Here is a 114727-nt window from a genome sequence, read left to right as displayed (position 1 = left end):
TGCTGGCCGGTGCCGGGTGGGAGGTCGGGGCGTGACCGTCGTGCTGCATGTCGCCGCCGGTGAGGGGGGTCCGGCGTTGCTGATGCGGCCTTGGGCCGAGCGGGACATCCCTGAGTTGATCGAGGTCTACCGTGATCCGGTGATGCGCCGGTGGACCCGGTTTCACGTCACCGATGAGCAGGACGCGCGGCGGTGGCTGGAGATCCAGCGGGTGGGCTGGAGTGGGGGCGGGCGGCTGAGTTTCGCGGTCCTTGAGGAGGCCGAGCCAGGGTCGGGGGTCCTTCGCCTGGTCGCCAACGTCGCGTTGAAGGGGCTCACCCCTGGTGGGGCGGGTGCGGAGGTCGGCTACTGGACCGCTGCGGCCGCGCGGGGGCGGGGTGTGGCGGGCCGGGCCCTTGAGCGGATGACGACATGGGCCTTCGAGGCGTTCGGCGGTGGTGGGCTCAGGTGTCTGCGGTTGCTCCATCAGGTCGACAACCTGGCCTCGTGCCGGGTGGCGGGCAAGTGCGGGTACGTCCTCGCGGGTGTGCTTCCCGCTCGTCCTCCGTTCCCGCTGGAGGGGCACGTGCACGCGCGGTACGCCCCGGACGGTTCCACCGCCGTATGAGGTTGTTGCTTTCGTGAGCGCGCTTACCTGCTGTTGAGGTGGGCCTCTCCCCTCCCCCGGTGGCGTCGTGGTGGGGATGGGGGCCGGTAGGGTGGGGCGAGGTGCGCCGGGAAGTCTGGTCGGCAGTGGATCCGCCTATTGACCGGGAGCGCCCATGACCGACGCCTCGCACCGCACGCCGGGATTGCTCACGCGGGGGTCGTGGGCCGAGGCGCGGCGGGTGGCCGCCATCTTGCGCGAGGAGACCGTTGGCGGGGCGTTGCTGCTGGCCGGTGCGGTGGCGGCGATGGTGTGGGCGAACTCTCCGTGGTCGGGCGGTTATGAGGCGTTGCGCTCGTTCAGGTTCGGGCCGGCGGCGGTGCATCTGGATCTGGAGGTGGCCGCCTGGGCGGCCGACGGGCTGCTGGCGATCTTCTTCTTCGTCGCGGGTCTGGAGCTGAAGCGCGAGTTCGTTGCGGGTGATCTGCGTCAGGTGCGCAGGGCGGTGGTGCCGGTGGCGGCGGCGGCCGGTGGTGTGGTCGTCCCTGCGGTGCTGTATCTGCTGTTCACCGTGGGTGCCGGTGCGGGGGCGGCGCGGGGGTGGGCGATCCCCACGGCGACCGATATCGCGTTCGCGCTGGCGGTGCTGGCGGTGGTCGGCCGGTTCCTGCCTTCGGCGTTGCGGACGTTCCTGCTCACTTTGGCCGTGGTGGACGACCTGATGGCCATCGTCATCATCGCCGGGTTCTACTCCTCGCAGTTGTCGGTGGTGGCGCTGGCGGGTGCCGTGGTGCCGTTGGCGCTGTTCGCGGTGCTGGTGCGGCGGGGGGTGCATCGGTGGTGGGTGCTGGTGCCGCTCGCGGGCCTGACGTGGGCGCTGGTGCATGCCTCGGGGGTGCATGCGACGGTCGCGGGTGTGCTGCTGGCGTTCACGGTCCCGGTCGCAGGGCCGGGCAGAGGGTCGGTCACGGTGGCGCCCGCCGGGCCGGGTGGGGATGGTGGGCGGGTGGATGAGGTGGGGCCGGCGGAGCGCTTCGAGCACCGGTTGCGGCCGATCTCGGCGGGTGTGGCGGTGCCGGTGTTCGCGTTCCTGTCGGCGGGGGTGGTCGTGGGCGGGCCGGGTGGTCTGGTGGAGGCCCTGACCGACCCGGTGGCGGTGGGTGTGGCCGTCGGGCTGGTCGCCGGGAAGCCGCTGGGCATCATGGCCGCGACCTGGCTGGTGGCCCGGTTCACCCGCGCCGATCTGGACGAGGGGCTGACCTGGGTCGATGTGCTGGGGCTGTCGGTGCTCGGCGGCATGGGGTTCACGGTGTCCCTGCTCATCGGGGAGTTGGCGTTCGGGGCGGGCGGGGGGCGCGGCGACCATGTCAAGATCGCGGTTCTGGCGGGGTCGTTGACGGCGGCGTTGCTGGCCGCTGTGGTCCTTCGGTTGCGGAACCGGGCTTACCGGCTCATCCACGAGGCCGATGCGGCTGTGCTGGGAGGGCGGGATGGTGCGGTGGAGTGAGACAAGCGGGGTGGGGCGACGGCTGGACCGAAGGGGGTGAGGGGGTGTGGTGAAGGTCCGGCTGGCGCGGGAGGTGGCGGCGCGGTGGGTCGCCGAGCACGCCGCCGGGGTGCCGGGGTTCGCGGGGGCGTTCCTGAGCGGGTCGGCGACGTGGCTGCCCGGTGAGGCCGAGCTGCCGCCGACCTCCGACGTGGACGTCATGGTGGTGACCTCCGGGTCGCGGGCTCCGGCCAAGCTGGGGAAGTTCTCCCGTGAGGGGGTCATGGTGGAGGTCACGTACCTGCCGTGGGATCAGATCGGGTCGGCCGAGGCGGTGCTGGGGTCCTGCCACCTGGCGGGGGGTCTGCGGGGTGGCAACGTCGTCGCCGATCCCACGGGGCGGTTGACCGTGTTGCAGGCGCGGGTCGCCGAGGGGTACGCGCGGCGCCGGTGGGTGCGGGCGCGGTGTGAGGACGCCGAGCGCAGGATCGTCGCGGGCCTTTGTTCGGTGGAGGTCTCGGCGCCGCCGCATGACCAGGTGATGGGGTGGCTGTTCCCGGCGGGGGTGAGCACGCATGTGCTGCTGAGCGCGGGGTTGCGTAATCCCACTGTCCGGTTGCGGTACGTGGCGGTGCGTGGGCTGCTCGCCGATTACGGCCGGCTGGAGTTTCATGAGCGGTTGCTGGAGTTGCTGGGGTGCGCGGGGATGACGGCCGCGCGGGCCGGGCATCATCTGGCGGCGATGGCGCGGGTGTTCGACGCCACCGTGCCGGTGGCCAGGACGCCGTTCTTGTTCTCCTCCGACATCGCCGCGGTGGCGAGGCCGATCGCGGTCGACGGGGGTCGTGAGCTGATCGAGCGGGGTCTGCATCGTGAGGCGGTCTTCTGGATCGTTGCCACCTATGCCCGGTGCCTGAAGATCCTTGCGGGTGATGCCCCGGCGATGGGTGAGCGGTTCTCCCCCGGTTTGTGGGAGTTGCTCGGCGATCTCGGCATCTCATCGCTGGAGGATCTGCGGTTGCGCGGGCGGGAGGTGGTGGATTTTCTGCCGCGTCTGCGGGAGGTCGCCGAGTTGGTGATGGCGGCCAACCCGGGGATCCGCGACTGATCTTGCGGCCGGTCTTGCGCGGCCGGTTGTCGGCGAGGTTCCGCCGTCCTTCGGCCCGGCGGGGGTACTCCGGTATGGAGATCTGATGGCCTTCCGCGTGTCCCGGTACAGGTCATGGGGGTGCGGGTACGGCTGGGAGCATGGACCGTTCCGAGGACCACGGCCGCGAGCCCGGGGCCCCGCCAGATCACCGCCGTCGTCCCGGCCGGGAGGGTCGGCCGCCGTCGCCTGGCCCCGGCCGGACCGGCATGCGGCACCGGGTGTCGCGTCCGCCGGGTGTCCGGCTGATCGCCGCCTGCGCCGGTGTGGTCGTCTTCGTGGTGCTGGCCGTCTATGGGGCGGTGCACCAGGCCTGGCTGTTGTTCTTTGCCGGCTGCGTGCTGACCGCCCTCACTGTGGCGTACGCGATCGTGGAGGGCGAGCGGTGGCGGCGGGGCGATGACGGCCCCGAGCCGGGTGACCACCAGCTCTGATCTCAGGTCGTCAGGGGTCTGAGGGGCTTTGGGCGGCGAGGATGGCGCGGTTGGTCTCCTCGAGGATGTCGCGCATGGCCCGCTCGGCGGCTGCGGGGTCGCCTGCCTGCACGGCCTGGGCGACCTCGGCGTGCCGGCGGATCGCCGCGGGCTCGGGGTGGGCGGGCATCAGGTGGTGGTGGGTGCGGCCGGCCAGTACTTCGGCGACCAGGTCGGTGAGCGCGCCCAGCATCTCGTTGCCGGAGGCCTCCAGCAGGGTGCGGTGGAAGGCGATGTCGGCGGCCAGGTAGGCCGGAAGGTCGCCGGATCTGCCGTGCACGGCCATCTGCATGACGGCGCCGGTGAGCACGCCGCACTGCTCGGGGGTGGCGTGCCTGGCGGCCAGGCCCGCGGCTACCGGCTCGACGCCGCGCCGCAGTTGCCCGAGGGAGGACAGCAGTTCGTCGCGGTCGTCGCCGTCGAGGCGCCAGCGGATGACGCGGGGGTCGAACAGGTTCCATGCCGTCCGGGGGGCGATGGTGACGCCGACGCGGCGGCGGCTGGTGACCAGGCCCATGGATTCAAGGACGCGGATGGCCTCGCGGATCACCGACCGGGACACCCCGAAGCGGTCTTCGAGTTGCTCGATCCTGAGCACGTGACCGGGGGGGAACGCGCCGGAGGTGATGAGGGCTCCGAACGCGTCGAGGACGCCGGCGTGCAGGCCCGCACTGATCTGGTCTTTGGTTCCCACGGTGGCCCATCTTCCCATGGTGAGCGGGTTCTGCATCCCACGAGGCCAAAAGGTATGATTAATTGGGCATTATCTCTTGATTACGGCTGATTATTCGTGACACCCTGTCGGGCAGTTCCACCCGAGAGGCTCCCCATGAACCCCACCGATCCCCCGCCCCCGACTCCCCCGGCCGTGCCGTTCCAAACCTTCGCGGCGCCGCTGCTGGTCGTCATGGGGGTGACCGGCTCCGGCAAGACCACCGTCGGCGCGGCCCTGGCCCAGCGGCTGCGGGTGCCGTTCGCCGACGCCGACGACTTCCACAGCGCGGCCAACGTGGCCAAGATGTCGGCCGGTGTCCCGCTGGAGGACGCCGACCGGCTGCCGTGGCTGCGTTCGATCGGCGCCTGGCTGGCCGGGCACGTCCCCGCCGGCGGGGTGGTGAGCTGCTCGGCGCTCAAGCGCTCCTACCGCGATGTGCTGCGTGAGGCGGCGCCGGGCGTGGGTTTCGTCCACCTGCACGGCGAGCAGGAGGTGGTGCGGCGGCGGGTGGCGGGCCGTCCGGGGCATTTCATGCCCGCTTCCCTGGTCGCCTCGCAGTTTCAGACGCTGGAGCCGCTGGAGCCCGACGAGCGCGGCGTGGTGCTGGACCTCGGCAGGTCCGTCGACGAGCTGGTGGAGGACTACCTGGCCGCCGCGCCCCTTCCCGAGTCCCCGCCGATGATCCCGCCGCCTCCCGCGGCCCCGCCTCCCCTCGCGGGCGAAGGAGACTGAGATGGCCCCCGCGCTGTTCGCCCTGGCCGCGCCGGAGACGGCCGTTTCGACCGGGCGGCTGCTGCCCGCGGCGCTGATCGGCATCGCGCTGATCGTCGTGCTGATCACCCGGTTCCGGTTGCACCCTTTCCTGAGCCTGACGCTCGGGTCGCTGGCGGTGGGCGCGGTCGCGGGCCTGCCGATGGCGGATGTGATCACGAGTTTCACCGGCGGGTTCGGCAGTACGGCCGCGGGTGTGGGCACGCTGATCGCGCTGGGGGCGATGTTCGGCAAGCTGCTGGCCGACTCGGGCGGGGCCGGTGAGATCGTGGACACCATCGTCGGACGCTCGGGCCCGCGTTCCCTGCCGTGGGCGATGGCGGCGGTGGGCGCGCTGATCGGCCTGCCGATGTTCTTCGAGATCGGGCTCGTGCTGCTGATGCCGGTGGTCTTCTTGGTGGCGCGCCGTTCGGGGTTGTCGCTGGTGCGGGTGGGTGTCCCGGCGCTCGCCGGTCTTTCGGTGATGCACGGGCTGGTGCCGCCGCACCCGGGGCCGCTGGTGGCCGTCGACGCGCTCAAGGCCGACCTCGGTATCACGCTGGGTCTTGGGGTGCTGATCGCGGTGCCGACGGTGGCGATCGCCGGTCCGCTGTTCGCCCGGTTCGCCGCGCGGTGGGTTGATGTCCCGGCGCCGGAGCTGTTCGAGGGGCGGCGCGATGAGGTCGGGGCGCAGGTGCGGCGGCCCTCGTTCGGCGTCACGGTGGCCACCGTTTCGCTGCCGGTGGTGCTGATGATGGGCAAGGCGGTGGCCGATCTGCTGGCCGCCGAGGGGAGCGTGGTGCGTTCGGCGCTGGACTTTTTCGGGACTCCTTTGGTGGCGCTGCTCATCGCGGTCCTGGTGGCGATCTTCACGTTGGGGCGTGGGGCGGGCATGGACCGCAAGGCGCTGGCCGCTTCTTTGGAGGGGGCGCTGCCGCCGATCGCGGGCATCTTGCTGATCGTGGCGGCGGGCGGCGGGTTCAAGCAGACGCTGGTCGACAGCGGCATCGGCAAGCTGGTAGCCGACTGGGTGCAGAGCAGCGGCCTGTCGGTGCTGTTGCTGGCGTGGCTGGTCGCGGTGCTGATCCGCCTGGCCACCGGGTCGGCTACGGTGGCCACCGTCACCGCCTCGGGGATTTTGGCGCCGCTGGTCACCACGCTGGACACCGGGCAGACCTCGCTGCTGGTGCTGGCCGTCGGCGCGGGGTCGCTGTTTTTCTCCCATGTCAACGACGCGGGGTTCTGGCTGGTCAAGGAGTATTTCGGTCTGAGCGTGGGCCAGAACCTGAAGACCTGGTCGGCGATGGAGACGGTGATCTCGGTGGTCGGGCTGGTGTTGGTGCTCGCGGTGAGCCTGGTGGTGTGAGGGCCGCCTGGCGCTCATGTGGTCGCCGCCGGGCCTGAAGATCGCGATGGGCTTCCGGTGTGCTCGCCTCGTGCTAACCTCACAGGCGTTCGTCCTGGTATGTGGATTTATATCCCGTTGCCGGGGTGGGCGCGGGCAACGGTTGTCGTACAGCTGAATGGGGCGAGGCTCGGTGGAGATCGAACAGACCGCACTGCCGGGCATAGGGCTCAAACACGAGTTCACCACCCAGTCCGGCCGCAGGGTCGCCGTGGTCTCCCACCGCGGGGGCCGGCGCGACCTGGTCATCTACGACCGCCACGACCCCGACCGGGCGTGTGAGGCGATCCAGCTGAACGACGAGGAGGCCGACGCGCTGGTCGAGCTGCTCGGCGCCCCCCGCATCGTCCAGCGGCTCAACGCCCTGCACCGCGAGGTCGAGGGGCTGGTCAGCGTGCAGCTGCCGATCCTGCCCGACTCCCCCTACGCCGAGCGGCCGATGGGCGACGCCCGCGTGCGCACCCGTACCGGCGCCTCCATCGTGGCCGTCGTCCGGGGCGGGCAGGTGCACGCCAGCCCCAACCCCGACTTCCCGCTCGCCAGCGGGGACGTGGTCGTGGTGGTGGGCAGTCCCGAAAGCACCTCCGCCGTCGCCGACATCCTTACCCACGGATAAGCCGGCGTGCACACGGCGACACTTTTCATCGAGCTCGGCGGTATCGTCCTCGCGCTCGGCGTGCTCGGAGCACTGGCGCTGCGTGCCGGAATCTCCCCCATCCCGCTGTACCTGCTGGCCGGGCTCGCGTTCGGCCAGGGCGGCATCCTGCCCCTGGCGACCAGCGAGGACTTCATCGCCGTCGGCGCCGAGCTCGGGGTCGTGCTGCTGCTGCTGACCCTTGGCCTTGAGTACAACGCCGACGAGCTGGTCACCAGCCTGCGCGGCAACGCCCGGGGCGGCCTGGTCGACCTGGTGCTCAACGCCGCGCCGGGCGCGGTGGCCGCCGTGGTGCTCGGCTGGGGTCCGGTCGCGGCGGTGGCGATGGCCGGGGTGACGTACGCGACCTCCTCCGGCATCACCGCCAAGGTGCTGTCCGACCTCGGGTGGATCGGCAACCGCGAGACCCCGGTGGTGCTGTCGCTGCTGGTCTTCGAGGACCTGACGATGGCGTTGTACCTGCCGATCCTCACCGCGATCCTGGCCGGGGTGAGCCTGATGGGCGGCGCGATCACCGTCGCGATCGCCCTGGCCACCGTCAGCGTGGTCCTTTTGGTCGCGCTGCGCTACGGCCGGTGGATCGAGGCGTTCGTGGCCAGCCCCAACTCCGAGGTGCTGCTGCTGAAGGTGATGGGCCTGGCCCTGCTGGTGGCGGGCGTGGCCCAGCAGCTGCAGGTGTCGGCGGCGGTCGGGGCGTTCCTGGTCGGCATCGCGCTGTCGGGCGAGCTGGCCCACGAGGCGCGGGCGTTGCTGATCCCGTTGCGCGACCTGTTCGCCGCGGTGTTCTTCGTGTTCTTCGGGTTGCAGACCGACCCGGCGGCGATCTGGCCGATGGCCGGTACGGCCGCGCTGCTGGCCCTGATCAGCATGGTGACCAAGCTGGCCACCGGCGTGTACGCCGCGCGCCGGGCGGGCATCGCCAGGGCCGGTCAGGCCCGGGCGGGTATCGCGCTGATCCCGCGCGGCGAGTTCAACATCGTCATCGCCGGGCTGGCGGTGGCGGCCGGGGCGCATCCGGATCTCGGGCCGCTGGCCGCGGGGTACGTGCTGATCCTTGCGGCGTTCGGGCCGCTGGCGGCCCGGCTGCTCCAGCCGCTCATCGCGGTGGTCGCCCGCCGGGCCTGACCCCTGCTGCCCCCGGTGATCGGCGGTTCCGCTCAGGCCGCGGCGCGCTCGGGCGCCGGGCGGCGCCGGAGGGCGGGGTCGGTCAGCGCCGGCGGGCTCCATGCCCCGTCCGGGTGGCGGGCGTCGGTGCCGGGTGGCACGATCTCGTCGATCCGGTCGAGGGTGGCGTCGTCCAGGGTGAGCGAGGCGCCCTTGAGCAGTTCCTCCAGTTGCCGCATCGTGCGCGGCCCGGTGATCACCGAGGTGACGGCCGGGTGCGCCGCGGCGAAGGCCACGGCCAGTTCGGGCAGTGAGCGGCCGATGCCGTCGGCCACCTCGATCAGCCGTTCGACGAGGTCGAGCTTGGCGGCGTTCACCGGTAGGGCGGGGTCGAAGCGCGCGGGGGTGAGCGCGGCGCGGCCGGTGGACAGGTCGGCGGGACGGTCCTTGCGGTACCTGCCGGTGAGAAAGCCCGAGGCCAGGGGGCTCCAGGTCAGTACCCCCATGCCGTAGCGCCGGCAGACCGGGAGCACCGAGGATTCGATTCCCCGGGCGAGCAGCGAGTAGGGGGGCTGCTCGGTCCTGAAGCGTTGCAGGCCGCGGCGTTCGGCGACGTGGTGGGCCTCGACGATCTGCTCGGCCGGGAAGGTGGAGCAGCCAAAGGCGCGGATCTTCCCCTGGTTTACCAGGTCGCCGAGCGCCGAGAGGGTCTCCTTGATGTCGGGGGTGTGGTCGGGGCGGTGGATCTGGTAAAGGTCGATCCAGTCGGTCCGCAGGCGCCGCAGGCTCTCCTCGACCTCCTTGACGATCCAGCGCCGGGAGTTGCCGCCGCGGTTGGGCCCCTCGCCCATCCGGAAGTGCACCTTGGTGGCGAGCACGACCTCATCACGGCGGCCTTGGAGCGCCTTTCCCACGATCTGCTCGGACTCGCCCGCCGAGACATGTCGGCGGTGTCGACGAAGTTGATCCCCTGGTCGAGGGCGGCGTGGACGATGCGGGCGCACTCCTGGTGGTCGGGGTTGCCGGCGGAGCCGAACATCATGGTCCCGAGGCAGTGGGCGCTCACCTCGATGCCGGTGCCGCCGAGGACGCGGCAGCGCATGGTCGTGCTCCCTTGCTGGTCGTCGCGGGTACGCGCGCGGGCCGGGCCGTTCGGCCCGTCGGTGGCCGGCGGCGGCTCGTACCCTAGGTTCTGGAGCGGACTCGGGGTCTGATACTGGTGGGCTCGCCTATTCAACTGTCGCGAGTTGTCGTTCCCGTAGGGCCTGAAGGTGACGTTCCGTGTTCCCCGGCGGCGTAGCGGTCCCATGATCCGCCGCTCTCCCTGAGGAGACGGGCAGTGGTCTTGTCGTGGTAACCGAGGGCGTCGGCGACCACGGGTGCAGGGATCTCAAGAAGTTGCTGCCGGATGGCGGCGCCGCGGGCGGCGGCAGCGGGGACGCCGATCTCGTTGAGAAGCGCGGATAGGTGGTCGGGGCGGCAGGGTTGGCCTGCTCGACGGCCGGGAAACAGCCAGCGGGAGGCTCGCTTGGTGGCGGTGTTCATGTGGTGTCCCCTTAGCGGAAATCAGGATTTCGGGATTTTTGATCTTGGTCAACCCCACCTACGCGGGGGAGCACGGCAGAGGGAGCACGATGACGGCAGGACCACCGGCACGGGTCGCGATCACCATAACGGCCGGGAGCTAGTCGTCGTGTCCGCTGACCTGGAGCTCGTGCGCCGGGGGCACCCGGCTACCACCACGGTGGTGACCACACGGCCGGGCCGCAGGCTGTCGGCCTCGGTCGCCCGCCGCGTGGCCAAATCGATCCCCGTCTCCTCCCGCACCGCCCGCGCCTGGCGCTGGCAGACCTACGCCGACTGGTGCACACAGGCGGGCTTCGTCACCGACGAACCCGGCGCGGTGCCGTCGTTCTTGGCGCATCTGGCCGACCGCGGTCACCCGGTGGGCACGCTGCGTGCCTTTGCCGGTACTCTGCGCGCGATGCTGGCGTTGGATCAGGCCCCGTTGGACGCCGAGGACCTGAAGTACTGCGAGCGGGTCATCGTGGGCCGGGCCCAGGAGATCGCCGACGACCCCACCGCCAAGCCCGGCCCGCTGCAGGCCGACCCCGTCACCCCCGAGGACCTGCGGGCGATGGTCCGCGCGCTGCCGGCCACCGCGCGCGGCATCCGCGACCGGGCGCTGCTGCTCCTGGACTGGTGGATGGCCGGTCGCTGCTCGGAGCCGGCCGCGCTGAACCTGCAGGACGTCGTCATCACCACCGCCGGCCAAGAAGACTGGCTGTGCCAGGTCTGCGGGCTGGGCGCACCGAGCGAGGCCGTCGTGCTCACCCGGCCCGGCGGGCGCCTGGTGACCAGTGCGGTGCTGCATCCCAGATGCGCCGAGCTCGCCCTGGCGGTCTGCCCGGCCCTGGCCGAAAAGGTGGTCCGCGCCACCGTGCCCGCGGCAGAACTCCTCGCCGACGGCCTGCCGCTCTCCTCGGCTCCGAAAGGCGTCGACAGGCGGCACTGGCAGCTGACCACGAAGGCTCTGACCTCGGCGACACCGCTTCCACCACGGCAACCCGGGCATCAGCTCCCCGGCCACAGTCCGCGCGACGCTCGGCCTGTCGATCGCCCCCGCCCCGCACGACTCCCAACCACCGCGTGGCGATCGTGAGGGAGATGTGACGCACGGCCCACTTCAACTGCCGGCGGTCTTATAGCGCGTGACCGTTGCAACCGGTGCATGGCCGTCGATCACACCCGCGTACGGGGCGATCACCTGCGGCTGGGTGCCCTTACGCGATGAGGCCTTGGGTGGGCCGACCGGTCCGGGCTGGGAGAGGTACTTCTTGACGGTGCGCCAGTCCACCCCGCAGACCTCGGCGATCTCTTTGTAGGTGGCGCCTGCTTCGTGCAGGGCGCGGAAGCGTCGTAGGTTCATCCAGGACTCCTGATCCAGGATCATGAAGGTTGTCATCTTTCGGGTTGTCTGCTTGGCCGCTGACAACCCGAAGGATGATCAACTTCGTGGCGAGTGCGTGTTCAACTCGCCGGAGCCCTACCTACACGTGAGGTCGTACGCGGACACCCTGGGTCGATCAGATCCTCGGCCATAGTACGGCCACCCGCAGGGATCATCCCCGCCATGCGAGGGTCGACGTCAGCAGTCGATCACCCCGTGCAGCGCCTTGGATCATTCCCGGAGGTGCAGGGTCGACGGAGGCCACCTCCGTCCTGCCAGCCGCGCGTACGGATCATCCCGGCAGGCGCGGGGCCGACACGGTGGGCAGCGGATGGGCGAGGTCGCTGGTGGGTCGGAGCCGTCCACCTACTCGGGAGCATCCCCGCGTGCGCGGGGCGAAGGTGGCACTCGCGCTGTGCCTGGACCTGTGGGCGGGAGCATCCCGCGTGCGCGGGGCGAGGCCCGACATCTACGCCCCGCGTCCACCATCCACGAGCGGCTGGTCACCGAGCACGGTTTCGACCATTCCTATCAACGGGTGAAACTGTATGTCGCCCAGGCCCGGCCCAGGATCGCCGCCGAGCAGGGCAGCAGCCCGCAGGCCGAGCGGATGCGGGGCCTGCACCGGCGGTTCGAGGTCACCCCAGGGGCACAGGCCCAGGTCGACTGGGGCGAGGAAGGCAGCCTGCTCGCCCATGCCGGGATCGGCAAGGTGTACTCCTTCCACATGACGCTGTCGTACTCGCGCGACCCGTTTTGCGTCTACACCACCTCTACCGGCCTGGTCACCTTCTTCGACTGCCACCGGCGGGCGTTCGCCCACTTCGGTGGGGTCCCCGGATCGATCGTCTACGACCGCACCAAGACGGTGGTCAAACGGCACGTCGCGCCGGGACAGCCGGTGCCGTTGCACCCCGAAGCCGCGGCGTTCGCCGCGCACTACGGGTTCGAGGTCGACCCGCTGGCCGCCTACCGGCCCACCGGCAAGGGCCGGGTGGAGCGGCAGGTCGACATCGTGCGCGCGCACGTGCTCGCCGGACGCCTCTTCAACAGCCTGGAGGAACTGAACGCGGCGTTCGCCGGGTGGCTGCCCCTGCGCCGCGCCCAGCGGCACCGCACGCACGGACAGATCATCGCCGAGCGCGCCCAGGCCGATCGGGCCGCGCTCGGCCCGCTGCCCGATCTGCCCTATGTGGTGGCCGACCATCACCTGCGCCGGGTCGGCAAGGACTGCCTGGTCAGCTTCGAAGCCTCGATGTATTCGGTGCCCGCCCAGGCGGTGCGGGCGGGGCAGCGGGTACAAGTCCGCGCCTGCGCTGACACCATCGCCATCCACGCGTTGCAAGCCGACGGGGGCGGCGTGCTAGCGGTGCACCCCCGCGCTGCGCGCCGCGGGTCATGGATGGTCGACCCATCCCACTGGGACGGGCTACCCGACGGGCACACCCGCGCCACCGTCATCGAAAGGGCCGATGCCGGCCGGGCCGCCCCGCCCACTCACGCCACGGGCATGGCCGCAGGCCAGGGCGGCGATCCCAACCCGCTGGCGGCGCTTTTGGCCGCCCATCCCGCCGCGGCCACCCCGGTCACCCGCCGGGCGCTGACCGACTACGACCGGGCCGCGTTCCTGATCGCCTGGGACCGGGAGACGAGCCGATGACCTCACTGCCCGGCACGCCCACGCTCGCCACGCCCACGCCCACGCCTGGCGGAACGTTCCGTCGCCGCGGTGACCAAGCCCTGTTCGGCATCGCCGGACTGGACCAGTGCGTGCCGCTTCACCGCGGCGAACTGGAGGAGATCGCCTACCTGATCACGCTGCTGGAGGACTGGCTGCTGCATGCCGGCGACGAGGTCTGGGCCGAGTTGGCCGACTTCGCTCGTGCCGGCGAGTGGCCGACCTCCTCCAGGATCTGGGCACCCAATCGGTCAAGCTGCACACCCTGATCCGCGCGATCGGCTTACCCGGTCAGCCGATATCGCCGATCGATCCGTTCGGCCCGGGCGGCCCTACCGGCACGCCGGCCCACCCGATCAGGCTTGGCCGCCGACGCCACCGGCACGCCACCGGCCACCCAGGCCGACACCACACCTACCGTCCACCCCTCACCGCCCACCGCCCACCGCCCACCGCCCGCGAGCAAGGAGACCCTGGTCATGAGTGAACTCATCGCCACCTGCATCCGCGACACCGCGACCAAACTCGGCCTGCTCCACCTCGCCGACACCTTTCCCGGCCTGGTCAAACGCGCCGAAGACGCGACCATGGGCTACCTGGACTTCCTCGATCTGGCCCTCGGCGAAGAAGCCGGAGTCAAAGACGGCCGCCGCTTCCGCAACGCCCTCAAGCTGTCCGGACTACCGCACCATAAGACCCTCGACGACTTCGACTTCACCTTCCAGCCCGACCTGGACGTCCGCAAGATCCGCGACCTGGCCACTCTCGGCTTCGTTGAATCCCGCGCCAACATCGCCCTGCTCGGACCGCCCGGCGTCGGCAAGAGCCACCTGGCCGTCGCGCTCGCCGTCGCCGCCTGCCAGACCGGCTACAGCGTCTACTTCACCAGCCTGGACGACCTGGTCGGCAAACTCCGCCTCGCCGACGCCCAGGGCAAACTCGGCTGGCAGATCCGCTCCTACCTGCGCCCCGCCCTTCTGGTCATCGATGAAGTCGGCTACCTGCCCCTGGACCGCACCGACGCCAACCTCGTCTTCCAGCTGGTCTCCCGCCGCTACGAGAAAGGGTCGATCATCATCACCAGCAACAAAGCCTTCAGCGAATGGGGCCATGTCTTCACCGACGAGGTCCTGGCCACCGCCATCCTCGGCCGGTTCCTGCCCCACTGCGATGTGATCTCCATCAACGGACCCAGCTGGCGACTCAAGGACCGGCTGGCCAGCCCTGATCCATCACCAATGGCACCCATTGTGACAGACTGATCACGCTGGAGTCGAACGACATCCGAGGTCGTACGCGGACACAGGGACATCACCCAAGGCGTCCACCAAGTACGACACAGCAACCCCGCCTCGAACTTGACACGGTCCCGCCTGCCTCCCCATCCGGCCATCGTCAGCGCCGAGGACTTTAACCATGCCTAGCACGCTCCCACGATCCTCGGCGCCCCGGAGCTATCTACTCAGCGGCCTGCCGCGCTGTGGTCATTGCCGGCGCGCCCGAGCATCTAGGTGCGCTGCTCATCCGTACTGTCGCAGCGGCGCAAGACCGAGGCGAGCTTGAGATCATCGAGAGCACTCGGGTGCTGCCCGACCAAGTGCAGCTCTGCCCTTCGACGGGACTGGCGTTGACCTATATGCCCGAACGGTCGGCACTGGTCACGGTCATCACAGGCGAAAGGACTGTCAACCGCAGTACTGGGGAAAGCCCTGCCAGGGCTACCCCAACAGCCGATGTCGCCCAGGGCCCCCACCTATGGACTCCACCAGGAGCAACGGCGTCGACGTCGCTTCGCTGGTCTTCGGCATCATCGGCTGCGTGCTCGTGCTGACATTGAGGCCTGGCATCATGGGGATCGGGTGGATCCTCGGTAGTGTCGCCAACATCTGCGCTTGGAAGGCCCGGACCCGGGTCAAGCACGGCATGGCTAACAATCGGGGGTTGATCACCGCCGGGCAGATCCTCGGCAGCGTCGCTGTGTTACTCCCCTTCGCCATCTACTTCCTGGCCCCGCCTGACGCATCTCAGTCTGGAATATCAGCCGCAGGTCGGGCCTCGGCATAGTCGAGCTGCGCCTTCGCGAGAGGGGTAAACGCGAAGCGCCGGAGGGGCACCGAGTACCAGCCGTTGTTGGCCAGATTCGTGGTCATCTCCAGCGACAGGATCCGGTAGTGAGCCCAGCGCTCGGGTTCGCGCGATGGCAGGCAATGTGCAGAGCCGTGTGCTCCCACGCGGAAGGAAAGTCCAGCACTGGAGCCGTACAGATTTGCGGGACTGTCCTGAAGTTCCGAGCCTGCCTCAACATCAAATTCTCCTACAGTAAGTCAAAGAAGGCCGTTTCATCGGGGTATGCAAGCCTCGGCCGTCAGCGGGGGAGCAAAGATCGGATCAACCAAGAAAACCGCCGGTTACTTCTACTCCTACACCCGCGGATCTTCCAAGAGTGGCTACTACCACGAGGTCCGCACATCAATCACCTACACCATAGATGTGTCCATCTCGAAATCCTATGAGGGTAGCGGCGCTTTCGGCCTCGACGCACTCAAAAAAGCAGGATTCAATGTTGACGCATCCGGTGCCTATACCAGCGCCACGACCAGAAAGGCCACAATCTACCTTTACTTCACCGTCGGAATCTATGTACATTACGACAGCGGATTCGGCTACTGGTGGAATTACGGCTAGCAGCTAGCCTGTCGGTGCCCCCATCAGAAAGGCCGGTGGAGGCACCGACGACTTCACTGGCCCATGATTCATGAAGATCCACACGAAGGGAAAGAGGACGTACGACTGTGGTTAAATATACGAATCCCCAGCCTACACGTACGGCTCACAAGGGGCTGCTCCTAGTTACTCTAGGAAGTTTATTTACTGCACTCGTCGCGGCTTGCAGTATCGGCACCGAGAAAGCACAGAGAAATGATTCGCAGCTCCTAAGCCACGGCAACAGGTCGGATACGTCCACCTCGGCTGCCGAATCCGGATCACGCTCAGGAAACGGTGCAGGTTCCATTGCCTCCGGAGGCCGAGTCCACATATGTACTACTCGCAACCCTATCGAGGTATGCCGGACCTATAACGTTCATTACAACAAGCAGCGACACGTTGTTGAGCCGACCACCGCTACGGGCATTGCCCCACGTACTACGGCCGGCAAGTTAATGGAAGAAGACTCTGCTGCTCCGAAGGGGAGCCATTATGCCGCTTTTCCTGGATTCCCAAGGAGCGGCTACAGGCACACCTCGCAAGCCACATTCAGTGGTGGATTTGATGGATCGACATGCTATCTGCAAGTCACATTTGACATAGACTCAAAAGGCGGCTACAGGTATGACTGGAATCTTCGATGCCCGAGTGCCTCGCGGGTTAGCCAGGTGAACTGAAAGTCGCATCGCCGTGCCATGCCATACATTTTTAGATCTTGGTTCAAGAGGCTGAACGGCCCTGTTCAGTTGGTGGAAGGTCCGTGCATGACCTTGACCATCTCCTACGATCTTGTCGTGTCCTGGGACGCTGTGCCGCGCTCGACGACCGGATCGCCGGCCCGTTGTTCACTCTGCCGGAGCCGCGGCGCACTTTTGCCGATCTGGTTCGCAGGCACCACCGTACGCATCACACCCCGGAAGAACGAGGAGAACGGGCATGAGCGACACCACCGGTCCGGGCAATCCGCTGCGGAGCCAGATCGGCGACTTCGCCCCGAAAATCGTCGACCTCACCGAGACGTGCTCTTCGGCGATGTCTGGGAACGTGCCGGCCTAATCAAACGGGACCGCAGCCTGATCACGATCACCGCGCTCGTCGCCGGCTGAGCCACCCGCGCACCCGTCACGACACTGAACTCAAGGGAATGTCACCATGAAATACACCCGTCTCGGCAACACAGGGCTGTGAGTGAGCCGTCTCGCGCTCGGCTGTATGAGCTACGGCGACCCCACCACGCCGAACGCACACCCCTGGGCGCTCACCGAAGACCAGGCCGAACCGTTCTTCCGGCAGGCCGTGGAACTGGGCATCACGTTCTGGGACACCGCGAACGTCTAGGGCGATGATCGCCGCGCGCTATCCGTAGGTCCATGCCTTTCATGCCTTGGCGGCCGGTCGCCGCTACCGCAGCTTTCCTGTTCGCACTTCTCCTCATCCCCGCTGTGGGTTCGCTGGCGTCCGCCGCGCCTGCCGAGCTCCCTGAGCCATCGCCCGCGCCGTGCTGGCAGAGTTGGCTGTCGCCGAGCCACACGCCATGACCGGATACTCGCGGGCCCGGTTCCCGCACTGGTCCGATCAGGGTTCGCACTGCAGTACCCGCGAGGTAGTCCTCGAACGCGACGGGAAGGATGTGCTGCGGGACTCTGAATGCCGGGCGACGTCCGGCAGCTGGTACAGCCAGTACGAACGGCAGAGGATGTCCCGGCGGGCGGTGAGCTTAGCCTCGGCAACCAGTGGGGACTCGGCGTGGTAGGCCTCCCGCATCCGCTTCTCAGCCACCACACGCAGCTTCTCAGGGAGCTTGTCCCGAACATTCCTGATCTTGTGAAACCGTAAGGAAATAACACGGTTACCGGCTGGGTGAACGTCGGCGTCGACCATGACACCCCAGTGTTCGCGGTCGAGTCGATCCGCCGCTGGTGGAAGGCCCGCGGCAGCCTCGACTACCCCCACGCCACCCGGCTGCTGATCACCGCGGACTCGGGTGGCTCCAACGGCCACCGCTACCGAGTCTGGAAGAGTGAACTAGCCGCCCTGGCCGCCGAGACCGGCCTGTCCATCACGGTCGGCCACTTCCCGCCCGGCACTTCGAAGTGGAACAAGATCGAGCATCGATTGTTCTCCCACATCACCTTCAACTGGCGGGGCCGGCCCTTAACCAGCCACGAGGTGGTCGTCCAGACGATCGCGGCGACCCGCTCAAGCGGCGGGCTGCGGGTCGAGGCCGCCCTGGACTCCGGCGACTACCCGACCGGCATCGCGATCAGCAAAGAACGCTTCGCCGCTCTGCCGCTCGAACGGCATCCCGTGCACGGCACCTGGAACTACACCCTCCACGCCCGGTCCGCCGCCGGAATCCCGCAGACCACTGCCGTCGGTGAAGCGGCCGGTCCCGCACAACGCCGCCAGAGCATGCTCCAGCGCCTGGTCGACCCGCGGCTGACTGGCTTGAGCACCGCACAACTCCAGCAACCGGCTGCTCGGCTTGCCCCCGCCCAGGCCGCCCGCACCCAGGAGCGACACAGCGCGCAGCGCGGTGGCCGAGCCCGCCGCGCCACCGGCAAACTCCGCGTCGCACCACTGTTCGACGACGCCGCCCGCCTCCTGCTAACACTCATCTACCAGCGGCAGGTCTGCTCCATGAAAGTGCTGGCCGACCTGCTGGAAGTCACCGATGTGTGCATCAGCGACCTCGTGCGCGAGACCCGCCGAGTCCTGGAAGACGACAGCTATCACCCCGGCGCCGCGCCGAGCCGCTTCGCCACCGCCGCTGCGCTGCTCGCCTTCCTGGACGGCGATCTGCGACCCGCACGAACCGAGATCATCGAACGGCTGCGCGACCCGGCCCTGGCCGGGCTGACCCGCAGCGAACTCAACCACCTCACCGAGCGGCTCGCCACCCGGCAAGCAGCCCAGAACGAACCTCTCGGCTACCAACGACGCGGCGTCCCCCGCCAACCAGGAACCCGGGGCGGCGTCTTCCCCCAGAAGATCAGCAACAGCGAACGCGTCCTGCTCACCATCCTCTACGAGCGGAAACTATGCACCATCGACGTTCTCGCCGATGCTCTCGGCGACGTCAGCAGGTCCGCCATCGGCAACGTCATCCGCGAAACCCGTCCCCTTCTCCAACAAGAAGGCCACACCCCAGACCGAGCCCTCACCCGCTACCGCACTGCCGCCGACCTCCTCGCCACAGCCCCGTCAAGCCGCGACACGACAAGTTGATTCCTTTCGGCTCCTGTGGAGTTGGCAGCGCTGGATCACCGGGTGATCGAACACGTCCAGCACCGCGCGGCGTAGTGCCTTGGAGCCGTCCAGCACGACCAGGATCGGCGCCGTGACGTCCAGGCCGCGCTCACGCAGGCCGACGATGAGCTCGCGGGCCAGGGTGGCGTTCTCGGTGGAGCCCTCGACGAGTGCGAGGGGGTGCTTGGTGCCGTCGATGCCGATCCCCAGCGCCACGATGCAGGTGTGCTCGCCGAAGTGGACCCCGTCCAGCATGAGCGCGGCCTACTCCAGCCCGGACAACTCGGCCGACATCGTCTCGGCGAGTGCGACCTGGGTGGCGGCGACGAACCGGCGGGAGATCGCCGACTTGGACGTGCCGGTGGAGGCCTGCTCGACGGCGGCGCCGACCGGCTCGAGCCCGAGCCGGTAGCGGCGGGTCGACAGCTTGCCGGGCATCTTGCCCAGCCCCATCTCATCGAGGATCTCGGTGGAGGAGAACAGCTCATAGGCCGGGATGGCAATCTCGCCCATGCCGTCGGCGGTGCGCACTCGTGGGCGGCGGATCGGCAGCTTGCGGTCGCCCAGCACCACTGATCCGGCGTCGCTGCCATGTCGTACCGCGGTTCGTTCGAGGTTGTGCTTGCCGCGAGGTCCGCATACGGCGGTGACGTCTTCTTCCAGCATCGCGAACATCACCGCCAGGCCGTACTGCACGGCCAGGGCGAGAAGGCCATCCTTCATCGAGGCGGCGATCTGTTCCATCGCGACGCTCACGCTTGCCGGAACGGCCACCTCTTCGGTGGCTTGCTGGGCGCGTCGGCGCTGCTTCTGGTAGGTCTTGCTCACGGTCCCCGTCTCCTTGCTCGGAGTGATTTGGCGATTGCTCGAGACCTACCACCAGGTAGACCCCGAGACGGGGACCGCCACTTCAAGTTCTACGAGTTACGGGACAACCTCCTCGGAGCCCAAACGGTTGCGTCTGCGCCTGTTCTCCGCGGCCGGGCGCCTGGTCAAGGGCGGGCGACGGCTCCGTCTCCGCCTCGCCGGGCGCTGGCAGTGGGCCGGCCTCATCGCCTGCGCTGTCACCCGCCTGCAGACACTGCCCGCACCCTGACCACCACCCCACACGCCCCGACCACCCCGGAAGGAGACAGCACCCCGGGCTCGTGGAACCCCGTCCACCCCGGCGCGACAGCCGGGTCTCCGCGCTGATCCCAGCCGGAAAACACCTTCAGCCGCATAGCTCAGCCAGGCACCACAAGATCACGAAAGATCGAGGCTAATGCGCGCCACCGATCACGCGAACAGGGAGCCACAAGAGTCCACCTTGAAGGTCTAGTTGCGGGCCGGTCCGGTCGGAGTTCAACCTTTCCCGGCCACCCGTCCACGTTCCGAGGACGCGGACAGGCGCCGGATAAGGCTGCGCAAGGGCAGGGGGGGTGTCAGTCCGAGGGAATCCCCGCCGTCCCGCTCAGGCGGCCGAGATACGCCTGTGGTAGGCCACCCGACCCGCGTGACCTACCACACCTACCGCGACATCGCCATCCGATCAATCGCAGTCCATGGCTTTGTCCTGGCCACAGATGACCAACTCGACGGGTATGCGCAGGGTCCGGACGTGCCCGGCACTGGTGTACGTGAGGTTTAGCGCCGTGCCGGACGCGGTGGCCTTTCCGGTTCGGGATACCTGCACCACCAGTTCGGCGAACCGCGGGATCTCCTCCTCCGGCGGCGGGCAGACCTCCGTGATCGGCTGGGGCCCGGTCGCGATTCCCTTGCGACGCAGGGTGGAGGGCTCTCCTCCCCCGGTCCCGTTACTGTAGGCCGGCGTGTAGCGGGGGCGCAGCGCGAACGCCTCCAGCCTGATCCCTCCCCGCGGGCGCTCGAAGCCGACGTTCGTCACCATGACCGTGCCCGGCCTGTCCAGGCATACCGGCATGTCGCCGAACAGGTACGGCTGCCGCGGAGTGCTCTTCCACATGCCGGTGCCGAACCCACTGGTGTCGCCCGGTTCTACCAGAGTGGGCACGACCTGGACGGTGTCCGCCCCGCTCAACCCGGCGACCACAACGGCGGACAACAGGACCGCCCTGATGCTCCCGATCGTTGTCACGCCTCATCATCGCGTCGTACCGCCCGCCACGTCGACCCACGGTCCCGGCTCGGCGCATCGGCGGGATGTTCAGACGGCCGAGCGTGATCGCCGGAGCAGCCGGCGGCCAGCGGTGCGGCGCTTCAGGCACAGGTGAGCCAGTCCAGGAGCGCGATAAGGAGCCGCGCAACGATCGGTGCCCATTCCTGGTGGCGTTTATGGTCTTTATCCATGCGCCCAATGTGGCGCAGGGCTCTGGGAGAACTTATGGGGTAAATCCTGGGGTACGCGCTGGGGCTTCAGCGCAGTCCGAATGTGAGGCGAGCGTCGGGCCCCCGACCAGCCGCTCGCGCGCACCAGGATGCCCCAGCACGCGCCCACCCGCAGGGCTACGGCGACTTGTGACGATTTGCCAGATCGAGGACCTCTACCAGGTCCGCGAGACCACTACCCGGGCCACTTCCCGGACGGATCTGACATAGGTGACCACGAATCCGTACTGGCGCACGCGGAGAACCTGGCGCCCGTTAAACCGGATCCGTTTAATCTCGATATGCCCCGGTCCTATCCACTTTGACACGCGGGCAGGATAAGGAACCGCTGGTCAAAGGATTGCAAAGCGGTCTCGTTGTGTGACCGCGGCGCGGTAGCCGTGGTCCATGCCTTTCACACCCCAGCGGCGTCTCGCCGCAACGGTCGTCGCTCTGTCTGCTCTCCTCGCCGTCCCGGTGGCGGGTTCGCCGGCGTCAGCCTCTCCGGTCGCGCCGGTTGAACTGCCCGAAGCGTCGCCGGCGTCGGTCGCTCACCGGGCTGGCTGAACTGGCGGTCGACGAGCCGCACGCCATGACCGGGTACAGCAAGGACGAGTTCCCGCACTGGATCGAACAGGGCGACTCCTGCAGCACCCGGGAGGTCGTCCTTGAACGGGACGGGACCGATGTGCTCAGCGACTCGGAATGCCGCGCTGTCTCAGGGACCTGGCATTCGGAGTACGACGGGAAGGACCTGGACTCGGCCTCCCAGGTGGACATCGACCACGTCGGCGAATGCGTGGCGGTCCGGGGCAGACGCCTGGTCCACCGCCAAGCGGAAGCAGCTCCCTCAGAGCCCCGAGAAGCTCACCGATCCTCACCGGATCACCCACGCCCTCGGGCAGCCCTGCGCCATCGAGCCATGAGACGGCGACCGCGGCACGCTCTCCGAACATGGTCACCGGCGTCAGTGGCTCAGGTACCGCGAACGGCAGCCCGGCTGCCGCGATCACCCGCAGCAGTTCGTTCGCCGCGGCAGGGCCTGCGCCCCCAACGGCCGTTGGCTGACCCGCACGGCCGCGACCCCCGATAGCAGGACAACACCGTGGATCCCACCGCGGGCGAACCGTGCCGCTTTCAACGAGGTCCCGGGCAGGAGGGCATCGGCTATCTCCAGCAACTCGCCAGGCACCTGGGCACTCACTAAGCTTCTCTTTTGGTTCGAAAGTACCTCGCGCGCACGGAGTTGCGCGGCCAGGTCGAGCAGACGCCGGGCCCGGCGTGCATGGTCGGAGTTAGCGGCTGGGATCCGGGCGCCGCCCACCCCGACCGCAGCGAAGTCACCTGCAGGCGATGCCTGAAGTCAACAAGACCGAACCGGCGACCGATCAAATGGAACTCTACGATCTCCCCGGCCTGGACCGTGCACCGGCGCCAGAGCAACTTCCCGCCTGGTAGGCCGGTTCCTGAGCGCATCATTGCCGGTTCAGAGCGCAGTTATGTCCGTATCTTTCCCAAGCGACCCACAGCGGCGGTAGGCGCCACTACCGTGATGTGATGCCCGCGCGCTCCAACGACTTCCAAGCAACCGTCTACTTCGTCCAGACGCATCTGGCGTCCGATGCCACAGTCACCGAATCAGCACAACTGCGAGACCGCATCACCGGTGAAATGCGGGAGGTCGACGTCCTGATCACCGGACACATGGGCGGCCGTCTGATTCAGATCGGCATCGAATGCCGTGACCGGAACAGGAAAGACTGTGTGAGCTGGGTGGAGGAAATGCGCGCCAAACACGACGATCTGCCCACCGACCAGCTGGTGCTGGTGTCGCGCTCCGGCTTCAGCGCGTCCGCGGGGCGACTTCCGGATACGACCCGGCGGGGCCGACCCGGTGGAGGCGTTCATCCAGATGGAAGGCTCTCCGCCGCAGCTGCTACATCTGACCAGGCTAAGGATCGTTAGTGCCAGCCTCGCCTGCCACCTCGGCGAGCCCCCTCCGGCCGACCCGCATACGTACATGCGTGACGTGCTCGACCGCGCTCCCCGCGTACAGGGCGAGGGCGAGCGGGTTGGCGGCCAGCAGGTCGTGGCGGTCGTTGCGGATCCAGGCGGGGGCGTGGCTGATGGCGTCCAGCATGTGCTGGAGGACGGGCCGGATCTTGCGTGCGGGGGTTCGGCGCCGGCCGATGGCGGTGACCGGTGCCCGCCGCGCACCCGGCGAACAGCCTGCCGACCTGCTCGGTGCCCGGCGGGATGCGGAGCTTGGCCTGCTGACGGCCGCGGGGCCGGTTCATCTCGTCGATCGGGCACTCGACGACCCGACCCGTCATCTGGTGGATCTCGACCCTGTGCCGCAGGTCCAGGAAAAGGAAGAACGTCTTCAGGGCCTGGGCCCGCGACCGCCGTGTGCCCTTCGCCGTACTCCGCAGCACCTTCCCGAAGTAGACGTCGGCGTCGCCGGGCTCCATCTCCAACAGCGGGCGCCCGAACCACGCCCGCACCTGCTCAAGGTGCACCACATCCGAGGAGATCGTCCCGTCCGACAGCCCCGCCGCAGCCCGCGCCAGCACAAAACCCGCCAGCACATCGGTCTCCAGCGCCTCCAGATCCTCCGCCGTCGCCGGGGCCCGCGCGACCCGAAGGTCCTTCACCACCGCCAGCGCCAACTCCGGCCTCCTCGCCTTCACCGCTAGAGCAAGACGAACAACGAGGACGATAGACCTTCAGAATCTCTGAGATCTCATCAACACCTGAAGAAGCCGGAGTTCCAGCAGATAAGCCCAGGTCCTGGGGCTATAGAGACCCGCAGAGGGGCCAAGGAACTCAAGGGATATTTCTTACTCCAGGTCAAGTCCCTTCCCGCCCAGACGGGCGAACCGGACACTGGTGTGCATTTCCGGCGTCCGGGGCGGGTACATCGACCACATGGCCGAGTTTCTGACGGATATCCAGGCCCTGCGTGATCGCGCGCGGGCGGAGATCGACAAGGGGCCCGTGACGAGCGCCTACGGCGCCGACCTGTCGCGGGTCATCCAGGTGTGCAACGAGGCCCTGGCGACCGAGATCGTGTGCGTCCTGCGGTACAAACGGCACTACTACACCGCCACGGGCATCCACGCCGAGCCGGTGGCCAAGGAGTTCCTGGAGCACGCCGCCGACGAGCAGCGGCACGCCGACATGCTGGCCGGCCGCATCTCCCAGCTGGGCGGGGACCCCGACTTCGACCCGGCCAGGCTGAGCACCCGGGCGCACACCCAGTACGACGGGAGCCTGGACCTCATCGAGATGATCAAGGAGGATCTGGTCGCCGAGCGGGTCGCCATCGCCTCCTACACCGAGATCGCCCAGTGGATCGGCGACGGTGACCCCACCACCCGGCGGGTGTTCGAGGAGCTGCTGGCCGACGAGGAGGACCACGCCGACGACCTGGCCAACCTGCTGGAGCGGCTCCCGTCCCAGATCGGCGGGCGCGGCGGGTCCTGAGTCTTTCCCGCCGCGGCGGGAAAGACTCACCGGCGCGGGGTCAGTGGGACCAGGCCCAGTCGCGGATCTCGGGGGCGTCCTCGCCGTGCTCGCGGGTGTGGGCGCGGGCGCGGGCCCGGGCGTCGGCCATCTCCTGCCGCAGGTGGGCGCACCGCTCCCCCAGCCCCGGCACGCGGTCGATGACGTCGATGACCAGGTGGAACCGGTCGATGTCGTTCATCATCACCATGTCGAACGGCGTGGTGGTGGTGCCCTCCTCCTTGTACCCGCGCACGTGCAGGTTCTCGTGGCCGTTGCGCCGGTAGGTGAGGCGGTGGATGAGCCACGGGTAGCCGTGGAAGTTGAAGATGACGGGTTTGTCGGTGGTGAACAGGGCGTCGTAGGCCGGGTCGGGCAGCCCGTGGGGATGCTCGGTGGAGGGTTGCAGCCGCATCAGGTCGACGACGTTGACCACCCGTACCTTCAGGTCGGGCAGGTGGCGGCGCAGCAGGTCGGCGGCGGCCAGCACCTCAAGGGTGGGCACGTCGCCCGCGCAGGCCAGCACCACGTCCGGCTCCTGGCCCTGGTCGGTGGAGGCCCACGGCAGGATGCCAAGGCCCCGGGTGCAGTGCGCCACGGCCTCGTCCATGGACATCAGGTCCAGCACGGGCTGCTTGCCGGCGACCACGACGTTGACGTAGTCGCGTGAGCGCAGGCAGTGGTCGGCCACCGACAGCAGCGTGTTGGTGTCCGGCGGCAGGTACACCCGTACCACGGTGGCCTTCTTGTTGACCACCACGTCCAGGAAGCCGGGGTCCTGGTGGCTGAACCCGTTGTGGTCCTGGCGCCACACGTGCGAGCTCAGCAGGTAGTTGAGCGAGGCGACCGGGCGCCGCCACGGGATGTGCCGGCAGGCCTCCAGCCACTTGGCGTGCTGGTTGAACATCGAGTCGACGACGTGGATGAACGCCTCGTAGGAGTTGAACAGCCCGTGGCGCCCGGTGAGCAGGTAGCCCTCCAGCCAGCCCTGGCACAGGTGCTCGCTGAGCACCTCCATCACCCGGCCGTCGGGCGCGAGGTTCTCGTCGGTCGGCAGCCGCTCGGCCGTCCACGCCCGGTCGGTGACCTCGAACACCGCCGACAGCCGGTTGGAGTCGGTCTCGTCGGGTCCCATCAGCCGGAAGTCGGCGGGGTTGGCGGCGATGACGTCGCGCAGGAACCCGCCGAGGACCCGGGTCGGCTCGGTGGTGGCGGTGGCCGGGGCCTTGACCTCGGTCGCGTAGTCGCGGAAGTCGGGCAGCACCAGCGGCTTGAGCAGCTCGCCGCCGTTGGCGTGGGGGTTGGCGCTCATCCGGCGCGGCCCGCCGGGCACCAGGGCGTCGATCTGCCCGGAGGGGACGCCGTCGCGGCCGAACAGCTCCTCGGGCCGGTAGGAGCGCATCCACTCCTCCAGCGCCGCCAGGTGGCCGGGGTCGTCGCGCACGCCGGCCAGCGGCACCTGGTGGGCGCGCCAGGTGCCCTCCACCGGGTGCCCGTCGACCTGCTTGGGCCCGGTCCACCCCTTGGGCGTACGCAGGACGATCATCGGCCAGCGGTCGCCGGAACCGGCCTTGACCTCGGCGATCTGGTCGAACACCGTGTCCAGGGTCTCGGCCATCAGCCGGTGGGTGGCCGCCGGGTCGTCACCGGCGACCACGTGCGGGCGGTAGCCGTACCCCTCCATGAGCTTGAGCAGCTCCGGCTCGGGGATCCGCGCCAGCACGGCCGGGTTGGCGATCTTGTACCCGTTGAGGTGCAGGATGGGCAGGACGGCGCCGTCCCTGGCCGGGTTGATGAACTTGTTGGAGTGCCAGCTGGTGGCCAGGGCGGCGGTCTCCGCCTCGCCGTCCCCGATAACGCAGGCGACCACCAGGCCGGGGTTGTCGAACGCGGCGCCGTAGGCGTGGGCCAGGGAGTAGCCGAGCTCGCCGCCCTCGTTGATCGACCCGGGGGTCTCGGGGGCGGCGTGGCTCGGGATGCCGCCCGGGAAAGAGAACTGGCGGAACAGGTGCGCCATCCCGGGCTCGTCGCGGGAGACATAGGGGTAGATCTCCGAGTAGGTGCCCTCCAACCAGGCGTGCGCGACCGTGGCGGGGCCGCCGTGCCCGGGACCGGCGATGTAGATCATGTCGAGGTCGCGCTGTTTGATGACCCGGTTGAGGTGCGCGAAGCAGAAGTTCAGACCTGGCGTGGTGCCCCAGTGCCCGAGCAGGCGCGGTTTGATGTGCTCGGGCCGCAGTGGTTCGCGCAGCAACGGGTTGTCAAGCAGGTAGATCTGGCCGACCGACAGGTAGTTGGCGGCACGCCAGTAGGCATCGATTAGCTCCAGCTCGTTCATGCCTATGAGGGTTCCCGCCTGGCGGGGGATATGCCAGAGACGTTGGTCCTCAGCTGCCGCCGCCGTGTCGCGGCGCACCCGGCCAGGGTGACAGGGTGCCGGAGTCGAGCCGCGGGAGCGGAAAACCGGTTGCGGGAATGTCGGTCGGGTTCGTTAGGGTTCTGCTCCGTGCCAGAACAACCTCTGATCCACGCGCGTGGCCTGGTGAAACGCTTCGGCGGCTTCACCGCGGTCGACGGCATCGACATCGACGTGGCCCCCGGCGAGGCGTTCGGCTTCCTCGGCCCCAACGGCGCCGGCAAGTCCTCCACGATGCGCATGATCAGTTGCGTGTCGCTGCCCACGGCCGGTGAGCTTCGCATCCTCGGCATGGACCCCGCACGCCAGGGCGCCGAGATCCGGGGGCGGCTCGGCGTCTGCCCGCAGCTGGACAACCTCGACCCCGACCTCAGCGTCCGGGAGAACCTCACCACCTACGCCCGCTACTTCGGCATCCCCCGGCCCGAGGCCCGCCGCCGGGCCGAGGAGCTGCTCGACTTCGTGCAGTTGGCCGACCGGGCGGGCAGCAACGTCGAACCGCTGTCGGGCGGCATGAAGCGCCGGCTCACCATCGCCCGGGCCATGGTGAACAACCCCGACATCGTCCTGCTCGACGAGCCCACCACCGGCCTCGACCCGCAGGCCCGCCACCTTCTGTGGGAGCGGCTGTTCCAGCTCAAGCGGCGCGGCACCACGCTGGTGCTCACCACCCACTACATGGACGAGGCCGAGCAGCTGTGCGACCGGCTGGTGGTCATGGACGGCGGGCGCATCGTCGCCGAGGGGTCGCCCCGCTCGCTCATCGAGACCTACTCCACCCCCGAGGTCGTCGAGCTGCGCTTCGGCGACGAGCGCCCCTCGGAGCTGGCCGGAAAACTCGCCGGCGTCGGCGAGCGCATCGACCCGCTGCCCGACCGGCTGCTGGTGTACGCCGCCGACGGCGACGCCGTCACCGCCGAGGTCCACCGGCGCGGGCTCGTCCCTTCCAGCGTGCTGGTGCGCCGCTCCAGCCTGGAGGACGTCTTCCTGCACCTCACCGGCCGCACCCTGGTCGACTGATGGCCTCCCTCACCCTCCCGGTCTCCGCGCGCTCGACGCTGGCGGTGCTGGAGCGCGCCCTCACGCTGTACCGCCGGCTGTGGCGGGCCTCGGCGTTCTCCTCCTTCGTGCTGCCGGTGCTGTTCCTGGTCAGCATCGGTGTCGGGGTCGGCGGCCACGTCGGCCTGATCGGCGGGGTCGACTACCTGTCGTGGATCGTCCCGGGCGTGATGGCCTCCACCGCGTTCCAGATGGCGGTCGGCGAGTGCACCTACCCCGTTCTCGGCGACTTCAAGTGGGTGCGGGCCTACCACGCGATGCGCGCCACCCCTGTCGAGCCCGGCGACATGATCCTCGGCTGGCTGCTGTACGTCCTGCTGCGCGTCACGGTGGCGGTGGTGGTGTTCCTTGGGATCACCGCAGTGTTCGGCGCGCTGCACTCCCCCTTCGCCCTGGTCACGCCGCTGGTCTGCGCGCTGGTGTCGCTCGCGGCGGCGGCGCCGACCATGGCGTTCGCGGCCACCATCGAGCACGACAGCTACTTCGCGCTGCTGTTCCGCTTCGTCCTGATCCCCTCGACCCTGTTCGCCGGGGTGTTCTTCCCGGTCGAGCAGCTTCCCCTCGCCGTCCGGCCGCTGGCCTACCTGTCGCCGCTGTGGCACGGGGTCGAGCTCGACCGGGCCGCCACTTTGGGCACCGCTCCCCCGTGGCCGATCGCCGCGCACCTGGCCTACCTGGTGGTGTTCGCCGCGGCCGGCGCGGCCTGGGCCGTCCACGCCTTCCGCAAGCGACTTCAGGACTGACACATGGTGACCACGATGCTCGCCACCCGGATCTCCCCCCGCCGGGTGGGCGCGGTGATCAACCGCAACGTGGGGGCGCTGCGCTCGGGCCCGTCCTACTGGCTGGTGCTGGTGTCGGGCCTGCTGGAGCCGCTGCTGTACCTGCTGTCCATCGGCGTCGGGGTCGGCGCCCTGGTCGGCGACCTGCGGGTCGGCGGGCGCACCCTTGACTACGCCACGTTCGTCGCCCCGGCGATGCTGGCGGTGGCGGCGATGTCCGGCGCCCTGGCCGAGACCACCTACAACTTCTTCTTCAAGATGAAGTACCAGAAGACCTTCGACGCCATCTTGGCCACGCCGGTGCGGCCGTTCGAGATCGCGCTCGGCGAGCTAGGCTGGGCCATGTTCCGGGGTTCCCTCTACACGGGGGTCTTCGTGATCGTCATGGTCGTCCTCGGGCTGGCCGCGCCGCTGTGGGCGCTCGCGGCGTTCCCCGCCACGATGCTGGTCGGGCTGGCGTTCGGGTCCCTCGGCATGGCGGTGAGCACCCTGATGCGCGGCTGGCAGGACTTCGACCTGATGTCCACCGGCCAGTTCGCCCTGTTCCTGTTCTCCGGCACCTTCTCCCCGGTCGGCGACTACCCGGTGGCCCTGCAGGTGCTCATCCAGGCCACGCCGCTCTACCAGGCGGTCGAGCTGGTGCGGGGCCTGGCCATCGGCGACCCGGGCTGGGGCCTGCTCGGGCACGCCGCCTACCTTGTGGCGATGGTCGTCGGCGGCCTGCTGTTCGCCGCCCGGCGGCTGCAGCGGGTGCTGTGCGTGTGAGGTGCCGCACGTTGTGAGGGGCGGGCGGGCGGGGGTCAGCCGGGGAAGGGGGAGACCGCGACGACCGCCTCCACCGGGAGCGGGCCGTAGATGTGCGGGAACGCCTCGTCGGCGCCGGGCGGAACCTCGAAGATCACCGGGCAGTCCAGCAGGGCCTGGTCGACGGTCAGCACGGCCAGCGGCGCGGTGACCCCCGTGTAGTACCGTTCGGCCACCCCGCGTAACTGGTCCAGGTCGGCGCACGCGTGGATGTACCCCTCCTCCTCAAGGGTCCGCCCGAGCGTGGAAACGCGGTACTCACCGGCTTTTTCGGCGTCGGCCCAGTCGTCGGCCAGCGCGAGGTGAAGGATCGTCACCGGCCCAGCGTAGATCAACCCGCTGCCGGCGGCGCCGCCAGGGGAGCCCGCGCTCCCCGGCTGATTGGTTTCGCACGCCGCGTATGCTCCAACCTTCACCTTGATGCGATGGTCAACGCGACACGTGTGAGGTGGACCACACGCGCGTCGGAGAGCTGGCGATCACCGGTCCGGCGGCGACCGGGAACCCGGCGTGCCGCGCCCGCCCCCGCGGGAACACCCTTGAGGGCCGGGCGGCGGGCGCCTCAGGTGCCGGGCAGGGCGCGCAGGGCGCGCAGGGTCTGGGCGAGGAGCGTGCGGGCTTCGAGGGCGGCCCCGGGGCGGCCTTCGACCAGGTGCTCCATCCACAACCCGGCCAGCAGCACGCCGACCGTCCGGGCCGCCGGTCGCCCGCAGGGGTATCCCGTGCGGCGGAGCGTTTCGGCGACGACGGTGTCGCATCCGTCGGTCCAGTCGCGGGCGAGCGCCTGGAGCGCCGGGTCTCGGCCGGCCTGCAGGTACAGCTCCCACAGGCCGAGCCGGCGCAGCCGGTCGGCCTCGCCTGCCGGCCCGGCCCGGGGTCCCATCGCCAGCGACAGGGCGGTGGCCAGGTCCTCGGGGGTGGGGCGGCCGGTGAGGGTCTCGGCCCGGGCGCGCATGCCGTCCAGCTCGTCGGCGATCAGCAGGGCGAAGGCCTCGGCGACCAGCTGGTCGCGGGAGGTGAAGTAGTAGGTCGTCGCGGCCAGCGGGAGCCCGGCCCGCCGGGCGACCGCCCGGTGGGTGACGGCGGTGAAACCCCCCTGCTCCAGCAGGCCCACCGCGGCCGCCAGTAGCGCGGCGCGACGTCGCCGGCCGCGTTCCTGGGCCGGCCGGGCGGCGGCCGGGGGTTCGGGGGTGATCGCCGAGCCCGTGGTGTCCTCGGCCTGTGAGGCGGCCCTCGGGGCGGTCAATGCGCGCCCGCCAGGTTGAGCAGCACGACACCGCCGATGATCAGCAGGATCCCGGCGACCTTGGCCAGGCTCATGGCCTCTCCGAGGAACACCGCTCCGATCACGGCGATGGCCGCGGTGCCGGCGCCCGCCCACACCGCGTAGGCGACGCCGACCTCCATCTGGAGCTTCAGGGCGCGCGCCAGCAGGACGAACGAGGCCAGGTAGCCGATCGCCACCACCACCGTCCAGCCCTTGTTGGCGAAGCCGTCACTCAGCTTGAGCGCCGAGGTGGCGAGCACCTCCGAAGCGATCGCCCCGGCAAGCAGCAACCACGGCATGAACCGGCCCCCCTCGTCATGACCGGCGCAACGGACCGGTACATGCGTACCACTTTAGCCGGTGGGGTGCCCCACCAGGGGGCGAAGGCCGGATGGGGCGGCGACCGTCCCGGGAACGCCGATCGGTCCACTTGCGGGCGTGGTGAGATCGCTTGCGTGGGTATCGAATACGTGTTCCACTGTTGGTCATGCGTTTCGACGCCCTTCCCCTTGTCGAGAACACCCTTGCGGCGCGCCCCAAGATCGAGCGGCGGGCGGTTCGCCGGACCTCCGGTGACACGACCTTCTACGAGGTGCGGGCGCGCACGATCATCGACCAGGTGCCGGCGGCCATCGGGCTCGACCTGTCCTTCGCGGTCAGCCCCTACCGGGGATGCGCCCACGCCTGCCTCTACTGCGCGGCCCGCCGCTCCCACCGCTACCTCGGGCTGGACGGCGAGCGCGACTTCGGCTCGGCGATCGTGGTCAAGACCGACGCGGCCCGGCGGCTGCGGGCCGAGCTGGCCTCGCCGCGCTGGGCGGGCGAGGTGGTGGGCATCGGGCTGAGCGGTGACTGCTACCAGGACGCCGAGCGGGTCTACCGGCTGATGCCCGGCATCGTCGCCGCGCTGAGGGACGCCGGCAACCCCTTCCGGGTGATGACCAAGAGCACGCTGATCCTGCGTGACGCCGAGCTGCTCGCGGAGGCGGCCGAGGTGGCCGAGGTGGAGGCGCGGGTGTCGGTCGGCTTCGTCGACGACCGGCTGCGCCGCGCGGTGGAGCCGGGGGCGCCGAGCGCGCAGAAGCGCCTGGAGCTGGTCGCCGAGCTGGGCGAGCGCGGGGTGCCGTGCGGGGTCCTGATGGGGCCCGTCCTGCCGTGCCTGACCGACTCGGAGGACCAGCTGCGGGCGGTGGTGCGGCGCGTCGCCGAGGCCGGCGCGGTGAGCCTCACGCCGATGGTGCTGCAACTGCCCGCGGGGGCCCGCGAGTGGTACATGCGGTGGCTGGCTGAGGAGCATCCCCGCCTGGTGCCGCGCTACCAGGAGCTGTACGGGCGTGAGCCGCGGGCCGCCGAGGACTACCGGCGGCGGGTGGCCGGGCGGGTGGCCGGGCTGGCCCGGCTGTACGGCATCGGGGCGCGGCGCGAGCCGTGGCGGCCCCGGCGTTCCGCCGACCGTCAGCTGGCCCTGCTGTGAGGACCAGCTCGACCTTGGCGGTGCGGCCGGTGCTTGGGGAGGCCGGCACCAGGCGGCGATCAGGAGTCCCGAGGCGCCGCCCAGGCCCATCCGGGCACCGAGCCGCGGTTCATGTCGCAGGGCCGCTGCTGCTGAAGGAGCCCTTGCGTCTCGACCGGCCCGACGGCGCGTACTCGCCCGTGGAGGTGGCCGCCCGGCCGGGGGCTCGGGTCCCGCCGTCTAGGCCCTCCACGCGGGCCGGCCTGACGTCCCTGGGGGGCGTCAGGCGTCCAGGGCGCTGCCCTTCTTCCACTGCTTGAACGGGAGCTGCCAGTAGCCCCAGCCGTTGTTCCACTCCAGCGCCCGGTTCGTGCCGACGATCTTGACGATGTCGCCGCGGTGGAAGTTGTCGTAGAACCACTTGGCCTGGTCGGGGCGGGCGTTGACGCAGCCGTGGCTGACGTTGGCGCGGCCCTGGGAGCCGACCGACCACGGGGCGCTGTGGACGTACTCGCCGCTGTTGGAGATGCGCACGGCGTGGTCGACGATCTCCTTGTAGTAGCCGGGGTCGCCTTCCTTCTTCCCGGGGGAGATCATGGTGACCGGGTTGCCCCGTTCCATGGTCAGGTGGATGCCGTTGGTGGTGGTGTACTCGCGGGTGGTGGCCTTGCCGGCGCTGATCGGCATCTTCTGGACGACCTTGCCGTCCTTGCGGACGACCATCGTGTGGCTGCGGGTGTCGACGCTGCTGATCCAGGCCGCGCCGATCTTCATCGGGGTGGCGTAGTTCTTGACGCCGTAGGTGTCCTTGCCGGCGCGCACGCCCTCCAGGCGGGCGGCGAAGCGCACCTTCTGGTGGGCGGGCCAGTACTTGGCGGGCCGGTAGATGACCAGCGAGTCGTCGATCCACCGCCAGGCGCCGGTGACCGGCTTCTCGGCGGTGACCTCCAGCGACTCCTCCACGGCCTTCTTGTCGCCGACCGGCCTGCTGAACCTCACCATGATCGGCATGCCGACGCCGACGGTCTCGCCCTTGACGTTCGGCGTGATGTCGGTGATCCGCAGCTCCTGGGCGGGCTTGAGCGTGGTGAAGGTGCTGGTCGCCTCGGCCGGGCCGCCTGGGCCGGTGGCCTTGGCCGAGACGGTGTAGCTGCTGGAGGGCTTCAGCGGGCCCTTGGAGACCCACTTGGTGTGCCCGGCGTCGAACTCGCCCTTGAGGGTCTTGCCGTCGGCCTGGACGGTGACCTCCTCCAGCTCCCCGTTGCCGGCGGTGACCACGACGCTCTTGTCGGGACGGACCTTGCCGGCGCCCTTCGCCGGGCTGATCTTGATCAGGGGGGCGGGCGTCGCCGGGGCGCTCGTGCCGCCCCCGCCGGGGCCCGACGAGGATGGCCCGCCGCCACTGGAGCACGACACCATCAGCAGGCCGGCGGTGACCACGGCCAGCCCGGCGATCGGTGTCCTCAGACGATGACGAAAGTCCCGCACAGACCTCTCCCCCACGGCGGCAAAGTGCAATGAAAAAACCCTAATAGGGATTGCCAGTCGAACGCACATCTTTTGGGCGAGTTAGATCACATTTCGGTCACCTTGAACTGGCAATGCGGACCAGGAAAGCCACCCGAGGCCGTCAAGAAGATCCAATGAGATTGTCAGGGTATGGGCCGGTCAAAGGGCCTGCGGATGCGCACGCCGAGAGGGTTCGCCGCGAAACGGCCCGATCATGCGAACCGGCCGGCGGCCGTCACGGAACCGTCACCGGCCCGATGCGGGAGGGGTCAGCCCTGGCCGAGCCGGTGGGTGAGGCTGGTGTGCCGGCGCCCCGCTCCGCGCGTCCGTACGGCCTGTGCCAGCGCGCGGCGGGAGCCGACGAGCACCACGAGTTTCTTGGCGCGGGTGACCGCGGTGTAGAGCAGATTGCGCTGCAACATCATCCAGGCGCTGGTCGCCAGCGGGATCACCACCGCGGGATATTCGCTGCCCTGCGAACGATGGATGGACACCGCGTAGGCGTGCGCCAGCTCGTCCAGTTCGTCGAAGGCGTATTCGACGCTCTCGTCCTCGTCGGTGAGGACGGTGAGTTTGCTTTCCTCCGGGCGCAGATCGGTGACCACGCCGACGGTGCCGTTGAACACCCCGGCGACGCCCTTGTCGTAGTTGTTCCGCAGCTGGGTGACCTTGTCGCCGATCCTGAACACCCGGCCGCCGTAGCGCCGTTCGGGCATGCCCTCGCGGGAGGGCGTCAGCGCCTCCTGCAGGGCGTTGTTGAGGTTTCCCGCGCCGGCCGCGCCGCGGTGCATCGGGGCGAGCACCTGCACGTCACGGCGGGGGTTGAGGCCGAACTTGCGCGGGATGCGCCGTGCCACCACATCGACGGTGAGCGCGGCGATCTCCTCGGGCTCCTCGCAGGGGAACAGGAAGAAGTCGCCCATGCCTTCGAGCGCCGGATGCAGCCCGGTGTTGATGCGGTGGGCGTTGACCACCACCCCCGACCGCTGGGCCTGGCGGAAGATCTGCGTGAGCCGCACCCGGGGCACGACGTCGGCGGCGAGCAGGTCGCGCAGCACCTCGCCGGCGCCGACCGAGGGCAGCTGGTCGACGTCGCCCACGAACAGCAGGTGGGCTCCGGCCGCGACCGCCTTGACCAGCTTGTTGGCCAGCAGCAGGTCGAGCATGGACGCCTCGTCGACCACCAGCAGGTCGGCGTCCAGCGGGTTGTCACGATCGAAGGTGGCCTCGCCGCCCGGGCGCAGCTGCAGCAGCCGGTGGACGGTGGTGGCCTCATGGCCGGTCAGCTCGGCGAGCCGCTTGGCGGCCCTGCCGGTGGGGGCGGCCAGGATGACCTTGGCCTTCTTGGCGCGGGCCAGGGTGACGATGGAGCGCACGGTGAAGCTCTTGCCGCAGCCGGGGCCGCCGGTCAGCACGGCCACCTTGGAGGTGAGCGCCAGCCGCACCGCCTCGGACTGCTCGGGGGCCAGGTCGGCGCCGGTGCGGGTGCGCAGCCAGGCCAGCGCGGCCGGCCAGTCGACCCCGCCGAAGGCCGCCAGCCGGTCGTGGCCGGAGTCCAGCAGGCGCCGCAGGCCGCCCGCCAGCGACAGCTCGGCGCGGTGGAAGGGCACCAGGTACACCGCGGGCACCACCCCGTCGCCCGCCGGGACGTCCTCACGGACCACGCCCTCGGCGGCGACCAGCTCCTCAAGGCAGCTCGTCACCAGCTCCGGCGGGACCTCGAGGATCTTCACCGCGTCGCCGACGAGGTTGGGCGCGGGGAGGTAGCAGTGGCCCCCGTCCGCCGCCTGCGACAGGGTGTACCGCAGGCCGGCCTTGACCCGCTCGGGGCTGTCGTGCGGGATGCCGACCGCCTGGGCGATGGTGTCGGCGGTCTTGAAGCCGATGCCCCACACGTCGTCGGCCAGCCGGTAGGGCTCGTTCCGCACCACGGTGATGGAGGCGTCGCCGTACTGCTTGAAGATGCGCACCGCGATCGAGGTGGACACCCCGACCCCCTGAAGGAAGATCATCACCTCTTTGATGATCTTCTGTTCCTCCCAGGCGGCGGCGATCATCTTGGTGCGCTTGGGGCCCAGGCCGGGCACCTCGACCAGCCGCTCGGGCGCGGTCTCGATCACCTCGAGCGTCGAGACCCCGAAATGATCGACGATGCGCTCGGCCATCTTGGGGCCGATGCCCTTGACCAGCCCGGAGCCGAGGTAGCGCTGGATGCCCTGCACGGTGGCCGGCAAGACCGTGGTGTACGACCACACCTCGAACTGCCGGCCGTACTTGGGATGGGAGCCCCAGCGGCCGGTGAGGCGCAGGCTCTCGCCCACCTGGGCGCCGAGCAGCGGCCCGACCGCCGTCACCAGGTCGGCGCCGCCCCGTTCGACGGCCACGCGCGCGATGGTGTACCCGGTCTCCTCGTTGGCGTAGGTGATGCGTTCGAGGACGGCGGACAGCTCGACGCCGGGGGGACGGCCTGCCTCCGGGGTGGTCATGGCGGGTATTCTCCCGCAGCCCGCGCCCCGGCGGTGCGCCGGTCGTCGTGTCGGCGGGCGTCCCGCCCGGGGTCGCGGGCGGCCGCGACGGCTCCTCGTGCGGCGCCACGGCCCCGGCCGGCCCGCCGGGCGTGACCGGGTGGCCGAGCGGCCTGCCCGAAGATCCCCGGTAATGTGTCAGCTGTTCTACCAAGCGGCTTACCGATGCGGGGAGGGCGGCCGGATGGCGGCGGTTCTGGAGGGTACGGCTCGCGCGCTGCTGCGCCGTGTGGCCATCGAGCAGGCCGAGACGCGGATGCCCTCGCTGGCCGCCATGGTCCTTCGCGAGGGCGAGCCGGTCTGGTTCGGAGCCCGGGGCAGGGCTGAGGGCGCCGCCCCCACCACCGCCACCCAATACCGCATCGGGTCGATCACCAAGACCATGGTCGCCGTGCTGGTGATGCGGCTGCGCGACGAGGGCCTGCTCGACCTTAACGACCCGCTGGCCAAGCACGTCGCCGCCACCCCGGTCGGAGACGTCACCATCGCCCAGCTGCTCTCGCACACCGGGGGGCTCACCGCCGAGCCGCCCGGGGGGTGGTGGGAACGCACCCCCGGCGTCGAGATGGACGCCCTGGCCGGCGCGCTGGACGTCCAGACCGCCCGTCACCGGCCCGGCCGCCGGTTCCACTACTCCAACCTCGGCTTCGCCCTGCTGGGCGAGCTGGTCGCGCGGCACCGCGGGGTCGGCTGGGCCGAGGCGGTGCGGTCGGAGATCCTGGAGCCGCTGGGCATGCGCGACACCACGACCCGCCCCCGCGAGCCGTACGCCCGCGGGTACGCCGTGCATCCGTGGGCCGATGTGCTGCTGCCCGAGCCCGAGCACGACGCGGGTGCGATGGCCCCGGCGGGTCAGCTGTGGTCCACCCCCGCCGACCTGGCCAGATGGGCGGCGTTCCTGTCCGGCGGCAAGGAGGCGGTGCTGCGTGGCGCCACGCTCGCCGAGATGCGCGAGCCCGCCGCCGTCGAGGACGGCGACACCTGGAGCGTCGGCCACGGCCTGGGCGTCCAGTTGCTGCGCCACCGGGGGCGGCGCCTGGTCGGGCACGGCGGGTCGATGCCGGGGTTCCTCGCGGTGGTCTGGGCCGATCCGGCCGACCGGGCGAGCGTGCTGGTCATGGCGAACGCCACCTCGGGGCTGCGCGCCTCGGTGGCCACCGACCTGCTCGACATCCTGGACACCCACGAGCCGCCCCTGCCGCGCGAGTGGGCGCCCTCCCCCGCCGACGCCGACCTGCTGGAGACCACCGGCCCGTGGTACTGGGGGCCGGCCGCCTACCTGCTGCGCCTGCTGCCCGGGCGCGACGTGTCGCTGGCCCCGGTGGGCGTCCCCGGCCGGTCCTCGCGGTTCGCCGCGCAGGCCGACGGCACCTGGCTCGGCCTCGACGGCTACTACGCCGGGGAGACCCTGCGCCTGGTGCGCCGCCCCGACGGCTCCCCCGGTCACCTCGACCTCAACACCTTCGTGTTCACCCGAGAGCCGTACGACCCGGCCGCGCCCGTCCCCGGCGGCGTGGACGCCTCCGGCTGGCGCTGACCCCGGCCTCAGTCACGCGCGTCCGCCTCCCGGCCGCTGGGACGTACGTGCCGCAGCAGGGTGAGGGTGGCGACGGCGGTGGCGAGCAGCAGGACGGCGCTGATCGCGGCGGTCAGGTGCATTCCCGCGGTGAACGCCTCGCGCGCGGCGGCGAGCAGCCGCGCGCCGAGGGGGCCCGGCAGGTCCGAGGCGGCGGTGAGGGCGCCCGCGAGGGTGTCGCGGGCCGCGCCGGCCGCCTGGGCGGGGACGCCCTCGGGGATGGCGCCGGCGATGTGGGCGCGGTAGACGGCGGCGCCGAGGCTGCCGAGGGCGGCGATGCCCAGGGCGTAGCCGAACTCCGAGCCGGTCTCGTTCATCCCGGCGGCCAGGCCGGCCTTGCCGGGCGGGACCGCGCCGATGACCAGGTCGACGGTGAGGACCACCATGGGCCCGCCGCCGATGTTGGTCAGGGCGAACCCGAGCGCCACCACCACCAGGCCGTGCTCCGGCCCGGCCTGGGTGATCAGCAGCAGGCCGGCCGCGCCGGCGGCCATGCCCGCGCCGATGAGGTAGGCCGGGCGGACGCGGCGGGCGAGGATCGGGGACAGCAGCGCGCCGGTGATCGAACCGGCCACCGCCGGCAGCATGGCCAGCCCTGCCCGCAGCGGCGACAGCCCGGCGACGAGCTGGAAGTACTGGGTGACGAACAGCATGATCGCGCCCATCAGCGTCGTGCCGGCCATCATGGCGCCCATCGCGGCGGTGAAGGAACGGTTGGCGAACAGCCGCAGGTCCAGCAGCGGGTCGGCCAGCCCGCGCTGCCGCCGGGCGAACGCCACCCCGAAGGCCGCGCCGGCCAGCACCGCCGTGACGGGCATGGCCTGCCAGCCGCTCCTGGCCAGTTCCTTGAGGCCGTAGATGGCCGGCAGGATCGCGGCCAGGGACAGCGCCACGCTGGTCAGGTCGAGCCGGCCGGCGGCGGTGTCGCGGTACTCGGGCAGCAGCACCGGGCCGAAGGCCAGCAGCAGGCCCATCGCCGGCACGCCCAGCAGGAACACCGACCCCCACCAGTAGTGCTCCAGCAGTGCCCCGCCCACCAGCGGGCCGACCGCGGCGCCGGACATGAAGCACACCATCCACACGCTGATGGCCACGGCCCGCTGGCGGGGGTCGCGGAACATGTTGCCGATCAACGCCAGTGTGGAGGGCGTCAGCGTCGCCCCGGCGACCCCCAGCAGCGCCCGGGCGGCGATCAGCATTCCCGGTCCGGTGGAGTAGGCCGCCAGCACCGAGGCAGCCCCGAACCCGGCCGCGCCGATGAGCAGCAGCCTGCGGCGCCCGATCCGGTCGCCCAGGGTGCCCATCGTGATGAGCAGGCCCGCCAGCATGAACCCGTACACGTCCATGATCCACAGCTGTTCGGTGGCGCCGGCCCCGAGGTCCGCGCTCAGCCGGGGCAGCGCCAGCAGCAGCACGAACACGTCGATCGAGACCAGCAGGGCCGCCAGCGCCAGCACACCGAGCCCTGCCCACTCCCGCCGCCCGGCCCGCGGGCCGGTGGCGTGCGGACCCGCCGCCGTCGCGCCGCCGGTGTCCGTCGCGGTATTGGCATCCATGAAAAGACCGCTCCTGTCTCGTGAGATCGCGAGGTGCCTCCATTGGGCACTTCACACCCGTGGGTCGGAGCGGGCGTGGAGAATTCGACATCCGGTTCCGCGCGGGCCGGGATTCCCGCGCGGCCGTCACCTGGTTGACTGCGGGGACGGCGACACGACGACCGGGCCCGCCCGCATCCAGGCGCGGCGGCCCACCACCACGCGGGACGGAGATGTGAGTACCGACACCCAGGTCGAGAACCTGCTGCGCGAGTTGGCGCCGCAGGTCGCCGGCATCCTCCTGCGGCGTCACGGGCACTTCGACACCGCCGAGGACGCGGTGCAGGAGGCCCTGCTGGCCGCCGCCGTGCAGTGGCCCGTGCGGGGGATCCCCGACAGCCCCAAGGCGTGGCTGGTCACGGTGGCCTCCCGCCGGCTGACCGACCAGTGGCGCAGCGACCACGCCCGCCGGGTCAGGGAGGTCACGGTCGCGGCCATGGACGCCGATGCCGTGGCGCCGGGCCCGGGTGAGGACACCCCGCCGGATCAGGACGACACCCTTACCCTGCTGTTCCTGTGCTGCCATCCCGCGCTGTCGGCGGCCTCCCAGCTCGCCCTCACCCTGCGCGCCGTCGGCGGGCTGACCACCGCGCAGATCGCCCGCGCGTTCCTGGTCCCCGAGGCGACCATGGCCCAGCGCATCAGCCGGGCCAAGCAGCGCGTCAAGGCCACCGGCATCCCGTTCCGCATGCCCCCCGAGCCCGAGCGGGCCGAACGGCTGCGCGTGGTCCTGCACGTGCTGTATCTGATCTTCAACGAGGGGCACACCACCACCTCGGGGCCTGACCTGCACCGCGCCGAGCTGACCGGGGAGGCGATCCGGCTGACCCGCGCCGTTCACCGGTCGCTTCCCGGCGACGGCGAGGTGGCCGGGCTGCTCGCGCTCATGCTGCTCACCGACGCGCGCCGCCCGGCACGTACCCAGCCCGACGGGACGCTGGTGCCGCTGGCCGAGCAGGACCGGAGCCGGTGGAACCGCGCGCACATCGCCGACGGCATCGCGCTGATCACCGGCGCGCTGTCGCACGCGACGCTCGGCCCCTACCAGGTGCAGGCGGCCATCGCCGCGGTCCACGCCGAAGCGCCCCGTGCCGAGGACACCGACTGGGCACAGGTCCTCGCGCTGTACGAACTGCTGGCCCGCGTCGCGCCCAACCCCATGGTGACGCTCAACCACGCCGTCGCGCTCGCCATGGTGAAGGGGCCGGTGGCCGGGCTCGACCTGCTGGCCGAGCTCGACGGCGACGAACGGCTCGCCGGTCACCACCGTCTCGACGCGGTCCGCGCGCACCTGCTAGAGATGGCCGGTGAGCTCGACGCGGCCCGCGACCGCTACAGGGCCGCGGCGCGCGGCACCACCAGCATCCCCGAGCAGCGTTACCTGGAGACCAGGGCCGCCCGGCTGGCGCCCCGGGACCCCGGCGGCGTTGCCGGGTCCGGCTGAACCCGATCACGGAGACGACAGGTGTCGAACGAGGAAACGCGCATCCGTACGGCCGTGCCCGCCGACCTTGAGACGGTCGCGGCGATCTACTCCCACTACGTCACCGGCAGCCTCGCCACCTTCGAGGAGACCCCGCCGAGCGTGCCCGACTGGGAGCGCAGGCTGGACGATCTGGCCGGGCGGGGGCTGCCGTTCCTGGTCGCCGACGTGGGCGGCCAGGTGGCCGGGTACGCCTACGCGGGGCCGTGGCGGCCCAGACCGGCCTACCGGCACACGGTGGAGGACTCGATCTACCTCGCCCCCGGCTGGACCGGCAGGGGGCTGGGCCGCGCGCTGCTGGACCCGCTGCTGGCCGGGTGCGCGAGCGCCGGCGCCCGGCAGGTGATCGCGGTCATCGCCGACACCGGGGACGACGCCTCGGCCGCGCTGCACCGCCGGTTCGGCTTCACCGAGGCGGGGCGGCTCAGGCAGGTGGGCCACAAGCACGGGCGCTGGGTGGACACGGTGCTCATGCAACGCGGCCTGTCCCCCGGCGCGGCCTGACCCGTCGCCAGAGCCGCGGTCGCGTGCTCAGGTGACGGCGGCGCCGAACCACTTGGGCAGCCGGCTGAGCAGATCCTGCTGGTCTTCACCGACCCACGCCACGTGGCCGTCCGGCCGCAGAAGCGCCGCGGGCACGTCCAGTTCCTCGCTGCCGTCGACGACGTGGTCGACCCGATCGGCCCAGCCCGCCACCGAGAGCCGGCCGGTCTGGTCGAGCAGTAGCCCGCGGCCGCCGTGCATCAGCTCGTAGAGGCGCCCCCGCTTCAGGCCCATGTCCCGCATCCGCCGGCCGAGCAGCTCGTGTCCCTCGCCGAAGTCGTAGCGGACCCCGATCGCGGTCGTCTTCTCGATCAGGTACCGGTTCACCTCCTCGAAGTCCATCAGTTCGGCCATCAGCCGGCGCACCGCCTGGGGGCCCGGCTCCAAAGACAGCAGCTCGGACTGCGCGCGGGTGTTGTTGAGCACGTCCGCGGCCACCGGGTGCCGTTCGGTGTGGTAGCTGTCCAGCAGCCCTTCCGGTGCCCAGCCGCCGACCTCGGCGGCCAGTTTCCAGCCGAGGTTGAACGCGTCCTGGACACCGAGGTTGAGCCCCTGCCCGCCCAGCGGCGGGTGGACGTGCGCCGCGTCGCCGGCCAGCAGCACCCGGCCGACCCGGTAGCGCTCGGCCTGGCGGGTGGCGTCGCCGAACCGCGACAGCCAGCGCGGGGAGTGCGCGCCGAAGTCGGTGCCGGCGAACACCCGCAGCCGCTGCCTGAACTCCTCAAGGGTCGGCGGGACCGTGCGGTCGGCGGCCACCCCCTCGGCGGGCACGACGAGGCGGTACTCCCCTCCCCCGATGGGCCCGGCGCCGAACCCGCGGTTGGTCTTGCGGACTTCCGCGACGATGGCGGCGATGGTCGCCGGCTCCTCGGTCACCCGCATCTCGGCCAGCAGCCACTCGGCCCTGGCGGGCTCGCCGGGGAAGCCGACACCGAGCAGCTTGCGCACCGTGCTGCGGCCGCCGTCGCAGCCGACGAGGTAGCGCGAGCGCAGCCGCGTGCCGCCGGCGAGCTCGGCGGTCACCCCGTGGTCGTCCTGGCTCAGCCCGACCAGCTCGCAGCCGCGCCGGATCTCGACGCCGACCTCGGTGGCGCGCTCGGCCAGCAGGCGATCGGTGACGTTCTGCGGGATACCGAGGATGTACGCGTGCGCGGTGTCCATCCTGTCAGGCCTCGGCTTGTCGATACCGGCGAAGTGGCCACCGAGCGCGTACTTCTGGCCGTGCGCGAGGAATCGCTCCAGCAGGCCGCGCTGGTCCATCACCTCGATGCTGCGCACGTGCAGGCCGAGCGAGCGGACGATTCTGGACGGCTCCGCGTCCTTCTCCAGCACGAGCACGCGCACGCCGTGCAGCCGCAACTCACCGGCCAGCATCAAGCCGGTCGGTCCGCCACCGGCGACGATCACGTCGAACATGAAGACCCCCCCTTCGACTAGGTCGCGTTTCGGGCTCAGCGGTCCGCGCGGTCCGGAGGCGCGCATCCGCGAGCACACGTATGCCGTGGATCCCTGATTTCCGCAGGTCCTGGCTTACAGCCGGAGATTCTGCGGCATGACCCGGGTCTTGTGGCAAGCCCCCCGGTGCGCTATACGTTGAGAGTGGCAAGGAGTGAGTGACCCCCTTGCCTTCACCGCTTGTCGTCCGTTGCCGACGGACGGCTCCTCGCTGAAGCGACCGGCGTGCGCGACCGCCTGTGCTCGCCGTCTGGTCGGTGCCGGGTTCCACTTCGACGCCGCGATGCGCGACTTCGTCGCCACCGGTGCCGGCCGCACCCTTGGCGAGGCCGTGAAGCACTGGCACGCGACGCGAAACCAGGAGCGTGGGGAGATCGGAGCCCAGTTCGAGCTCAATCGTTTCCTTCGCGAGTGGCACGCTGCCCATCCCGGTTCCGGTCGCCAGGCCGCGCTCGCCGCCTGGCGGGAGTACAGGTCCCTGCCTGTCGACGCCCGGCCACAGGCGTGACGGACTCAGGTCCCGCCATCGGAACAGGTCTTCCAGGGAGCGTGCGGGAGGACGAGCGGTTCCTGGGCCGCCTTTCGGCCGGCGGCTCCGGTGACGCTCCCGCGATCAGCGGGTGTGGCGGCGCAGCGCCGAGGCGTAGCGGCCGGCGAAGTAGCGCTGCGCCAGGGCGACCAGTGGCCAGGCGGCGCGCGTGTACCAGCCGCCGGGCCGGGTGAAGGCGCTGACCGTGAACGACATCGACCCGTCGCCGGCCACCTCCAGCAGGAAGGACTCCTCGCCGGACTCCGGATGGCCGGGAAGCGTGCCGTACGCGAACCCCGCGCGGCGGTCCTCCTCGACGGTCCACACGACCCGGCAGGGGGCGGCGATCGCCAGCGGGCCGACCCCGAGGTGGGAGACCACCACGACTCCCGGCGCGGCCCTCGGCGCGGTGGCCTGGGGCGACAGGCCGAGAGCGGCGTGCATGCGCCAGGTCAGCAGCGCGTCGGCCGCGCGGCCCAGGCAGGCGCCGTCGCCCATGGGATAGCGGCGCCTGAGGTGCCGGTAGCCCTGCGGCAGCTCGCCCGTGCGGGTCGCCCCCGCCTCGGCGTAGGTCAGCTCCGCGTCGTCGTACCGTTCCAGGTCCATCGCGCTCCTTGCCTGATCGGTCGTCGGATCACAGGGGCCGGGTCCGTAGCCTGCGCCAGGCGGCCAGCCCGCACAGCGCGAACCCGGCGGCGTTGCACACCCCGTGGGTGGCGGCCATCCATTCCACCGACGGGTGAGGCAGCCCGGTCGCCTCGCCCACCGCCCAGCTCAGCGCCAGCAGCATGGTCGCCGAGAGCGTCAGGGCGCAGGCGCCGAGCAGGACGCGGGTCAGCCGGTCGGCGGCCCCGCGCCGCACCTGTGTCCATGTCAGCCACCCGACGAGCCACATTCCCGCGGTGAGTACCACCGCACCCGCCAGTTCTGCCCAGTCGTCGACGAAGTAGCCGAGGAACACCAGGGCCGTGCCGCAGGGCACCGCGAGCGCGGCAGCCCTTGCCATCGCACGGTCCCCGGTTGCGCGGCACACCAGACCGGCCACCAGCGCGGCGGCGAACCCGGCGAAGTGGAAGTGCGCCACGGTGAGGGCGAGGATGGCGGGCTTGAAGCCGAGCAGGGCGTGGCCCGCGCGCTCCCACACCAGCGCCAGGCCCGCGACGGCCGGTGCCGAAAGGGCCGTGAGCACCGCCACCTCGCGCGGCGCCAGGGACCGGTGCCGCCACGCCCGTACGGCCGCGTGGCCGGCCGGCACCGCGGTGGCCAGGGCGTAGACGACGGCGAGCGCCGTCGCGGCCGTACCCCGGGCGAGCCAGAGTGAGAGCGCGCCCGGCACCGCGCCCGCGACCCACACGTGCCTGACGGCGCGGGGCGTGTCGATCAGTGTGAGCCCGGCCGGCACCACGACCAGCATGCCGATCATGACGATGACGTTGACCAGCGGGGTCACGGCGCCTCCGATTGAACGTGTTCAATTGGCTCCTGGTGGCAGGCTACCAGGCGGGCCTCGCGCGGGCTCGGGGGGGCCAGGCAGGCCAGGCGGGACCGCGTTCAGGTCGGGCGCGGCACGCAGCCTCGTGGTCTCGTCCGCCATCATCTGGCGAAGGTCGTCCTCAAGAGTGGACATTCCTGATCACTCCTTCCATCGATCGCTCGCCGAACGCCACACGGAGTTTGGCGATCGCCTTCGACTGATGGAGCCGTTGACGATGATGCGGCGGATGTAGGGCTCGGGGTTGTCGTACCGCACCCGGTCCCAGTTCCGGTACGTGCGCTCCAGCGCCGTCTGCAGGAGGTCTTCCGCCTCCTTCTCGTCGCCGCACGCGAGGTAGGCGACCCGAAGCAGACTCGTGCCGCGTGCTGCCACGAACGCGGCGAACCCATCGCCTTCCGCGCCGGTCACGTCTGTCCGTCCAATGTCATGACCTCTAATACACCTGGGCCGTGCCGGGCGTTGCCCGCGCCCGCGCGGGCTTCCCGGCGGCGCGCCTCACCCTGGGGTTCGCGGGCGCGCCGCCTTGCGTTCGGTCGTCAGATGGGCAGGCCGGTCACCGGGTCCACGACAGCGGTGAACACGTCGCCGTTGCCCGGTGCGGTGGCGCCGGCCGCCGTGCCGTACGTGAGGCCGGTGACGCGGACCTTCCCGTCCGGGCCCGGAGCGGCGAACAGGTTGGGCTCGGCGAAGGGGTCCGCGCCGTCGTCACGGGCCGAGCCGAACTGGGCCGCCGCCACCTGCTTGCCCTTGGCGGACAGGCGTACGGTCAGGACGTCGGCCTGCCCGGCCACCACGCCGACCCGGCCACGGGTGTACCCGAGCACCTCGGCCTCGCCGTTCGGCAGCGGCACGACGGCCGCCCCCGCGTCCGTGGCGGGGGTCGCGACGGTGGTGGCCCACTTCTGCTTGCCCGCGGAGGTGTGGGCGACGGCGAGCAGGTCGCCGCCGACGGACCCGGTCGCGAGCACGAGGCCGCCGCTCGTCACCGTCACGGCGTTGAGGCGGTCGTCTCCGGCGCCGCCCGCCGTGGTCACCCAGCGCCTGGTCCCGTCGGCGTCGTACCGGGCGATCCAGCCGTCCTGCCCGCCGAGCGCGGTGGTGCCCGGCAGCCCGGCGGGTCCGCCGCCGACGATGTACGCGCCGGTGGCGTCGGCCGCCACTCCGTACGCCTTGTCCTCGCCGGGTCCGCCGAACTGGCGTACCCAGGCGACCTGCCCGCCGGACGTGACGCGGGCGAGGATGGCGTCCTTGTCGCCGCTGTTCGCGCCGGACAGCGCGCCCTTGGTGTATCCCGCGAGGTAGGCGCCGCCGTCGGAGGTGGCCGTCAGCCCGTACGCGCGGTCCGCGACGCCTGCGGCGCCGAACTGGGTCAGCCACCGCACCTCGCCGTTGGCGTCCAGGCGGACCACGAAGGCGTCGTCGGAGGCGTTGCCCGCGTGGTGGCCGTCCAGGTCGCCCCGGGTGTAACCGGCGGCGAGGACGCCGCCGTCGGGCAGCGCCGCCACGCCGTAGAGGCGCTCGTCGGCGGCCGTCCCGAGTTGCCTGGTCCACCGCGCCGTACCGTCCGCGCCGAGGCGCCTCAGCACGACGTCCAGCCCGCCCGCGTAGGCCTGGCCGTCCACCGCGCCGCTCGCCGCGTAGCCGAGGGTCGTCGAGCCGTCGGCGTGGGAGGCGACGCCGCCCGCCCAGTCGGTGCCGGCGGTCCCGTACAGCGGAGCGGGCAGCCCCGCCGGGGGGACGACGCTGAGTGCGGGACCGAGGTCGGCCATGCCCTGCTCGAACGCGGGTCCCCAGACGCTCCAGTCGTGGCCGCCGTCGAGGATGCGCATCTCGGCCGAGACGCCGGGCGCCCGCCGCGCGGCGTTGTAGAGCGCCTCGGACTCGAAGTCGAGATCGTGCCGGGCGTCGGCCGGGCCTGGGTTGGCGTACTCGTCGTCGCCGACCGCGATGAACAGCCGCACCGGCAGGTCGGGGTCGAGTTCCGACAGCAGGCGGGGGTAGTTGAGCCGCTGGTACACCTCGTCGTCGAACTTCTGACCGCCGAGCCCGAACGCGCCGTAGTCGCGGGCCGAGGAGTCGGCCGGGGGCAGCGGGGTGTACACGGCCGGGCTCAGCACCAGGGCGCTGCCGAAGAGGTCCTGGTGGGCCAGCGCGTACCGCAGCGCGCCCGCGCCGCCCATCGAGTAGCCGCCGACCATGCGCGCCGAGCGGATCGCGGCCGTGCGGTAGGTGGCGTCGACGTGGTTCACCAGGTCGCGGGTGAGCGCGGTCTCCACAGGCCTGCCGGGATCGTCGCTTCCGGTGTACCGCGAGTCGACGTACCAGTTGCCGCGCTCGCTCCAGGGGGCGTCGGGCATCACCGCGATGAGCGCGGGGATCCGCTCGTCCTGGATCATCTCGTCCAGGGTGTCCTTGACCTGGGTCCAGGACTGCAGCGAGTCGCCTCTGCCGTGCAGCAGGTACAGCACCGGATAGCGCCCGCCGCCCCGCACGTAGCCGTCGGGCAGGTACACGTTGTAGGCGATGGGCTCGCCGAGCGCGGTGGAGGGCGCGGAGGAGGCGGTGATCGTGCCGGTCTTCGGCTTGCCTCCCCGCGCCTCCGCGGGCATGACCGCGAGCATCGCGAGCGCCAGGGCTGCCAGTAGGCCGAGCGCACGCCATCGAGAAACGACCATCTGGCCACTCCTTCGCCGGGGCCGGTGGGGGTCCCCTGCCTGAGGGCGGGACGTTTCTGTAAACGTTTACAGTGGCGCCCCGGCCCGACACGTCTTGGGTGAGAGGTTTCCGGTGAGTTTCGCGGGCCGTTTGGGACGTGTCAATAGGGCAATTCGGTCACGACGCCTGCGGCCGGATCGCCGGCGGCCAGCCCTTCGCGGCCGGGGACGGACACCGGTCGCGCCCGCAGAGTGAGGCTGCCCGGCGAGTCCCCTACCGGAAGCGGGTGACGAAGCGGCGTTGCCAGGGGGTCTCGACAGCGTGTGAGGAGTAGTGCTTCCGGACGTAGGCGACCGCCTCTCGGCTGGGCACCCCGTCCAGCACGGCGAGGCAGGCCAGCGCCGTACCGGTTCGCCCGGATCCGCCGGCGCAGGCGATCTCGACGCGTTCGGTCTCGGCACGCGCCCATGCCTCGCGCAGCGCGTCCCCGGTGGCCACCCGGTCGGACGGCAGCCAGAAGTCCGGCCAGCGAAGCCAGCGCGCCTCCCACGGCACCGGGGGCGGCTCGTGGCCCAGCAGGTACAGCGCGAAGGCGGGCGCCGGCCCCACCGGAAGAGGGCGGCGCAGTCCACGGCCGCGAACGAGCCGGCCCGAGGGCAGGCGCAGCACGCCCGCCATCGTGGGCTCCCAAGCAGCGATCATCGAAGGAGCGTACGCCTGTCCTGGCCATGGAGACGCTCTCGACGCGAATGGCGGGCGACGCGAAATCGTGGTATCAGAATCCGCGCCCCGCAGGGCTCAGTCAGGTGCGGGCGGGTTCGACTACACCGAACCACCGCCGCAAGGCCGCCCGGAGTGCTTCCAGCTCGGTGGGATCTGGTTGGGGCGACGCGGATGCCCAGGCCACATAGCAGTCCGGCCGAAGGAGCAGTGCGGTGGGCGCGGGGTGCGGGGCGCGCGCGGTGACGCCATCGACCTGGCCGTGCCACGGGGCGAGCGTCCGCGCCAGGGACGCGTCTTCGGTGAGGTCGAGCAGCAGGGGTCGTGCGGTCCTGGTCAGCTCGGCCAGCCGGACCGGCCCGGCCGGGGTGCGCAGTTCCATGTCGGGGGCGAACCGGCCGACCAGCGGGTGCGCCTCGGGTTCGCCCATGTCGTAGCGGACGTCGGCGCCCGCGGTGAGTTCGGCCAGGCGCTGTACGGTGCTCGTGTCGCGAAGCAGTTCGGTGAACACCTCGCGCAGTCCGGTGACATCGCCGCCGGGGGCGATCAGGGCCGACTGCGCCCGCGCGTTCATCACCATGCGCTGGGCGGCCTGCCGCCGCTCGGTCTCGTAGCTGTCCAGCAGTCTGGGCGGGGCGCTGCCGCGGATTTCGGCGGCGAGTTTCCAGCCGAGGTTGATCGCGTCCTGCAGGCCCAGGTTGAGCCCGGGCCCGCCCCCCGTGGCGGCGTACACGTGGGCGGCGTCGCCGATCAGGAACACCCGGCCGTCGGCGAACCGTTCGGCGACCCGGGTGTTACCGCCGGTCAGCCGGCGCAGCACGTGCGGACCTTCGCCGTCGGGCGGACCGAGCGGCACCTCGACGCCGAGCACGCGGCGGACGCTCGCCCGCAGCTCGTCGAGGCTCATCGGAGCGCCGGTCTCGGGCTGGTCCCACTCTGAGGCGCTGACCAGCGGCGGGTGGCCGGGCATCGGCGCGTAGGAGAACCCGCCGTGCTCGGTGCGGTGGGGCAGGAACGGCAGAACAGCGCCCCGGCCGGGCACGTTCAGCGCACCGGTCGCGGGGTCGACCCAGTCCGCCGGGATCGACGCGTGCGCCGAGCGGACCGTCATCCGGTCGTAGGTGACGCCGGGGAACCCGATGCCGGAGAGCTTGCGCGTGGTGCTGTGCGCTCCATCCGCGCCGATGAGGTACCGGGCCCGCAGGTGGTACGTCCCGCCCGGCCCCGCGGCGTCGACGGTGACCGCGTCGTCGTCCTGCGACAGGCCGGCGACCTCGTGTCCGCGCCGGATCTCCACGCCCAGTTCGACGGCGCGCTCCTGAAGGACCTGCACGATGCGTCGCTGCGGCACCGGGAGGGCATAGATCGGGCTGTCCCGCAGCAGGCTCAGGTCCAGGCCCATCGCGCCGAACATGAAGTACGCGGAGTTCGGCCGTGGTGGCTCCGGGCTACCACTGAGACGTTCGTGCAGGCCGCGGCGGTCGAGCATTCTCACGACCTGGCCGAGCAGTCCGTTGGCTTTCGGTTCCTGGCTCGGCTCCGGCAGCCGCTCCAGCACGACCGGCCGGACCCCCGCAAGGGCCAGTTCGCAGGCCAGCATCAGCCCGTTCGGACCTCCGCCGGCGATGACGACATCTGCGATCATCGATTCTCCTTGTTCGCACGGAAAAGGGCAGGACGGATCGGCCCGGCGCCGGCCGGGCGTGATCGGTTCGCGCGGGTTTCCTATGGGACGGGAAGGCCCGCGGTGAGCTGGGCGAACACCTCGCGCAGCAGCGGCGCGAGCGGAATCGGCGGATCGGCGCTCATGCAGTGCTCCACGGCCACGGCACTGCCCGCGCCGACCACGGCGGCGACCAGCTTCGGGTAGACGTCATGTGCCACGTCGGTGCCGGTGCGCTCGGCGACCGCCTTGGCCAGCTCGTCCTGCGCGGCCGCGTTCGCCTTGAGTACCTCACCCTGCAGCGCCGGCTCGGCCAGCAGCAGCCGGAGACCGTCTCGCCAGCGCTGGTCGTGGGGAGACCCGCCACCGTGGCCCTCGTCCGGCGCGAAATGGGCCTGCACCGCGCTCACGATCGAGTCCCACAGCCGCTCGGTGGCCGGCCGCGCTCGCAGCTCGTCGGCGATGCGCAGCGCGCGCTCCAGGTGGCCGGCGGCTATCGCCTCGGCCTTGCTGGAGAAATAGTTACGGAAGGTGCGCACGGACACGTTCGCCGCCGCGGCGATGTCCTCGATCGTCACGTCGCCCCATCCGCGCTCGACGCACAGGCGGATCGTGGCCTGGCTCAGCGCGACGCGGGTCTCCCGCTTCTTGCGCTCCCGCAGCCCGGTACCGGCATTGTCTCCAGCGGTCATGTCCACCACCGTAGCAAATCTTACCAAAAATGCAAAAATGCTTTTTCGGCAAGATCACTGGGAGCGGGGCACGGAAGACGACCTCGCGGACCGGGTCATCAGGATGGCCGCGAGCGGCGACCCGGCAGTGGTGGCACGCCGCCGCTCAGGCGCGCTCACGCAGCCCGGTCTCGTCGGCGACGACGCCGGCCTGCGGGCCGCCCTCGCCGCAGTCGGGGCCGTTCGGGAAGGCGCCCTTGGGGGTCACCTCGATCTCCCGGTCGAGCACGGAGGCGCCCTGGTCGTCGAACAGCGCCACACCGACCCGCACCGCCTTCTTGGGCAGGCCGGGGACGTCGCCGAAGGCCTGCGACCCGCCGTCGGGCGTGAGGAGCGCCCCGCAGGTCTCCCCGGGGTCCGATCCGCAGGTCTTCGGCGTGGGGACGCTGACGGTGGAGGGGGCGAGCACGAGCTCGGCGTCGTGGCAGGAGCCGTCCCAGCAGACCCGCATGGTGGCCCGCTTCACCTTGGCGGCCAGCGGCGCCTCGACGAGCAGGGCCACCCCGACCCGCGTGCCGATCAGGGTGCAGGGCCTGCCGGAAGGCGCGGTGCCGCCGCATCCCGCCAGGCAGGCGACGACAAGGGGCAGGACGGAGATCCTCAGGGCGCGATGCACATCCATCTAGACGTATCTCCTGCCCACCGGGTTCTCGAATGGTCCTGCCGGTGCCGGCCTGCCGCCCGCGAGGTCGATAGTGAGACCGAAGGGGGCCGGTCTACGAGCCGTCTCGCCCGAGTTCGGCCAGGCGGGTCAGGGCGGGCAGCGCCCTGGCGATCGCCTGCCGTTCCTCGGTGGTCAGCCGGGCGATGAGCGGGACCAGGTGGCGGGTCCGGTCGTCGTGGCGTGACCGGCCGACCTGCCGGCCGGCCTCGGTGATGTGGACGAGGACGGCGCGCCCGTCGCTCGGGTCGGGGCGGCGCTCCACCAGCCCGTCGCGCTCCAGGCGGGTGATCAGCTGAGTGATGCCGGGCTGGCTGACCTGCTCGGTCCTGGTCAGGTCGCTCTGCCGCATCGGGCTGCCTCCGGCCGCGAGGGTGTCCAGCACCGACAGCGTCGTGAACGACAGTTTCTCCAGCGTCGGGAGCCGGATGTAGAAGCGGTTGAAGTTCTCCAATGCCGTGGCGAAGGCGTCCACATCCAGGTCGTCGCTCGCGTTGTCGTCCACACCCCGAAACATATCGCACGTTTATTTAAGCTGCTTATGCTGTTTCGCGCACGCTCCGCCCCCCGCCCCCCTGCGGGCGAGGCCCCAGTACGGTGCGGCGCGGCCACCACTCCTCACTACTCATGGATGCGATTACAGGGCCCGCGCCGGTCGGCGGCGCGGGCCCCTTGGGTGGAGGTCAGTGGCGGGATCGGGAGGTGAGGAGGCGGTCGCCGGGGTTGCACAGCTCCCCGGTGAAGAACGTGCTGCCGGGCACGCACCGCCACATGCTCGGGTTGGTGTAACTGGGGGCGAGACGGACGTTCGTCGCCTGTTCGAGGGCGTAGCCGTCGGCGAGGAGGGTCGCCTCGCTGAAGGCCGTGCCGACGAGGGTGACGCCGATCGGGTTGTGGCCCGCCGAGCTGGCCGTGGCGCCGTACCCGGCGGGGAGCGTCAGCGCCGGATAACCCGCGCGGTCGGCGTATCCGACGAGCGCGCTGCCGCTCGGCACCATGACGGCGTCGAAGTCGTCGGACTTGTCGTCCGGCGTTCCGTTGGTGAGGATTCCGTCGATCAACGCCCGGTTGGACGACTTGCCCGCCTCCAGGTCGGCCTTGTACGCCGCGCTGGTGGCGGGGTCGGACAGGTCGACGGCCTGGGCGGCGAGAAGCTGGCCCTGCTGGTACTTCAGTCCCTCCACGGGGTTGGCGTTGTTGTAGTCGATGAGGGCCTGCAGCGACCGGGCTCCTGGTCCGCGCCGGATGCCGGCCAGGTAGGCGTCGAGGTCACGCTTGAACTCGCTCGGCACGACGCTCGCCGGGTCGGGGCTGGGCGTGCCGGGTGTCACCTGGGTCGTCGTGGCCCCGAGCGACTGCAGGGCCGTCACCATCGCGGGGTACGGCGCGGCCGTGCTCGCCACGACGGCGATCTTCTTGCCCCGCAGGGCGGTCGCGGACAGGCCCTCGGTGTAGTTCCTGACGGGCGCGCCCGCCGTCGCCGGGTCGGCCCGGTCGGGTCCGGCGATCACCGTGAGCGCGCTCGCGGCGTCGTACACGGTGCGGGTGATCGGGCCGGGCGCGTCCTGTGACCGGGCGACGGGCAGGACGCCGGTGCGGCTGACCAGGCCGACCGTCGGCTTCAGGCCGACGACGCCCGCCGCGTCGGCGGGGGCCACCAGCTGGGCCGAGTCGGTGGAGGTCTCCATGCCGATGGTGAACGCCGCGAGCCCCGAGGCCGTCGCCGCCGCCGACCCGCCGGACGAACCGGCCGGAGTCTTGTCGGTGTCGGACGGCAGGAGCACCTGACCGGCGAGCGAGGAGTACCCCTTCGGCATGTTCGTGTCGAAGACGCCGTTCAGCTCGGAGATGTTCGTCTTGCCGAGGATGATCGCCCCGGCGGCCTTGAGCTTGGCCACCACCGTCGAGTCCCCGGACGGCCGGAGGTCCTGCAGGGCGATCGAGCCGCCCGTCGTCGCCAGCGAGTCCACGTCGAACCCGTCGTTGAGCAGCACAGGAAGGCCGTACAGTGGCCCGCGCGGAGGCTTTTGGCCATTCTTATCCCGCTTATCCTTGTCGCGTTCCCGGTCGCGCTCCCGGGCCTCCTTGATGGCGTCGGTGTTGATCGAGCGGACCGCCTGCGTGGCCGGGCCTTCGGCGTTGGTCAGCGCGATCCGGTAGAGGTACGCCTTGACGAGCTCCTCGGAGGTGAGCGTGCCCGCGGCGAGCCGGGCGCTCAGGCTCTGCGCCGACTCGGTCTCCAGCGAGAACCGCAGCGGCTGCGGCGCTCGGCCGAGCAGGTCCATGATCGTGTCGTAGTCGGGGTTGCAGTGCCCGCGCCTGGCGAAGGGCGGCGCCGGGACGGTGTGCGCGCAGCGGTACATGCTCGGGTTCACCGAAGCGGCCGTCTGGCGCAGGCGGGTGGCCCGCTCGATGACGTACCCGACGCCGATGATGTTGTACTCGTCGTACGCGTTCCCGTGGACCTGCACGTTGACCGCGCGGCGGGTCGTGGCGGCGTACCCCATGGGGATCGTCATCGTCGGGTACCCGGCCTGCGGCCCGCTGGGGACGCTGCCGAGGATCGCGATCACGGGGTCGGCGGGCTGGGCCGGGTCGGAGTTGGTGTAGGTCATCATGTCGTCGATGGCTTTGTGCCAGGCGGCCTTGCGGATGGGCAGGTTCGTCCGGTAAGCGATCTCGTTGGCCCCGCCGGGGGTGATGTCGGCGAGCGACGCGTTGAGGTGGCTGTTGTTGCCGAACTTCAGGGCCTGCTGCTCGTTGGCCTGGTTGTCGGCCACCTCCTGGACCAGCGACTGGATCGGCGCCTTGGAGCCTAGGCGCTTGTAGTACTCGTCGATGGTCTTGTGCTGCTCGTACCCGCTCGGCAGGTTCGGCAGCGTGCCTACGGTCGCCGTGGGACGCGGCACCATGATCGCGCCGGCGGCCGTGAGCGCGTCGTACGCGATCTTGAGCGGGGTGCCGTCGGTCAGCGTGCCGTTGTATCCGATCTTCTTGCCCTTGACGAAGTCGACGTCCAGGGCCGCCATGTAGTCAGGCAACCGCGCGGGCGGGGCCGGAATGACGCCGGTGGCGAGGTAGTCCGGTCCGAAGATCGCGCTGTACTCCGCGTCGCTGCCCGGGTCGGGACCGGCGATCGAGGCGAGCGTCATCGCCGCGTCCGACACGCTGCGCACCATCGGCCCCGCCGTGTCCTGCGACGCGCTGATCGGCGCGATCCCGTACCCGGGCACGAGCCCGACGGTCGGCCGCAGCCCGACGAGGCTCTGCGTGCTCGACGGGCTGATGATGGAGCCCGAGGTCTCCGTGCCGATCCCGAGCGTGGAAAGCGCCGCGGCCATGGCGGTGCCGGTTCCGGAGGAGGAACCGCTGGGGTTCTGGTCGGCGTCGATGCCGTTCACGACCTGCCCGGTGAGGTTGCTGAACCCGGACGGCTGGTTGCCGAAGCTGTTGGCGAACTCCGAGAGCCCCACCTTGCCGAGGACCACGACCCCGCGCTCACGCAGCTTCTTGGTGATGCCCGCGTCGGTCGCCGGGTACGACTTGCGCAGGGAGTAGTTGCCGGCCGAGGTGTACATGCCGGTGACGTCGATGAGGTCTTTCAGGAGGATCGGCAGCCCGTGCGCGGGCCCGAGGACCTGGCCCGCCTTCCGCTGGCGGTCGGCCAGCGCCGCCTGCTTCAGTGCGTCCGGGTTGATCTGGGTCACGGCGTTCAACCCCGGCCCGCGCTTGTTCAGCGCCGCGATCCGGTCGAGGTAGGCCTGGGTGAGCTCAACGGAGGTGAGTTGTCCCTTGGCCATCATGGCCTCGGCCTGGGCGCCGGTGAGCGTTTCCAGGTCGAGTACGCGCGGCCGGTGGTCCTTGGCCGTGGCGGCCGCCGGTGTGAGCGTCACGGTGAGGGAGAGGGCGAGAAGAGCTGTGACGGTGAAGCGGATTTTGGGCACCACACGCTCCTTGAGGAACCTGGTAATGCCCGTGACCGTATAGACGATCAATTACCGCCAAATGTCCGGAATGTTCCGTGTGCCGAAATCAGCGGAACGGACGTCCGAATCCCCGTCTGGGGCGCTCGCACCGCGTGCCGAATCAGTGCGGCGGCGGTGCCCCGCGGGCCTCCGCGACGCGCCGCGCGGCGCCGCCCTGACCAATTGCCCCGATCACCTTTCGCGACCTTACGGTGGCTGCATGATTGGGCTATGTCAGGACGTGTTGCGAGATGGGTGGGCGGCGCCCTCGTCGCGGTGGCCGTGATCGGATTGGGCGTCTACTTCACCACGGTCGGACTCGACAAGGCCGACAAGCTCGCCAGCGTGATCGGCGTGTTCATCGGGCTGGCCGGCCTGGCCCTGGCGATCTACGGGCTTCTCGCCGACCGCCGGACCGGCCCGCCGTCACCGCGGCCCTCGACGGCCCAGGACACCGGATCGGTGCGCAACGAGATCCACGGCGGCACCCATTACGGCCCGGTCATCCAGGGCCGCGACTTCCGCCAGGTCAACCTCGGCTCCTCGCCACCGCCGGCGCCGGATGGCCCGGACACCTCCACCGAGGGGTGAGGCGGTGACCGGCCCCACCGACAACACGATCATTGGGGTACGCCGTCCGCGGCTCGACCGCGACCCAGCCCGCCGGCTCGTCGTCGACGATCGGCGGCTTCATGGCCGTCGTCTCATCGACGGTTCGGGAATCGTGGTGTCCAGAAAGGGCCCTCGGTCATGCTCCGCATACCAGGGTCCTCCGGACGTTGAGTAGTGATTGCTCATCCGGCGGTGGCGGGTCGGCGGCGATGATTCTTCCCGTCGTCGACGCCATCCGGGCGTCGCCTCACCACACGATAGGCGAGAGATGTCACGTCCTACTCCCTGGCCGGCCCGGCGCACAAGGCTGACGATGGCGATGCTGGTCGCCGCCGGTGCCACCCTTCTCCTCCCCCTGCCGCCGGCGGACGCGGATCCGGGCCATGGCCGGTCGGTGTCCTCCACCCGCGATACGGAGCTGGCTCGCCGGCAGGCGCCGATGCTCGCACTGGCTGACGACCTGGAGGCCTCCGGCCGGGCCGCGGGCACCGGTTTCGCCGGCGTGGTGCTGGACGTGCCGGACGGCATCGTCCACCTGTACTGGAAGGGCGCCGCGCCCAAGGCGGTCGACGCCGTGGCGGCGAAGGCGCCGCGGGGCGTCCGCGTGCGGGTGCACCCGGCGGCGTACTCGGCCGACGAGCTGCGCGAGCGCGCCGATGAGATCATCCGCAGTCGAGGGCTGAGCGCCGGTGGCGACGTCCATCGCGTGACGCCGCTGGCGGACGGCAGCGGCCTGGAACTGGGCGTCACCCGCGCCGCGGGGACGGCCGCCGGCAATGCCCCGGCCGATCCCATGGTGGTGAACACCGAAGTGGAGTCGGCGCCCACTCCCTACGACGGCCGATGGGGCGGCGCCTCTCCGTTCGAGGGGGGCATCCAGATCGGCGAATGCAGCACGTCCTTCGGCGGGCTGATGTCCCCGGCGGGCCCCGACTGGGTCTACCCCGCCAAGCTCATCACGGCCGCGCACTGCTACTCCGTCGGAGACCAGGTGCGCACCGGGAACTCCGCCACGGGCGGCCCGGTGGTGATCGGTCATGTCGAGGCGGTCAATCCCGCGCTGGACTCCGCGCTCATCGCGGTGGACTCGGGCAAGTTCGTCACCGGCTGGATGTGGGACGGCGGCGTGCTGGACGGGTCGGAGTTCACCAAGCCGGTCGTGGGGACCTCGGCCGCGCGGAAGGGCTCGCTGGTGTGCTCCTCGGGCGCGTGGAGCGGCGCCCACTGCGACATCAAGATCACCAAGACCGACTCGACGCTCGACTGGGGGACCCACATCTCCCGGGCGGTGTCCATCGGCGACCAGCTTCAAGGGGAGCTGGCGAGCGGAAGCGGCGACAGCGGCGGACCCGTGTTCACCCTCACCAGCGACTTCAGCAGCGTCCTCGCGGCCGGAGTGATCATTGGCGGGGACGACGGCCGACCCGCGACGTGCACCTACCGGTCCAACCGCTGTTCCACCAGGCTGTTCTTCACCGACTTCCGCACGGTGCGCTCCTACTGGAACCTGTCGTGGATGGCGGGCCAGGGCCCCGAAGGCCTCTGAGTCGCTGAAGGGGACGTCAGTGCCGCCCAGGCCCGTCGCCTGGTCATCGATCATGTTGAGCCAGGTCGCGCCGAACAGCTACCTAGGCGGTCCTGCGGCGGTAGGTGTTCATGGCGAAGGCGAACGCGACGATATCGACTCCCGCACGTTCGCCGGTTGCGTGGCGACGTCGAAGCCGTTGACACCGGCCGTGCCCGCGTCAGCCTTGAGCAGCGTGGACAGGATCTTCACGACCGTGGTCTTGCCGGCCCCGTTGGAGCCGAGCAGGGCGAAGATGCTGCCCCGCGCCACGCCGAAGTCCACGCCGCGCAGCACCCGCAGCTGCTTGAACGACTTCTGCAGGCCCCGCATGTGGATCACAGGCCCTCGGACCTCATCGGCTGTCATTCAGTATTCCGTTGATGCAGGCGCTGGCGCTGATCAAATGGTATAAGGCCGGGTCGACGGATGTTACTTCTCGGCCGTGCCGGGTTTCCCGCTGATGGACTCCTGATAGATGTCCGCGTTGGTGCGCGAGTCCTTGATCAGGTCGTCGCAGAAGGCAGCGACATCGTTGCCGATGAGTTCCAGGACCCCCTTGCCTGCCGCGACGCCCTCCTCGAAGAAATCGACTATCCCTGAGAGTAGGGACCCGTCAAGCAACTCGATCGGTCCGACCTTGAAGAAGTACCTCTGAATCTCCTTGTAGACGATCTGGTAGTCCGGCGGGAGCGCCTTGACCCGCGCCATGTGCGCCCGCCACTGCTTCTTGCCCTCGATGATGTCTTGGATGCCCACGTCAGCCTCCTAGCCGGCCCAATTTCCTTGCGACGTTCCTGTTCAACTGCTCGCGCCACCGGTCGCGAAAGCTCTGAGCCCCTTCTCCGCCGGCCAGCGCCGCGCAGAAGCCCTCGATGTCGTCACCCAGCACCTCGTGAATGCCCCGCCCATCGGCCGCCGTCTCTTCGAGCAGCCCCAGAGCACCGTCGAGAATTGGCATCAGGTTTCGACCTGTGAAGTCCGAGTAGGGAGAAAGATGGCCCTTGATCTCTTCCCACGCCGCCCGGTAACCGGCCGGCAATGCCTCGGCCCGGGATTCGAACGCCTTCCATTCCCTGGTGAGATCGCTGCCTGTCATGGTCTCCCAGAAGTTCATCTCCCGCCCTCCTTGAGCTTGTCGATCCGTGATGTGACGTACTCCCATTTGGCCCAGAACGTTGCGAGTTCTTCGCGCCCCGCGTCGTTGAGCGCATAGAACTTGCGCGGCGGGCCCAGCCCGGACGGTCGTTTCGTCGCCTGGACGAGCCCGTTCTTCTCCAGTCGCAGCAGGATGGTGTAAACCGTCCCCTCGACGACGTCGGCGAAGCCGAGTTCGTTAAGCCGGCGCGTGATGGCGTACCCGTAGGTCTCCTCGCTGCCGATGATTTCAAGCACGCAGCCCTCAAGCGTGCCCTTCAGCATCTCCGTCAGGTCGTCCATCGTGGGTCCTCTTCGATCTCCTGGTACTTTGTAGTACCGAGTACCACTACACGGTACCACAGAGTAGTGAACAAGGAGGCTGCGAGGACCGGGGGCGGATGCGGGATCAATGTTCAAGGCCCGTGGACCGGATCCCAAGGGAACGGCAAGAAATCTTCAATCCGCCTTTCGCATCGTGGGGAACGTCCACCGTGGAAAGGCGGAGCGTAATGATCAACGTCACGTACCCTCGGCGTCCCGGCGTTCCGGCAGGCCGAGGGTCGAACGGCGGACCGACGAGGCGATGGACCGGCGCCGCCGCCATGGGCGAGACGTCCACCGGCCCGTACCCGCTGACGGGGCGCTGGCCGCTCGTCGGCCGCCACGACGAGCTGACGCGCTTCGCTCAGGTGCTCGCCGATCCGTGGATCCAGGGCTTCGTGGTGTGCGGACCCTCCGGCGTCGGGAGGTCACGGCTGGTGGAGGAGTGCGTGACGGCGGCGGTGGACCAGGGATACGAGGCGGTGCGAGCGGCGGCGAGCGCGCCGGCGGCGAGGATCCCGTTCGGGACGATCGCCCACCTGCTCCCGTACGACGTCGACCCCGCCGGCCCGGTGGCGGGATTCGTCTCGGTGTCCAAGGCGCCGGCCGAGGCGGCGCGGAACAGGCTGGTGGTGCTGGTGGACGACCTGCAGCTGCTGGACCCGGCCTCTGTCGTGCTGACCAGGCAGCTCATGGACGTCGGCCTGATCTTCCTCATCGGGACGATCCGTACGGACGGGCCCGTCACCGGCGCCATGGAACTCATACGGTGGGAGGACTCGGTACGCCGGGTCGACCTGGCCGAACTCGACCAGGACACCGTCGAGGAGCTGCTTCGGACCGTGCTCGGCGGACCCGTCGGACGGCGCACGCTGCACGAGCTGTTCACCGCGTCCGGCGGCAACGTGCTCTACCTGCGCGAACTGGTCCTCGGAGCCCTCCGCGCCGGGGCACTCGCGAGCGAGGGGACATTGTGGGAACTGGCCACGGGCTCGCCGACGCACACGCCCAGACTGACCGAGCTGATCAACGCGCGGCTGGCGTGCGCCGGCGGCACGGGACGTCGGTTCCTGGAGCTTCTCGCGCTGTGCGAGCCGCTGGGACCGCTCGACGTCGACGCCCTCCCCCAGACCCTGATCGACCTCGAACGGGCCGGGGTGATCCGCGCGTCCGGTGACGGGCGGCGTGTCAGCCTGACCCTGGCCCACCCCCTGTACGGGAAGGTTCTGCGCGCGCAGACCCCCCTGATCAGGCGCCGGGCCATGCTGCTGCGCCAGGCCGAGCGGATCGAGGCTCATGGCGCCCGCCGCGACGACGACGCGCTGCGCATCGCCTCCTGGCGGCTGGCGGCCACCGGCACCGCCGACCCCGCCCTGCTCGTACGGGGTGCGGCCACGGCTCGCCGCGCCGGCGACCATGCCCGCGTCCTCGCCCTGCTGAGCACGGTGGACACCGAACATCACACGACCGGATCCCGGCTCCTGTACGGCGAGGCACTCATGGAGACGGGCCAGTGCCGGCAGGCCGAGGCGGTGCTTGCCGGCGCGTACGAGCAGGCGTCCACGGAACGGGAACGGCGGGTCGCGACCAGGCTGCGCACCCACAACCTGTTCTGGATGGGCGCGCGGACGAAGGAGGCCCTCGAACTCAACGACGAGGCGCTCTCCCGCGTCCCCCATGGAGCCGACCGCGAACTCCTGCTCATCGACAGGGCGACCATGATCACGATGTCCGGCCGGCCCGCCGAGGGAGTGCGGCTGCTGGACGCGCTTCCGCGGGAGGAACTCCGGGCGAAGGAGGTGAACGGGTGGCTGTGGGCGACCTCGTCGAAGGCGACCGCGCTGGCGCTGCTCGGCCGTACCCGTGAGGCGTGGTCCCTGGCCGAGGCGGCCGAGCGCGCCCACCGGGCGCATCCGCGGGACGAGCAGGCCCCGCCTTCCCCGGCGTTCACCTACGTGCTCCCGCTCACGCACGCGGCGGCGGAGGACGGCCGGCTCGCGCTGGCTCGTGAGATCGGAGCGCGCGGCACCGCCGGCCTGCTCACCGGGCGAGCCGCAGGCCAGGGGGCGACGTGGAACGCGCTGAGCCGGGCACGTGTGGAATGGCTGGCGGGACGGCCGCACGCGCCACGGAGCTGAGGGCGCGCTGCGAAGGCGCGGACACACCTCTTCTGGCCACCGGCCACGAGGCCGTTCCCCTGACCGCGCGCGAGCGTGACATCGCGCTTCTGGCCGCCGGCGGCACCCCGAGCAAGGACATCGCCCAGACCCTGGTCCTCTCGGTGCGCACCGTCGACAACCACCTGCAGAAGATCTACACCAAGCTCGGGGTCACCACCCGGCGTGACCTCGCCCATGCCCTCGGGGGAAGGCAGGCTCAGCGGACCTCCACGCCCGCCGCTCCTGGGCGCGGCCGGTTCCCAGCCGCTGGACCGTTCACAGAAGCCGTCTCTGCACGACGTCGGCGATGACGGTGGCCACGGCCTTGTGGACGGCACCCGGCTCCGGCGGGGTGCCTTTGCGGTCGGCGAAGAGCAGGTGCCCGGTGCCGATCAGCGCGGGAGCGAGCGTGTCGACGTCGGCGTCCGCCGCGATGCGGCCCAGTTCGCGCTCGACGCTGAGGTAGGAGGCGATCATCGCCGCGGCTTCCGTCAGGAGCGGGACGCCGGTCGGCCTGGCCTGGCGCAGCCGGGCGCGCAGGTCGTCCCGGGAGATGACGAGGCCGACGATCGCCACGGCGACCGACCCGAACAGGTCCGTCAGCGCGCCGGTGAGGTTGCCGGCGACGGTGCCGGTCCCGGCGGAGTCGCGCAGCGCGGCGGCCTGGTGGTCGATCCGGGCTATGCGGTCCAGCACGAGCTCGGCGAGGAAGCCGTCGAAGTCGGCGAAGTGCCGGTGCAGGACGCCCTTGGCGCAGCCCGCCTCCGTGGTGACCGCCCGGCTCGTCAGCGCGCTCGGCCCGTCCCGGAGCAGGACACGCTCGGCGGCGTCGAACAGCTGCTCGCGCGCGTCGCGAATGGCCACCCCTGTCGGCACCGTGCATCCATCCCTTTCGTCGCCAAGGCACACCCGGTTGTCGAGTGGGCGGTTGCCCACTATGGTGGGCACATGCCCACTGTACCTCCGGAACGAGTGCCCTTCTCCGAGCGCGAGCCTCATCAGGCCCGTGAGCTGGCAGAGTCATTCGGCTCTGACCCCGAACGCTACGACCGGACCCGGCCCCGCTATCCCGGCGCCATGGTGGACCGCGTCGTCGCCGCGAGCCCCGGCCCCGACGTCGTCGACGTCGGCTGCGGTACCGGCATCGCCGCCCGGCAGTTCCAGGCGGCCGGCTGCAGGGTGCTCGGGGTCGAGGTCGACGCGCGGATGGCCGAATGGGCGCGACAGCGGGGGCTTGAGGTCGAGGTCGCGGCGTTCGAAGCCTGGGATCCCGCCGGCCGGCTGTTCGACGCCGTCGTCTCCGGGCAGGCCTGGCACTGGGTGGACCCGGTCGCGGGAGCGGCGAAGGCGGCGGACGCGCTGCGGCCCGGCGGCCGGCTGGCCGTGTTCTGGAACGCGTTCCAGCCCCCGCCCAACCTGGTGGAAGCCTTCTCCGAGGTCTACCGCCGGGTGATGCCCGACTCGCTCGCCCCCCGGATGAAGGCCGCGTCGGACGGGTACTCGGTGCTGAGCACCAGGGCGGCCGACGGGGTACGGGCGACGGGCGCGTTCGGCGACCCGGAGGAGTGGCTATTCGACTGGGAACGGTCCTACACCCGGGACGAGTGGCTGGACCAGCTGCCCACTTCCGGTGTCCACTCCCAGTTCCCGCCTGCCAGTCAGGCGGAGGTGCTGGCGGGCATCGGAGCCGCCGTCGACGCCGTGGGAGGTCGCTTCACGATGCGCTACACCGCGATGGTGGTCACCGCGGCGCGAACCGGCGCCGCCTGACGGGGCCGGTCCCGCGGCGATACGTGCCAGGCGGGTATCCTCGGATGCCGTCATGGAGGTGGTCACCGTGGCCGAAGTGGTCCTGTTTCATCACGCCCAGGGCCTCACCCCGGGCGTGATCGGCTTCGCCGAGGAACTCCGGGGCGAGGGACATACCGTCCATACGCCCGACCTGTACGACGGCCGGACCTTCGACACGCTGGACGCCGGCGTGGCGTACTCGGAACAGCTCGGCGTCGAGGAGATCTTCGATCGCGGCACCCGCGCCGTCTCGGGCCTACCGGCCGAAGTCGTCTTCGTCGGGTTCTCGCTCGGGGTGCTGAACGCGCAGAGACTGGCCCAGACGCGGCCCGGCGCCCGCGGCGCCGTGCTCGTGTACTCGTGCGTTCCGACCTCCTACTTCGGGCCGTGGCCCGCCGAGGTCCCGGTACGGATCCACGCCATGGACGCGGACCCCGTCTTCCGTGACGAGGGCGACGCCGAGGCCGCCCGCGCGCTCGTCGAGGAGGCCCCCGACGCCGAGCTGTATCTCTATCCCGGCGACCAGCACTATTTCGCCGACAGCTCGCTGCCGTCCTACGACGCCGGCGCCGCCACGCTGCTGCTGCACCGCACACTGGCATTTCTGCGATCACGCTGAACGGGCGCCATGACCGCCACCGTCATACCGGCCCTGGCTGGGCACGGGCATCGGGTCATCGGTTTCGGGCCTGGTAGGCCTCTCGGCTGGCCTCGATGTGCGCGACGTGCTCGATGGCCCAGCCGGCGAGGGCCAGCGCGGGGGGAATGAGGCTCTTGCCGGTGGGGGTCAATAGTGAAGCATCATGAGGCTACTTACGACTGGTAACCACCGTGGCCAGCGCCAGGTCACTGGTCTCCGAGGCGTCCCTCATGGAGATTTCCTCCTGGATCGTCGCGGCGCTCCTGGCCCTCATCGTCTCGGCGCGACGCGGACGATGGGCCGCCTGCACGCGTGGCTGCTGATCTGCGAGCCGCCCCACCAGTCGCTCACCGAGCTGGCCGCACAGCTCGGCGTGAGCAAGACCGCGATCAGCATGGTCGCCCGGCAGTTGGAGATGGCCGGGATGATCGAGCGCGTCCCCACGCCGAACCGCGAGCATCGCTACCAGGTGGTGAGCGGCGGATGGGCGCACGTCATGCGGGTCCAGATGGACGCCCTGCGACCGGCCCTGGAGGCGTTGGAGTTCGGAATGTCGGTCATCGGCGACGCTCGGCCCGAGCAGCGGGAGCGGCTGAAGGAGACCAAGGAGTTCTTCGCCTTCACCGAGCGCGACGCGGACGAGTTCCTCCAGCGCTGGCATGAATACCGCAAGAAGGGAGACGACAACCGGAGCGCCGAATGAACGCGGAAAAGGGTCGACTTCCAAGCTCTGCCGGCGCGGCGGAACATGGCCACGGGGTACCGGGTCATGTTCCGAGCGCGTGCTCTGCCGCAGTGAAATCACGACCAAGGAGAGACGATGACCGACATCGTCAAGCGCTACAACATCCCCGAACAGCTCTTCTGGCTGCGCGGTCCGCGATCGGGCCCGGCGGTCGAGTTCGACGCCCGCGCCGGGATGTGGAACGTCTACGGCTACCCCGAACTGCAGGAGGTCCTCGGCGACCCCGCGACGTTCTCCTCCGACACCCTGCGCGTGGTCCCCGAGAGCATGAAGCCCGACAGCGAGGAGTTCTCGCTCGACGGCTTCATCACCCAGATCGACCCGCCGGAGCACGGCAAGCTGCGCAAGCTGGTCAGCAGCGCCTTCACCCGCAAGGTGGTCGCGGATCTCGAGCCGAGGATCGCCGCCCTCACCCACGAGCTGCTCGACGCGGCGCGCGATCGCGGCCGGTTCGAACTCGTGACCGATCTGGCCTACCCGCTCCCCGTCATCGTCATCGCCGAACTGCTGGGGGTGCCCAGCAGCGATCGCGCCCTGTTCAAGCGATGGGCCGACGCGCTGTTCCAGCGGGATACCAAGGTCTCACTCGCCGAGCCCACCGACGCGCAGAAGGCGGAAGTCCAGGCCACGCTGGGACCGTGGAAGGAAATGGCCGACTATCTCGCCGCCCACGCCGCGGAACGCAAACGGCAGCCGCGCACCGACCTGCTCACCCGGCTGGTCGAGGCCGAGGTGGACGGCGAACGGCTGCCCGGCGACCAGGTGGTCAACTTCGCGATCGTGCTCCTGCTCGCCGGGCACATCACCACCACGATGCTGCTCGGCAACACCGTGCTCTGCCTGGACGCCTACCCCGAGCAGCAGGACAGGGTGCGGGCCGACCGCGCCTCGATCCCGGCCGTCATCGAGGAATCCCTGCGCCTGTTCACCCCGTTCGCCCTGCTCGGCCGCGCCACCACCCGCGAAGCCCAGCTCGGCGGCGTGACGATACCGGCCGATCAAATGGTCATGGTCTGGCTCGGATCGGCCAACAGAGATCCTCGGCAGTTCCCCGACCCCGTCGCCTTCGACCCCGGTCGTGCCCCCAACCCGCATCTCGCCTTCGGCCACGGCATCCACTTCTGCCTCGGCGTGCCCCTGGCCCGGCTGGAGGGACGCGTGGCGCTGAACATCCTGCTCGACCGGTTCGATCCCCTGCGCACCGATCCGGATGACCCCGTGGAGTTCATGCCCGCACCGACCATGACGGGAATACGCCGCCTTCCGTTGATCTGACTCCTCACGTTTCGCAGTCAGCCACCTGGGTCACACTGCTCCCGCGCCGCGAGGACGCGGCGCGGGACGGGCGGCGCGGACCGGCCGCGGCGACCGCGCCAAGCGGTGGGCAGAGGCGTGAAAGTTACATCCGCTCGGGTGGGCGTCTTGGGGAGCCGGACATGGCCGGGCCAGCGCGAGGGCGTGCCGTGGCGAGAGTCGGGCGGCGGGTTCGCGGCATGGCACTTGTGGCCGTCTCATACCGGGGTTACCATCGCCGGGATCCGGAGGAGTGGAAAATGCCCAATGGACGCCGTGAAATGTTAGCGCAAACATTAATGAGGTCCGGAGGCGTTCACTCCGGGCTCGGATGGCGCGCTCGCCCCTCTCTTCGTGATCGCGGGCCGCGACGGAGCGCCAGCCGGAATACCTCCGACGAGCCCCTACCCCGTGAGAAGCGCGGGATGATCTAGTCGAACGGACATCGGCACTCCACGAATCGACGGCATATTTGTTAGCGCTAACAAATTGCCGATCGCCGATCCGCGCTTCAGGCATTCACGTGTCACCCCCCACAGGAGCGGAAATGGTCACGATCGTTCGGTCTCGACTTCAGCGCGTGAGAAAGGCTTTACTGCTCGCGGCCACGGCGGTCGCGCTCATCGCCGGCACGCTGGTCGGCTTACCCGGCGTCTCCCAGGCCGCGGGGCCACTCCCCTGCGACATCTACGGTTCCGCCGGCACGCCGTGCGTGGCCGCGCACAGCACCACGCGAGCGCTCTTCGCGGCCTACGGCGGCAATCTCTACCAGGTGCGGCGCTCCTCGGACAACGCCACGCAGAACATCGGCCTACTGGCGGCCGGGGGTTACGCGAACGCCGCCGCGCAGGACTCGTTCTGCGCGAACACGGCGTGCGTCATCACGGTCATCTACGACCAGACCGCCCGCCACAACGACCTGTTCATCGAGCCTGCGGGTACGGCGGGGCCGGCCAATTCCGGCGTCCCCGCGGACGCGCTGCCGGTGACCGCCGGCGGGCACACGGTCTACGGGGCGTCGTTCTCGGGCCTCATGGGCTACCGGCACACGGCCGCGTCGGGCGTCGCCGTGAACGGCCAGCCGGAAGGCATGTACATGGTGACGTCAGGCACCCACGTGAACAACAGGTGCTGCTTCGACTACGGCAACGTGGAAGTGCAGATCGCCGACACCGGCAACGGCCACATGGACGCCATCAACTTCGGTACGGAATGCTGGTTCGCGCCGTGCTACGGAGCCGGCCCCTGGGTTCAGGCGGATCTGGAGAACGGCCTCTTCCAGTCCAGCGCCGGCCCCAGCCAGAACTCGTCGAACACGGGCAACAGCGCTCCGTTCGTGACCGCGCTGCTGAAGAACAACGGCCAGAACTTCTTCGCGCTCAAGGACGGCAACGCGCAATCGGGCGGCCTCACGACGCGGTACTCCGGACCGGAGCCCACGCGCGGCGGCTACTCCCCGATGCACCAGGAGGGCTCCATCGTCCTCGGCACGGGCGGCGACAACAGCAACGGGTCCATCGGATCCTTCTTCGAAGGCGTCATGACGGCGGGTCTGCCGACCGACGCGGCCGACAACTCGGTGCAGGCCAACATCGTCTCCGTCGGATACGGCGCGGCGAGCCCGGTCGCGGGGGGCACACTGAACCCGGGATCGACGATCTCGCTGCGCGCGACCACGGCGTGCTGTACGACGCGCCACATCCGCCACCAGAACAACAACGCGGTCACGTCCGTGATCACGTCCGGCAGCTCGGCCGTCGACAAGGGCGACGCGTCGTGGATCGTGCGCCGCGGCCTCGCGAACAACTCGTGTGTGTCGTTCGAGTCCAGGAACTTCCCCGGTGACTTCTTGCGGCATTCGAACTACCAGCTGTTCAGGCAGCCGATGGACGGCACCGCGCTGTTCCGCTCCGACGCGACGTTCTGCCCGCAGGCCGGCAAGAGCGGCCAGGGCACCTCGTTCGCGTCGTACAACTTCCCGACCAGGTTCATCCGCCACTACAACGACACCGTGTACATCGCGAGCAATGGCGGCTCCAATGCGTTCGACTCGGCCACCTCGTGGGCGGCCGACGTGAGCTGGGTCGTCAGCTCTCCCTGGACGCCGTAGGCACGACCTCCGGTCCCCATCCGTCACCGCCAGGCTCGGCCTGGCGGTGACGGATGCGTGACGACGGCGACGGGGGGACGTCCGGGGACCCCACTTCGGTGTGGTCCCCGGACCGCCTTACTAGTGGTCGTCGCCGGGGTTGAGGCGCGCGCCCGGGGAGCCGCCCGTCCTCGCCGCCTTCTTGGTCGGGTACAGGCAGGGCGGCGTTCCGAACACCACGCCATCCAGGAAGTTGCCGCTTCCCTGGCTGCCCCCCGCCGCCGACACCGATTCGAAGGCGAATCGGGTGGTCGTCTGTCCCGGAGGCACGATGTACACCCCGGTGTAGAAGCCCCAGGCGGTGTTGCCGTCGGAGATGTCCGGGGACGCGGCCCCGGTGGGGACCTGAGCCACGGTCGCGCCCGGTGCGCCGACGAGCACCCGCATCACGTCGGTGCCCGCGCGGCCTCGGTGGTACAGCGACCAGGTCATCGGTGTTCCCGGCACGGTGGGAAGGTCCTGGTAGAGCGTGGAGACCTGGTTGGCGTTGAGTTCGGCGAACTGCTGGCCGTCCGCCGCCGGGACGGCGATGCTCCCGCCCCCGGTCTGGCCGCTGTGCCAGAACTCCAGCTTGTTGTCGGTGGCGGTGGTGTGCCAGCCGACGCTCGGGTTGATGGAGGCGTCGGGGATGGAGCTGTTGATCGTGGCCACGGGTGGCGACTCGAAGCTTCCGTTGACCAGGTTGACCGGTGTGTAGTCGCAGGTGACCGTGACGGTGACCGTGGCGGTGCTGGTCCCGCAGGCGGTGGTGATGGTGTACGTGAAGGTGTCGGGGCCGCTGAAGCCCGCGGTGGGTGTGTAGATCACGTTGCCACCGGAGATCGTCGCGGTGCCGTTGCCCGGCTTGGTGACACCGCTGATCGTCGGCGAGTTCGCGGTGTCGTTGGCCAGGACTGGCACGCTGACGGCTGTGCCCTGCGTGGTGGTGGAGGTGTCGTCGGCGGCCTTGGTGGGTGAGATGGACTGCCCGCCGGCGATCTGGATCGGCGGGGCGGGGGTGTTGGCTCCGAGCTGGCCCGGGGCGGCGATGACGCTGCTGATCCCGGTCGGCCGGATGGTCATGGAGCCCCCGATGGTGCCCTGCCTCACCTGGAAGGTGATGACCTTCGGGGATGGGTCGGTCTTGGTGCCCTGCGAGGGGATCGACAGGGTGGTGCCGCTGATGGAGCCGGCTCCCGACTGGCTGACGACGTCAGCGTTGGCCAGCAGTGACGACAGGTCCCACATGGTGGTGTATCGGCTGACCAGTAGCGGCCACCGGGCCGTGCGGTGCGTCAGCGTGAGGGTGAACGTGCCGCCCGGCGTGATCTGCCCGCCCCACAGGGGTGGGGAGGTGTCGACCGAGACCGACCCGCTGCCCAGCTGCATGCCGAGTGCGTTCTTCCAGTAGTAGCTGACGGGGTAGGTCGCCTGCCCCGGCCGGACGCACGGCGCGGCCGCGGCTCGCGTGACGGCCTGCCGTACGGACGTGGCGGCGCTCGCGCCCGTACCGGCCGCCACCTGCGTCCCCGATGCGGCCAGCAGCGCCGACAGGGCGCAGGCCAGGGCGGTGATCGCGGATCTGGATCGTTGTGACATCAATCTTGAACTCCCACTCTGAGGGACGTCCTCATAGATCAACTTCACGACGAAGTTACTATCCGCGTTCGACCCATGACGCCGAGTGCCGAACCATGTGATCTTCGTGTCGCGCCGCCGGCGGGCCTGGCGCCCCCGGGCACCGGGGGCGCGCGCACAGACGGACGCGCCGTAATCGAAACGAATGGCGCGATGCTGCCCCACCGTGCGGCGCAGGGTCAAGAGGTTGGACCCATGTTCATGTACATGAACCGAATTCGCCTAATCATGCACTTAACACCAAAATCAGACATATGTGAAACTAGCTATCAAAGATCTAAATAGTAGATCAAATCTCTACGGAAAGTTCACCCATGTGAACTTCGGTTCTCATCCTTGACAGGTCGATGCGAGGTGGCGCACGATTCCGCTCGTGTGAACGGTGCGTTACAGAGGCGCGTTCCGGAGGGCCGAAAACCAGAAGGGCAGTTCGCGATGATGAGGCAGCAGACAAGCTCGGCGTTGGGTTCGCTGCGCACCGGGGGGCGCGTCGATCCGCTGGGCATGCCCGGCACGCCGCCGCGCCTGTCCTGGTCGGTCGCGCCGGAGGCCCGGATAGATCCCGGCACCTCATTCGAGGTGTCCGTCGCCGAATCGGAGCGCGCGCTGCGGGACGGCTCGGTGCTGTGGTCGGGCGGCGGCGAGCGCCCCTGGGTGGGCTACGGCGGGCCGGAGCCCGCCGCGCGGCAGCGGCTGCACTGGATGGTCACCGCCGTGGATCGTTCCGGCCTGCGCCTTGCGAGCGAGGTCGCGTCGTGGGAGGTCGGGCTGACCTCGCCCGCCGACTGGCGGGCAGAGTGGATCGCCGCCGAGCCGGTGGCGTTCCCGCGTGAGAGTCTGGACCCCTGCCCGTACCTGCGGCGCGAGTTCGACGTCGAGGACGTGGGCACGGTCCGGGTGTACGCGAGCGCGCTCGGCCTCTACCGCCTCTGGCTCAACGGCGTCGAACTGACCTCCGGCGAGCTGTACCGGCCCGGCTGGACCGACTACGCCATCCGCGTCCACCACCAGACCTTCGACGGCACGGCGGCGCTGCGGCCCGGGCGCAACACTCTCACCGCCGTCCTGGCCAAGGGCTGGTACGCGGGACGCCTCGGCCTGCTCAACGAGCCCGGCCACTACGGCGACCGGCCGGCCTTCCTGGCGCAACTGGAGGTCGACGGTGTCCCCGTCGTCGCCACCGACGGCGGATGGCGCACGGGGCACGGCGCCCTCCAGGCATCCGACCTGCTGCGCGGCGAGATCCAGGACCTGCGGCAGGAGCCCGGGGGCTGGCACCTGAACGGGTTCGACGACAGCGCCTGGGCTCCGGCCCGGCCGTTCGCCGGGGCGCCCGAGCTGGTGCTGCCGCAGCCGCACGACTCGATCACCGGCTACCAGGTCCACCCCGGCCGGTTGGTCCACGAGCACGCGCGAGGCCCGGCCATCTTCGACTTCGGGCAGAACCTGGTCGGCTGGACCAGGCTCACCACCCCCTGCGCGCCCTCGGTCGAGCTGATCGTGCGGCACGGCGAGATCCTCACGCCGGACCTGCTGGTCTACCGCGACAACCTGCGCGGCGCCTTCCAGGAGGACCGCTACACCGTTCCCGACCGGGGGCCGCATAGCCTTTCGACCTCGTTCACGATGCACGGTTTCCGCTACGCCGAGGTGTGGGGGCTGCCGTCGACGACGCCGCACGGCGGGTACAAGGTGTTGCCGGAGACCTCCATCGAGGCGCGCTCGGTCACCGGGCTGCCGACCCGGACCGGCTGGTTCGAGTGCTCCGACGACCGGCTGACCCGGTTGGCGAGCAACGTGGAGTGGACCGTACGGGACAACTTCCTGGAGGCCGCGACCGACTGCCCGCAGCGGGACGAACGGCACGGCTGGCTGGGCGACGCGGGCGTGATCGCCCCGACCGCCGCCTACCACTTCGACGTCTCCGCGTTCGTGGCCAAGTTCGCGCAGGACGCCGCCGACACCCAGGACGCCGAGGGGGTCATCCGCAACTACGCGCCGGCCGTGCCGCCCAGCTCGCTCAGCCCGGGGGCGCCCGGCTGGTCCGACGGCTTCATCCGGCTGGTGCACCTGCTCGTCCAGCGGTACGGCGAGCTGGCCGCCGCGCGGCGGCTGCTTCCTGCCATGGTGCGCTTCCTCGGCCACGTCGACCGCGCCAACCCCGATGGCCTGCGCGTCAACCAGACCGGCGCGGACTTCGGGGACTGGCTGTCCCTGCCGGAGCGCGAGGGGCTGAAGCGGCACACCGGGTTCGAGTACACCGGCGCGTACTCGACCACTCCCCGGCCGATCGTCGGGACGGGGCACAGCTACCGCTCCTTCGTCCAGCTTTCGGAGATCGCCCGGTGGCTGGGCGAGGACGGCGAGGCGGACCGGCTCGCGGCCAGGGCGGAGGGGATCCGCGCCGCGTACCTGGAGGCGTTCCTGCTGCCCGACGGCAGCATCAAGGAGGCGACCCAGACCGCCTACGCCCAGGCCGTCGGGTACGGCCTGGTGCGGGGCGAGGCGGCGCGGGCGATGGCCGACCGGCTCCGCGAGAGCATCGAGCGGATCGGATACGTGACCACCGGGATCCACGGCGTCGAGCACGTGCTGCCCGTCCTGAGCGCCCACGGGCATGCGGACTTCGCCGCCGGGCTGCTGCTCCGCGACCAGATGCCCAGCTGGCTCTACATGGTCGGCCAGGGCGCGACGACGATCTGGGAGAAGTGGAACGGCATCGAGCCGGACGGGACGCTGGCCACCGCCGAGATGAACTCCTTCAACCACTGCGCCCTCGGCGCGGTCGGCCGCCACCTGTTCGAGGGTGTGGCGGGAATCGACGCGACGGAGACCACCTGGACCGGCGAGATCGCCGTGCGCGCCACCTACACCCGCGACCTCGACTGGGTCAGGTCCGCCTACGACAGCCCGGCCGGCCCGATCAGCAGCCACTGGAGATGGTCCGGCGAAGTCGTCGAGCACGAACTGGAGGTGCCCGGCGCCGCGTACGCGACCGTGCACGCGCCGACCGGCGCCGCACTGGAGGCCGAGGGTGCTCTGGAGGCGGGGGGCTCGGCGGCAGCCGGGCAGGTCAGGCTCGGTCCCGGCCGCCACACGGTCCGCGTTCACCTGGGCCCGCGATGAGGACGCGGACGGTCATGCTGCGGCTGGCCCGCCTGGCGGCCGTGCTGCTCGTGGTGTCGATGCTGTGCTTCCTGAGCCTCAACCTGTTGCCGGGGGACCCGGCACGGGCGATCCTCGGCGAGGCGGGCACCCCCCAGGCGGTGGCGGCGCTGCACCGGGAGCTCGGGCTGGACCGGCCGCTGGCCGACCGCTACGTGACCTGGCTGGGCGGCATCCTGCGGGGTGACTTCGGCCGCTCCTACGCCAACCGGCAACCGGTCGCCGACATCATCCTCCAGCGGATCCCGGTCACCGTCGAGCTCATCGTCCTCAGCCAGATCATCGCGCTCGCGGTGGCCGTGCCCCTGGCCGCCGTCGCCGCGATCAAGCGGGGCACGGCGGTGGACCGCGGCATCAGCTCGCTGGTGTTCGTGGCCGTGTCGGTGCCCTCCTTCGTCCTGGCGTTCGTGCTGATCTGGGTGTTCGCGATCAAGCTCGGGCTGTACCCGGCCAACGGCTTCATCCCGATCGGCGCCGGGCTGGGGCAGAACCTCGGCTCGCTGTTGCTGCCCTCCCTCGCGCTCGCGGCCGGTCCGGCCGCGCTCTACCAGCGGGTGCTGAGAGCCGACCTGGTCGAGACGTACGGACAGGAGTTCATGAACGTCGCCCGTGCCAAGGGGATCTCGCCGTTGCGGATGGCCGTGCGGCACGCGTTCCGGCCCAGCCTGCTCGGGCTCACCACCTCACTCGGCGTGGTGGTCGGCGTGCTGATCGGGTCGAGCGTGATCATCGAGAACCTGTTCAGCCTGCCCGGCCTGGGGTCGATCCTGGCCCAGTCGGTCAGCGCCCGCGACTACGTCACCGTGCAGGGGGTCGTGCTGGTGGCGGCCACCTCGTTCGTGCTGATCAACGCGGTCGTGGACCTGCTGTACGGCTTCATCGACCCCCGGCTGCGCAAGACGCGGATGGTGGGCCGCCAGGTCAGGCGCGGGCGCGAGGTGCCGGTCGCGTGAGCACAGGACTCCTCCCGGCGGCCGGAGCCGCGAGCGCCACCTGGCGACGGCGGCTGCGCGCCTGGCGGCTCACCGACGCGCTGTCCCTGACGTGGCTCGTGCTCCTCGGCCTCGCCGCTCTGGCGCTGCCGCTGTTCCTCCACCTCGACACCGAGACCATGTCGGCGACCGAACGGCTCGTCGGACCCTCCGCCCAGCACTGGCTCGGCACCGACAACTACGGTCGCGACCTGCTCGCCCGAGCCCTGTCCGGGGCGCGGATCTCGCTCGGGATCGGGTTCGGCTCGGTGGCGGCCGCCGCCCTCATCGGCGTGCCGCTCGGCATGCTCGCGGGCTACCTCAAGGGCTGGGTGGACGGGGTCGTCTCCTTCGTCGTGGACGTGATCCTCGCCTTCCCCGGGCTGGTGCTGGCACTGGCGCTGGCCTCGTTCCTCGGAGCCTCGATCAGCAACGTGATGATCGCGATCCTGGTGCCGATGACGCCGGTGTTCGTCCGCCTTGCCAAGGCGCAGACGATGTCGGTGGCGGGCCGGGAGTACGTCGAGGCGAGTCAGGTGATCGGCACCCGGACGTGGTCGATCGTGGTGCGCGACGTGCTGCCCAACATCCTCCAGCCGATCCTGGCGTACGCGCTGGTCAGCGTGGGCTCGGCGATCCTCATCGAGGGCGGCCTGAGCTTCCTCGGGATGGGCGTGCCACCCGAGCGGCCCTCCTGGGGAAGCATGATCAACAATGGCCGGATCTTCATCAGCGAGGATCCGCGCCTGGTCGCGGTGCCGTCGATGTTCATGCTGCTGACCATTCTCGGCCTGAACCTGATCGCCGACCGCTTCCTGTCCCGTTCCGACGCCGCGACGGCAGGTGCGCGATGACCTCCTCCCCCGACGACACGCTGCTGAGCATCAGGGACCTGGTCGTGGAGTTCCCGACCAGTGCCGGTACGGTCCGCGCGGTCGACCACGTGAGTCTCGAACTCGGCCACGGCGAACGCCTCGGCATCGTCGGGGAGTCGGGCTCCGGCAAGAGCGTGCTGGCCCGCACCGCGATGGGGCTCACCCGGCCGGGCTCGGCCCGGATCAGCGGCCAGGTCGTGATCGCCGGGCACTCGGTGCTGGAGCTCGGCGAACGCCGCCGCCGGGCGCTGTGGGGACGCGAGGTCGCCATGGTCTTCCAGGACCCGCTGAGCGCGCTGCACCCGATCACGCCGATCGGCGAGCAGATCGCCGAGGCGGTCCGCCGCGACCCCCGGGCGACCCGCCGCCAGGCCTCGGCGCGGGCGGTCGAACTGCTGGAGACCGTGGGCATCCCGCAGGCCTCCCGTCGGGTCCACGCCCGCGCCCACGAGCTGTCCGGCGGGATGCGCCAGCGGGTGGCCATCGCGATGGCCGTCGCCTGCCGTCCCAAGCTGCTGTTCGCCGACGAGCCGACCACCGCCCTGGACGTCACCGTGCAGGCCCGCATCCTCGACCTGTTCGACGAGTTGTGCGCGAACTTCGGGATCGGGCTGGTGATGGTCAGCCACGACCTCGGCGTCGTCGGCCGCCACACCGACCACGTCGCCGTGATGTACGCCGGGCGGATCGCCGAACGAGGCCCGGTGCGGGCCGTCTTCGCCCGGCCGAGCATGCACTACACCAGCTCGCTCATGGCCGCGATCCCGCGGCACCGGGCGGCGGAGCAATCTCTGCCCCGTCCCATTCCCGGGCAGCCGCCCAACCTGCTGGCCCCGCCCCCCGGCTGCCGTTTCGGGCCCCGGTGCGGGCACGCCACGGCGCGCTGCCATGACGAGCAGCCGCCGCTGCTCGCGCTCGGCGACGCCCCCGGCCACGAGTACGCCTGCTGGCACCCAGGAAAGGCGAGCCGATGACGGAGCGGAAGCGACCGATCTTCACGCTGGAGAACGGCTCCGTGCGGTACGGCGGCGGCCCCGAAGCCGTCTCGGGAGTCTCCGTGCGGCTCTACCCAGGGGAGATCCTCGGCCTGGTCGGGGAGTCCGGATGCGGGAAGTCCACCACGGCCCGGGCGATGCTCGGCCTGGTCCCGCTGAGCGGCGGCCGGTTGACGCTGCACGGCGCCCCCGTGGGCGTCCACGACCGGCGGCTGCGGGCCTCGGTGCAGGCGATCTTCCAGAACCCGGCCGCGTCGTTCAACCCGAAGCGGTCGCTGCTCGACTCGGTCGCGGAACCGCTGCGGGTTCACGGCAAGGGCACCCCGAGGGAACGGCGCGCGCGGGCGCTGGCTGAGCTCGGCCGGGTCGGCGTCACCGAGCAGATGGCCGGCCGCCGCCCGAGCGAGGTCTCCGGCGGCCAGTGCCAGCGCGCCGCGATCGCCCGGGCCACGATCCTGCGCCCCGAGGTGCTCGTCTGCGACGAGCCGGTCTCCGCCCTGGACGTCTCCATCCAGGCGCAGATCCTGGAGCTTCTGGCCGAGCTGCGCACCGAGCAGGGCCTGGCCATGCTGTTCATCTCCCATGACCTCGGCGTCGTCGCGTCCCTGTGCGACCGGACCGCCGTGATGTACGCCGGGCGGGTGGTCGAGCAGGGCGCAGCGCCGGACATCGCCAACAGTCCCCGCCACCCCTACTCGGTCGCCCTCCAGGACGCCGTGCCCTCACTCGACCTGACCGACGACCTCACCCCCCGGATCCGCACCAGGACTGCGACCGACGACGTGGACGGCCGGCTCCTTCCGGGCTGCCGCTTCGCCGCGCTGTGCCCGTCCGTCACCCCGGCGTGTACGGCCGCTCCTCCCCCGCTGGAGGAACTGTCCCCGAGGCATGAGGTCGCCTGCTACCACCCGTTCGAGCCCGCCGTCCGCTGACATCGGCTTCACCACCCCCCGAGAAAGAAGGCAAGTCAATGCGCGTCCCATATCGGCGTAGCCGCGTGAGCAGGGCGTTCGCCCTCCTCCTCGCGCCCGCGGTGGTCACCATGGCCGCCTGCACGGTGCAGAGCGGCACCACCACCACCTCTCCCGGCGCCTCCGCCACCGAAGCGGCACCGAAGGCCGGGGGAACCCTGACCGTCGCCGCCGGGGCCGACCTGCTCACCCTGGATCCCTCCAAGGGCTCGGCCAACACGATGGCACTGATCGGCTCGGCGGTCTACGACACGCTGATGACGGTGCCGAAGATCGGCGACCAGCCTCAGCCGAACCTTGCCAAGTCGCTGGTCGAGAGCGCCGACCAGCTGAGCTGGGAGATGACGCTGCCCACGGGCGTCAAGTTCAGCGACGGGACGCCCTTCGACGCCGAGGCGGTGAAGTTCAACCTCGACCGGAACAGGGCCGCAGGCTCGACGGCCGCGGCGCTGCTGTCCTCCGTCGACTCGGTCGAGGTCAAGGACGACACCACCGTCGTCATCAAGGTCAAAAAGCCCTTCAGCAACCTGCCGTACGCGTTCGCCTACGACGGCTCGGGCACCGCCGGATACGTGGCCTCCCCGACGGCGTTGAAGCAGTACGGCGACGACTACACCGCGCACGCCGCCGGCGTCGGGCCGTACAAGCTCCAGTCGTGGTCGCCGGGCAGCCCGGTGGAGCTGGTCCGCAACCCCGACTACTGGAACAAGGACAAGCAGGCCTACCTGGACAAGGTCGTGGTCAAGACCATCGCCGACCCGCAGAGCGCCTACCAGGCGCTGCTCGCGGGGGACGTCGATCTGATGGCGACCACCTCCTCGACGCTGATGAAGACGGCCAAGGCGAACACCCAGGTCGGCTTCGTGCAGGGCGTCGGCGGCGACCAGGACAGCATCATCCTCAACGTGACCAGGCCCCCCTTCGACGACCAGCGGGTACGTCAGGCGGTGTCGAAGGCGCTCAACCGCCAGGAGATCGCCGACCTGACCACAGAGGGCCTGGGCAGGCCCGCCGTCAGCCTCTTCCCCGAGGGCAACCCCTTCCACGGCGCCGAGGCCGACCCGCAGTACGACCTCGCGGGGGCCAAGGAGCTGATCAAGGCGTACGAGACGGAGACCGGCAAGAAGGCATCCTTCACCTACACCTGCAACAACGCCCGTGCGGCCTCCGACGTCATCGTCTCCCAGCTCAAGGCGGCCGGGTTCGACGTGAAGCTGGACGCGCTGGAGAGCTCGGCCTGGCTGGCGCAGTTCTTCGGCAAGAAGTACGCGTCGATCTGCTGGACCATGGCCGGATTCCTCACTCCTGACCTGCTGCCGTACCGGTTCCTGCACTCGGGCGGTGACCTCAACACCGGCGGGTTCAAGGACGCCTCCTTCGACGAGAAGGCCGAGGCCGCGCGCGTCGCCAAGACCCCGGAGGAGCAGAAGAAGCTGTGGAACGAGGCGGACGCCGTCCTGACCAGCGAGCTCCCGTGGGTGTGGACGACCAGCGCGCCGATCGGCTTCATCTGGTCCAAGCGGGTGCACAGCATCGACCTCGACGAGCCTGCCCGGCTGCGCTACAGCGTGCCGAGCTTCCTCAACGCGTGGGTGTCCGGCTGACCTGGACGCCGGACCGAAAGGCGGAACAATCATGGACTGGACGGATCGTGTCGGCGTCGTGACCGGCGCCGCGTCGGGGATCGGCGCCGCCACGGCCCTGCGCTTCGCCTCGCGCGGCATGCACGTGATCGGATTCGACGTCGACGCGGCCGGCCTGGCCGCCACCCGCGAGGCGATCGAGCGGGCGGGGGGCACGGCCACCGCCGAGGTGGTCGACGTCGGCGACGGTGAGGCGGTGCGCCGGGCCGTCGCCGGCATCGGGGCCGCGCACGGCCGCCTGGACGCGGTGGTCAACTGCGCCGTGAACTTCCTGGCCCGGGGCCTGAACGTGACGCAGGCCGACTGGGACCGGGTGCTGCGCGTCAACGTGCAGGGCATCAGCAACGTGGTGCAGGCGGCGCATCCGCTGCTGGCCCGCGCCGAGGGGGGCGCGATCGTCAACACCGCCAGCGTCTCCGCCCACGTCGCCCAGCCCGCGCGGTGGACCTACAACGCCACCAAGGGTGCCATCCTGACGCTGACCAAGTGCATGGCGATGGACCTCGCCCCGGACGGCATCCGGGTCAACGCGGTCAGCCCGGGATGGATCTGGACGCCCGAGGTGAGCCGGGCCGCGCACGGCGACCGGGCCGCCTGGGAACCGGTCTGGGGCCGCTTCCACCTGCTGCGCCGCCTGGGCGAGCCGGACGAGGTGGCCCGCGCCATCGCCTTCCTGTGCTCCTCCGACGCCAGTTTCATCACCGGCGTGGAACTGCCCGTGGACGGCGGCTACCTGGCCATGGGCCCCGAGGGCCTGGGCGAGGACTCCAGCTTCGCCGGATCCGCTCCGGCGACGCGCACCGACAGCGATTCGAGGGACCCGCGTTGAGCACGCACATCGTCATCACCGACACCAACCTGGGCGACGGCTCCATCGAGCGCGGCGTCCTGGTCCCCGCCTTCGAGGTGAGCCACCACGACGCCAGGACCGAGGAGGAGGTGCTCGAAGTCGGCGCGGACGCCGACGGCCTGCTCGTGCAGTGGGCCCCGTTGACCGCGCGGGTGCTTTCGGGTCTGCCCCGGCTGCGCGCGGTCGTACGGTACGGGATCGGCCTGGACAACATCGACCTGGCCGCCGCCGCCGGGCTGGGCATCGAGGTCCGCAACGTGGACGACTACTGCCTGGCCGAGGTGGCCGACCACGCGGTCGCCTCGGTCTACGCCCACAGCCGCAGGCTCACCTCGGCGAGCCGGTCCTACCGCGTCAGGGGATGGACGACCGAAGGCATCGCCGCGCCGCTGCTCCCCGGCGACGACCCGGTCGGCATCGCCGGGTTCGGGCGGATCGGCCGTGAGGTCGCCCGCCGCGCCGCCGCGCTCGGCTTCCCCGTACACGTGTGGGATCCGTACGTGGCCGACCTTCCGCCCGGCGTCACCGGGCACGCGACGCTGGCCGGACTGGCCGCGGCCGTCAACCACCTCACGCTGCACGTGCCCTCGACCGAGGAGACCCGCGGCATCGTGGACCGGACGGTGCTCGACGCGCTCGGCCCGGCCGGGCATCTGGTCAACACCGCCCGGGGAGCCCTGGTCGAGGAGGACGCGCTGCTGGCCGCGCTTTCCGCGGGCACGCTGGGTTTCGCCTCGCTGGACGTGCTCGCCGGGGAGCCGCCGTCCGGGGTCTCGGCGGAGCTGGCCGGGCACGACCGCGTGCTGGTGACCCCGCATGTCGCCTACCTCTCGACGCGGTCGCTCCCGATGCTCCAGCGGCGGGCCGCCGAGATCATGCGCGACCTGCTGACGACGGCGGGCTGAGACGGTGCGCGCCCTCGTCTTCACCAAGCCGAGCACCGTCGAGCTGCTCGACGTCCAGGATCCCCAGCCGGTCGAGGGAGAGGTCCTGGTCAAGGTCCGCGCGGTCGGCATCTGCGGCAGCGAGTTGCACGGCATCCGTGACAGCGGCTTCCGGCGGCCACCGCTGATCATGGGCCACGAGTTCGCCGGGACCACCCCCGACGGCCGCCGGGTCACGGTCAACCCCCTGCTGAGCTGCGGGGCGTGCGACCTGTGCCTGATGGGCCGCGACCACCTCTGCCGCGAGCGCGCCATCCTGGGCATCCACCGGCCGGGGGCGTTCGCCGAGTACGTCTCGGTGCCGGAGAAGGCCCTGCATCCGCTCGCGCCGTCCATGTCGTTCGAGACGGCGGCGGTGATCGAGCCGCTGGCCAACGGCGTGCACGCGCTGAACCTCGCACGTCCTGCCGAGGGGGCCCGCGTCGCGGTGCTGGGCGCCGGCACGATCGGCCTGGTCTCCATGCTCGTGGCCAGGCGGTTCTCCGACCAGGTGGTGGTCTGCGACCTGTCGCCGGAGCGGCTGGAGGTGGCCGGCCGGCTGGGCGCGACCGGCGTCACCACGTCCCTGCGGGGCGAGTTCGACATCGTCGTGGACGCCGTCGGCGCGGCGGCGACGCACCGCATGTCGGTGCAGCACCTTCGGCCGGGCGGGACCGCCGTGTGGGTGGGGCTGCTCAGCAGCGACGCCGCCTTCGACGGGCAGCAGATCGTCCGCGAGGAGAAGCACGTCGTCGGCTCGTACTGCTACACCGCCGCCGAGTTCGCCCAGGCCGTGCGGCTCGCCGGGGACCTCGCGCTGGACTGGACGTCCTGCTTCGACCTGGCCGACGGCGCGGCCATCTTCGGGGAGCTCATGGGGGGTCGCCAGGATGTCGTCAAGGCGCTGCTGCGCCCGTGGGGAGAGGAGTGAGATGTTCGGTGTACGCCTGCTTCATCTGGGCGACGGAGACGTGCCGGGGCCCGAGGTCTACTGGATGTCCGACTGGGACCAGTGGTACCGGCTGGCCTTCCAGGCCGTCCTGATCCAGGGCGAGGGGGTCACCGCGCTCGTCGGCACGGGGCCGGCCGAGGACCTCGGCCCGATGAACGAGCAGTGGGCCGGTTTCCTCGGCGAGCGCGCGGCGATGCGGCGCGAGCAGGGCCAGTGGCTGCCCGACCAGCTGGCCGCGCACGGGGTCGCGCTGGAGGACGTCACCCATGTCCTGCTGACGCCGTTGCAGCTCTACACCACCTCGAACATCCCGCTGTTCCCGAACGCGCGGTTCTGCCTGACCGAGCGCGGCTGGACCCATTTCCACCGGACCAAGCGGCACCCGCACGACGACCGGTGGGCCTGCCTGCCGCCGCACGTGCTGAGCTATCTCACCCACGACGCGTGGGACCGGGTCCGGCTGCTCGCCGACGAGGACGAGGTCGTGCCGGGGATCCGCACCTGGTGGACCGGCTCGCACCACCGCGCCTCCATGGCCGTGGAGATCGACAGCACGGCGGGCGTGGTCACGGTGACCGACGCCTACTTCACCCGCCGCAACCTCGACACCGACCATCCGATCGGGATCTGCGAGAACATCTACGAGGCGATGGCGGCCCACGAGCGGGTCCGCAGGGTGGCCGACGTGCCGCTGACCCTGTACGACGCCGGCCAGCTCACCCGCTACCCGGACGGCGTCGTCGCGGCGGTCCCCGGTCGGTGACCGGAATCGGCCGGGGCCGCGGCTGGTCCGCGTGTCCCGGCCGCTCACGGGCGCGGCTCCCCCTCAGGGCGCGGGCTGGTAGTCGACCACCTTCTGCTCCTGCCGGCCCAGCCCGTCGATCTCCATGCTCACCACGTCGCCGGCCTTCAGGTACGGGAAGCGGCCGGAGAGGCCGACGCCCTCGGGCGTGCCGGTGCTGATGACGTCGCCGGGCAGCAGCAGCATGTGGTGGCTCAGATGCACGATGAGCTCGGGCACCGAGAAGATCATGTCGGCGGTGCTGGAGTCCTGCCGTGGCTCGCCGTTGACCCAGGAGCGCAGCCGCAGCCGGTCGGGCCGGATCTCGGCCGCGGGCCTCAGCACCGGGCCGAGCGGGTTGAACGTCTCGGCGCACTTGCCCTTGGACCACTGCCCGCCCGACACCTCGATCTGGAACGCCCGCTCCGACAGGTCGTTGGACAGCGCGTAGCCCGCCACGTAGTCGAGGGCCTCGGCGGGGTCGCTCAGATAACGCGGCGTGCGCTTCATCACCACGGCGAGCTCGACCTCCCAGTCGGTCTTGACCGAGCCGCGGGGCAGGACCACCTCGTCGCCGGGGCCGACCACGCAGCCCGGGTGCTTCAGGAAGACCACGGGGTGCTCCGGCGGGGCGGCGCCGGACTCGGCCGCGTGGGCAGCGTAGTTCATCCCGATGCACACCACGGCGGCCGGCCGCGCGATGGGCGAGCCGATGCGCTGCCCGGCCGTGCCGGTCTCCGCGAGCTCGCCCGTGGCCAGTGCGGCCGCGACCCGCTCGATGCCGTCGGCCGCGAAGAACGCGCCGTCGAGGTCGGCGGTCAGCGGGGTGAGGTCGTACTCGCGGCCTTCGTGCCGGACGGCGGGGCGTTCTGACCCGGCGGGGCCGAACCGGAAGAGTTCCATGTCAGTCCTTAGGTGTTGCCGCCCGCGCCATCCTGGAAGCCCATGCGCGACGAGAGCCGGTGGGCGGTTGAGCGGACGTTTTCGATGGTCGTGGCGATGAGCGCCGGCGTCTTGCGCATCTCGGGGATCGAGACGCTGATCGCGGCGCGGCCGCCGCCCCGGTGGCCGCTGAAGGAGGCGGCGATGCAGAATACACCGGGGGTGTACTCGGAGTTGTCGGTCGCGTAGCCGTTCTCGCGCACCTCGCGCACGGCGGCGAGCAGGTCGGGCAGCGACGTGATGGTCTGCGGGGTGTACTGCACGAAGCGGACCTCGGCGAACCGTTCCCGGATCTCCTCGTCGCCGAGCTGGCTGAGCAGGGCCTTGCCGATGCCGGTGGCGTACGCCGGCAGCCGGACGCCGACACGGGAGGCGAGCCGCAGCTGGTGGTCGGGGTCGACCTTGGCGATGTAGACGTTGTCGGTGCCGTCGAGCGTGGCCAGCTGGACGGTCTCGTTCAAGGTGTCCCGCAGCTCCTCCATGTACGGCAGCGCCGCCTTCTCCAGGTCGGCGACCGCGACGTAGCTCTGGCCCGCCTGCCACAGCCGGATGCCGACGCGGAAGCGCCGCGTCTCGGCGTCCTGTTCCAGGAACCCCCGGGTGGCCATCGTGACCAGCAGCGTGTAGGTGCTGCTCTTGGGGAGCTCCAGCAGGCGCTGGATCTCGGTCAGGGTCAGGCCGTCGCGATGGTCGGTCAGCAGGTCCAGAATGGCGAGGGTGCGGTCCGCCGACTTGACGAGTGGGTTCATGAGGATGGAAGGCCGTTCATGTAGATAAACCGGGGTTCGGCTAGAGGTACCTTACCCGCTTCGCTGACGCGCGGAGGAAGACCCGGCAAGGGTCGCCCGACCGCCCACGCGCGGTGGTCCACGCCCATGACCGGCGGCGCTAGCGCGCATTGGCCCGGGCCCGCAACGGCACTTTGCGGATCTTGCCGGAGGACGTCTTGGGCAGTTCCCCGAACTCGATGCGGTCCGGTGCCTTGAACGCGGCGAGCCGGCCGCGCACGTGCGCGCGCAGCTCCTCCGCCGAGGCCTCCGTGCCAGGCCTGAGGGTCACGAAGGCCACCGGACGCTCGCCCCAGTGGTCGTCGGGAACGCCGACCACCGCCGCCTCCAGGACCGCCGGATGGCTCGCCAGGGCCGCTTCTACCTCGATCGAGGAGATGTTCTCGCCGCCGGAGACGATGATGTCCTTGGCGCGGTCGCGCAGTTGCAGGTAGCCGTCCGGATGCAGCACGCCGAGGTCGCCGGTGCGGAACCAGCCGTCGGGCGCGGCGGCCCGGGTGGCCTCCTCGTCCCGGTAGTAGCCGAGCATCACCGTGTTGCCCCGCAGCGCGACCTCGCCGATCGTCTCCCCGTCCCACGGCACGTCCAGGCCCTCGGGGCCGAGGACGCGCATCGCGCACGACACCAGGTTGGAGACGCCCTGGCGTGCGCGCAGCAGCGCCTGCTCGCCGGCGGGCAGGGCCGACCACTCCGGCCGCCAGTCGCAGATGGCCGCCGGGCCGAACGTCTCGGTCAGGCCGTACAGGTGGGTGACGTCGAAGCCGACCCGGGCGCAGCCTTCGAGCAGGGTGGGCGACGGCGGCGCGCCGCCCACCGCGACCGTCACCTGGTGGCCGTCCAGCGCGGCGGGAGCGGCCTCGACCAGGGAGATCAGCACGGTGGGCGCGGCGCACAGCATGGTGACCCGCTCGGCGGCGATCAGCCGCCACACCTCGGGCGGGTCGACTTTGCGCAGGCAGACATGGACGCCGCCGACGGCCGTGACCGCCCAGGGGAACGCCCAGCCGTTGCAGTGGAACATCGGCAGCGTCCAGAGGTAGACGGCCTCCGGCGTGAGGCGGAAGTGGCCGACCATCGCCAGCGCCTGGAGGTAGGCGCCCCGATGGTGGTACATGACCCCTTTGGGATGACCCGTGGTTCCGCTGGTGTAGTTCAGGGCCATCAGCGCGCGCTCGTCCGCCACGGGCACCTGGTGCGGCGCGGCGCCGGCGCGCAGCCGCTCGTACTCCCGCGGGCCCACGGTCCGCAGCCCGTCCAGCGGCCCGGCGACCGCCGCGGCGAGCTCGGCGAACTCGGGGTCGAAAAGCAGCAGCCTGGCGCCCGAGTGCTCGACGATGTGACGCAGTTCCCCGGCCGAGAGCCTGATGTTGAGGGTGACCAGCACCGCCCCCGCGTACAGCACGCCGAAATGCGACTCCAGCAGCAGCGGGCTGTTGGCGGCGAGCACGGCGACACGATCGCCCGGCCGCACGCCCAGACCGGCGAGCGCGCCCGCCTGGCGCAGGCACCGATCGTGCAGCTCGCGGTAGGTCAGCCGGAGCGGCCCGTCGATCACCGCCGTACGGCCGGCGTGGACCGCCGCGGCCCTGTCGAGGAGGGCCGTCGGGGTGAGGGTCTCGAAACTCAGACCGGCGGCGGGGCCCGCGCCGGGCGTCTGGCTGACATGAGCCGGCACGGCGACTCCCCCTCTCTCACCGGACGTCGGGGCCCATTCTCAGCCTGGTTCCATATACTGTCAAGCAGTTCACCTATATGAACCACCAGGCCCGAGGACTGGTCTGCCCGTCCGCTTGATTCCAGAGCGCCGGGGAGGGGTCGCCCGGCGCTCTGGATCCATTGAGGGAGGGGTGGGTCGTCAGTTGTCGGAGATGCCGTCGCGGGCGTTGCGGGTCTCCGCCGCGTCGAAGAACGCCTGCGCGACGGCTCGCCACTGGGCCGGGCCGTCGTAGAAGCCGGGCAGCGTCCGGAACTCGGCGACCAGGCCGCCGCGGGTGTTCGCGCCGCCGCCCACGTTGCCGGGCGGGACGGCGGGCAGGCCCTGGACCGCGGCGTTGCCCATGCGCGTGCCGCCCACTCCGGTCGGGTTGGGCACGGGTTTGCCGGTCAGCGCGACGTCGGCCGCTCCGGCCGTCAGGTCCGTCAGGGCGTCGGCGTCGGTGTCGCCCGGCGACGCGGCGAAGACGTCGATGGCGGCGAGCGGCTGCCCGACGTCGCCGGGGCGTCCCGTGGCGTTGAACAGCGCGTTCATCAGAGTGGTCTTGTTGTTGATGAAGTGGTTCCGCTCCGCCAGGGTCATGCCGTATGTGGTGATGACGGAGTTCGGGCTCTTGATCAGGACCGGCGCGAGGTTCTTCGCCGAACCGCCAAGGTTGGCCATCGACAGGGCGCCGCGGCGAAGATAGAGCGCGAGGTGGGTGAGCCATCCGCGCAGGCCGCGGAAGTTGCCCGCCTGCTGGCGCTCCGCCGTGGTCGCGGCCGAGTACGCCTGGTCGGTGAGCGTCCGCCCGATCTCGATCGCCTCGCGGATGTGCTCCTTGATGTCGCGGTAGATCGCCTGAGATAGCGGGTCGGGCACCCGGGCCGCCGTCGCGTAGTCGGACTCGACGTACCACTTCAGGAGGCTGTGGTACTCGCGCAGGTCGATGCCGATGTTCACCTGGATGCTGCCCTGGAAGTTGTGCAGGGGCAGCCGGAGGGGCGGGTGCGTGCCGGTGTCGGTGTAGTCGACGGGCCCCACGCTGACCGGTAGGGGCATCGTGGGCGTGCCGAGCGACGGGAACGCGTTGACCCAGCGGGTGGTGAGGTTGTTGGTCTGCGCGTTTATCTGGGTGACGAAGGCGTCGATGTTGTTCATGGTCGCGGTGAGGGACGCCTGGGTGGTCGCCGGGGGTTCCATGACGATCTCCATGATCGAGTCCCGGCTGCCCTGGCGGACCGGCCAGTCTGTCGTCATCGGGTTCGCGGGTGTCACCCGGTTGTCATGATCGGCGTCGACCCGGAAGCCGTTGGCGGGATTCTGGATCCGCCCGTACGCGACGCCGCCGACCGTGTCGCGGATACCGACGGCGGTCATCCGGTGCCCCTGCTTGAACTTGAGTCCGGCGACGTACTCCTGGGCGACCTCCAACTTGAGCTGCGTCAGCTGGGCCGGGGTGAGCTGGTCGATGGGGACGGGGATCTCGATCTCAAGGCCGATCGCCCGTTGCAGGACGAGGGCGCGTCCGCCCCGGGCGCGTTCGTGCGCGCGGCGGGCCAGCCGCGCCCGGGCCGTTCCGGCGGAGGATCGCCCACCCTGGATGAGAGCGATCAACTCGCCCGCGCAGATGTCGGCCATGGCCTCGTCCGGGTCGTCAGGACGGCCGATGGTGAGCTCGCGTCCCCCCTGGTGGGCGGGTACGCCGGTGTTGCCGTATCCCCCGGTCACGGATCGTCACGGTACTCAGGCCAGGCTGTCGAGCCAGGCGCGGTGGAGGCCGGCGAAACGGCCGGCTTCGCCGATGAGGCGGTCCGGGGGGCCGTCCTCGACGATGAGGCCGGCGTCCATGACGAGCACCCGTTCGGCGATCTCGATGGTGGACAGACGATGGGCGATGATCAGGGCGGTGCGGCCGGCGAGGACCGTGCGCAGGGCGCGCTGGACGAGACGTTCGCTGGGGACGTCCAGGCTGGAGGTCGCCTCGTCGAGGATCACCACGGCCGGATCGGCGAGGAAGACCCTGGCGAACGCCACCAACTGCCGCTGCCCGGCCGACATGCGGCCCCCGCGCTTGCCCACCTGGGTCCCGTACCCGTCGGGCAGCGCCGCGATGAACTCATGCGCGCCGATCGCGCGGGCCGCCTCCTCGATCTCGGCCGGGGTGGCGTCCGGACGGCCGAACCTGATGTTGTCCGCCACCGTCCCGGTGAACAGGAAGTTCTCCTGCGTCACCATCACCACGGCCCGCCGCAGCGTGGCCTCGTCGAGGTCGCGCAGATCGACGCCGTCGAGCAGCACGCGGCCCGCCGTCGGGTCGTAGAAGCGGGCGATCAGCTTCGCCACGCTCGTCTTGCCCGCGCCGGTCGCCCCGACGACCGCGACGATCTGCCCAGGGGGGATCTCCAGGTCAAGCCGGGGCAGGACCGGCACGCCGTCGATGTAGGAGAACTCGGCCCCCTCGAACCGCACCGCACCGCGCGGGCGCGCGAGCGGCACCGGATGCTCGGGCTCGGCCACCACGGGCCGCTCCTCCAGCACGCCGGACAGGTTGGAGAGCGCCGCGCCCGCCGACTGGAGCGTGTTGTAGAACTGGGAGTTCTCCTGCATCGGCTCGTAGAACTGCCGTAGGTACAACAGGAACGCGGCGAGCACGCCGACCGTGACCGCGTGGTGGAGCGCGAGCCGGCCGCCGTACACCAGGACCGCCGCCACCGTGACGTTGCCGATCAGCTTGATGCCCGGCATGAACACCGCCACCAGGTACATGCTGCTCGCGCTGGCGTCCCGGTAGCCGGTGTTGAGCTCCTCGAAGATCGCCTGGTTACGCGGCTCCCTGCGGAACGCCTGGACCGCCCTGATCCCGGTCATCGACTCCACGAAGTGGACGATGACCAGCGCCACCGCCTCACGGGTACGGCGGTAGACGACGCTCGACTCACGCCGGAACCACCGGGTGAACAGGAGCAGGATCGGCAGCGGCACCAGCGCGACCGCGCCGAGCGGGAGGTCGAGCACCAGGAGCAGGACGGCGGTGCCGAACAGGGTGAGGACGGCGGTGACGATGCTGTCGAAGCCCGACTGCAGCATCTCGGCGATCGCGTCGATGTCCGAGGTGAGCCGGGCGATGACCCGCCCCGAGGTGTACCTCTCGTGGAACCCGATCGACAGCCGCTGGAAGTGGTCGAAGACGCGGCGGCGCAGCTCCAGCAGGACGTCCTGCCCGATCTGCCCAGAAATCCGGAGGAACACCCGGCGGGTCAGCGCCTGGGTCAGCGTGGCGGCCAGGATCGCCGCGACGACCACGAGCAGCGTGGCGGCGTCCTCGTGCCGCAGCATGGGCGGGATGCCGGTGTCGATGCCGACCTTCACCAGGTACGGGATCGCGAGGCCGGCCGCGTTCGAGACCACGATGATCGCGATCAGCAGGGCGATGGCCCGCCGGTGCGGGCGCAGCAGGTCGCCGAGCAGCCGCCGGGACCGCGCGCGCAGCAGCACCGACACCTTGTCCGGCAGGTCCTCCTGCCTCTCCGCGGCGACGCCGCGCCAACGTCCCGGTTCGCCGGCCGTGCTCGCTCGCGCGCCGTCCTTCGCGCCGGTGGCCGTACGGCTCATCGCAGCGCCTCCTCGTGGTCGAGGCCGGCGTCCTGCGCGAGCAGTTCCCGGTACTCGGGGACCTTCGACAGCAGGTCGCGATGCAGGCCGACGTGCGTGATGGTGCCGTCGCGGAGCAGCGCGACCTTGTCGGCGAGCAGCACGGTGGACGCGCGGTGCGCCACGACGAGGCCGGTCGCGTCAGCGAGCACCCCGCGCAGCGCCTGCTCGACCAGGGCCTCGGTCTCGACGTCGAGAGCCGACAGGGTGTCGTCCAGCACGAGGATCCTCGGCTTGCTGAGCACCGCGCGGGCCAGGGCGAGCCTTTGCCGCTGGCCGCCGGACAGCGACATGCCCTGCTCGCCGATCCGGGTGTCGAGCCCCCATGGAAGGTCGTAGGCGAAGGTTGCCTGGGCGATTTCGAGCGCCTCCCGCAGTTCCTCCTCGGCCGCCTCGCCCCGGCCGAGTGTGAGGTTCTCCCGCACGCTCATCGAGAACAGCGTCGGCTCCTCGAAGGCGGTGGCGACCACCGACCGCAGCGCGGGCAGCGTCAGGTCACGGATGTCCCGCCCGTCGATCGTGACCCGGCCCTCGGTGACGTCGGCCAGCCTCGGCACCAGCGCGGTCAGCGTCGTCTTGCCCGAGCCGGTGGCCCCCACGATCGCGACCGTCTCCCCCGGCCGCACCTCCAGCCAGACGTCCCGCAGTACGGGCCGCTCGCCGCCGGGGAACCGGAAGCCGACCCCCTCGAACCGCAGGTGCCCGCGCGGCCGCTCGATCACCTCCGCGCCGCCGACGATCTCCGGCTCGGTGTCGAGCACCTCCATGACCCGGTCGGCCGAGGTCATCGCCTCCTGCGCCATCGCCAGGATGTAGCCGAGCGACGCGATCGGCCACACGAGCTGGAGCATCAGCGTGGTGAAGGCCACCAGGGTGCCGAGCGTCAGCGAACCCGCTCCGACGGCCAGCGCGCCGAGCAGGAGCACCATGGCCAGGGTGACGTTCGGGATCACCTCCAGGAAGGTGAAGAAGCGGGACGCCAGCCGCACCTTGTCCATCGAGACCCGGTAGACCCTGCGCGCGGCGGCGTCGAACTCGGCGAACACATGCGGCCTGCGCCCGAACGCCTTGACCGTGCGGATCCCGAGCGCCGCCTCCTCGACGTAGGTGGCGATGTCGCCTTGCGTGTCCTGGACCTCACGCGAGATGCGGCGGTACTTCTTCTCGAACCGCAGCGACACGGCGAAGATGGGCACCGCCGCCGCCGCGATGAGCAGCCCGAGGGGCCAGTACATCCGCAGGAGCAGCACGGTCACCGTGACCAGCTGCAGGATGTTCATGACGAGGAACAGCAGGCCGAACCCGGAGAAGCGGCGGATCGTGGACAGGTCGGTCGTCGCGCGGGACAGCAACTGCCCCGACTGCCAGTCGCCGTGGAAGCTCATCGGCAGCCGCTGCAGGTGCCGGTAGAGGTCGTCGCGGATCGCCGTCTCCAGTCCGAGCACGGCCTTGGTCTGCATCCACCGGCGTACGAAGATCAGGAACGCCTCGGTGACGCCGAGGGCGAGGGCGAGCAGTCCGAGCGGGAGAAGGGCGGTGTCGCGGCCGTGGCCGACCGGGCCGTCGATGATCTCCTTGCCCACCAGCGGGATCGCGGTGCTCGTGGCGATGCCCGCCATGGTGGCGAGCCAGATGAGGAGCAGGCGGGAGACGTAGGGGCGCAGGTACGGCGTGAGCCGCCGCAGCGACCGCGACCTCCCCCTACGAGGCTTGTCAGCGGAATCGGGGGCAGGGCCGGAGTCCTTACCGTCGGGAGGCATGAGGAAGCAGGGCACTCCTTACGAGTCGGCGCGATGGACGAGGGAAGGCGCACTCGGGCCTCGGGGGGCGCACGAGGGACGCCACAGCGGCAGGGGTTACCGTCACCTTCCAAGGCAGTCGCTCCCCGATCAACCGATTTCCGGGCGCACCAAATGCTCGACGCCCCGGCAGGTGGTTCCGAGTTGGCATACCCACTGCGCGGACGCGGCCCACATGAGCGGGCGGTGAGCAGGACGAACGGTCGCGCACAGGGCCGGGACCATGAGGGGTCGGCGGCCGGGGCGGCGCCGCGAAACGGTCCAGGCGCTTGGGGTTCCTAACGAACGTGGTGGACTTGACCTGGTCAACGGTCGGTGTCGCGCGCGTGGCCGCCGTGTAGCGGGACGCGGTCAGCCGCGCGATCGCACGCGATAAACCCGGCGACGTCGACGGTCATCCCCGGGATACTGGTCGCCCATGGATGAGGTCAAGATGATCGTCGCCCATTCCGAGCGCGCGACCCTGCGCGTCGGCGACGTGTTCCTGAAGGTGGACGCCGATCAGGCGCGCATCGACGTCGAGGTCGAGGCGATGGCCCTGGCGCCGGTCCCGACCCCGAAGGTCCTGTGGCGCAAGCCGCCGGTGCTCGCGATCGCCGCGGTCCCGGGGACGGCGCTCGGCCGCCTCGGCGAGCCGTCGACCGCGTCCCCGGCGGCGTGGGCCGCGGCGGGCGCCGCCATCCGGAGGTTGCACGACGCGCCGTTGCCGCCCAGGCCCGGCCGGGCCGGCCGGGGCCTCGACGAGTGGGCGGCGGATCTCGATGGCGAGTGCGAGTGGCTCGTGACGAACGGCGTCCTGCCCGCCGACCTGGTCACCCGCAACCGCGAGGTCGCCGAGGCCGCGCTCCGGCCGTGGGCTCCGGTGTTCACGCACGGCGACCTGCAGATCGCTCACGTGTTCGTCGACGGCGACGGGATCACGGGCATCATCGACTGGTCCGAGGCGGGCCAAGGTGATGCCCTGTTCGACCTCGCCACCTTGACGCTCGGACACGAGGAGCACCTCGGCGACGTCGTCGCCGGCTATGGCACCGACGTCGACCTCGACGTGATCCGCGCGTGGTGGTCGTTGCGAAGCCTGCTGGTGGTTCGCTGGCTGGTCGAGCACGGCTTCGACCCGTTCGCCCCGGGCTGCGAGATCGACGTGCTGAGATCCCGGCTGTGAGGCCGCGCGGGCCCGACCGCCATGAGAAGTCCTATCGGAACGAAGAGTGTTGAGTGGACGAGGCGTCGCCAGCAGTGGCAAGACCGGCAACAACGGTTCGATCCGCGCCCACAGCTCATCCGGAATGACCCACGGCGGCTGCTCGCCCTTCCTCACACAGGTGATCAACCTGTAGATGATCATCGGTATTCCTAGATCATTTTGTTACGGCTTCCTGGCGACCCGTCACGGCGAGCGTTCGCCCATTCCGGTTGTGAAGCGGACGGGGCGTTGAGTCGCGCCCGTTCGCTCTTATATCCTCGGTAGCAAGCCGAGAGGCGCTGCGACGGACCCGGGTCCGCCACGCTCGGCCGCGAATGTTCCAAGGGCGCCTTCCATCACGGGAGGTGCACGGGTGAGCAGACTGACAGACCACGGCGACGCGCAGGGGCGGGTGGCCGTACCCGACGCGACGGGCCGGGGGACCCAGGCCCTGCGGGAGCTTCTCGACCAGCGGGTCGTGGTGATCGACGGTGCCTGGGGCACGATGCTGCAGGGTGCCGGGCTGACCGCGGACGACTATCGCGGTGAGCGGTTCCGGGACCATCCGCATGAGGTGGCCGGCGACCCGGACCTGCTGAACCTGACACGGCCGGATGTCATCCTCGACGTCCACCGCCAGTACCTCGCGGCGGGCGCGGACATCACCACGACCAACACCTTCACCGCCACGAGCATCGGCCAGGCGGACTACTCGCTTCAGCCGCTGGTGCGGGAGATGAACCTGCGGGGCGCCCAACTGGCGCGGCAGGCCGCGGACGAGGTGGGCGGGCGTTTCGTCGCCGGGTCGATCGGGCCGCTGAACGTCACGCTTTCGCTGTCCCCGCGGGTGGAGGACCCCGCGTACCGGGCGGTGTCGTTCGACCAGGTCCGCGCCGCGTACGCCGAGCAGGTTCGGGCACTGGCCGACGGTGGGGTGGACCTGCTGCTGATCGAGACGATCTTCGACACGCTCAACGCGAAGGCCGCGATCGCCGCCGCACGCGAAGTGGCTCCGCATCTGCCGCTGTGGATCTCGGTGACGATCGTCGACCTGAGCGGGCGCACGCTGTCGGGGCAGACCGTCGAGGCGTTCTGGAACTCGATCGAGCACGCCGACCCGCTGGTCGTCGGCCTGAACTGTGCGCTGGGCGCGGAGGAACTGCGCCCGCATGTGGCCGAGCTGTCACGGCTCGCCGGCACGTACACGGCGTGTCATCCCAACGCCGGGCTGCCGAACGCGTTCGGCGGCTACGACCAGACGCCGCACGAGACCGCGCGACTGCTCGGCGAGTTCGCCGCGTCCGGCATGGTCAACATCGTCGGCGGGTGCTGCGGCACGACACCGGCGCACATCGCGCGGATCGCCGCCGCTGTGTCCGATCTGCGGCCGCGCCAGGTCCCGGCGCCCCCGGCGCGTACCCGGTTCAGTGGCCTGGAGCCCTTCGAGATCGGCCCGGACACGGGATTCGTCATGATCGGCGAGCGGACCAACGTCACGGGGTCGGCGCGGTTCCGGCGCCTGGTCGAGGCGGGCGACCACCAGGCCGCCGTCGACGTCGCGCTGGAGCAGGTACGCGGTGGGGCCAACCTGCTCGACGTCAACATGGACGCCGACCTGCTCGACAGCGAGCGGGCCATGACCACGTTCCTGAATCTGGTCGCGACCGAGCCGGAGGCCGCCCGCATCCCCATCATGATCGACAGCTCGCGGTGGAGCGTGCTGGAGGCCGGGCTCAAGTGCGTGCAGGGCAAGGGCGTGGTCAACTCGATCAGCCTCAAGGAGGGTGAGGGCCCGTTCCTGGAGCAGGCCGCGCTCATCCGCGGCTACGGCGCCGGTGTGGTCGTCATGGCCTTCGACGAGCAGGGGCAGGCCGACACCGTCGAGCGCAAGGTGTCGATCTGCGCCCGCGCCTACGACCTGCTCACCCAGCGGGCCGGATTCGCTGCCGAGGACATCGTGTTCGACCCCAACGTGCTCGCGGTCGCCACCGGCATCGCCGAGCACAACGGCTACGCGAAGGCGTTCATCGACGCGTTGCCGCTGATCAAGCAGCGCTGCCCGGGAGCGCGGACCAGCGGCGGCATCTCCAACCTGTCGTTCTCCTTCCGCGGCAACGACGTCGTGCGCGAGGCGATGCACTCGGCGTTCCTCTTCCACGCCGTACGGGCCGGGCTGGACATGGGCATCGTCAACGCGGGACAGCTCGCGGTCTACCAGGACATCCCGGCGGACCTGCTCGAACTGGTCGAGGACGTCCTGTTCGACCGTCGCGCCGACGCCACCGACCGGCTCGTCGCCTTCGCCGAGACGGTCAGCGGGACGGGCACCCGCCGTACGGTGGACCTGTCCTGGCGCGAGGCGCCGGTCGAGCGGCGCCTGGCGTACGCGCTCGTCCACGGCATCGTGGACTTCATCGAGGCCGACACCGAAGAGGCCCGGCTGAACGTGGCGCGTCCCCTCGAAGTGATCGAGGGGCCGCTCATGGACGGCATGAAGACCGTGGGCGACCTGTTCGGCTCCGGAAAGATGTTCCTGCCGCAGGTGGTGAAGAGCGCGCGGGTGATGAAGCGCGCGGTCGCCTATCTTGAGCCCTACATGGAAGCCGAGAAGGAGCGGGCGCGGCTGGAAGGTCGCGCGGAGATCAGCCGCGGCAACGGGAAAGTGGTGCTCGCCACCGTCAAGGGCGACGTGCACGACATCGGCAAGAACATCGTGGGTGTCGTGCTCGGCTGCAACAACTACGAGGTCATCGACCTTGGCGTCATGGTCCCCGCCTCCGTCATCCTCGACACCGCGGTCGCCGAGGGCGCTGACGCCGTGGGCCTGTCGGGCCTGATCACCCCGTCGCTGGACGAGATGGTCACCGTCGCCGCCGAGATGAAGCGCCGCGGGCTGAAGCTGCCCCTGCTGATCGGCGGCGCCACGACGTCGCGTCAGCACACCGCGGTCCGTATCGCCCCGGCCTATGACCGCAGCACCGTCCATGTGCTCGACGCCTCCCGCGTCGTCGGCGTGGTCTCGGACCTGCTCGATCCCGAGCGGGCCGAGGAACTGGACGTGCGCAACCGCGCCGAGCAGGAGCGCCTTCGCGAGCAGCACGCGACCAGGGAGCGTCGTCCCCTGCTGACGCTCGCGCGGGCCCGCGCCAACCATGAGCGGGTTCCGTTCGACGACCTGCCCGTCCCGCCCTTCACCGGCACCCGCGTCGTCCAGCCGGACCTGGCCACTCTCCGCACGATGATCGACTGGCAGTTCTTCTTCATCGCCTGGCAACTGAAGGGCAAGTACCCGGCGATACTCGACCAGCCGGAGGCCCGCGAGCTCTACGACGAGGCGAACATCCTGCTCGACCAGATCATCGCGGACGGGTCGTTCCAGGCCCGAGGCGTCTACGGCTTCTGGCCCGCCCACTCCGACGGCGACGACATCATGGTCACCACCGCCCCGCAGGGCGCGGGCGACCATCGGATTCTCCGTCTGCCGATGCTGCGCCAGCAGTCGGCCAAGCCCGAGGGCCGGCCCAACCGGTGCCTCGCGGACTACCTGGCCCCGGCGGGAGACCACCTCGGCGGGTTCGCCGTCGCCGTGCACGGCGCCGAGGAACTCGCGCCCATCTTCGAGAAGCGGCACGACGACTACCGGGCGATCATGGTGAAGGCCCTGGCCGACCGACTCGCCGAAGCGTTCGCCGAGCACATCCACCTCCAGGCGCGGCGTGCGTGGTACGAGCCGGACGCCGATCCCTCGATCGAGGACCTGCACGCTGAGCGCTTCCGCGGCATACGCCCCGCCTTCGGCTACCCCGCGAGCCCCGACCACAGCCAGAAACGGGACCTGTTCGACCTGCTCGACGCCGGGCGACTCGACATGGGCCTGACCGAGTCGTTCGCGATGACCCCCGCCGCCAGCGTCAGCGGACTGCTGTTCGCTCACCCCTCGTCGCGGTACTTCAGTGTGGGACGCATCGGCCAGGACCAAGCCGAGGACTACGCCCTGCGGCGCGGTGTCCCTCTTCCCGAGGTCGAGCGCTGGCTGCGCCCCAACCTCGCCTACGACCCTCAGCCGAATCGGTAGGCGGATCGGTCTAGGGAAGCGGTAGCGCGGCCTCCACCTGCGTTCCGGGCCCGGTGCCGATGTCGGTGCCGGTGCCGGTCGCGGGGGCCGGGGTGATCACGCAGGTGCCGCCGAGCTCGGCGGCGCGCTCGCGCATAGAGGCGAAGCCGACGCCGGATCGCCGGTGCCCGGGCAGCCCCTTGCCGTCGTCGCGCACCCGTACGACCAGTACGTGCTCCGAGCGGGCCAGCGTGACGGTGGCCCGGGTGGCCTCGGCGTGCCTGCGCACGTTGGTCAGCGCCTCCTGCGCGATCCGGTACGCCGCGACCTCCACCGCCGCCGGGAGGTCGCCGGTCTCGCCCTCCACCTCGACCTCGACGGGCGGCCCCGGCTCCGCCGCGAGCGCGCCCACCGCCCCGGCCAGGCCGAGGTCGTCCAGGCTTGGCGGGCGCAGACCGTAGACCAGCTCGCGGACCTCCTTGCTGACCGAGTCCATGCCCCCGCGCAGGTCCCGCAGCATCCGGTCGGCCGAGGTCGGCGCCTCGCGCAGGCGCAGCCGGGCCATGTTCAGTGACATCGACATGTTGGCGAGCGCCTGGCCGAGGCCGTCGTGCAGGTCGCGGCGGAGCCTGCGCCGCTCCTCCTCGCGTGCGCTCAGGATGCGCTCGCGGGAGCGCTGCAGGTCGGCCGCCATCAGCACGGCGTGCGCGACGTCCGCGACGTACGGGGTCGCCGCCGCGATCAGCCGTTCGGTGTGGGCGGTGGAGAAGGTTCGCGGTCCGGGCGGCCCGACCAGCATCCGGCCGACCGGCTCGCCGTGCCACACCAGCGGCACGACGCGCGGATCAGGCCCGGCCGCGCCCATTTCCACCCGCAGCCCCGCCGTGCCGACCTCGACCAGGACACCGGTGACGCCGAGGCCGTCGTGGACCACCGCCGCGACGGCGGCCAGCGCGTTGACCGGTTCGGTCTCGCCGGCCTCGCGGGCCAGCCTTCTGGCCAGTTCCTCGGGCCGGCCGTGCTCGCCGTACAGCATCACGTCGGTCAGGCGGCGCAGGCGCGTGCGCAGCGGCTGGAAGAACACGCCCGTCGCCAGCGCGGCGGCCAGGCCCGCGACCTGGTCGTAGCCCGCCGCCAGCAGCCCGGCCAGGGTGCCGGTGCCCAGGTACACCGCGCCGACCGCGGCGATCAGGCCCGTGGCGATGACGGTCCGGCCGATGACGGTGTCGATGCCGTACAGGCGGTAGCGCAGCACCGCGAACGCGATCGCCACCGGAATCACCCCGGCCCAGATCGTCACCGGCAGCCAGTAGTCCTCGCCGAGCAGCACGAACGCCGCATAGATGACGAACGCCGACAGCGGCCAGGCGATCTGCCTGCGCGCCGTCGAGTCCGCGTGCCGCAGCCGTACCAGCAGGGAGAGCACCGCGAGCACCATACAGGCGTTGATCAGCAGGGCCAGTGAGCCCGTCAGCACCGTGTGGTAGGGAGCCAGAGCCTCGATCGCCAGAGGGTTCGGGATGACCTCCGGCCAGCGGTACGTGCTCGCGGGCGGCGTCGGCCGCACGATGTTGCGCACGCCGTCGATGACGGTCGCGGCCACGCCGCCGATCGCCACCGGCAGCCAGCGGCGGGAGGGCAGGTGGTCGTCCGGCGAGAGCAGCGGCATGAGGATCCCCAGCGTGCAACCCCCGGCCGTCCAGCCCACGACGGCCAGGATGCGCAGCCACCCCGCGCTCTCCAGGTCGCCGGTCGACGCCTGCGCGAACTGCAGCCCGGTCGCCATCACGTTGACCGCGCAGCCGAGGCCGCCGGCGCACATCAGCCAGGCCAGCCTCAGGCGGGGACGGTGCGCGATCAGGAACGCGCCGATCAGTGGGAAGGTCAGGCCCGCGCCGTGGTCGGGCGCCGTTGGCGGCCATGGCGCCCACTCCTCCGGCACCGACAACTGGATCGCGGTGCCGGCCACGGTCAGCGAGACCGACAGCACGGCCAGGACGGCCAGCACGGCGGACACCCTCCGCGCCCACACCACCCACCGGGCGTCCATGGGTCCCGCGCCCGGGTCGCCGCCCCCGCCTGCCTTCACTGCTCACATCCCCCTGTCCCCGCAGCAACCTCAGCGACCGTAGCCGGAGTATTGACCAGCCCGGAATAGTAGGGGATCACGCGGCCGAATGCGGTACCGGGGCGAGCCGGCCCCGGTGACACGCGAACGTGGTACGGACCTCCTGCTCATCCGGTGCCTTCGCTGACCACAGTTCGATTTGCCTAAAGCCATTAGGCAAACGCATAATGACTGTCGCTATATGGGAGGAAGGTTATGGTCCGAGCAGGGCTGACCCCGGAGCGCCTGACCCGGGCGGGGGCCGAGCTGGCCGACGAGGTCGGCTTCGACCAGGTGACCGTCTCGGCGCTCGCCCGGCGGTTCGACGTCACGGTCGCGAGTCTGTACTCGCACCTGAAGAACTCCCAGGACCTCAAGACCAGGATCGCCCTGTTCGCCCTGGAGGAACTCGCCGACCGGGTCGCCGCCGCCCTGGCCGGGCGCGCCGGCAAGGATGCCCTGGCCGCCTTCGCCGATGCCTACCGCGACTACGCCCGGGAGCACCCTGGCCGCTACGCCGCCGCCCGGCTCAGGCTCGACCCCACGACGGCGGCCGCCAGCGCCGGCGTCAGGCACGCGCAGATGACGCGGGCGATCCTGCGCGGCTATGACCTGACGGAGCCGGACCAGACCCACGCGGTCCGGATGCTGGGCAGCGTCTTCCACGGCTACGTCAGCCTGGAGATGGGCGGAGGCTTCAGCCACACCGCCGTCGACCCGCAGGAATCCTGGTCCTGGATCGTGGATTCCCTCGACGTCCTGCTGCGGAGCTGGACCACGCCCTGACCATCAGCGGGCCGGGCACCGGCGCATCTGAACGACCCGGAAATCTTGATCGACAGGCTGAGGCGATGAACACCGACCACGACTGGATCACCACACCCGTCACCGCGGACCTCCTGCGCGGCGTCCTCGACGTGGAACGCACGGCGCACGGCCTGCTGCCGCACCGGCTGCCCGCTCGGGCTCGCCGGCAGATCCCTGACGACCAACTGGCCCTGGCCGAGGCCCAGCCGTCCGGCGTGCGGCTGGCCTTCCGCACCCGGGCCACCGCCATCGAACTGGACACCCTGCCGACCAAGAGGGCCTACCGAGGTCTCCCGGCCCCGGCGGACGGCGTATACGACCTGCTGGTCGACGGCCGTCTCGCCGCCCAGGCCACGGTGACCGGCGGCAGGGTCCGCACGATCGACATGGCCACCCAGTCCGTAGAACTGCGCGAAGGGCCTCCGGGCACCGCCCGGTTCACCGATCTGCCCGCGCGTGACAAGGACGTCGAGATCTGGCTCCCTCATACGGAGATCACCGAGCTGATCGCCCTGCGTACCGACGCCCCGGTCGAGCCGGCGCCGGACAGCGGGCGCAGGGTGTGGCTGCACCACGGCAGTTCCATCAGCCACGGCTCGAACGCCGCCCACCCGACCGCCATCTGGCCGGCGCTGGCCGCCGCGATGGGCGGAGTGGAACTGGTCAACATGGGGTTCGGGGGCAGCGCGCTGCTCGACCCGTTCACCGCCCGCGCGATGCGGGACACGCCCGCGGACCTGATCAGCGTCAAGATCGGCATCAATGTCGTCAACACCGACGTGATGCGCCTGCGTGCCTTCACCCCTGCCGTCCATGGCTTCCTCGACACCATCCGCGAGGGGCATCCGAGCACGCCGCTGCTGGTCGTGTCCTCCATCCTGTGCCCGGTCCAGGAGGACACCCCCGGCCCCCTCGCGCCCGACTTCGACGGCGGGACCGTGCGTTTCAAGGCCACCGGCGACCCGGCCGAACGCGCCGCCGGGCGCCTGACGCTCAACGTCATCCGCGACGAACTGGCCCGGATCGTCAGGCAACGGGCGGCTGACGACCTGGACCTGCACTACCTCGACGGCCGCGACCTTTACGGCGAGCAGGACTACGCCGAACTGCCGTTGCCCGACGAGGTCCACCCTGACCCCGCAGGACACCGCCGCATCGGCGAGAACTTCGCGCGCCTCGCGTTCGTCGCCGGCGGCCCGTTCGCCGTCAAGACCGGCTGACCACGATCGCGGTCGCGCCGGCCCAGCACCACGACGCTGCCGTTTCGGCCTGGACCTCCTGTAGCCACGGGGAGCCGCCACCCCGGCGAGCCCTGAGGGCCAAGTGACCTTCAAGGGCCAGGAGACCAAGTCCACGAGCGTGTCGTTCGCCGTCCTGTACAGCTTCTCGTAGGGCACGGGGCAGCGGCTGGTCCGTCGCATTCTGCGATTGGAAGGGCACGGCGGGCTGGGATGCCTACGAGTCGCTGTTCGCCGAGATCAGTGTGCGAGTCGTCTGCTTCCCTCTACGCCGCGGGCGTGTCGAGCACGCTTCTTCACGAGAAGCTCCGCAGGCTTCCTGCAGCCGCCTAGCACGGCGACCGGCAACGACACCATCTGAAATCTCACGTTCTACGGGCGGCGCACGTCTACCAGCCAGGAGAAGGGAAACGCAGATGAGCACTCGACACATCGTGATCGAGACCCGCCTTGGACCGATCACGCTCGTCGCAAAGGGCGAGACGATTGCCGGCCTGTACTTCAGGCACCACGTCCGCCGGCCCTCGCAGGAGACGTTCGGCCCCGAGGTGGCCGGCTCCACGGACCCGCTGCTGAACGAAGTTGCCCGACAGCTGCGCCACTACCTGGCGGGTCGGCGCAGGCAGTTCGATCTTCCGCTCGCCGCCGAGGGTGACGCGTTCCAGCACGCCGTCTGGGACATCGTGAAGAGAATTCAGTGCGGTGACACGACCACCTACGGTCGGATCGCCGAGCAGGTCGGAGACCGCAGTCTCGCGCAACGGGTCGGACAGGCCGTGGGTGCGAACCCGCTGTGCGTCTTCGTGCCGTGCCACCGCGTCGTCGGCTCTAATGGTTCCCTCACCGGATACGCCGGCGGACTGGAACGCAAGCAGGCGCTGCTGGAGCTTGAGGAGCCGCCTGCGGTCAGCGCTGGACGGTTGTTCTGACCGTAAACCTCACGTTTGTCACCGAAAGTATGTCGTCAATGGGATGGACATGAAACAACCGTTCGAGAACGTGGTCGCGCAGCACGGCGCAACCGTGCTGCGCGTCTGCCGGGTCGTCCTCGGCCCGCACGACGCGGACGACGCATGGTCGGAGACCTTCCTCTCCGCCCTGCGCGCCTATCCCGACCTGCCTGAGACGGCGAACGTGGAGGCATGGCTCGTGACGATCGCGCATCGCAGGGCGATCGACGTGCTGCGTGTCGCGAAAAGGAATCCTCTGCCCGTCGACGAGGTACCGGAAGCACCGACGGGGCGGGACATCCCGGACTCTGGGGACTCTGACCTTTGGGCCGCGGTGAAAGGGCTCCCGAGCAAACAACGCCAGGCTGTCGCCTACCGCTATGTGGCGGGGCTGGCATACGCCGAGATCGCGGAGATCCTCGGCGGCACCGTTGAGGCGGCCCGAAGAGCCGCCGCGGACGGGCTCAAGAATCTCAGGAAGAAATATCCGGGCGCGATCACGAGAGGAGCATCATCATGAACGACATCCGCCACGATGACGACATGGCCGTCCTGCTGTCGACGCCTGTGGACGCCGGCACTCTCAGTCGGCTCCACCGCCGTCTGGAGCAGGCGGCAGAGCGAGCCGATCTCGTCGATGTCGCTTACACCACCATCGACTCACCTGTCGGCAGATTGCTGCTCGCCGCTACCCCGGAGGGGCTGGTCCGCGTGGCGTACGCCAGCGAGGACCACGATCGAGTTCTGGAAGCCCTCGGCCAGAAGCTTAGCCCGCGCATCCTGCGCGCCCCGAAGCGGCTGGACGAAGTGGCTCGCGAGATCGACGAGTACTTCGCCAAGCACCGCGAGGTCTTCGACCTGAAACTGGACCTGTCCCTGTCTCGCGGATTCCGGCGCCTCGTGCAGACGCATCTGCCCGAGATCGGGTACGGCCAGACCCGCAGCTACCGAGACATGGCCGAGCTCGTCGGCAACCCCAAGGCCGTCCGAGCGGTGGGCACCGCCTGTGCGACCAACCCGCTGCCGATCGTCGTCCCGTGCCACCGCGTGCTGCGTACCGACGGCACGCTCGGCGGTTACATCGGCGGACTCGAGGCCAAGACCATGCTGCTGAACCTGGAGGCCGCGGCATGAGCATCGCGAAGGCGACCGGGAGGAAGACGGATCGGTGGTACAGCCGTGTCGAGTCCGGCGAGTGGGAGGCGATCACCACAGAGGTCAACGAGTATGGCGGCGCACTGCTGCCGCGACTGCTGACCCCGGAGGAGACCGTGGAGATCAGGGAGCTGTACGAGCAGGACGGCCTGTTCCGCAGCACCGTCAACATGGGCCGGCACCGCTTCGGTGAGGGCCAGTACCGATACTTCAACGCCCCGTACCCAGAACCGATCGAGCGGCTCAAGCAGGCGCTGTACCCGCGGCTGCTTCCCATCGCCCGCGACTGGTGGACCAAGCTCGGCCGGCCCGCACCGTGGCCGGACTCGCTTGATGAGTGGCTTCAGATGTGCCACGACGCCGGCCAGACGAAGTCTTCGGCGATCCTGCTCCACTACGGCGAGAAGGATTGGAACGCTCTGCATCGCGACCTGTACGGCGACCTCGTGTTCCCGTTGCAGGTCGTGATCAACCTCAACGAGCCCGGCGTGGATCACACGGGTGGCGAGTTCCTGCTGCTGGAACAGCGCCCGCGTGCCCAGTCTCGGGGCACGGCCACGCTGCTGCCGCACGGTCACGGATACCTGTTCACCACCCGCGACCGACCCGTCAAGTCCGCCCGCGGATGGTCCGCCGCGCCGGTTCGGCACGGCGTATCCGCCATCCGCTCCGGCGAACGTCACACCCTCGCTCTCGTCTTCCATGACGCCGCATGAGCGACGCAACGAAGACGTACACCCTTCTGGGGGCGGACGGCGTCCCTATCGGTCCGCGGTCAAGGGGCTGTGGGGCGGCCATCAGTGCTCGAAGATCTACGGACGACTCGATTGTCCCGCCGCGCTGCGCGCCATCGCTCGCGGCGGCTACGTGAAGCACCGGGTCTTCTTCGCTGACGAGGCCACGGCGGTCGCCGCCGGGTTCCGCCCCTGCGGAGCCTGCTGCAGGGACCGTTATCAGACGTGGAGGACCACCCGGGAGAACGGCGAACGATGGAAGCCCTGACCACCCCCTTACTGAAGGCGTCAGCGAGTTATGACGCGGACCTGACGGCTACGGATGCCGAGGTAGCGACCGTCATCAGAATTGCTCGCGACCGCCGTGCACGCAATATCGTGATCGGCTCCGGCCGCACCCCTCACGCCCTTGCGACCTCACGCCTGATCGAATCGGCCTGGGATCGCACAGGAGGCGTAACTCTCGATACGATCACCTGGCCCGAGACCGGGGCCTCCTGGCTGCGTCACGCGTCACGGTTCGCCGCCGCCGACCCCGACCTGTGGGTGATGGTCGGGCCGGCAACCGGCTGGGCGCAGATGACCCGGCGGCTGCTGTGGTCGACTCCCTGGAGCCCCGCACGCACCCTCGCGACCGCCGGAATCGGCGACCTGCGCACTCTCGCACTCGTCGGACTGACCGATCTGGACGGCCTGACCGGCGCAAACGCAGACGGTACCTCCTGGCTCGTTGCGCACGATTCCCTCGTGCACCTCACACACACGGAGGGCCAGCGATGACAGCGCATGACCGGGCTTGACGGGTGATCGAATGACACAAGATGCGAGCACCACCACCGCCGGACCCCGGCGTCGTCGTCGGGGACGACGGGCTCGCCCGGCCCGCATGGGCAGCCGCTGCCCCTCTGCTGCGCGACTACTACGACACAGAGTGGGGCATGCCGGTCACGGACGAACGCGGCGTCTACGAGCGCGTCAGTCTCGAAGGATTTCAGGCGGGACTGTCCTGGGCAACGATCCTCCGCAAGCGACCCGCATTCCGTGCGGCATTCGACAACTTCCTCCCGGACGCGATCGCTGCTTACACCGAGACCGATGTCGAGCGGTTGATGGCCGACGTCGGCATCGTGCGCAACCGGCAGAAGATCCAGGCGACCATCACCAATGCCCGCGCCACCATCACGCTGCGCGAGGAGATGGGCCTGGCCGAGCTGGTGTGGTCCTTCCGACCCGAGAGCACGCCCTGCCCCCAGACCTTTGCAGAGATCCCCACGAAGTCCGCCGAGTCGGTCGCGTTGTCAAAGGAGCTGCGCCGACGCGGATTCGCCTTCGTCGGCCCGACCACCATGTACGCGCTCATGGAGGCGATCGGCATCGTCGACACCCATCTGCTCGGCTCGCATCGACGGGGCAGCTCTGGAATCTGGACATCGTGACCCTCCTCCACCTGATCCCGAACGGTCCCACTGACTTTGAGATCGCTCTACGGATGCTGGCTGCCCACGCGATCCCAGGAGCCGAAGAAGTCGACATCCCGGGCCGCACCTACACCCGGCTTCCGACCCACGCAGGAGGCCCTGCACGGGTGAAGATGACCTTCGCCGAGGATGGGGTCGTCCGCTCGGTGTCGGAGAGCAGGTGCTCAAGATCGAACTTCTGCGTAACGCCCGCGAGGCGGGCATCGACCGAGTGATCGTCCGGGACGGCACGGCGACAGAGGCCATCTCCAAGGCCCTTGGCCTGCACCCCCCGAGGTGACCGCATGACCGAGGCATCACGGACGCCCACGCCCCCACCGGATTAGACCGGACGCGTCTGCACCTCCAAGAGGAGATTCCTGTCGCAGCAGGCTTCGCCTCTTCAATCCGTGGTCGCTCAGCGGCCCGACTCGCGAATGCTCAGCACCGCGTTCGGCACCTCGTATCTTCACCGCCAATCTCACGTATCGGCTTCGACCAGCGTCTTCAAAATGTCACCACGCCTGCTGGCGGACCGGTGGCGGCTACCGACAGAAAGGACAAACCCATGTCGCTCGAGAAGAACAAGGCCATTGTCGGCCGATGGTTTACGGAGTTCTGGGGCAACCCCTTCAACCCCGACATCATCGACGAGCTCGCCGCTCCGGACATCCGGTTCGAGTACTCGCTGCACAAGCCCATGCGCGGTCGCAACGAGGTGCGCGAGTTCGCGACCAATTTCCGCACCGCGTTCCCGGACCTCAACTTCTGGGGCACCGCGGACCTCATCGCCGAGGGCGACTACGTCGTCGGCCAGTGGGAGGGCGGCGGCACGCACACCGGGCCGATCATCTTCGATGACCTTCCCATCGGCTCCGCGCCGGCGGCGTCCGGCAAGACGCTCCGCTTCACCGGCACGACGGTGCTCAAGATCCAGGACGGTCTCATCGTCGAGGAGCTCGGGCTCGACGACGGTGTGAAGGTCCTTCAGCAGCTCGGAATCATCCCTACCGCCTGAGCTGAGCGCCCGCTCAAGCTGGTGCTCATCGAGGGCGAGGAGGGTCAGGACACCCGCATGGACCACCTCGGCCGCCGCCACCCAGCGGCTCACCGAGGCCGGGCCGGCCACCTTCACCGAGAACGACACCTCCTGCTGCTGTGCCCTGCAGGACAAGGTCTGGGTCCACGGCCCCGGCAACGAGCCCTGGGAGGGTATGTGGTCAGGGCCGACGCCGGGACGTTATCCGGGTGCCAGGCCAAGAAGCACTGGGCCGCGCCGTCGGTCCCGGCCGACGCCGAACGCCGCAAGGAAACGCCGGCGAGACAAGCGCCGTGGCCAAGACCACGATCCACCAGCTACTGTCACGCCGCGACATCCGGCTACGCGAGAAGGCGCTGTGGCGGATGCTCTATGAAACGGCGGCCGGAGCCTCGGAGATCCTGGCGCTGAACGTCGAGGACCTGTCCGAGCGGCGCCCGGCGCCCGGCCGCCGCCGACATCCGCCCGCACACCGGCCACGCCCGCCTCGGCTACGACCGCGCCCGTGTCCTGCTCGACACCTACGCCGGGCTCGACCTCCACCAACCCCGCACCGCCATGCGCTACGTCAACCCGGCGCTGAGGCCATCGCCAAGGTCACCGAGGTCCTGGCACCCCATCGCCGTACCCACTGATCAACCGATTGGCGGCTGCCCGGAGCTATAGGAGTTCCGGGCCGTTTCAGAGAGATCATCCCAGTTATGGGGATATAAAGCGCTTCATCCGATATACCGCACAAATGGCCCGTCGGGGCCATATCCCATTTGCCGCATTAACCGGCAGTCGCCACACTTGCCTGATTAATCATCTGTGTTGCCGCCCCAATACGGGGTAGTTCACCTATGTGCCGCCATTATGGTGATACAGCGCTCGATTCTCTGCATTTACTAACGGGGGGTATTTAGGTGATTCATCCACCTAGAGGCAGGCAGTCTCTGACGCGAATGATCAACGACCGGTCCCTGTTCGCCTACATCGGCGCGGCGGTCACCGCCGGGGCGCTCATGGCGCCGGCGCTTCCCGCGCAGGCCGCGTCTCACGCCGGCACCACGAAGAACGGCTCCCACGCCCTCTTCCTGCTCCCGTCGGCACCCGGCGGCGGAGGCGGCGGAGGCGGCGAAGAAGAGGCTCCCTCCGCGAAGAAGCCCAGAAAGGAAATCCGGAAACACCGCCGAGTACGCTACGTCGTCCAACGTCCACAAAAGCACTACGAATACCCGGAAGAGAGCGTCGAAGTCTCGCCCGAGCACGGCGGAGGCGGCGGCTACCGACACCACGGGAGGCACCACGGCCACCACCACAACAATCATTTCGCCGACGACCTCTACCGCACGCGGCACCTGCGCAGATTCCACAGCTACCACGAGGCCCGCGCGGCGCTCATCCGGGACGCGCGCCGCTGGCTCCATCCAGGACCGGAGAAGGCCGAGCCGCAGCGACCCAAGGGCCAGGATGCCGTGCGCATCGTCCACAAGGAGCCCGGCGCTCTCAAAGGTTCCGGCCGGAAAGGCCGGTAAGGCCCGCCGGGACCCCAGAGCCCAGGGGTGAACCGGCACCCAGGGACCGGCCGGACCCGCGGGTCCGGCCGGTCCTTTGAGCCGAAGTCGTCGCGGTGCCACCCCCTCCCGGGGAGGTCAATCCACCCGCTGCGGCGCGTATCGCGCGACCACCGGGCGTTCCAGGGCGGCGACCAGGGCGTACAGCGCCACGGACACCAGGACGATGATCACGGAACCCGACCACAGCGCCGCGAAGCGGGAGGCGGTGTAGTCCGCGACGAGCAGGCTGCCCAGCCCGGTGCCGCTGGCGAGCCACTCCGCCAGGGTGGCGCCGGCGATCGCCCCGGGGATCGCGATGCGCGCGGAGGCGAACATCGAGGGAAGCGCGTACAGCAGCCGTACCTTCCTGGTGACCATGAGCTGCCCGCCGCCGAGCGACGTGATGACCTCACAGGCGAGCACGGGGGCCGCGCGCAGTCCCTGGCTGACCGTCACCAGGGTGGCGAAGAAGGTGACCACGGCGACGACGACCGTGACGCCGAGCAGCCCGCGCCCGAAGACGAGGGCGAGCAGTGGCGTCAGGGCGACCAGAGGGATGGACCGCAACACGATGGCGATCGGAAGGACGACCTGTTCGGCGCCGCGGAACGCCACCAGGGCGCCGGCGACCAGCGAGGCGGCGATCATACCGACGACGTAGCCGACGCCCGCGTCGAGCAGCGTCGTGCCCAGCGCGGCCAGCAGGCGGTGCCGATGCTCGGCGGCGTCGTCACCGGCGAACAGGTGGGCCGCGACGTCCGCCGGGGTCTTGGCGAAGTACGGATCGAGGGCGAAACCCCGGACGACCGCGTACCAGGCGGCCACGACGAGGAGGATCGAGCCGGCCAGCCCGGCCGCCCCGGTGAGGAGGGACCGCAGGCGCCCGCCGGACGCCCGCGATGCCACGGCGCCCACGCCCACGCTCACGTCCCGGGCCGCCCACGGGGTGAACCGGCGGGCGATGATCGCGACCACCGCGTAGCCCAACCCCGCCAGGGCCGAGATGACGAGCGCCACCGCCCAGGTGCGCGCCACCTGGAACGACGACTGAGCCTGCACCAGCATCACGCCGAGCCCGCTGCTTGAGCCCAGGTACTCGCCGATGATCGCGCCGAGCAGCGCCGAAGGTGCCGCGATCTTGAGCCCGGCGAACAGGCTGGGCAGCGCGGCGAGCAGGCGCAGCTTGCGCAGCACCATGAAGGAGCCGCCGCCCAAAGAACGGATGAGCTCGATCGCGCTGCGGTCGGCGGACCGCAGTCCCAGTACGGCGGCCGTCAAGGTGGTGAAGAAGACCGACAGCCCGGCCAGCGCCTCCTTGGGGACGTCACCGGGCAGCACGATGACGAGGATGGGCGCGATGGCGACGAGCGGTACACAGTAGCTCGCGACGGCGATGCGCAGCAGTAGCCTCTCCACGGTCGGCACCTGGACGAAGACGGCGGCGAGCACGACGGCCAGCAGGTTCCCCCAGAAGAACCCGATGGCCGCCTCGGACAGCGTCGTGGCGACGTTGCCCGAGTAGACGTGGCGGTCGTCCCCCATCGCCTGGAGGACCGCCCACGGCGAGGGAACGACCCGCAGGCCGGCGAAGACCCGCGCGAGGATCACCCAGACGATGAGCAGCCCCGCCATCGCGGACACCGTGCCCGCCCAGCGCCGGACACCGGTGCGAGCACCCGCGGTGAACGCGGCGCGCCGGGTCGCCACGAGTTGGTTCACCGGACGTCCTCGTGGGAGCCGGCCCGGTCCGAGTCGTCCCCGCCGTGGTCCCCCTCGCCGAAGAGCCGCTCACTGAGGCGGTCGCAGAGCGCGTGGAACTCCGCCGAGCGTGTCACCTCGACGCCTCGCGGCCGCGGCAGGTCGATCCGTACGGTGTCGACGATCCGCCCCGGGCGTGCGCCCATCACCACCACGGTGTCGGCCAGGAACACCGCCTCGACGATCGAGTGGGTGACCAGGAGGGTCGTGGTCGTACGTTCCAGCCAGATCCGCTGCGTCTCCAGGTTGAGCCGCTGGCGGGTCATCTCGTCCAGGGCGCCGAACGGCTCGTCCATCAGCATGACCTCCGGCTCTCCGGCGAGGGTGCGCGCGAGCGCCACCCGCTGACGCATGCCGCCGGAGAGCTGGGCGGGACGGGCCTTCTCGAAGCCGGTGAGCCCGACCAGGCGCACCAGGTCGGCCACGGCCGTACGGCTCACCGGCCGGCCCGCGACCTCGAAGGGCAGCGCGATGTTGGCCTCTACGCTGCGCCAGGGCAGCAGGGCGGCGTCCTGGAAGGCGACGCCGATGCGATGCTCGCGCCGTAGGTCGTCGGGAGAACGGCCGTGTACGTACGCCGTGCCGGACGACGGCCGCTCCAGACCGGCGAAGATGCGCAACAACGTCGACTTGCCGCATCCGGAGGGGCCGAGCAGGGCGGTGAACTCACCGTGCCTGGTGTGCAGATCGACGTCCCGCAGCGCGGGAACCTCGGTCGTCCCGACGTTGAAGGTCCTGCTGACGGCGGTCGCGGACAGGCCCTCCGCGCCCGGCCGACCGCCGGGAGGCGAGGCGGCCGCGTGCGCGGCGGGCGTCACCCTTCCCATTTCCCCTCCGCCACGATGTCGAGGAGCAGCTCGCGATAGGAGGTGTCGCGGCCGGGGATCTCGTTTTCCACCTTCGAGGCTTCCCGCATGAAGTGCGCGACGTCGCGGCCCATCTCCTGCCCTCGGCGGGTGTGCATGTCGAGGGCGTACTCGGGGATCTCGGGGAGCCGTTCCCCGCTGCGCAGCATGTGGACGGCCCACTGCCCGAGCTCGTCGGTGGTGCGGTCCTTGGTACGGCTGACCAGGAACCGCACGGCGTGCACCGCGAACAGCCACCTGTCGCCGTACTCCCGCGAGATGCGCTGGTGCATGCGGTACAGGGCGTCGACGACGACGGGTTCGGCGAACGTGCCGGTCCCTGTGTCCTCGCACGACATGACAAGGAGGCGCGACCACATCACCTCCTCCAGCTCGGCGCTGCTCTCGTACATCTCACGCGCGACGAGCAGCGCGTTCTCCATCAGGCCGCGGCGCACGGACTTCTGCAGGGTCGAGATCAGCTCGTCGGCGGGGAATCCGCGCAGGCTGGTGACCCGAGTCCAGGGATCTTCGGTGTGCGAGACAGGCACTGCGGTGCGCTCCTGTTCGAAATGGACGGTGGTCAGAACGGGTGAGGAGTCCTCAGAGGCGGGTCTTGCCGGCGTAGACCTCGCGCAGGACGCTCGTGTCGAAGAGCTCCTCGGCGGTGGCCTTGACGCCCAGCGAGGTCAGGGTGGCGATGTTGGCCGCGATGCCGTCGGGGCTCATGGTGAGCAGGCCGTTCGCCTTGGCGTCCTGGGTCTCGATGACCGATCGGAACGCCTTCGCGGTCTTCTGCTGCGCTTCCAGATCGAGGTTGAGGCTCTTGCCGTACTTCTCGACGACCAGCTTGGCCGCGGCGTCGGTGTCCTTGAGCGCGTCCTGCCAGCCGCGCGCGGTGGCACGGACGATCTTCACGATCTGCTCGCGCTGAGCCTTGTCGGCGAGCGTCTGCTCGCGGACGACCAGCACGTCGGCCCAGACGTTGTAACCGTATTTGTCCAGCGTGAACGCCGTCGTCTGCACGCCCTGGAGTTCGAGCTGGATCGGCTGGTTCACCAGCATCGACATGAACGCGTCGCAGTCCCCGGCCACCAGGGGCGACGGGTCGAACTGCACCGGTACGAGGGTCACGCTCGCCGGGTCGATGCCGTTCGACTTGAACACGCTGTTCATGATCTCCACACCGCTCTGCTGGACCCCCAGGCGCTTGCCGACCAGGTCCTTGAGCGTGTTCACGGGAGCCGAGGCGAGAGACATGATGGCGGTCGGGTTGACCAGCAAGGTCGCGGCGACGATCTTCAGGGCCGCGCCCTCGTTGCGCGCCTTGGCGATGGTGTCGACGGAGTCGAGGCCGACCATGGCCTTGCCGCTGATCACGAGTGGTTCGACGACGACCGAAGGGCCGCCCGGCGTCAGCGTCACGTCGAGCTGCTCGTCTGTGAAGTAGCCGGCGTGGTCGGCCATGAACAGGCCCATGTTCTCGACGTTGGCCACCCATCCGAGCTGGAAGTTCACCTTGGCGGGGCCGGATGCGGAGGTGGTGGTGGAGGAGGATGAGCAGGCGCTCAGCGCGGTCCCGGCGGCGAGGAGCGACACGCCGCCCACGCCGGACAGGAAGGCGCGACGAGAGAAGGACGAGTGCATGGCAGGAGCCTTTCTGGGGGTTGAGCGGACGACCTGGCGAAGGGGACGTGAACCCCGTGCCGGTCGGCGGTGCCCACTGGCCTGACCGGGCCGGTAGGCCGAAACCGTCCTGTGTGCGGCAGGCCGGCACGATGCGGCGCTCGCTACAGCACCGGCTGGCGAATGTGAGAAGGGGCCGTCTCGGCGCGTGATGAGCTCAAACTGACAACGGTTTCCCCCGGGCGTTGGACAGACGCCAACGCCTGCGTCGTCCTTCAGGACCGATCACCGAGACTCCTTTGGCAAGATATGCCCGCCCGAAATGAGGCGGTACTCCGCATAGTTGCAGGTAGGACGATTGCCTTGATGTCGATCCGCTGTCAAGGGGGTGGCAGTGGAAGTAACACAACGACACAAATTCGTGACATGTCCGTCCACTGCCGGGACGGGGCTCCGAGAGCCGAAGCCGCTGGCCACGCCGGTAATGACATCGATTTCACTCGCTGGGCCATGATCGGCGGCCATCCGGACCGGCCGGTGGGGATTCCGTCCTCCCACGGGCGCCGAGCTCGGAGGATCCGGGACGAATAACAAGTCGGCAACAGGAGGACTGCTTGCTGTTGACGTTGCCACCGACAGGAGTGCAACCATTGCGTGACAACGGTTTCACCGGGAGCGCACTTGATCACCATCCATGACGTAGCGGCTCACGCCGGTGTTTCCGCCGCGACCGTCTCACGTTTCCTGCGTGGCCGGCGGGTACGCTCGTCCGAGGCCATCCAGGCGGCCGTGGATGAGCTGGGCTACTCGCCGAGTGCCGCGGCGCAGTCCCTCAAATCAGGGCGCACCTACACCATCGGGGTCGTCGTCCCGGACATCACCAACCCCTACTTCGCCGCCGTCGTCAAGGGGATGGAGTCCGTCACCCGGGCGGAGTCGTACCGCATCCTGCTCGCCAACAGCGACGAGAGCAGCGAGCGAGAGGACGACGTGCTCGCCGACATGGTGCGCCGGGTGGACGGCCTCATCCTCGCACCCGCCACGGAACGGGACCGGAGCCCGTTGAACGTCAGGGACGCCGAAGTGCCGCTGGTGTTCATCGACCGCGATCTGAAGGGCGGTGAGCACTTCGACGCGGTTCTGGTCGACAACGCCGACGGAGGCCGGCAGGCGGCCGAGCACCTGCTCAAGCTCGGCCACACCCGGATCGCCGCGATCAGCGGCCCGCCGGACACGACGCCCGGCCGCTGCCGCCGGGAGGGGTTCCTGGAAGCGCTCGCGGCCGGGGGCGTCGACGTCTCCCCCGAACACGACCTGATCGGCGATTTCCGCGAGCAGAGCGGCTACCAGCTCGCCTTGTCCCTGTTGTCGCTGCCGGAGCCCCCCACCGCCGTCTTCACCGCGAACAACCTCATGACCCTCGGCGCCCTCAAGGCCCTCCACGACATGCGGGTCGACGTACCGGGGCAGGTGAGCCTGATCGGTTTCGACGACCTGGACACCGGCCCTCTGCTCCGGCCACCGCTCACCGTCATAGACCGGCCGATGATCGAGCAAGGAGTTCTGGCGATGCGGCTGCTCCTTCGCCGGTTGGACTCGGAGTACCACAACGACATCCCCCGTCGCATCGTCCTTGGCACCAAGCTCATCGACCGGGCCTCGACGGCGCAGCCCCGCAAGCCCGGTGGCGGAGCAGCCACCCTTCCACGAGTGGGAAAGACACGATCCAGATGAGCGACACCACCACGGGCGCGGGCCGCTTCGACCCGGACGGCGTCACGTCGTCTTCCAGGGCGCTGCGAGCGTTTCTGCATGGTCTTCCCGGCGTCGATCGCGTGGGCGCTGATCAGCGTGCCGCGATGCTGGGTACCCGTTCGATCAAGACGACCGCCAAGGCGCGGGCTATCGATCTGGCCATCTCGATGGTCGATCTGACCACGTTGGAGGGCGCGGACACGCCGGGCAAGGTGCGGGCGATGTGCGCCAAGGCGGTGCGGCCCGATCCGGGGGATCCCTCGGTTCCGGGGGTGGCGGCGGTGTGTGTGTATCCGGATCTGGTGGCCGAGGCGGTGGGGGCGCTCGGATCTTCGGGGGTGCGGGTGGCCAGTGTGGCGACCGCGTTCCCCAGTGGCAGGTCCTCGCTGGGGGTGAAGGTGGAGGACACGGCGCTGGCGGTCGGGGCGGGTGCCGATGAGATCGACATGGTGATCGACCGGGGTGCGTTCCTGTCGGGTGACTACCGGAAGGTCTTTGAGGAGATCGTCGCGATCAAGGCCGCGTGCGCTCGTGGGAGTGACGCCGCGGGTGCCGGGGGCAGGGGCGACGCGCATCTGAAGGTGATCTTGGAGACGGGTGAGCTGGCGACCTATGACAACGTGCGGCGGGCGTCGTGGCTGGCGATGCTGGCGGGGGCTGATTTCATCAAGACCTCGACCGGGAAGGTCGCCCCGGCCGCCACGTTGCCGGTGACGCTGGTGATGCTGGAGGCGGTGCGTGACTTCCGTGCCCAGACCGGGCGCATGGTGGGCGTCAAGCCCGCCGGTGGGATCCGTACCACCAAGGACGCCATCAGGTACCTGGTGCTGGTCGGTGAGACCGCGGGCCCGGACTGGCTGGATCCGGAGTGGTTCCGGCTGGGTGCCTCCAGTGTGCTGAACGATCTGCTGATGCAGCGTCAGAAGATGACGACCGGGCGGTATGCCGGTCCTGACTATTTCACCCTTGACTGAGGCGGGCCCCATGTTCGAATACGCACCGGCTCCGGAGTCGCGCGATGTGGTGGACATCCGGCCCTGCTACGGGTTGTTCGTCAACGGCGAGTGGGTCGACCCGCTGGGCGGTGAGCGGGACAAGACCATCAACCCGGCCACCGAGGAGGTGCTGGCGGAGTTCGCCCTGGCGGGTGAGGCCGACGTCGACCGGGCCGTGGCGGCGGCCCGCGCGGCCTATGAGTCGGTCTGGGGGCGGCTCGCGGGGCGGGAGCGGGCCAAGTACCTGTTCCGGATCGCCCGTATCATCCAGGAACGCGCCCGCGAGCTGGCGGTGCTGGAGTCGCTGGACAACGGCAAACCGATCCGCGAGTCCCGCGATGTGGACCTTCCGCTGGTCGCGGCGCATTTCTTCTACTACGCGGGGTGGGCCGACAAGCTCGGTCACGCCGGGTTCGGGGCCGATCCGGCGCCGCTGGGGGTGGCCGCGCAGGTCATCCCGTGGAACTTCCCGCTGCTGATGCTGGCCTGGAAGATCGCCCCTGCCCTGGCGTGCGGGAACACCGTGGTGCTCAAACCGGCCGAGACCACCCCGCTGACCGCGCTGGCGTTCGCCGACATCTGCGCCCAGGCCGATCTGCCCGCGGGTGTGGTCAACATCGTCACCGGCGCCGGACCCACCGGGCAGGCGCTGGTGAACCACCCGGGGGTGAACAAGGTCGCCTTCACCGGGTCCACCGACGTCGGCCGCATGATCGCCCGCCAGGTCGCCGGGACGGGCAAGAAACTCACCCTGGAGCTGGGCGGCAAGGCCGCCAACATCGTGTTCGACGACGCGCCGATCGACCAGGCCGTCGAGGGCATCGTCACCGG

The 114727-nt window shown here is 70.3% G+C and carries 102 protein-coding genes, 4 pseudogenes and 1 riboswitch (1 of these 107 cut by a window edge); of the genes and pseudogenes, 63 read left to right on the top strand and 43 right to left on the bottom strand.

Annotated features, from left to right (window positions below; translation table 11 throughout):
* The 5 genes from ACGFIV_RS05570 to ACGFIV_RS05550 all read left to right on the top strand — a co-directional run.
* On the top strand, window positions 1-35 hold the end of the coding sequence (locus ACGFIV_RS05570; RefSeq protein ID WP_392832283.1) for an NAD-dependent epimerase/dehydratase family protein. The gene continues 940 nt to the left of window position 1, outside the view; the window shows 35 of its 975 coding nt (coding positions 941-975); its start codon lies beyond the left edge, outside the window; the stop codon is at window positions 33-35.
* The gene (locus ACGFIV_RS05565) at window positions 32-607 is read left to right on the top strand and encodes a GNAT family N-acetyltransferase (RefSeq protein WP_358554664.1); all 576 of its coding nucleotides are present in this window, start codon (window positions 32-34) and stop codon (window positions 605-607) included. Before ACGFIV_RS05570 ends, ACGFIV_RS05565 begins: the two co-directional genes overlap by 4 nt.
* 154 nt (window positions 608-761) lie before the next feature.
* Window positions 762-2093 carry a Na+/H+ antiporter NhaA gene (gene nhaA, locus ACGFIV_RS05560; protein ID WP_392832278.1) on the top strand — a complete coding sequence of 444 codons (1332 nt, stop codon included), beginning with the start codon at window positions 762-764 and terminating at the stop codon, window positions 2091-2093.
* A gap of 49 nt (window positions 2094-2142) precedes the next feature.
* Window positions 2143-3180: a hypothetical protein gene (locus tag ACGFIV_RS05555; RefSeq protein WP_392832275.1), complete on the top strand. Its 1038-nt coding sequence runs from the start codon at window positions 2143-2145 to the stop codon at window positions 3178-3180.
* A gap of 260 nt (window positions 3181-3440) precedes the next feature.
* On the top strand, window positions 3441-3653 hold the full coding sequence (locus tag ACGFIV_RS05550; RefSeq protein ID WP_392832272.1) for a hypothetical protein: 213 nt from the start codon (window positions 3441-3443) through the stop codon (window positions 3651-3653).
* A gap of 10 nt (window positions 3654-3663) precedes the next feature.
* Here the strand turns inward: ACGFIV_RS05550 and ACGFIV_RS05545 are convergent, their stop codons facing one another.
* On the bottom strand, window positions 3664-4386 hold the full coding sequence (locus tag ACGFIV_RS05545) for a FadR/GntR family transcriptional regulator (RefSeq protein ID WP_392832269.1): 723 nt from the start codon (window positions 4384-4386) through the stop codon (window positions 3664-3666).
* 213 nt (window positions 4387-4599) lie between these two features.
* Between ACGFIV_RS05545 and ACGFIV_RS05540 the strand changes: the two genes are divergently transcribed.
* The 4 genes from ACGFIV_RS05540 to ACGFIV_RS05525 all read left to right on the top strand — a co-directional run bounded on the left by ACGFIV_RS05540 (window position 4600) and on the right by ACGFIV_RS05525 (window position 8342).
* Window positions 4600-5139, top strand: coding sequence for a gluconokinase (locus tag ACGFIV_RS05540; protein ID WP_392832614.1), 540 nt, complete (start codon window positions 4600-4602; stop codon window positions 5137-5139).
* Window position 5140: 1 nt separating this feature from the next.
* Window positions 5141-6523 carry a GntP family permease gene (locus ACGFIV_RS05535; protein WP_392832266.1) on the top strand — a complete coding sequence of 461 codons (1383 nt, stop codon included), beginning with the start codon at window positions 5141-5143 and terminating at the stop codon, window positions 6521-6523.
* Window positions 6524-6695: 172 nt separating this feature from the next.
* Window positions 6696-7178 carry a cation:proton antiporter regulatory subunit gene (locus ACGFIV_RS05530; protein ID WP_358554685.1) on the top strand — a complete coding sequence of 161 codons (483 nt, stop codon included), beginning with the start codon at window positions 6696-6698 and terminating at the stop codon, window positions 7176-7178.
* Window positions 7179-7184: 6 nt separating this feature from the next.
* Complete coding sequence (locus tag ACGFIV_RS05525; protein ID WP_358554688.1) at window positions 7185-8342, top strand: cation:proton antiporter; 1158 nt, start codon at window positions 7185-7187, stop codon at window positions 8340-8342.
* Between the two features lie 32 nt (window positions 8343-8374).
* Here ACGFIV_RS05525 and ACGFIV_RS05520 read toward each other — a convergent pair whose 3' ends face one another.
* Window positions 8375-9199 (bottom strand): aldo/keto reductase, encoded by an 825-nt coding sequence (locus ACGFIV_RS05520; protein ID WP_392832262.1) that lies wholly within the window; start codon window positions 9197-9199, stop codon window positions 8375-8377.
* 116 nt (window positions 9200-9315) lie between these two features.
* A pseudogene (locus tag ACGFIV_RS05515) lies at window positions 9316-9360 on the bottom strand (hypothetical protein); the annotation flags it as partial.
* Window positions 9361-10014: 654 nt separating this feature from the next.
* Between ACGFIV_RS05515 and ACGFIV_RS05510 the strand changes: the two are divergent.
* Entirely contained in the window at window positions 10015-10983 is a 969-nt protein-coding gene (locus ACGFIV_RS05510; protein ID WP_392832259.1) for a hypothetical protein, read from the top strand.
* 24 nt (window positions 10984-11007) lie between these two features.
* Here ACGFIV_RS05510 and ACGFIV_RS05505 read toward each other — a convergent pair whose 3' ends face one another.
* Entirely contained in the window at window positions 11008-11286 is a 279-nt protein-coding gene (locus ACGFIV_RS05505) for a hypothetical protein (RefSeq protein ID WP_392832256.1), read from the bottom strand.
* Window positions 11287-11686: 400 nt separating this feature from the next.
* Between ACGFIV_RS05505 and istA the strand changes: the two genes are divergently transcribed.
* The 3 genes from istA to istB all read left to right on the top strand — a co-directional run bounded on the left by istA (window position 11687) and on the right by istB (window position 14211).
* A complete protein-coding gene (gene istA / locus ACGFIV_RS05500; protein WP_392832253.1) occupies window positions 11687-12931 on the top strand; it encodes an IS21 family transposase in 1245 nt (414 codons plus the stop codon).
* Window positions 12928-13218 carry a hypothetical protein gene (locus ACGFIV_RS05495; protein WP_392832251.1) on the top strand — a complete coding sequence of 97 codons (291 nt, stop codon included), beginning with the start codon at window positions 12928-12930 and terminating at the stop codon, window positions 13216-13218. Before istA ends, ACGFIV_RS05495 begins: the two co-directional genes overlap by 4 nt.
* Window positions 13219-13428: 210 nt before the next feature.
* Window positions 13429-14211: an IS21-like element helper ATPase IstB gene (gene istB, locus ACGFIV_RS05490; RefSeq protein WP_392832248.1), complete on the top strand. Its 783-nt coding sequence runs from the start codon at window positions 13429-13431 to the stop codon at window positions 14209-14211.
* Window positions 14212-14973: 762 nt separating this feature from the next.
* Here the strand turns inward: istB and ACGFIV_RS05485 are convergent.
* Window positions 14974-15099 (bottom strand): hypothetical protein, encoded by a 126-nt coding sequence (locus tag ACGFIV_RS05485; protein WP_392832245.1) that lies wholly within the window; start codon window positions 15097-15099, stop codon window positions 14974-14976.
* Between the two features lie 199 nt (window positions 15100-15298).
* Between ACGFIV_RS05485 and ACGFIV_RS05480 the strand changes: the two genes are divergently transcribed.
* The 3 genes and pseudogenes from ACGFIV_RS05480 to ACGFIV_RS05470 form a co-directional block, all read left to right on the top strand.
* Window positions 15299-15634, top strand: a complete 336-nt coding sequence (locus tag ACGFIV_RS05480; RefSeq protein ID WP_392832242.1) for a hypothetical protein — start codon at window positions 15299-15301, stop codon at window positions 15632-15634.
* A gap of 1209 nt (window positions 15635-16843) precedes the next feature.
* Window positions 16844-16993 (top strand): aldo/keto reductase, encoded by a 150-nt coding sequence (locus ACGFIV_RS05475; RefSeq protein WP_392832239.1) that lies wholly within the window; start codon window positions 16844-16846, stop codon window positions 16991-16993.
* Between the two features lie 516 nt (window positions 16994-17509).
* Window positions 17510-17998: pseudogene (locus ACGFIV_RS05470) on the top strand (ISAzo13 family transposase); the annotation flags it as partial.
* Window positions 17999-18889: 891 nt separating this feature from the next.
* On the opposite strand, the pseudogene ACGFIV_RS05465 reads toward ACGFIV_RS05470, so the two are convergent.
* Window positions 18890-19732, bottom strand: a pseudogene (locus tag ACGFIV_RS05465) (transposase); the annotation flags it as partial.
* 127 nt (window positions 19733-19859) lie between these two features.
* Here ACGFIV_RS05465 and ACGFIV_RS05460 point away from each other — a divergent pair.
* The gene (locus ACGFIV_RS05460; protein ID WP_392832237.1) at window positions 19860-20000 is read left to right on the top strand and encodes a hypothetical protein; all 141 of its coding nucleotides are present in this window, start codon (window positions 19860-19862) and stop codon (window positions 19998-20000) included.
* Between the two features lie 435 nt (window positions 20001-20435).
* Here the strand turns inward: ACGFIV_RS05460 and ACGFIV_RS05455 are convergent, their stop codons facing one another.
* Complete coding sequence (locus tag ACGFIV_RS05455) at window positions 20436-20999, bottom strand: hypothetical protein (RefSeq protein ID WP_392832234.1); 564 nt, start codon at window positions 20997-20999, stop codon at window positions 20436-20438.
* Between the two features lie 1787 nt (window positions 21000-22786).
* On the opposite strand from ACGFIV_RS05455, the gene ACGFIV_RS05450 reads away from it, so the two are divergent.
* The gene (locus ACGFIV_RS05450; RefSeq protein WP_392832231.1) at window positions 22787-23194 is read left to right on the top strand and encodes a hypothetical protein; all 408 of its coding nucleotides are present in this window, start codon (window positions 22787-22789) and stop codon (window positions 23192-23194) included.
* Here ACGFIV_RS05450 and ACGFIV_RS05445 read toward each other — a convergent pair.
* Window positions 23181-23390: a hypothetical protein gene (locus ACGFIV_RS05445; protein ID WP_392832611.1), complete on the bottom strand. Its 210-nt coding sequence runs from the start codon at window positions 23388-23390 to the stop codon at window positions 23181-23183. The genes ACGFIV_RS05450 and ACGFIV_RS05445 overlap by 14 nt on opposite strands.
* A 767-nt stretch (window positions 23391-24157) precedes the next feature.
* Here ACGFIV_RS05445 and ACGFIV_RS05440 point away from each other — a divergent pair.
* Window positions 24158-24715, top strand: coding sequence for a bacterioferritin (locus tag ACGFIV_RS05440; protein WP_392832228.1), 558 nt, complete (start codon window positions 24158-24160; stop codon window positions 24713-24715).
* A gap of 40 nt (window positions 24716-24755) precedes the next feature.
* Here ACGFIV_RS05440 and ACGFIV_RS05435 read toward each other — a convergent pair whose 3' ends face one another.
* Window positions 24756-27071: a phosphoketolase gene (locus ACGFIV_RS05435; protein WP_392832225.1), complete on the bottom strand. Its 2316-nt coding sequence runs from the start codon at window positions 27069-27071 to the stop codon at window positions 24756-24758.
* 168 nt (window positions 27072-27239) lie between these two features.
* Between ACGFIV_RS05435 and ACGFIV_RS05430 the strand changes: the two genes are divergently transcribed.
* The 3 genes from ACGFIV_RS05430 to ACGFIV_RS05420 are packed head-to-tail and all read left to right on the top strand — an operon-like array spanning window position 27240 to window position 29755.
* Complete coding sequence (locus ACGFIV_RS05430; RefSeq protein WP_358554706.1) at window positions 27240-28169, top strand: ABC transporter ATP-binding protein; 930 nt, start codon at window positions 27240-27242, stop codon at window positions 28167-28169.
* A complete protein-coding gene (locus tag ACGFIV_RS05425; RefSeq protein WP_392832222.1) occupies window positions 28169-28951 on the top strand; it encodes an ABC transporter permease in 783 nt (260 codons plus the stop codon). Before ACGFIV_RS05430 ends, ACGFIV_RS05425 begins: the two co-directional genes overlap by 1 nt.
* A gap of 3 nt (window positions 28952-28954) precedes the next feature.
* A complete protein-coding gene (locus ACGFIV_RS05420) occupies window positions 28955-29755 on the top strand; it encodes an ABC transporter permease (RefSeq protein ID WP_358554712.1) in 801 nt (266 codons plus the stop codon).
* Between the two features lie 35 nt (window positions 29756-29790).
* Here ACGFIV_RS05420 and ACGFIV_RS05415 read toward each other — a convergent pair whose 3' ends face one another.
* The 3 genes from ACGFIV_RS05415 to ACGFIV_RS05405 all read right to left on the bottom strand — a co-directional run bounded on the left by ACGFIV_RS05415 (window position 29791) and on the right by ACGFIV_RS05405 (window position 31360).
* Window positions 29791-30111 (bottom strand): DUF952 domain-containing protein, encoded by a 321-nt coding sequence (locus ACGFIV_RS05415; protein ID WP_358554715.1) that lies wholly within the window; start codon window positions 30109-30111, stop codon window positions 29791-29793.
* 245 nt (window positions 30112-30356) lie between these two features.
* Complete coding sequence (locus tag ACGFIV_RS05410) at window positions 30357-31040, bottom strand: TetR family transcriptional regulator (protein ID WP_358554717.1); 684 nt, start codon at window positions 31038-31040, stop codon at window positions 30357-30359.
* Window positions 31037-31360, bottom strand: a complete 324-nt coding sequence (locus ACGFIV_RS05405; RefSeq protein WP_358554720.1) for a multidrug efflux SMR transporter — start codon at window positions 31358-31360, stop codon at window positions 31037-31039. Before ACGFIV_RS05405 ends, ACGFIV_RS05410 begins: the two co-directional genes overlap by 4 nt.
* A gap of 188 nt (window positions 31361-31548) precedes the next feature.
* On the opposite strand from ACGFIV_RS05405, the gene ACGFIV_RS05400 reads away from it, so the two are divergent.
* Window positions 31549-32535, top strand: a complete 987-nt coding sequence (locus tag ACGFIV_RS05400; RefSeq protein WP_392832216.1) for a radical SAM protein — start codon at window positions 31549-31551, stop codon at window positions 32533-32535.
* Between the two features lie 261 nt (window positions 32536-32796).
* Here ACGFIV_RS05400 and ACGFIV_RS05395 read toward each other — a convergent pair whose 3' ends face one another.
* Together ACGFIV_RS05395 and ACGFIV_RS05390 are read right to left on the bottom strand one after the other, a co-directional pair.
* The gene (locus ACGFIV_RS05395; RefSeq protein WP_392832213.1) at window positions 32797-34002 is read right to left on the bottom strand and encodes an Ig-like domain-containing protein; all 1206 of its coding nucleotides are present in this window, start codon (window positions 34000-34002) and stop codon (window positions 32797-32799) included.
* A gap of 290 nt (window positions 34003-34292) precedes the next feature.
* Window positions 34293-36509, bottom strand: a complete 2217-nt coding sequence (locus ACGFIV_RS05390; protein WP_392832210.1) for an ATP-dependent RecD-like DNA helicase — start codon at window positions 36507-36509, stop codon at window positions 34293-34295.
* A 223-nt stretch (window positions 36510-36732) separates the two neighbouring features.
* Between ACGFIV_RS05390 and ACGFIV_RS05385 the strand changes: the two genes are divergently transcribed.
* Window positions 36733-38085 (top strand): serine hydrolase domain-containing protein, encoded by a 1353-nt coding sequence (locus tag ACGFIV_RS05385; RefSeq protein ID WP_392832207.1) that lies wholly within the window; start codon window positions 36733-36735, stop codon window positions 38083-38085.
* A gap of 8 nt (window positions 38086-38093) precedes the next feature.
* On the opposite strand, the gene ACGFIV_RS05380 is transcribed toward ACGFIV_RS05385, so the two are convergent.
* Window positions 38094-39680, bottom strand: coding sequence for an MFS transporter (locus ACGFIV_RS05380; RefSeq protein ID WP_392832204.1), 1587 nt, complete (start codon window positions 39678-39680; stop codon window positions 38094-38096).
* Window positions 39681-39894: 214 nt separating this feature from the next.
* On the opposite strand from ACGFIV_RS05380, the gene ACGFIV_RS05375 reads away from it, so the two are divergent.
* Together ACGFIV_RS05375 and ACGFIV_RS05370 are read left to right on the top strand one after the other, a co-directional pair.
* The gene (locus ACGFIV_RS05375) at window positions 39895-41163 is read left to right on the top strand and encodes an RNA polymerase sigma factor (RefSeq protein WP_392832201.1); all 1269 of its coding nucleotides are present in this window, start codon (window positions 39895-39897) and stop codon (window positions 41161-41163) included.
* 21 nt (window positions 41164-41184) lie between these two features.
* The gene (locus ACGFIV_RS05370) at window positions 41185-41706 is read left to right on the top strand and encodes an N-acetyltransferase family protein (RefSeq protein ID WP_358550662.1); all 522 of its coding nucleotides are present in this window, start codon (window positions 41185-41187) and stop codon (window positions 41704-41706) included.
* 27 nt (window positions 41707-41733) lie between these two features.
* Here the strand turns inward: ACGFIV_RS05370 and rox are convergent, their stop codons facing one another.
* Window positions 41734-43161 carry a rifampin monooxygenase gene (gene rox / locus ACGFIV_RS05365; protein WP_392832197.1) on the bottom strand — a complete coding sequence of 476 codons (1428 nt, stop codon included), beginning with the start codon at window positions 43159-43161 and terminating at the stop codon, window positions 41734-41736.
* A 193-nt stretch (window positions 43162-43354) separates the two neighbouring features.
* Between rox and ACGFIV_RS05360 the strand changes: the two genes are divergently transcribed.
* Window positions 43355-43708: a hypothetical protein gene (locus ACGFIV_RS05360; protein WP_392832194.1), complete on the top strand. Its 354-nt coding sequence runs from the start codon at window positions 43355-43357 to the stop codon at window positions 43706-43708.
* A 105-nt stretch (window positions 43709-43813) separates the two neighbouring features.
* Here ACGFIV_RS05360 and ACGFIV_RS05355 read toward each other — a convergent pair whose 3' ends face one another.
* The 10 genes from ACGFIV_RS05355 to ACGFIV_RS05310 all read right to left on the bottom strand — a co-directional run bounded on the left by ACGFIV_RS05355 (window position 43814) and on the right by ACGFIV_RS05310 (window position 55598).
* The gene (locus tag ACGFIV_RS05355) at window positions 43814-44335 is read right to left on the bottom strand and encodes a DUF1990 domain-containing protein (RefSeq protein WP_358550668.1); all 522 of its coding nucleotides are present in this window, start codon (window positions 44333-44335) and stop codon (window positions 43814-43816) included.
* Window positions 44336-44363: 28 nt separating this feature from the next.
* On the bottom strand, window positions 44364-45179 hold the full coding sequence (locus ACGFIV_RS05350; protein ID WP_358550670.1) for a YndJ family protein: 816 nt from the start codon (window positions 45177-45179) through the stop codon (window positions 44364-44366).
* Window positions 45180-45362: 183 nt separating this feature from the next.
* Entirely contained in the window at window positions 45363-45632 is a 270-nt protein-coding gene (locus ACGFIV_RS05345; RefSeq protein ID WP_358550672.1) for a sigma factor, read from the bottom strand.
* A 128-nt stretch (window positions 45633-45760) separates the two neighbouring features.
* Window positions 45761-47899: an alpha/beta hydrolase-fold protein gene (locus ACGFIV_RS05340; RefSeq protein ID WP_358550675.1), complete on the bottom strand. Its 2139-nt coding sequence runs from the start codon at window positions 47897-47899 to the stop codon at window positions 45761-45763.
* Between the two features lie 253 nt (window positions 47900-48152).
* A complete protein-coding gene (locus tag ACGFIV_RS05335; protein ID WP_392832188.1) occupies window positions 48153-48581 on the bottom strand; it encodes a protein phosphatase in 429 nt (142 codons plus the stop codon).
* Window positions 48582-48681: 100 nt separating this feature from the next.
* Window positions 48682-50244: an FAD-dependent oxidoreductase gene (locus tag ACGFIV_RS05330; protein WP_392832185.1), complete on the bottom strand. Its 1563-nt coding sequence runs from the start codon at window positions 50242-50244 to the stop codon at window positions 48682-48684.
* An 80-nt stretch (window positions 50245-50324) separates the two neighbouring features.
* On the bottom strand, window positions 50325-50954 hold the full coding sequence (locus ACGFIV_RS05325) for a TetR family transcriptional regulator (protein ID WP_358550681.1): 630 nt from the start codon (window positions 50952-50954) through the stop codon (window positions 50325-50327).
* 145 nt (window positions 50955-51099) lie between these two features.
* On the bottom strand, window positions 51100-51615 hold the full coding sequence (locus ACGFIV_RS05320) for a hypothetical protein (RefSeq protein ID WP_358550683.1): 516 nt from the start codon (window positions 51613-51615) through the stop codon (window positions 51100-51102).
* A gap of 94 nt (window positions 51616-51709) precedes the next feature.
* Window positions 51710-52159, bottom strand: coding sequence for a MarR family transcriptional regulator (locus tag ACGFIV_RS05315; RefSeq protein WP_358550685.1), 450 nt, complete (start codon window positions 52157-52159; stop codon window positions 51710-51712).
* 178 nt (window positions 52160-52337) lie between these two features.
* Complete coding sequence (locus ACGFIV_RS05310) at window positions 52338-55598, bottom strand: amidase family protein (protein WP_392832180.1); 3261 nt, start codon at window positions 55596-55598, stop codon at window positions 52338-52340.
* Window positions 55599-55850: 252 nt separating this feature from the next.
* On the opposite strand from ACGFIV_RS05310, the gene ACGFIV_RS05305 reads away from it, so the two are divergent.
* Both ACGFIV_RS05305 and ACGFIV_RS05300 read left to right on the top strand, forming a co-directional pair.
* A complete protein-coding gene (locus ACGFIV_RS05305; protein WP_392832177.1) occupies window positions 55851-56210 on the top strand; it encodes a hypothetical protein in 360 nt (119 codons plus the stop codon).
* A 334-nt stretch (window positions 56211-56544) separates the two neighbouring features.
* Window positions 56545-57777, top strand: a complete 1233-nt coding sequence (locus ACGFIV_RS05300) for a hypothetical protein (protein WP_358550691.1) — start codon at window positions 56545-56547, stop codon at window positions 57775-57777.
* Window positions 57778-57885: 108 nt separating this feature from the next.
* Here the strand turns inward: ACGFIV_RS05300 and ACGFIV_RS05295 are convergent, their stop codons facing one another.
* The 4 genes from ACGFIV_RS05295 to ACGFIV_RS05280 form a co-directional block, all read right to left on the bottom strand.
* Window positions 57886-58164 carry an ATP-binding cassette domain-containing protein gene (locus tag ACGFIV_RS05295; protein ID WP_358550693.1) on the bottom strand — a complete coding sequence of 93 codons (279 nt, stop codon included), beginning with the start codon at window positions 58162-58164 and terminating at the stop codon, window positions 57886-57888.
* A gap of 63 nt (window positions 58165-58227) precedes the next feature.
* Entirely contained in the window at window positions 58228-58554 is a 327-nt protein-coding gene (locus tag ACGFIV_RS05290; protein ID WP_358550694.1) for a DUF1048 domain-containing protein, read from the bottom strand.
* 1 nt (window position 58555) lies between these two features.
* Window positions 58556-58912, bottom strand: coding sequence for a DUF1048 domain-containing protein (locus ACGFIV_RS05285; RefSeq protein ID WP_392832173.1), 357 nt, complete (start codon window positions 58910-58912; stop codon window positions 58556-58558).
* Entirely contained in the window at window positions 58909-59235 is a 327-nt protein-coding gene (locus ACGFIV_RS05280) for a PadR family transcriptional regulator (protein WP_358550698.1), read from the bottom strand. The genes ACGFIV_RS05285 and ACGFIV_RS05280 overlap by 4 nt, the downstream gene beginning before the upstream one ends.
* Before the next feature lie 302 nt (window positions 59236-59537).
* On the opposite strand from ACGFIV_RS05280, the gene ACGFIV_RS05275 reads away from it, so the two are divergent.
* Together ACGFIV_RS05275 and ACGFIV_RS05270 are read left to right on the top strand one after the other, a co-directional pair.
* Window positions 59538-61394: a hypothetical protein gene (locus tag ACGFIV_RS05275; protein ID WP_392832169.1), complete on the top strand. Its 1857-nt coding sequence runs from the start codon at window positions 59538-59540 to the stop codon at window positions 61392-61394.
* The gene (locus ACGFIV_RS05270; protein ID WP_358550702.1) at window positions 61358-61726 is read left to right on the top strand and encodes a helix-turn-helix transcriptional regulator; all 369 of its coding nucleotides are present in this window, start codon (window positions 61358-61360) and stop codon (window positions 61724-61726) included. The genes ACGFIV_RS05275 and ACGFIV_RS05270 overlap by 37 nt, the downstream gene beginning before the upstream one ends.
* Here the strand turns inward: ACGFIV_RS05270 and ACGFIV_RS05265 are convergent.
* Window positions 61692-62291 carry a TetR family transcriptional regulator gene (locus tag ACGFIV_RS05265; RefSeq protein WP_358550704.1) on the bottom strand — a complete coding sequence of 200 codons (600 nt, stop codon included), beginning with the start codon at window positions 62289-62291 and terminating at the stop codon, window positions 61692-61694. The two genes, ACGFIV_RS05270 and ACGFIV_RS05265, sit on opposite strands and share 35 nt — an antisense overlap.
* A 72-nt stretch (window positions 62292-62363) precedes the next feature.
* Here ACGFIV_RS05265 and ACGFIV_RS05260 point away from each other — a divergent pair, with 72 nt between their 5' ends.
* The 5 genes from ACGFIV_RS05260 to ACGFIV_RS05240 all read left to right on the top strand — a co-directional run bounded on the left by ACGFIV_RS05260 (window position 62364) and on the right by ACGFIV_RS05240 (window position 67994).
* Window positions 62364-63185, top strand: coding sequence for a class I SAM-dependent methyltransferase (locus ACGFIV_RS05260; RefSeq protein ID WP_358550706.1), 822 nt, complete (start codon window positions 62364-62366; stop codon window positions 63183-63185).
* A gap of 52 nt (window positions 63186-63237) precedes the next feature.
* Window positions 63238-63825, top strand: coding sequence for a dienelactone hydrolase family protein (locus ACGFIV_RS05255; RefSeq protein WP_358550708.1), 588 nt, complete (start codon window positions 63238-63240; stop codon window positions 63823-63825).
* 316 nt (window positions 63826-64141) lie between these two features.
* On the top strand, window positions 64142-64549 hold the full coding sequence (locus ACGFIV_RS05250; protein WP_358550710.1) for a MarR family transcriptional regulator: 408 nt from the start codon (window positions 64142-64144) through the stop codon (window positions 64547-64549).
* Between the two features lie 117 nt (window positions 64550-64666).
* A complete protein-coding gene (locus ACGFIV_RS05245) occupies window positions 64667-65866 on the top strand; it encodes a cytochrome P450 (protein WP_358550712.1) in 1200 nt (399 codons plus the stop codon).
* 598 nt (window positions 65867-66464) lie between these two features.
* Complete coding sequence (locus ACGFIV_RS05240) at window positions 66465-67994, top strand: alpha-L-arabinofuranosidase B (protein ID WP_358550714.1); 1530 nt, start codon at window positions 66465-66467, stop codon at window positions 67992-67994.
* Window positions 67995-68114: 120 nt separating this feature from the next.
* Here the strand turns inward: ACGFIV_RS05240 and ACGFIV_RS05235 are convergent, their stop codons facing one another.
* On the bottom strand, window positions 68115-69611 hold the full coding sequence (locus ACGFIV_RS05235; protein ID WP_358550716.1) for an Ig-like domain-containing protein: 1497 nt from the start codon (window positions 69609-69611) through the stop codon (window positions 68115-68117).
* A gap of 477 nt (window positions 69612-70088) precedes the next feature.
* Here ACGFIV_RS05235 and ACGFIV_RS05230 point away from each other — a divergent pair, with 477 nt between their 5' ends.
* From ACGFIV_RS05230 to ACGFIV_RS05185, 10 genes are all read left to right on the top strand, one after another.
* Window positions 70089-72776 carry a family 78 glycoside hydrolase catalytic domain gene (locus ACGFIV_RS05230; RefSeq protein WP_392832161.1) on the top strand — a complete coding sequence of 896 codons (2688 nt, stop codon included), beginning with the start codon at window positions 70089-70091 and terminating at the stop codon, window positions 72774-72776.
* Window positions 72773-73768, top strand: a complete 996-nt coding sequence (locus ACGFIV_RS05225; protein WP_392832158.1) for an ABC transporter permease — start codon at window positions 72773-72775, stop codon at window positions 73766-73768. The genes ACGFIV_RS05230 and ACGFIV_RS05225 overlap by 4 nt, the downstream gene beginning before the upstream one ends.
* A complete protein-coding gene (locus tag ACGFIV_RS05220) occupies window positions 73765-74640 on the top strand; it encodes an ABC transporter permease (RefSeq protein ID WP_392832156.1) in 876 nt (291 codons plus the stop codon). The genes ACGFIV_RS05225 and ACGFIV_RS05220 overlap by 4 nt, the downstream gene beginning before the upstream one ends.
* A complete protein-coding gene (locus tag ACGFIV_RS05215; RefSeq protein ID WP_358550724.1) occupies window positions 74637-75635 on the top strand; it encodes an ABC transporter ATP-binding protein in 999 nt (332 codons plus the stop codon). Before ACGFIV_RS05220 ends, ACGFIV_RS05215 begins: the two co-directional genes overlap by 4 nt.
* A complete protein-coding gene (locus ACGFIV_RS05210; RefSeq protein WP_358550726.1) occupies window positions 75632-76588 on the top strand; it encodes an oligopeptide/dipeptide ABC transporter ATP-binding protein in 957 nt (318 codons plus the stop codon). The genes ACGFIV_RS05215 and ACGFIV_RS05210 overlap by 4 nt, the downstream gene beginning before the upstream one ends.
* Before the next feature lie 65 nt (window positions 76589-76653).
* Entirely contained in the window at window positions 76654-78231 is a 1578-nt protein-coding gene (locus ACGFIV_RS05205; protein WP_392832151.1) for an ABC transporter substrate-binding protein, read from the top strand.
* Between the two features lie 31 nt (window positions 78232-78262).
* Complete coding sequence (locus ACGFIV_RS05200; RefSeq protein ID WP_392832148.1) at window positions 78263-79099, top strand: SDR family NAD(P)-dependent oxidoreductase; 837 nt, start codon at window positions 78263-78265, stop codon at window positions 79097-79099.
* A complete protein-coding gene (locus ACGFIV_RS05195; protein ID WP_392832145.1) occupies window positions 79096-80025 on the top strand; it encodes an NAD(P)-dependent oxidoreductase in 930 nt (309 codons plus the stop codon). The genes ACGFIV_RS05200 and ACGFIV_RS05195 overlap by 4 nt, the downstream gene beginning before the upstream one ends.
* 4 nt (window positions 80026-80029) lie before the next feature.
* The gene (locus ACGFIV_RS05190; protein WP_358549585.1) at window positions 80030-80974 is read left to right on the top strand and encodes an alcohol dehydrogenase catalytic domain-containing protein; all 945 of its coding nucleotides are present in this window, start codon (window positions 80030-80032) and stop codon (window positions 80972-80974) included.
* A gap of 1 nt (window position 80975) precedes the next feature.
* On the top strand, window positions 80976-81758 hold the full coding sequence (locus ACGFIV_RS05185) for a hypothetical protein (RefSeq protein WP_358549588.1): 783 nt from the start codon (window positions 80976-80978) through the stop codon (window positions 81756-81758).
* Window positions 81759-81821: 63 nt separating this feature from the next.
* Here ACGFIV_RS05185 and ACGFIV_RS05180 read toward each other — a convergent pair whose 3' ends face one another.
* The 6 genes from ACGFIV_RS05180 to ACGFIV_RS05155 all read right to left on the bottom strand — a co-directional run bounded on the left by ACGFIV_RS05180 (window position 81822) and on the right by ACGFIV_RS05155 (window position 90613).
* Window positions 81822-82679, bottom strand: coding sequence for a fumarylacetoacetate hydrolase family protein (locus ACGFIV_RS05180; protein ID WP_358549591.1), 858 nt, complete (start codon window positions 82677-82679; stop codon window positions 81822-81824).
* Between the two features lie 8 nt (window positions 82680-82687).
* Window positions 82688-83467 carry an IclR family transcriptional regulator gene (locus ACGFIV_RS05175; protein ID WP_358549594.1) on the bottom strand — a complete coding sequence of 260 codons (780 nt, stop codon included), beginning with the start codon at window positions 83465-83467 and terminating at the stop codon, window positions 82688-82690.
* 139 nt (window positions 83468-83606) lie between these two features.
* The gene (locus ACGFIV_RS05170; RefSeq protein ID WP_358549597.1) at window positions 83607-85181 is read right to left on the bottom strand and encodes an acyl--CoA ligase family protein; all 1575 of its coding nucleotides are present in this window, start codon (window positions 85179-85181) and stop codon (window positions 83607-83609) included.
* A gap of 180 nt (window positions 85182-85361) precedes the next feature.
* Window positions 85362-86930 carry a hypothetical protein gene (locus ACGFIV_RS05165; RefSeq protein WP_358549600.1) on the bottom strand — a complete coding sequence of 523 codons (1569 nt, stop codon included), beginning with the start codon at window positions 86928-86930 and terminating at the stop codon, window positions 85362-85364.
* 15 nt (window positions 86931-86945) lie between these two features.
* Window positions 86946-88814 (bottom strand): ABC transporter ATP-binding protein, encoded by a 1869-nt coding sequence (locus ACGFIV_RS05160; RefSeq protein ID WP_392832137.1) that lies wholly within the window; start codon window positions 88812-88814, stop codon window positions 86946-86948.
* Window positions 88811-90613 carry an ABC transporter ATP-binding protein gene (locus tag ACGFIV_RS05155; RefSeq protein WP_392832134.1) on the bottom strand — a complete coding sequence of 601 codons (1803 nt, stop codon included), beginning with the start codon at window positions 90611-90613 and terminating at the stop codon, window positions 88811-88813. The genes ACGFIV_RS05160 and ACGFIV_RS05155 overlap by 4 nt, the downstream gene beginning before the upstream one ends.
* Window positions 90614-91070: 457 nt before the next feature.
* Between ACGFIV_RS05155 and ACGFIV_RS05150 the strand changes: the two genes are divergently transcribed.
* Together ACGFIV_RS05150 and metH are read left to right on the top strand one after the other, a co-directional pair.
* A complete protein-coding gene (locus ACGFIV_RS05150; RefSeq protein ID WP_392832132.1) occupies window positions 91071-91817 on the top strand; it encodes a phosphotransferase family protein in 747 nt (248 codons plus the stop codon).
* 306 nt (window positions 91818-92123) lie between these two features.
* A riboswitch (S-adenosyl-L-homocysteine riboswitch) is annotated at window positions 92124-92197 on the top strand.
* Between the two features lie 53 nt (window positions 92198-92250).
* A complete protein-coding gene (gene metH / locus ACGFIV_RS05145) occupies window positions 92251-95913 on the top strand; it encodes a methionine synthase (RefSeq protein WP_392832608.1) in 3663 nt (1220 codons plus the stop codon).
* A gap of 10 nt (window positions 95914-95923) precedes the next feature.
* On the opposite strand, the gene ACGFIV_RS05140 is transcribed toward metH, so the two are convergent.
* On the bottom strand, window positions 95924-97981 hold the full coding sequence (locus ACGFIV_RS05140; RefSeq protein WP_392832129.1) for a histidine kinase: 2058 nt from the start codon (window positions 97979-97981) through the stop codon (window positions 95924-95926).
* Between the two features lie 234 nt (window positions 97982-98215).
* Between ACGFIV_RS05140 and ACGFIV_RS05135 the strand changes: the two genes are divergently transcribed.
* The 12 genes and pseudogenes from ACGFIV_RS05135 (at window position 98216) to ACGFIV_RS05080 (ending at window position 106896) form a co-directional block, all read left to right on the top strand.
* Window positions 98216-98785: a TetR/AcrR family transcriptional regulator gene (locus tag ACGFIV_RS05135; protein ID WP_392832126.1), complete on the top strand. Its 570-nt coding sequence runs from the start codon at window positions 98216-98218 to the stop codon at window positions 98783-98785.
* Window positions 98786-98850: 65 nt separating this feature from the next.
* Complete coding sequence (locus ACGFIV_RS05130) at window positions 98851-100026, top strand: GDSL-type esterase/lipase family protein (RefSeq protein WP_392832123.1); 1176 nt, start codon at window positions 98851-98853, stop codon at window positions 100024-100026.
* 434 nt (window positions 100027-100460) lie between these two features.
* Window positions 100461-100973 (top strand): methylated-DNA--[protein]-cysteine S-methyltransferase, encoded by a 513-nt coding sequence (locus ACGFIV_RS05125; protein WP_392832120.1) that lies wholly within the window; start codon window positions 100461-100463, stop codon window positions 100971-100973.
* A 70-nt stretch (window positions 100974-101043) separates the two neighbouring features.
* Window positions 101044-101514, top strand: coding sequence for an RNA polymerase sigma factor (locus tag ACGFIV_RS05120; RefSeq protein WP_392832117.1), 471 nt, complete (start codon window positions 101044-101046; stop codon window positions 101512-101514).
* Window positions 101511-102128, top strand: a complete 618-nt coding sequence (locus tag ACGFIV_RS05115; RefSeq protein ID WP_392832114.1) for a methylated-DNA--[protein]-cysteine S-methyltransferase — start codon at window positions 101511-101513, stop codon at window positions 102126-102128. Before ACGFIV_RS05120 ends, ACGFIV_RS05115 begins: the two co-directional genes overlap by 4 nt.
* Window positions 102125-102865 (top strand): 2OG-Fe(II) oxygenase, encoded by a 741-nt coding sequence (locus tag ACGFIV_RS05110; RefSeq protein ID WP_392832112.1) that lies wholly within the window; start codon window positions 102125-102127, stop codon window positions 102863-102865. Before ACGFIV_RS05115 ends, ACGFIV_RS05110 begins: the two co-directional genes overlap by 4 nt.
* Window positions 102852-103151, top strand: coding sequence for an Ada metal-binding domain-containing protein (locus ACGFIV_RS05105; protein WP_358556070.1), 300 nt, complete (start codon window positions 102852-102854; stop codon window positions 103149-103151). The genes ACGFIV_RS05110 and ACGFIV_RS05105 overlap by 14 nt, the downstream gene beginning before the upstream one ends.
* Complete coding sequence (locus ACGFIV_RS05100; RefSeq protein ID WP_392832108.1) at window positions 103139-103663, top strand: hypothetical protein; 525 nt, start codon at window positions 103139-103141, stop codon at window positions 103661-103663. Before ACGFIV_RS05105 ends, ACGFIV_RS05100 begins: the two co-directional genes overlap by 13 nt.
* A gap of 41 nt (window positions 103664-103704) precedes the next feature.
* Window positions 103705-104319, top strand: a complete 615-nt coding sequence (locus tag ACGFIV_RS05095; RefSeq protein ID WP_392832105.1) for a DNA-3-methyladenine glycosylase I — start codon at window positions 103705-103707, stop codon at window positions 104317-104319.
* 589 nt (window positions 104320-104908) lie between these two features.
* Window positions 104909-105358, top strand: coding sequence for an ester cyclase (locus tag ACGFIV_RS05090; RefSeq protein ID WP_392832103.1), 450 nt, complete (start codon window positions 104909-104911; stop codon window positions 105356-105358).
* Window positions 105359-105574 (top strand): annotated as a pseudogene (locus ACGFIV_RS05085) (glyoxalase/bleomycin resistance/dioxygenase family protein); the annotation flags it as partial.
* 749 nt (window positions 105575-106323) lie between these two features.
* Entirely contained in the window at window positions 106324-106896 is a 573-nt protein-coding gene (locus tag ACGFIV_RS05080; RefSeq protein ID WP_392832100.1) for a hypothetical protein, read from the top strand.
* Window positions 106897-107013: 117 nt separating this feature from the next.
* On the opposite strand, the gene ACGFIV_RS05075 is transcribed toward ACGFIV_RS05080, so the two are convergent.
* From ACGFIV_RS05075 to ACGFIV_RS05060, 4 genes are read right to left on the bottom strand one after another with little or no spacing between them, the layout of a single operon-like run.
* Window positions 107014-108636, bottom strand: coding sequence for an ABC transporter permease subunit (locus ACGFIV_RS05075; RefSeq protein ID WP_358556055.1), 1623 nt, complete (start codon window positions 108634-108636; stop codon window positions 107014-107016).
* The gene (locus ACGFIV_RS05070) at window positions 108633-109502 is read right to left on the bottom strand and encodes an ABC transporter ATP-binding protein (protein WP_358556052.1); all 870 of its coding nucleotides are present in this window, start codon (window positions 109500-109502) and stop codon (window positions 108633-108635) included. The genes ACGFIV_RS05075 and ACGFIV_RS05070 overlap by 4 nt, the downstream gene beginning before the upstream one ends.
* Window positions 109490-110071 (bottom strand): hypothetical protein, encoded by a 582-nt coding sequence (locus ACGFIV_RS05065; protein ID WP_358556049.1) that lies wholly within the window; start codon window positions 110069-110071, stop codon window positions 109490-109492. Before ACGFIV_RS05065 ends, ACGFIV_RS05070 begins: the two co-directional genes overlap by 13 nt.
* A gap of 52 nt (window positions 110072-110123) precedes the next feature.
* Complete coding sequence (locus tag ACGFIV_RS05060; RefSeq protein ID WP_358556046.1) at window positions 110124-111167, bottom strand: ABC transporter substrate-binding protein; 1044 nt, start codon at window positions 111165-111167, stop codon at window positions 110124-110126.
* A gap of 660 nt (window positions 111168-111827) precedes the next feature.
* Here ACGFIV_RS05060 and ACGFIV_RS05055 point away from each other — a divergent pair.
* The 3 genes from ACGFIV_RS05055 to ACGFIV_RS05045 all read left to right on the top strand — a co-directional run.
* Window positions 111828-112880, top strand: coding sequence for a LacI family DNA-binding transcriptional regulator (locus ACGFIV_RS05055; protein WP_358556043.1), 1053 nt, complete (start codon window positions 111828-111830; stop codon window positions 112878-112880).
* Entirely contained in the window at window positions 112877-113875 is a 999-nt protein-coding gene (deoC, locus tag ACGFIV_RS05050) for a deoxyribose-phosphate aldolase (RefSeq protein ID WP_392832094.1), read from the top strand. The genes ACGFIV_RS05055 and deoC overlap by 4 nt, the downstream gene beginning before the upstream one ends.
* Window positions 113876-113885: 10 nt before the next feature.
* Window positions 113886-114727 (top strand): aldehyde dehydrogenase family protein (locus ACGFIV_RS05045; protein ID WP_392832091.1); only part of this gene is annotated, 842 nt, incomplete at its 3' end.

This window comes from Sphaerisporangium sp. NPDC049003 (assembly GCF_043197795.1).
Taxonomy (GTDB): domain Bacteria; phylum Actinomycetota; class Actinomycetes; order Streptosporangiales; family Streptosporangiaceae; genus Sphaerisporangium.
The sequence above is the reverse complement of the archived record's forward strand: the minus strand, read 5'-3'. Positions and strand labels throughout refer to the sequence as shown.

Excerpts from the sequence above, each read along its gene's own strand:
- nhaA (WP_392832278.1), top strand. The coding sequence starts at position 762 with ATGACCGACGCCTCGCACCGCACGCCGGGATTGCTCACGCGGGGGTCG.
- ACGFIV_RS05540 (WP_392832614.1), top strand. The coding sequence starts at position 4,600 with ATGGGGGTGACCGGCTCCGGCAAGACCACCGTCGGCGCGGCCCTGGCC.
- ACGFIV_RS05535 (WP_392832266.1), top strand. The coding sequence starts at position 5,141 with ATGGCCCCCGCGCTGTTCGCCCTGGCCGCGCCGGAGACGGCCGTTTCG.
- ACGFIV_RS05505 (WP_392832256.1), bottom strand. The coding sequence starts at position 11,286 with ATGACAACCTTCATGATCCTGGATCAGGAGTCCTGGATGAACCTACGA.
- ACGFIV_RS05495 (WP_392832251.1), top strand. The coding sequence starts at position 12,928 with ATGACCTCACTGCCCGGCACGCCCACGCTCGCCACGCCCACGCCCACG.
- istB (WP_392832248.1), top strand. The coding sequence starts at position 13,429 with ATGAGTGAACTCATCGCCACCTGCATCCGCGACACCGCGACCAAACTC.
- ACGFIV_RS05485 (WP_392832245.1), bottom strand. The coding sequence starts at position 15,099 with ATGACCACGAATCTGGCCAACAACGGCTGGTACTCGGTGCCCCTCCGG.
- ACGFIV_RS05480 (WP_392832242.1), top strand. The coding sequence starts at position 15,299 with ATGCAAGCCTCGGCCGTCAGCGGGGGAGCAAAGATCGGATCAACCAAG.
- ACGFIV_RS05450 (WP_392832231.1), top strand. The coding sequence starts at position 22,787 with ATGCCCGCGCGCTCCAACGACTTCCAAGCAACCGTCTACTTCGTCCAG.
- ACGFIV_RS05440 (WP_392832228.1), top strand. The coding sequence starts at position 24,158 with ATGGCCGAGTTTCTGACGGATATCCAGGCCCTGCGTGATCGCGCGCGG.
- ACGFIV_RS05435 (WP_392832225.1), bottom strand. The coding sequence starts at position 27,071 with ATGAACGAGCTGGAGCTAATCGATGCCTACTGGCGTGCCGCCAACTAC.
- ACGFIV_RS05425 (WP_392832222.1), top strand. The coding sequence starts at position 28,169 with ATGGCCTCCCTCACCCTCCCGGTCTCCGCGCGCTCGACGCTGGCGGTG.
- ACGFIV_RS05420 (WP_358554712.1), top strand. The coding sequence starts at position 28,955 with ATGGTGACCACGATGCTCGCCACCCGGATCTCCCCCCGCCGGGTGGGC.
- ACGFIV_RS05405 (WP_358554720.1), bottom strand. The coding sequence starts at position 31,360 with ATGCCGTGGTTGCTGCTTGCCGGGGCGATCGCTTCGGAGGTGCTCGCC.
- ACGFIV_RS05400 (WP_392832216.1), top strand. The coding sequence starts at position 31,549 with ATGCGTTTCGACGCCCTTCCCCTTGTCGAGAACACCCTTGCGGCGCGC.
- ACGFIV_RS05390 (WP_392832210.1), bottom strand. The coding sequence starts at position 36,509 with ATGACCACCCCGGAGGCAGGCCGTCCCCCCGGCGTCGAGCTGTCCGCC.
- ACGFIV_RS05385 (WP_392832207.1), top strand. The coding sequence starts at position 36,733 with ATGGCGGCGGTTCTGGAGGGTACGGCTCGCGCGCTGCTGCGCCGTGTG.
- ACGFIV_RS05380 (WP_392832204.1), bottom strand. The coding sequence starts at position 39,680 with ATGGATGCCAATACCGCGACGGACACCGGCGGCGCGACGGCGGCGGGT.
- rox (WP_392832197.1), bottom strand. The coding sequence starts at position 43,161 with ATGTTCGACGTGATCGTCGCCGGTGGCGGACCGACCGGCTTGATGCTG.
- ACGFIV_RS05355 (WP_358550668.1), bottom strand. The coding sequence starts at position 44,335 with ATGGACCTGGAACGGTACGACGACGCGGAGCTGACCTACGCCGAGGCG.
- ACGFIV_RS05340 (WP_358550675.1), bottom strand. The coding sequence starts at position 47,899 with ATGGTCGTTTCTCGATGGCGTGCGCTCGGCCTACTGGCAGCCCTGGCG.
- ACGFIV_RS05335 (WP_392832188.1), bottom strand. The coding sequence starts at position 48,581 with ATGATCGCTGCTTGGGAGCCCACGATGGCGGGCGTGCTGCGCCTGCCC.
- ACGFIV_RS05330 (WP_392832185.1), bottom strand. The coding sequence starts at position 50,244 with ATGATCGCAGATGTCGTCATCGCCGGCGGAGGTCCGAACGGGCTGATG.
- ACGFIV_RS05325 (WP_358550681.1), bottom strand. The coding sequence starts at position 50,954 with ATGACCGCTGGAGACAATGCCGGTACCGGGCTGCGGGAGCGCAAGAAG.
- ACGFIV_RS05320 (WP_358550683.1), bottom strand. The coding sequence starts at position 51,615 with ATGGATGTGCATCGCGCCCTGAGGATCTCCGTCCTGCCCCTTGTCGTC.
- ACGFIV_RS05305 (WP_392832177.1), top strand. The coding sequence starts at position 55,851 with ATGTCAGGACGTGTTGCGAGATGGGTGGGCGGCGCCCTCGTCGCGGTG.
- ACGFIV_RS05300 (WP_358550691.1), top strand. The coding sequence starts at position 56,545 with ATGGCGATGCTGGTCGCCGCCGGTGCCACCCTTCTCCTCCCCCTGCCG.
- ACGFIV_RS05295 (WP_358550693.1), bottom strand. The coding sequence starts at position 58,164 with ATGACAGCCGATGAGGTCCGAGGGCCTGTGATCCACATGCGGGGCCTG.
- ACGFIV_RS05285 (WP_392832173.1), bottom strand. The coding sequence starts at position 58,912 with ATGAACTTCTGGGAGACCATGACAGGCAGCGATCTCACCAGGGAATGG.
- ACGFIV_RS05280 (WP_358550698.1), bottom strand. The coding sequence starts at position 59,235 with ATGGACGACCTGACGGAGATGCTGAAGGGCACGCTTGAGGGCTGCGTG.
- ACGFIV_RS05275 (WP_392832169.1), top strand. The coding sequence starts at position 59,538 with ATGGGCGAGACGTCCACCGGCCCGTACCCGCTGACGGGGCGCTGGCCG.
- ACGFIV_RS05270 (WP_358550702.1), top strand. The coding sequence starts at position 61,358 with ATGGCTGGCGGGACGGCCGCACGCGCCACGGAGCTGAGGGCGCGCTGC.
- ACGFIV_RS05260 (WP_358550706.1), top strand. The coding sequence starts at position 62,364 with ATGCCCACTGTACCTCCGGAACGAGTGCCCTTCTCCGAGCGCGAGCCT.
- ACGFIV_RS05255 (WP_358550708.1), top strand. The coding sequence starts at position 63,238 with ATGGAGGTGGTCACCGTGGCCGAAGTGGTCCTGTTTCATCACGCCCAG.
- ACGFIV_RS05250 (WP_358550710.1), top strand. The coding sequence starts at position 64,142 with ATGGGCCGCCTGCACGCGTGGCTGCTGATCTGCGAGCCGCCCCACCAG.
- ACGFIV_RS05245 (WP_358550712.1), top strand. The coding sequence starts at position 64,667 with ATGACCGACATCGTCAAGCGCTACAACATCCCCGAACAGCTCTTCTGG.
- ACGFIV_RS05235 (WP_358550716.1), bottom strand. The coding sequence starts at position 69,611 with ATGTCACAACGATCCAGATCCGCGATCACCGCCCTGGCCTGCGCCCTG.
- ACGFIV_RS05230 (WP_392832161.1), top strand. The coding sequence starts at position 70,089 with ATGAGGCAGCAGACAAGCTCGGCGTTGGGTTCGCTGCGCACCGGGGGG.
- ACGFIV_RS05225 (WP_392832158.1), top strand. The coding sequence starts at position 72,773 with ATGAGGACGCGGACGGTCATGCTGCGGCTGGCCCGCCTGGCGGCCGTG.
- ACGFIV_RS05215 (WP_358550724.1), top strand. The coding sequence starts at position 74,637 with ATGACCTCCTCCCCCGACGACACGCTGCTGAGCATCAGGGACCTGGTC.
- ACGFIV_RS05210 (WP_358550726.1), top strand. The coding sequence starts at position 75,632 with ATGACGGAGCGGAAGCGACCGATCTTCACGCTGGAGAACGGCTCCGTG.
- ACGFIV_RS05200 (WP_392832148.1), top strand. The coding sequence starts at position 78,263 with ATGGACTGGACGGATCGTGTCGGCGTCGTGACCGGCGCCGCGTCGGGG.
- ACGFIV_RS05185 (WP_358549588.1), top strand. The coding sequence starts at position 80,976 with ATGTTCGGTGTACGCCTGCTTCATCTGGGCGACGGAGACGTGCCGGGG.
- ACGFIV_RS05180 (WP_358549591.1), bottom strand. The coding sequence starts at position 82,679 with ATGGAACTCTTCCGGTTCGGCCCCGCCGGGTCAGAACGCCCCGCCGTC.
- ACGFIV_RS05175 (WP_358549594.1), bottom strand. The coding sequence starts at position 83,467 with ATGAACCCACTCGTCAAGTCGGCGGACCGCACCCTCGCCATTCTGGAC.
- ACGFIV_RS05160 (WP_392832137.1), bottom strand. The coding sequence starts at position 88,814 with ATGAGCCGTACGGCCACCGGCGCGAAGGACGGCGCGCGAGCGAGCACG.
- ACGFIV_RS05155 (WP_392832134.1), bottom strand. The coding sequence starts at position 90,613 with ATGCCTCCCGACGGTAAGGACTCCGGCCCTGCCCCCGATTCCGCTGAC.
- ACGFIV_RS05150 (WP_392832132.1), top strand. The coding sequence starts at position 91,071 with ATGGATGAGGTCAAGATGATCGTCGCCCATTCCGAGCGCGCGACCCTG.
- ACGFIV_RS05135 (WP_392832126.1), top strand. The coding sequence starts at position 98,216 with ATGGTCCGAGCAGGGCTGACCCCGGAGCGCCTGACCCGGGCGGGGGCC.
- ACGFIV_RS05130 (WP_392832123.1), top strand. The coding sequence starts at position 98,851 with ATGAACACCGACCACGACTGGATCACCACACCCGTCACCGCGGACCTC.
- ACGFIV_RS05125 (WP_392832120.1), top strand. The coding sequence starts at position 100,461 with ATGAGCACTCGACACATCGTGATCGAGACCCGCCTTGGACCGATCACG.
- ACGFIV_RS05115 (WP_392832114.1), top strand. The coding sequence starts at position 101,511 with ATGAACGACATCCGCCACGATGACGACATGGCCGTCCTGCTGTCGACG.
- ACGFIV_RS05110 (WP_392832112.1), top strand. The coding sequence starts at position 102,125 with ATGAGCATCGCGAAGGCGACCGGGAGGAAGACGGATCGGTGGTACAGC.
- ACGFIV_RS05105 (WP_358556070.1), top strand. The coding sequence starts at position 102,852 with ATGACGCCGCATGAGCGACGCAACGAAGACGTACACCCTTCTGGGGGC.
- ACGFIV_RS05100 (WP_392832108.1), top strand. The coding sequence starts at position 103,139 with ATGGAAGCCCTGACCACCCCCTTACTGAAGGCGTCAGCGAGTTATGAC.
- ACGFIV_RS05095 (WP_392832105.1), top strand. The coding sequence starts at position 103,705 with ATGCGAGCACCACCACCGCCGGACCCCGGCGTCGTCGTCGGGGACGAC.
- ACGFIV_RS05090 (WP_392832103.1), top strand. The coding sequence starts at position 104,909 with ATGTCGCTCGAGAAGAACAAGGCCATTGTCGGCCGATGGTTTACGGAG.
- ACGFIV_RS05080 (WP_392832100.1), top strand. The coding sequence starts at position 106,324 with ATGATCAACGACCGGTCCCTGTTCGCCTACATCGGCGCGGCGGTCACC.
- ACGFIV_RS05070 (WP_358556052.1), bottom strand. The coding sequence starts at position 109,502 with ATGGGAAGGGTGACGCCCGCCGCGCACGCGGCCGCCTCGCCTCCCGGC.
- ACGFIV_RS05060 (WP_358556046.1), bottom strand. The coding sequence starts at position 111,167 with ATGCACTCGTCCTTCTCTCGTCGCGCCTTCCTGTCCGGCGTGGGCGGC.
- deoC (WP_392832094.1), top strand. The coding sequence starts at position 112,877 with ATGAGCGACACCACCACGGGCGCGGGCCGCTTCGACCCGGACGGCGTC.